94 protein-coding genes and 2 pseudogenes are annotated in these 115343 nt (G+C 70.2%); 57 read left to right on the top strand and 39 right to left on the bottom strand.

The window, feature by feature from the left end; translation table 11 throughout:
* Positions 1-196: 196 nt before the first annotated feature.
* Positions 197-937 carry a zf-HC2 domain-containing protein gene (locus PUT80_RS10820; RefSeq protein WP_275291806.1) on the bottom strand — a complete coding sequence of 247 codons (741 nt, stop codon included), beginning with the start codon at positions 935-937 and terminating at the stop codon, positions 197-199.
* A gap of 100 nt (positions 938-1037) precedes the next feature.
* Between PUT80_RS10820 and PUT80_RS10815 the strand changes: the two genes are divergently transcribed.
* Together PUT80_RS10815 and PUT80_RS10810 are read left to right on the top strand one after the other, a co-directional pair.
* Complete coding sequence (locus PUT80_RS10815) at positions 1038-1607, top strand: sigma-70 family RNA polymerase sigma factor (protein WP_106961353.1); 570 nt, start codon at positions 1038-1040, stop codon at positions 1605-1607.
* Positions 1608-2048: 441 nt separating this feature from the next.
* Positions 2049-3926, top strand: coding sequence for a cytochrome c oxidase assembly protein (locus PUT80_RS10810; protein ID WP_275291805.1), 1878 nt, complete (start codon positions 2049-2051; stop codon positions 3924-3926).
* Positions 3927-4085: 159 nt separating this feature from the next.
* Here the strand turns inward: PUT80_RS10810 and PUT80_RS10805 are convergent, their stop codons facing one another.
* Entirely contained in the window at positions 4086-4319 is a 234-nt protein-coding gene (locus PUT80_RS10805; RefSeq protein WP_275291804.1) for a hypothetical protein, read from the bottom strand.
* 189 nt (positions 4320-4508) lie between these two features.
* Between PUT80_RS10805 and PUT80_RS10800 the strand changes: the two genes are divergently transcribed.
* The 15 genes and pseudogenes from PUT80_RS10800 (at position 4509) to PUT80_RS10730 (ending at position 28870) form a co-directional block, all read left to right on the top strand.
* Complete coding sequence (locus tag PUT80_RS10800; protein ID WP_275291803.1) at positions 4509-6743, top strand: heavy metal translocating P-type ATPase; 2235 nt, start codon at positions 4509-4511, stop codon at positions 6741-6743.
* 77 nt (positions 6744-6820) lie between these two features.
* Positions 6821-6979 (top strand): annotated as a pseudogene (locus PUT80_RS46280) (SDR family NAD(P)-dependent oxidoreductase); the annotation flags it as partial.
* Positions 6980-7240: 261 nt separating this feature from the next.
* Complete coding sequence (locus PUT80_RS10790) at positions 7241-7984, top strand: 2,3-dihydro-2,3-dihydroxybenzoate dehydrogenase (RefSeq protein WP_275291860.1); 744 nt, start codon at positions 7241-7243, stop codon at positions 7982-7984.
* Between the two features lie 153 nt (positions 7985-8137).
* Positions 8138-9511 carry an isochorismate synthase gene (locus tag PUT80_RS10785; protein ID WP_275291802.1) on the top strand — a complete coding sequence of 458 codons (1374 nt, stop codon included), beginning with the start codon at positions 8138-8140 and terminating at the stop codon, positions 9509-9511.
* Positions 9508-11109 carry an AMP-binding protein gene (locus tag PUT80_RS10780; RefSeq protein WP_275291801.1) on the top strand — a complete coding sequence of 534 codons (1602 nt, stop codon included), beginning with the start codon at positions 9508-9510 and terminating at the stop codon, positions 11107-11109. Before PUT80_RS10785 ends, PUT80_RS10780 begins: the two co-directional genes overlap by 4 nt.
* A 3-nt stretch (positions 11110-11112) precedes the next feature.
* Positions 11113-11775: an isochorismatase family protein gene (locus PUT80_RS10775; protein ID WP_275291800.1), complete on the top strand. Its 663-nt coding sequence runs from the start codon at positions 11113-11115 to the stop codon at positions 11773-11775.
* Entirely contained in the window at positions 11772-12014 is a 243-nt protein-coding gene (locus tag PUT80_RS10770) for a phosphopantetheine-binding protein (protein WP_037819832.1), read from the top strand. Before PUT80_RS10775 ends, PUT80_RS10770 begins: the two co-directional genes overlap by 4 nt.
* Positions 12011-12865: a siderophore-interacting protein gene (locus tag PUT80_RS10765; protein WP_037819829.1), complete on the top strand. Its 855-nt coding sequence runs from the start codon at positions 12011-12013 to the stop codon at positions 12863-12865. Before PUT80_RS10770 ends, PUT80_RS10765 begins: the two co-directional genes overlap by 4 nt.
* A 27-nt stretch (positions 12866-12892) precedes the next feature.
* Positions 12893-13894, top strand: a complete 1002-nt coding sequence (locus PUT80_RS10760) for an ABC transporter substrate-binding protein (RefSeq protein ID WP_275291799.1) — start codon at positions 12893-12895, stop codon at positions 13892-13894.
* The gene (locus tag PUT80_RS10755) at positions 13891-14874 is read left to right on the top strand and encodes an iron ABC transporter permease (protein ID WP_037819824.1); all 984 of its coding nucleotides are present in this window, start codon (positions 13891-13893) and stop codon (positions 14872-14874) included. Before PUT80_RS10760 ends, PUT80_RS10755 begins: the two co-directional genes overlap by 4 nt.
* On the top strand, positions 14871-15893 hold the full coding sequence (locus PUT80_RS10750) for an iron chelate uptake ABC transporter family permease subunit (protein ID WP_051729771.1): 1023 nt from the start codon (positions 14871-14873) through the stop codon (positions 15891-15893). Before PUT80_RS10755 ends, PUT80_RS10750 begins: the two co-directional genes overlap by 4 nt.
* On the top strand, positions 15890-16666 hold the full coding sequence (locus PUT80_RS10745) for an ABC transporter ATP-binding protein (protein ID WP_275291798.1): 777 nt from the start codon (positions 15890-15892) through the stop codon (positions 16664-16666). Before PUT80_RS10750 ends, PUT80_RS10745 begins: the two co-directional genes overlap by 4 nt.
* Before the next feature lie 16 nt (positions 16667-16682).
* Positions 16683-26516: a non-ribosomal peptide synthetase gene (locus PUT80_RS10740; protein WP_275291797.1), complete on the top strand. Its 9834-nt coding sequence runs from the start codon at positions 16683-16685 to the stop codon at positions 26514-26516.
* Entirely contained in the window at positions 26504-27868 is a 1365-nt protein-coding gene (locus PUT80_RS10735) for a DHA2 family efflux MFS transporter permease subunit (RefSeq protein ID WP_275291796.1), read from the top strand. Before PUT80_RS10740 ends, PUT80_RS10735 begins: the two co-directional genes overlap by 13 nt.
* Positions 27869-28870 (top strand): 3-deoxy-7-phosphoheptulonate synthase, encoded by a 1002-nt coding sequence (locus PUT80_RS10730; RefSeq protein ID WP_275291795.1) that lies wholly within the window; start codon positions 27869-27871, stop codon positions 28868-28870.
* Positions 28871-29333: 463 nt separating this feature from the next.
* Here the strand turns inward: PUT80_RS10730 and PUT80_RS10725 are convergent, their stop codons facing one another.
* The 3 genes from PUT80_RS10725 to PUT80_RS10715 all read right to left on the bottom strand — a co-directional run bounded on the left by PUT80_RS10725 (position 29334) and on the right by PUT80_RS10715 (position 31092).
* A complete protein-coding gene (locus PUT80_RS10725; protein ID WP_275291859.1) occupies positions 29334-30122 on the bottom strand; it encodes a phosphotransferase in 789 nt (262 codons plus the stop codon).
* Positions 30123-30207: 85 nt separating this feature from the next.
* Complete coding sequence (locus PUT80_RS10720) at positions 30208-30678, bottom strand: hypothetical protein (protein WP_275291794.1); 471 nt, start codon at positions 30676-30678, stop codon at positions 30208-30210.
* 162 nt (positions 30679-30840) lie between these two features.
* Positions 30841-31092, bottom strand: coding sequence for a hypothetical protein (locus PUT80_RS10715; protein ID WP_275291793.1), 252 nt, complete (start codon positions 31090-31092; stop codon positions 30841-30843).
* A 93-nt stretch (positions 31093-31185) separates the two neighbouring features.
* Here PUT80_RS10715 and PUT80_RS10710 point away from each other — a divergent pair, with 93 nt between their 5' ends.
* Complete coding sequence (locus tag PUT80_RS10710) at positions 31186-32307, top strand: helix-turn-helix transcriptional regulator (RefSeq protein ID WP_275291792.1); 1122 nt, start codon at positions 31186-31188, stop codon at positions 32305-32307.
* A 204-nt stretch (positions 32308-32511) separates the two neighbouring features.
* On the opposite strand, the gene PUT80_RS10705 is transcribed toward PUT80_RS10710, so the two are convergent.
* Positions 32512-33342: a LuxR C-terminal-related transcriptional regulator gene (locus PUT80_RS10705; protein WP_275291791.1), complete on the bottom strand. Its 831-nt coding sequence runs from the start codon at positions 33340-33342 to the stop codon at positions 32512-32514.
* A 231-nt stretch (positions 33343-33573) separates the two neighbouring features.
* Between PUT80_RS10705 and PUT80_RS10700 the strand changes: the two genes are divergently transcribed.
* Together PUT80_RS10700 and PUT80_RS10695 are read left to right on the top strand one after the other, a co-directional pair.
* Positions 33574-35184 carry an AMP-binding protein gene (locus PUT80_RS10700; RefSeq protein WP_275291858.1) on the top strand — a complete coding sequence of 537 codons (1611 nt, stop codon included), beginning with the start codon at positions 33574-33576 and terminating at the stop codon, positions 35182-35184.
* Positions 35185-35215: 31 nt separating this feature from the next.
* Positions 35216-36097: an SDR family oxidoreductase gene (locus PUT80_RS10695; protein WP_037819800.1), complete on the top strand. Its 882-nt coding sequence runs from the start codon at positions 35216-35218 to the stop codon at positions 36095-36097.
* A 29-nt stretch (positions 36098-36126) separates the two neighbouring features.
* Here PUT80_RS10695 and PUT80_RS10690 read toward each other — a convergent pair whose 3' ends face one another.
* The 7 genes from PUT80_RS10690 to PUT80_RS10660 form a co-directional block, all read right to left on the bottom strand.
* Positions 36127-37092 (bottom strand): nitronate monooxygenase, encoded by a 966-nt coding sequence (locus tag PUT80_RS10690; RefSeq protein WP_037819798.1) that lies wholly within the window; start codon positions 37090-37092, stop codon positions 36127-36129.
* Positions 37089-38660: an AMP-binding protein gene (locus PUT80_RS10685; RefSeq protein WP_275291790.1), complete on the bottom strand. Its 1572-nt coding sequence runs from the start codon at positions 38658-38660 to the stop codon at positions 37089-37091. Before PUT80_RS10685 ends, PUT80_RS10690 begins: the two co-directional genes overlap by 4 nt.
* A complete protein-coding gene (locus PUT80_RS10680; RefSeq protein WP_037819790.1) occupies positions 38657-39397 on the bottom strand; it encodes an enoyl-CoA hydratase/isomerase family protein in 741 nt (246 codons plus the stop codon). Before PUT80_RS10680 ends, PUT80_RS10685 begins: the two co-directional genes overlap by 4 nt.
* On the bottom strand, positions 39397-40587 hold the full coding sequence (locus tag PUT80_RS10675) for a CaiB/BaiF CoA-transferase family protein (RefSeq protein ID WP_037819787.1): 1191 nt from the start codon (positions 40585-40587) through the stop codon (positions 39397-39399). Before PUT80_RS10675 ends, PUT80_RS10680 begins: the two co-directional genes overlap by 1 nt.
* A complete protein-coding gene (locus tag PUT80_RS10670) occupies positions 40584-41300 on the bottom strand; it encodes an enoyl-CoA hydratase/isomerase family protein (RefSeq protein WP_037819786.1) in 717 nt (238 codons plus the stop codon). The genes PUT80_RS10675 and PUT80_RS10670 overlap by 4 nt, the downstream gene beginning before the upstream one ends.
* Positions 41301-41321: 21 nt before the next feature.
* Complete coding sequence (locus PUT80_RS10665; protein ID WP_275291789.1) at positions 41322-42242, bottom strand: hydroxymethylglutaryl-CoA lyase; 921 nt, start codon at positions 42240-42242, stop codon at positions 41322-41324.
* Positions 42243-42303: 61 nt separating this feature from the next.
* A complete protein-coding gene (locus PUT80_RS10660) occupies positions 42304-42789 on the bottom strand; it encodes a MarR family transcriptional regulator (protein WP_037819777.1) in 486 nt (161 codons plus the stop codon).
* Positions 42790-42886: 97 nt separating this feature from the next.
* Here PUT80_RS10660 and PUT80_RS10655 point away from each other — a divergent pair, with 97 nt between their 5' ends.
* The 4 genes from PUT80_RS10655 (at position 42887) to PUT80_RS10640 (ending at position 50496) form a co-directional block, all read left to right on the top strand.
* Entirely contained in the window at positions 42887-44224 is a 1338-nt protein-coding gene (locus tag PUT80_RS10655) for an MFS transporter (RefSeq protein ID WP_275291788.1), read from the top strand.
* Positions 44225-44492: 268 nt separating this feature from the next.
* Entirely contained in the window at positions 44493-45926 is a 1434-nt protein-coding gene (locus tag PUT80_RS10650) for an LCP family protein (RefSeq protein WP_275291787.1), read from the top strand.
* A gap of 271 nt (positions 45927-46197) precedes the next feature.
* Positions 46198-50082, top strand: a complete 3885-nt coding sequence (locus PUT80_RS10645; protein ID WP_275291786.1) for a Pls/PosA family non-ribosomal peptide synthetase — start codon at positions 46198-46200, stop codon at positions 50080-50082.
* Positions 50083-50106: 24 nt separating this feature from the next.
* Entirely contained in the window at positions 50107-50496 is a 390-nt protein-coding gene (locus PUT80_RS10640) for a hypothetical protein (RefSeq protein WP_275291785.1), read from the top strand.
* Positions 50497-50513: 17 nt separating this feature from the next.
* On the opposite strand, the gene PUT80_RS10635 is transcribed toward PUT80_RS10640, so the two are convergent.
* Together PUT80_RS10635 and PUT80_RS10630 are read right to left on the bottom strand one after the other, a co-directional pair.
* Positions 50514-51713 (bottom strand): CoA transferase, encoded by a 1200-nt coding sequence (locus PUT80_RS10635; RefSeq protein WP_275291784.1) that lies wholly within the window; start codon positions 51711-51713, stop codon positions 50514-50516.
* Complete coding sequence (locus PUT80_RS10630) at positions 51713-52894, bottom strand: acyl-CoA dehydrogenase family protein (RefSeq protein WP_238607106.1); 1182 nt, start codon at positions 52892-52894, stop codon at positions 51713-51715. The genes PUT80_RS10635 and PUT80_RS10630 overlap by 1 nt, the downstream gene beginning before the upstream one ends.
* A 127-nt stretch (positions 52895-53021) precedes the next feature.
* Here PUT80_RS10630 and PUT80_RS10625 point away from each other — a divergent pair, with 127 nt between their 5' ends.
* The 3 genes from PUT80_RS10625 to PUT80_RS10615 all read left to right on the top strand — a co-directional run bounded on the left by PUT80_RS10625 (position 53022) and on the right by PUT80_RS10615 (position 55271).
* Entirely contained in the window at positions 53022-53762 is a 741-nt protein-coding gene (locus PUT80_RS10625; protein ID WP_037819757.1) for an IclR family transcriptional regulator, read from the top strand.
* A 191-nt stretch (positions 53763-53953) separates the two neighbouring features.
* Positions 53954-54406 carry an MFS transporter gene (locus PUT80_RS10620; protein ID WP_275291783.1) on the top strand — a complete coding sequence of 151 codons (453 nt, stop codon included), beginning with the start codon at positions 53954-53956 and terminating at the stop codon, positions 54404-54406.
* Positions 54381-55271: an MFS transporter gene (locus tag PUT80_RS10615; protein WP_275291857.1), complete on the top strand. Its 891-nt coding sequence runs from the start codon at positions 54381-54383 to the stop codon at positions 55269-55271. The genes PUT80_RS10620 and PUT80_RS10615 overlap by 26 nt, the downstream gene beginning before the upstream one ends.
* On the opposite strand, the gene PUT80_RS10610 is transcribed toward PUT80_RS10615, so the two are convergent.
* Both PUT80_RS10610 and PUT80_RS10605 read right to left on the bottom strand, forming a co-directional pair.
* A complete protein-coding gene (locus PUT80_RS10610; protein ID WP_275291782.1) occupies positions 55264-56436 on the bottom strand; it encodes a polysaccharide pyruvyl transferase family protein in 1173 nt (390 codons plus the stop codon). The two genes, PUT80_RS10615 and PUT80_RS10610, sit on opposite strands and share 8 nt — an antisense overlap.
* Positions 56433-57002 carry an OmpA family protein gene (locus tag PUT80_RS10605; protein ID WP_037819754.1) on the bottom strand — a complete coding sequence of 190 codons (570 nt, stop codon included), beginning with the start codon at positions 57000-57002 and terminating at the stop codon, positions 56433-56435. The genes PUT80_RS10610 and PUT80_RS10605 overlap by 4 nt, the downstream gene beginning before the upstream one ends.
* 406 nt (positions 57003-57408) lie before the next feature.
* Here PUT80_RS10605 and PUT80_RS10600 point away from each other — a divergent pair, with 406 nt between their 5' ends.
* Positions 57409-58029 carry a DUF998 domain-containing protein gene (locus PUT80_RS10600; protein ID WP_275291781.1) on the top strand — a complete coding sequence of 207 codons (621 nt, stop codon included), beginning with the start codon at positions 57409-57411 and terminating at the stop codon, positions 58027-58029.
* On the top strand, positions 58026-60041 hold the full coding sequence (locus PUT80_RS10595) for a glycosyltransferase (RefSeq protein ID WP_275291780.1): 2016 nt from the start codon (positions 58026-58028) through the stop codon (positions 60039-60041). Before PUT80_RS10600 ends, PUT80_RS10595 begins: the two co-directional genes overlap by 4 nt.
* 72 nt (positions 60042-60113) lie before the next feature.
* On the opposite strand, the gene PUT80_RS10590 is transcribed toward PUT80_RS10595, so the two are convergent.
* The 4 genes from PUT80_RS10590 to PUT80_RS10575 form a co-directional block, all read right to left on the bottom strand.
* Positions 60114-63380, bottom strand: coding sequence for a GH92 family glycosyl hydrolase (locus PUT80_RS10590; RefSeq protein WP_343076876.1), 3267 nt, complete (start codon positions 63378-63380; stop codon positions 60114-60116).
* Between the two features lie 575 nt (positions 63381-63955).
* Positions 63956-65146: an ATP-binding protein gene (locus tag PUT80_RS10585; RefSeq protein WP_275291778.1), complete on the bottom strand. Its 1191-nt coding sequence runs from the start codon at positions 65144-65146 to the stop codon at positions 63956-63958.
* A complete protein-coding gene (gene cseB, locus PUT80_RS10580) occupies positions 65143-65814 on the bottom strand; it encodes a two-component system response regulator CseB (RefSeq protein WP_275291777.1) in 672 nt (223 codons plus the stop codon). The genes PUT80_RS10585 and cseB overlap by 4 nt, the downstream gene beginning before the upstream one ends.
* 8 nt (positions 65815-65822) lie before the next feature.
* Positions 65823-66356, bottom strand: coding sequence for a hypothetical protein (locus PUT80_RS10575; RefSeq protein ID WP_275291776.1), 534 nt, complete (start codon positions 66354-66356; stop codon positions 65823-65825).
* Positions 66357-66511: 155 nt separating this feature from the next.
* Between PUT80_RS10575 and PUT80_RS10570 the strand changes: the two genes are divergently transcribed.
* The gene (locus PUT80_RS10570) at positions 66512-67669 is read left to right on the top strand and encodes a DUF418 domain-containing protein (RefSeq protein WP_275291775.1); all 1158 of its coding nucleotides are present in this window, start codon (positions 66512-66514) and stop codon (positions 67667-67669) included.
* Between the two features lie 3 nt (positions 67670-67672).
* Here the strand turns inward: PUT80_RS10570 and PUT80_RS10565 are convergent, their stop codons facing one another.
* The 4 genes from PUT80_RS10565 to PUT80_RS10550 all read right to left on the bottom strand — a co-directional run bounded on the left by PUT80_RS10565 (position 67673) and on the right by PUT80_RS10550 (position 71192).
* Positions 67673-68014 carry a hypothetical protein gene (locus tag PUT80_RS10565; RefSeq protein WP_275291774.1) on the bottom strand — a complete coding sequence of 114 codons (342 nt, stop codon included), beginning with the start codon at positions 68012-68014 and terminating at the stop codon, positions 67673-67675.
* A gap of 14 nt (positions 68015-68028) precedes the next feature.
* Entirely contained in the window at positions 68029-69375 is a 1347-nt protein-coding gene (locus tag PUT80_RS10560) for an MFS transporter (RefSeq protein ID WP_037819739.1), read from the bottom strand.
* Between the two features lie 62 nt (positions 69376-69437).
* A complete protein-coding gene (locus PUT80_RS10555) occupies positions 69438-70250 on the bottom strand; it encodes an enoyl-CoA hydratase/isomerase family protein (RefSeq protein ID WP_134666631.1) in 813 nt (270 codons plus the stop codon).
* Between the two features lie 66 nt (positions 70251-70316).
* Positions 70317-71192, bottom strand: coding sequence for a MaoC family dehydratase N-terminal domain-containing protein (locus tag PUT80_RS10550; protein WP_134666633.1), 876 nt, complete (start codon positions 71190-71192; stop codon positions 70317-70319).
* Positions 71193-71353: 161 nt separating this feature from the next.
* Here PUT80_RS10550 and PUT80_RS10545 point away from each other — a divergent pair, with 161 nt between their 5' ends.
* The gene (locus PUT80_RS10545; protein WP_037819734.1) at positions 71354-72031 is read left to right on the top strand and encodes a GntR family transcriptional regulator; all 678 of its coding nucleotides are present in this window, start codon (positions 71354-71356) and stop codon (positions 72029-72031) included.
* A gap of 9 nt (positions 72032-72040) precedes the next feature.
* Here the strand turns inward: PUT80_RS10545 and PUT80_RS10540 are convergent, their stop codons facing one another.
* On the bottom strand, positions 72041-74824 hold the full coding sequence (locus PUT80_RS10540) for an FAD-binding and (Fe-S)-binding domain-containing protein (RefSeq protein ID WP_275291773.1): 2784 nt from the start codon (positions 74822-74824) through the stop codon (positions 72041-72043).
* A gap of 55 nt (positions 74825-74879) precedes the next feature.
* Here PUT80_RS10540 and PUT80_RS10535 point away from each other — a divergent pair, with 55 nt between their 5' ends.
* Both PUT80_RS10535 and PUT80_RS10530 read left to right on the top strand, forming a co-directional pair.
* Positions 74880-75656, top strand: a complete 777-nt coding sequence (locus tag PUT80_RS10535) for an FCD domain-containing protein (RefSeq protein WP_275291772.1) — start codon at positions 74880-74882, stop codon at positions 75654-75656.
* Positions 75657-75661: 5 nt separating this feature from the next.
* Positions 75662-76000 carry a DUF3140 domain-containing protein gene (locus PUT80_RS10530; RefSeq protein WP_275291771.1) on the top strand — a complete coding sequence of 113 codons (339 nt, stop codon included), beginning with the start codon at positions 75662-75664 and terminating at the stop codon, positions 75998-76000.
* Between the two features lie 403 nt (positions 76001-76403).
* Here PUT80_RS10530 and PUT80_RS10525 read toward each other — a convergent pair whose 3' ends face one another.
* From PUT80_RS10525 to PUT80_RS10510, 4 genes are all read right to left on the bottom strand, one after another.
* Complete coding sequence (locus tag PUT80_RS10525) at positions 76404-76709, bottom strand: MoaD/ThiS family protein (RefSeq protein ID WP_275291770.1); 306 nt, start codon at positions 76707-76709, stop codon at positions 76404-76406.
* Positions 76706-77821: a sialidase family protein gene (locus PUT80_RS10520; protein ID WP_275291769.1), complete on the bottom strand. Its 1116-nt coding sequence runs from the start codon at positions 77819-77821 to the stop codon at positions 76706-76708. The genes PUT80_RS10525 and PUT80_RS10520 overlap by 4 nt, the downstream gene beginning before the upstream one ends.
* Before the next feature lie 33 nt (positions 77822-77854).
* A complete protein-coding gene (locus PUT80_RS10515; protein ID WP_275291768.1) occupies positions 77855-78652 on the bottom strand; it encodes a helix-turn-helix transcriptional regulator in 798 nt (265 codons plus the stop codon).
* 260 nt (positions 78653-78912) lie between these two features.
* Complete coding sequence (locus PUT80_RS10510; RefSeq protein WP_275291767.1) at positions 78913-79476, bottom strand: CGNR zinc finger domain-containing protein; 564 nt, start codon at positions 79474-79476, stop codon at positions 78913-78915.
* Positions 79477-79558: 82 nt separating this feature from the next.
* On the opposite strand from PUT80_RS10510, the gene PUT80_RS10505 reads away from it, so the two are divergent.
* Both PUT80_RS10505 and PUT80_RS10500 read left to right on the top strand, forming a co-directional pair.
* Positions 79559-80713, top strand: a complete 1155-nt coding sequence (locus PUT80_RS10505) for an epoxide hydrolase (RefSeq protein ID WP_275291766.1) — start codon at positions 79559-79561, stop codon at positions 80711-80713.
* A gap of 73 nt (positions 80714-80786) precedes the next feature.
* Positions 80787-82226 (top strand): alpha/beta hydrolase, encoded by a 1440-nt coding sequence (locus PUT80_RS10500; RefSeq protein ID WP_275291765.1) that lies wholly within the window; start codon positions 80787-80789, stop codon positions 82224-82226.
* Here PUT80_RS10500 and PUT80_RS10495 read toward each other — a convergent pair.
* Complete coding sequence (locus tag PUT80_RS10495; protein WP_275291764.1) at positions 82213-84069, bottom strand: FAD-binding monooxygenase; 1857 nt, start codon at positions 84067-84069, stop codon at positions 82213-82215. The genes PUT80_RS10500 and PUT80_RS10495 overlap by 14 nt on opposite strands.
* A 133-nt stretch (positions 84070-84202) precedes the next feature.
* Here PUT80_RS10495 and PUT80_RS10490 point away from each other — a divergent pair, with 133 nt between their 5' ends.
* Genes PUT80_RS10490 through PUT80_RS10475 form a run of 4 tightly spaced genes read left to right on the top strand, consistent with a single transcriptional unit; the run spans position 84203 to position 87533 of the window.
* Positions 84203-84859 carry a helix-turn-helix domain-containing protein gene (locus PUT80_RS10490; RefSeq protein ID WP_238607081.1) on the top strand — a complete coding sequence of 219 codons (657 nt, stop codon included), beginning with the start codon at positions 84203-84205 and terminating at the stop codon, positions 84857-84859.
* Between the two features lie 44 nt (positions 84860-84903).
* Positions 84904-85908 (top strand): D-cysteine desulfhydrase, encoded by a 1005-nt coding sequence (locus PUT80_RS10485; protein ID WP_275291763.1) that lies wholly within the window; start codon positions 84904-84906, stop codon positions 85906-85908.
* On the top strand, positions 85905-86582 hold the full coding sequence (locus tag PUT80_RS10480) for an amino acid racemase (protein ID WP_275291762.1): 678 nt from the start codon (positions 85905-85907) through the stop codon (positions 86580-86582). Before PUT80_RS10485 ends, PUT80_RS10480 begins: the two co-directional genes overlap by 4 nt.
* Before the next feature lie 12 nt (positions 86583-86594).
* Positions 86595-87533, top strand: coding sequence for a GNAT family N-acetyltransferase (locus tag PUT80_RS10475; RefSeq protein WP_275291761.1), 939 nt, complete (start codon positions 86595-86597; stop codon positions 87531-87533).
* On the opposite strand, the gene PUT80_RS10470 is transcribed toward PUT80_RS10475, so the two are convergent.
* A complete protein-coding gene (locus tag PUT80_RS10470) occupies positions 87520-88650 on the bottom strand; it encodes an NAD(P)/FAD-dependent oxidoreductase (protein WP_275291760.1) in 1131 nt (376 codons plus the stop codon). The two genes, PUT80_RS10475 and PUT80_RS10470, sit on opposite strands and share 14 nt — an antisense overlap.
* Before the next feature lie 180 nt (positions 88651-88830).
* On the opposite strand from PUT80_RS10470, the gene PUT80_RS10465 reads away from it, so the two are divergent.
* From PUT80_RS10465 to PUT80_RS10420, 10 genes are all read left to right on the top strand, one after another.
* Positions 88831-89115, top strand: coding sequence for an alkylmercury lyase (locus tag PUT80_RS10465; RefSeq protein WP_134666653.1), 285 nt, complete (start codon positions 88831-88833; stop codon positions 89113-89115).
* A 104-nt stretch (positions 89116-89219) separates the two neighbouring features.
* Positions 89220-89762: a TetR/AcrR family transcriptional regulator gene (locus tag PUT80_RS10460; protein ID WP_051729766.1), complete on the top strand. Its 543-nt coding sequence runs from the start codon at positions 89220-89222 to the stop codon at positions 89760-89762.
* Positions 89763-89952: 190 nt separating this feature from the next.
* Positions 89953-91392 carry an aldehyde dehydrogenase family protein gene (locus tag PUT80_RS10455; RefSeq protein ID WP_275291759.1) on the top strand — a complete coding sequence of 480 codons (1440 nt, stop codon included), beginning with the start codon at positions 89953-89955 and terminating at the stop codon, positions 91390-91392.
* Positions 91393-91416: 24 nt separating this feature from the next.
* On the top strand, positions 91417-92694 hold the full coding sequence (locus PUT80_RS10450; RefSeq protein ID WP_275291758.1) for an aspartate aminotransferase family protein: 1278 nt from the start codon (positions 91417-91419) through the stop codon (positions 92692-92694).
* Positions 92695-92705: 11 nt separating this feature from the next.
* Complete coding sequence (locus PUT80_RS10445) at positions 92706-93746, top strand: extracellular solute-binding protein (RefSeq protein WP_134666660.1); 1041 nt, start codon at positions 92706-92708, stop codon at positions 93744-93746.
* Complete coding sequence (locus PUT80_RS10440; RefSeq protein WP_240691425.1) at positions 93722-94624, top strand: ABC transporter permease; 903 nt, start codon at positions 93722-93724, stop codon at positions 94622-94624. Before PUT80_RS10445 ends, PUT80_RS10440 begins: the two co-directional genes overlap by 25 nt.
* Positions 94617-95435 (top strand): ABC transporter permease, encoded by an 819-nt coding sequence (locus PUT80_RS10435; protein WP_275291757.1) that lies wholly within the window; start codon positions 94617-94619, stop codon positions 95433-95435. The genes PUT80_RS10440 and PUT80_RS10435 overlap by 8 nt, the downstream gene beginning before the upstream one ends.
* A complete protein-coding gene (locus tag PUT80_RS10430) occupies positions 95432-96457 on the top strand; it encodes an ABC transporter ATP-binding protein (RefSeq protein ID WP_275291756.1) in 1026 nt (341 codons plus the stop codon). The genes PUT80_RS10435 and PUT80_RS10430 overlap by 4 nt, the downstream gene beginning before the upstream one ends.
* The gene (locus tag PUT80_RS10425; RefSeq protein WP_275291755.1) at positions 96454-98076 is read left to right on the top strand and encodes an amidohydrolase; all 1623 of its coding nucleotides are present in this window, start codon (positions 96454-96456) and stop codon (positions 98074-98076) included. Before PUT80_RS10430 ends, PUT80_RS10425 begins: the two co-directional genes overlap by 4 nt.
* A gap of 6 nt (positions 98077-98082) precedes the next feature.
* Complete coding sequence (locus tag PUT80_RS10420; RefSeq protein WP_275291754.1) at positions 98083-98712, top strand: flavin reductase family protein; 630 nt, start codon at positions 98083-98085, stop codon at positions 98710-98712.
* Here PUT80_RS10420 and PUT80_RS10415 read toward each other — a convergent pair.
* The gene (locus PUT80_RS10415; RefSeq protein WP_275291753.1) at positions 98688-99089 is read right to left on the bottom strand and encodes a hypothetical protein; all 402 of its coding nucleotides are present in this window, start codon (positions 99087-99089) and stop codon (positions 98688-98690) included. The genes PUT80_RS10420 and PUT80_RS10415 overlap by 25 nt on opposite strands.
* 90 nt (positions 99090-99179) lie before the next feature.
* Here PUT80_RS10415 and PUT80_RS10410 point away from each other — a divergent pair, with 90 nt between their 5' ends.
* A complete protein-coding gene (locus PUT80_RS10410; protein WP_275291752.1) occupies positions 99180-99845 on the top strand; it encodes a DNA alkylation repair protein in 666 nt (221 codons plus the stop codon).
* A 27-nt stretch (positions 99846-99872) separates the two neighbouring features.
* Here the strand turns inward: PUT80_RS10410 and PUT80_RS10405 are convergent, their stop codons facing one another.
* Positions 99873-100562 (bottom strand): hypothetical protein, encoded by a 690-nt coding sequence (locus PUT80_RS10405; protein WP_275291751.1) that lies wholly within the window; start codon positions 100560-100562, stop codon positions 99873-99875.
* A 762-nt stretch (positions 100563-101324) separates the two neighbouring features.
* On the opposite strand from PUT80_RS10405, the gene PUT80_RS10400 reads away from it, so the two are divergent.
* Positions 101325-102356 carry an acyl-CoA desaturase gene (locus tag PUT80_RS10400; protein ID WP_238607065.1) on the top strand — a complete coding sequence of 344 codons (1032 nt, stop codon included), beginning with the start codon at positions 101325-101327 and terminating at the stop codon, positions 102354-102356.
* Between the two features lie 358 nt (positions 102357-102714).
* Positions 102715-109263: a hypothetical protein gene (locus tag PUT80_RS10395; RefSeq protein ID WP_275291750.1), complete on the top strand. Its 6549-nt coding sequence runs from the start codon at positions 102715-102717 to the stop codon at positions 109261-109263.
* Positions 109264-109618: 355 nt separating this feature from the next.
* On the opposite strand, the gene PUT80_RS10390 is transcribed toward PUT80_RS10395, so the two are convergent.
* The 3 genes from PUT80_RS10390 to PUT80_RS10380 form a co-directional block, all read right to left on the bottom strand.
* Entirely contained in the window at positions 109619-110131 is a 513-nt protein-coding gene (locus PUT80_RS10390; protein ID WP_275291749.1) for a DUF5994 family protein, read from the bottom strand.
* Positions 110132-110175: 44 nt separating this feature from the next.
* On the bottom strand, positions 110176-110649 hold the full coding sequence (locus tag PUT80_RS10385) for a DUF5994 family protein (protein ID WP_275291748.1): 474 nt from the start codon (positions 110647-110649) through the stop codon (positions 110176-110178).
* Positions 110650-110746: 97 nt separating this feature from the next.
* Complete coding sequence (locus tag PUT80_RS10380) at positions 110747-110950, bottom strand: hypothetical protein (RefSeq protein WP_275291747.1); 204 nt, start codon at positions 110948-110950, stop codon at positions 110747-110749.
* Between the two features lie 686 nt (positions 110951-111636).
* Between PUT80_RS10380 and PUT80_RS10375 the strand changes: the two genes are divergently transcribed.
* The 4 genes and pseudogenes from PUT80_RS10375 (at position 111637) to PUT80_RS10360 (ending at position 113528) form a co-directional block, all read left to right on the top strand.
* Complete coding sequence (locus PUT80_RS10375) at positions 111637-112695, top strand: acyl-CoA desaturase (RefSeq protein ID WP_275291746.1); 1059 nt, start codon at positions 111637-111639, stop codon at positions 112693-112695.
* A complete protein-coding gene (locus PUT80_RS10370) occupies positions 112692-113126 on the top strand; it encodes a DUF5994 family protein (RefSeq protein WP_275291745.1) in 435 nt (144 codons plus the stop codon). Before PUT80_RS10375 ends, PUT80_RS10370 begins: the two co-directional genes overlap by 4 nt.
* A 66-nt stretch (positions 113127-113192) precedes the next feature.
* A pseudogene (locus PUT80_RS10365) lies at positions 113193-113318 on the top strand (RGCVC family protein); the annotation flags it as partial.
* Positions 113319-113366: 48 nt separating this feature from the next.
* Complete coding sequence (locus PUT80_RS10360; RefSeq protein ID WP_275291856.1) at positions 113367-113528, top strand: DUF6307 family protein; 162 nt, start codon at positions 113367-113369, stop codon at positions 113526-113528.
* A 108-nt stretch (positions 113529-113636) separates the two neighbouring features.
* Here the strand turns inward: PUT80_RS10360 and PUT80_RS10355 are convergent, their stop codons facing one another.
* Both PUT80_RS10355 and PUT80_RS10350 read right to left on the bottom strand, forming a co-directional pair.
* Positions 113637-114215 carry a DUF305 domain-containing protein gene (locus PUT80_RS10355; RefSeq protein ID WP_275291744.1) on the bottom strand — a complete coding sequence of 193 codons (579 nt, stop codon included), beginning with the start codon at positions 114213-114215 and terminating at the stop codon, positions 113637-113639.
* A gap of 57 nt (positions 114216-114272) precedes the next feature.
* Positions 114273-114650, bottom strand: coding sequence for a hypothetical protein (locus PUT80_RS10350; RefSeq protein WP_275291743.1), 378 nt, complete (start codon positions 114648-114650; stop codon positions 114273-114275).
* 215 nt (positions 114651-114865) lie between these two features.
* Here PUT80_RS10350 and PUT80_RS10345 point away from each other — a divergent pair.
* The coding region (locus PUT80_RS10345; RefSeq protein WP_275291742.1) for a Fe-Mn family superoxide dismutase at positions 114866-115343 on the top strand (478 nt) is incomplete at its 3' end.

Below are 115343 nucleotides of genomic sequence, written 5' to 3'. Positions count from 1 at the left end.
TGAATGGTCTCGCCAAAGACAGCCTGCGGGCAGTTCAAGGCTGGGCCTCGCGCTGCGCCAGCGGCTCCAGGCTGCGCCTGACTCTCCGGGTTGCGGTTCGCTTCGATCGTTGCGCCATCGGTTGGGCGGCGGATTCCGTGCTCGCACCGCGGGTTCCGGCTGGGTGAGCTGTCCAAGCCGGAACCCCGGGCGGGCGTCAGGCGGCGCGGTGCCGTCCGGTCGGGCGTTGGGAGTCGCGGCCTCGCTTCGGATGCGGGCGGACCAGGGCGAGCGCACCGTGGGTCGGCACGGTGGTGTGGTCCGGGTCGTCGGCGGTGTCGGCGAGGTCGGGGCCGGGCTGGTGCCGGAGGCGATGCTGCCGGTGAACGGCGTAGAGCAGTGCCAGTCCGACGACGAGGAAGACGTGCGACAGCACCCGCGCGACGGTCACCCGGTCGCCGATCAGGTCGCTGGTCGTGAGCACTGCGAGGACGATCACGAACCCGCTGATCATCGGCAGCTGCCCGGCCGCCGCGCGGGTGCGCAGGGCGGCCCACAGCAGCCCGACGCCGACCGCAAGGTTCCAGGCCGCGCTTTCGTTGATGAGGTGGCCTTCCATGAAACCGCCGCCGCCGTGGGCGTTGTCCATGCCGAGCAGTTGCGCGAACGCCAGCCCGCACTGGACCAGGCCGACCAGTCCCAGCGCGACCCGCAGCCCCCATTTTTCTCGCGGCGGGGCCGGGGTTTCGGCGAGGATCCGGCCGGTGAGGTCGGGCACCTCGGGCGCGCTGCGGACCAGCAGAGCACGGCGCAGCGTCGCGCTCCGCTCGTACCAGCTCCGGCACGCCGCGCAGGTCTCAAGATGCTGGTCGACCTGCGGTTCGGGCACTGGGCCCGCTTCGCCGTCGAGTCGCGCGGACAGCGCTTCGCGGAAGATTTCACAGCTCACGTCTGTCATAGTCGCTCGGATCCGCGTCCCGGTTCCCGGCGGGTTCGGCGATTTTTCTCCGGCCTGGTCAGGCGACTGTCCCGGACGGGCATGGACTACCGTGATGTCCGTGTCCACCGGCCGCGACAACGACGACGAGCGGATCACCGCGCTGGCCCTCGCCGCCGGCCGCGGCGACCGGGCCGCATTGGAAGCCTGGGTCCGCGCGACGCAAGCCGACGCGTGGCGGTTCCTGGCCCACCGCGCCAGCCCGGCCGAAGCGGACGACCTCACCCAGGAAACGTACCTGCGCGCGTTCGGCTCGCTGCCGAGGTTCGCGGGCCGGTCGTCGTCGAGGACGTGGCTGCTGTCCATCGCCCGCCGGGTCGTCGTGGACCGCATCCGCGCGCGCTCGGTCCGCCCCCGCGAATCCACGACTGCCGACTGGCAACGCGCGGCCGAAGAACAGTCCGCCCGGACGCGCACGGCGGGCTTCGAAGACCTGATCGAACTGGGCCTGCTCCTGGACACCCTCGACGAGGACCGCCGAGAAGCCCTGGTGCTGACCCAGTTCCTGGGCCTGTCGTACGCGGAGGCGGCCGAGGTGTGCGGCTGCCCGGTCGGCACGGTGCGTTCCCGGGTGTCCCGCGCCCGCGACGATCTGCTGCGCGCCCAGGAGGAGAACGACACCGCGATGTGACGCGGGGTCCGGTTCTTCGTCAGGTTGCGCGGTTGTCGGTTGGGGCGGGGTCGTTCGACGGCGGTCCGCTTGGTGGGCAGGGTGCTGTTCGCGTCAGGCGACCGGCAGGCTGGTTGGACGGTTGGCTTCGTCGGGTGGCGGCTGCTCGCTCGACGGTGATCGTCCGGTGCGGGCGGTGATGGGTCGCGGGGCTGGTGATTCACTCCCTGCCAGAGCCAGAGCCAGAGCCAGAGCCAGAGCCAGAGCCAGAGCCAGAGCCAGAGCCAGAGCCAGAGCCGTCGTCGGTCCGGCGGGCCGTTGTGCCGTCGTGCCGCGCGACGTGGATCATGACGTGATCCACGTCGCGGGAACTCGCCCCCACCTCCTTCCGACCACTCTGGTGTGCGCACTATTCCGACCCCGCACCGGCGGGGTTTGCTTGCCGCGGCAGGGGTTGCCGCGGTGGCCGTCGTGGTGGTGGTCGCCGCGGCGGGCGATGTCTATGCCGCTCTCGGCAACCCGGCTCCTGGTCCGGTCACGTCCTTGGGCACCTCCTTGCTCCGGTTGGTCGCTGACGCGGCCGGGGTGGTCTGCGTCGGCGGGTTGGTGTTCGCGGCGTTTCTGAGCCCGCCGGGCGAAGCGGGCCGGCTCTCCCCAGACGGTTACGCCGCGACCCGCACCGCCGCGGCCGCTGCAGGCGTTTGGGCGCTCGCGGCAGCGATCCTGGTGCCGTTCGACGCCGCCGACGCATCAGGGCGGCCGGTTTCCGAGGCGCTGCATCTGGCGAAACTGGCCGTCCTCGTTGACGCCATGGAGGAACCCAAGGCGTGGCTCTGCGTCCTCGCGGTAGCCGCCGTGGTGGCGATCGGCGTTTGGCGCACGTTGACCTGGCGCACCACGGTGCTGTGGCTCGGCCTTGCCCTCGTCGCGCTGCTGCCGAGGGCGATCGCCGGGCACGTCTCCATCGGCGCGTGGCACGACCTGGCCACGAATGCCTTGGTGTGGCACGTGATCGCGGCGGCGTTGTGGACCGGTGCGCTGGTTGCGCTGCTAGTCCACCGTGGCTCAGGCACGACACGAGAGATCGCGCTCCGCCGGTATCGACGGCTGGCGACGTGTTGCCTCGTCGTGCTCGCCGCATCCGGGATCGTCGACGGTCTGGCGCTTGCCCGTCCGGCTGGATTATTTACTGGGTATGGCTTTCTCCTCGGGGTGAAGGTCGTGATCACGATGGTGTTGGCGGTGCTGATCGCCGCCACGCGCCGCCGTTGGCGTGGCGGCACAGCGGCTCTCGTGGCGGAGGTCGTGGTGCTGGCCGGGGCGATGGGCGCTTCGGCCGGGTTGGCGCATCTGGTGCCGCCGGCGTTCGTGGACGATCCGGCGACCGTCGGCGAGACCGTGCTCGGGTACGACCTGCCTGATCCTCCTTCGTTCGCTCGGCTCTTTCTCGATTGGCGTCCGGACTTGCTCCTCGGCGTCGTCGCGGTGCTTGCGGTTGCGGGCTACGCAGTCGGGGCACGGCGCCTCCGCAATCGCGGCGACGACTGGCCTCGCGGCCGGTTCTGGGCGTGGACGTGCGGCTGGGCGACGGTGCTGATCGCGACGTCGTCCGGCCTGGGCACGTACTCGTCCGGAACCTTCAGCCTGCACATGGTCATCCACATGACGCTGGCCATGCTCGCCCCGGTGCTGCTCGTGCTCGGCGGACCGGTGACCCTCGCGCTGCGTGCCTTGCCGGTGGCGGGCAAAGGACCGGCCGGTCCGCGCGAGTGGCTCGTGGCGCTGCTGCACTCGCGGTTCACGCGCCTGATCGCGCACCCGCTGGTGGCGTCTGTGGTGTTCGTCGGCTCGTACTACGCGCTGTACTTCTCGGGTCTGTTCGGCGAGGCGATGCGCTACCACTGGGCGCACCAGCTGATGAACCTCCATTTCCTTGTGTCCGGCTACGTTTTCTTCTGGCTGGTGATCGGCGTCGACCGCCCGCCGCGTTCGATGCCGCACCTCGCGCGGCTCGGCATGATGTTCGCGGTGATGCCGTTCCACGCGTTCTTCGGCGTGATGCTGATGAACAAGCAGACGGTGATCGCCGAGACGTTCTACCGCTACCTCTCCCTGCCGTGGATGCCTGACCTCCTTTCGGATCAACGTCTCGGCGGCGGAATCGCCTGGGCCACCGGGGAAATCCCGATGATCGTGGTCGTCGTGGCGCTCCTGGTGCAGTGGGGCCGCCACGATGACCGCGAAGCCGCCCGGCTGGACCGTCGCTTCGACCAAGGTGACGACGACGATTTCGCCGCCTACAACGCGATGCTCGCCAACCTGGCGGCCAGAAGGCAGTAACCGCGGCCCGACGCCCGCCGGTGCGGATCAGGGTCGGCCGCCCCTGATGTCCGCACGACCGGCATCGGTCCGTCGGCCGCTGAATCCGGCCGCCCGCAGATCTCGTGCCCGCGTTGCCGCTCGGGGCGACGATCTCGTTGCACTGAGCCGATTCCGCCGCTAGATCACCGCAGTCACCACCTTGTCCAAGGCTCCGCCTTTGACGTCGTCGACGAGAACTTTCAGCTGTGCCAAGCTCATCTGCACTCGCTGTCCGAAGTCGTCGGTCAGCACGACGCGGCGTTCCGGCGGGGCGACGTCGTCGAGGAACAGCTCCGGGCAGCCGCAGTCGCAGTTGCCGCAGAACGTGGTCACGTGCTGAAGGTTTCCTGATGAGGCAAGGGTTTCGGACATTTTCGCTCCTGTCTGATCGGGTTGGGTCGGGCACTGCCACCATCCGGATAGTCGTCAGGGAGAGCCGAAAGGTTCCCAAGTCACCCGAAGGAGTGGCGGCGGAAAAACAGGCGTACGATGGAAATCGGTCCGCCTTCCCCGGCCCGGCACTGCCACCGACTTCGTGCCCGTCCTGGAATCCGGAGAACCATGTCTACGCAGACCGCCGCCCCCGCGGCGACCCCGACCCGTCAACTCGATCTCGCCGTCGGCGGGATGACCTGTGCCGCCTGTGCGGCGCGCGTCGAGCGATCCCTTGGCAAACTCGACGGCGTCCGCGCCACGGTGAACTACGCGACCGAACGCGCGACTGTCCACTATCCGCCTGACCTCGACCCCGCTTCGCTGGTTGCGACGATCGAACGCGCGGGCTATACCGCGACTGTCCGCGGTGAAGCGACCCCGGAAAACCGTGACGCGCGGGTCCGCGACCTGCGCCGCCGGTTGATCGTGGCGGCGGTGCTGGCCGTCCCGCTCGGCAACCTGTCGATCACGCTCGCACTCGTGCCGTCGCTGCGATTCCCGTTGTGGGAGCTGGTGTGCCTGCTGCTCGCGACCCCGGTCGTGTTCTGGTCGGCGGCACCGTTCCACCGGGCCGCGCTGCGCAATCTGCGGCACCGGTCGTCCAGTATGGACACGCTCGTTTCCTTGGGCATGCTGGCGTCCTACCTGTGGTCGGCGGCTTCGGTGCTGATCGGATCGGGCAGCGAGGCGGGTTACTGGATCGGGTTCGGCGCGACCGCGCCGGGCGCGGATTCGGTGTACCTCGACGTCGCGGCCGGAGTGACCACGTTCTTGCTCGCCGGCCGGTACTTCGAGGCGCGGTCCCGGCGTGGTGCGGCGGACCTGCTCGGCGCGCTGGACGCGCTGGCGGCGAAGGACGTGCGGATTCTGCGCGCGGACGGTGAAGAGCTGGTCGGAATCGGCGAACTGGCGGTAGGTGACCGGTTCGTGGTGCGACCGGGGGAGAAGATCGCCGCGGATGGAACCGTCGACAGCGGTCTGTCCACAGTGGATGTCAGCGCTATCACGGGCGAACCCGTTCCGGCGGAGGTCGGGCCGGGAAACCGGGTGATCGGCGGGAGCATCAACCTGAACGGTCGGCTGGTGGTGCGTGCGGAGGCCGTGGGAGCGCGATCGCAGCTGGCGCAGATGAGTGCGCTCGCCGAGCGCGCGCAGGAGCGGAAGGCGGCGGTGCAACGGCTGGCCGACCGGGTGTGCGCGGTCTTCGTCCCGCTGGTGTCGGCGTTGGCGGTGCTCACCCTCGCGGGGTGGTTGCTCACCGGGAATCCGGTGAGGGACGCGTTCGGCGCGGCGGTGTCCGTGCTGATCATCGCGTGCCCGTGCGCGTTGGGGCTCGCAACGCCGACCGCGCTGATGGTCGGCGTCGGGCGGGGTGCCCAGCTCGGGATCCTCGTGAAGGGGCCGGATGCGCTCGAGGCGAGCCGGACGGTCGACACCGTCGTGCTGGACAAGACCGGCACCGTGACGCAGGGGCGAATGACTCTCGCCGAGACCCGGGCGTTCGGATCGTTCTCGCCGACGGAGGTGCTTCATCTCGCGGCTGCGGTCGAAGCGTCGTCTGAACATCCGATTGCTGCGGCGATTGTCGCTGCTGGGCCGGTGGTGCTTCCGGCTGCTGAATTCGAGGCATTGCCCGGGTTGGGCGCGCGCGGCGTGGTTGAGGGAACGGCGGTGGTCGTCGGGCGGCCGAGGTTGCTGGCGGACGAAGGGATTTCGGTCGATCCCGAGGTCGAGGCCGCGGTGGCGTCGGCTGAGGCTGGCGGGGCGACGGTGGTGCTCGTGTCGGCGGCTGGCGAGGTCGCGGGCATGCTCGCTGTGCGGGACGAGGTGAAACCTTCGGCGCGGGCGGCGGTCGCGCAATTGCATCGGCTGGGGTTGAAAACGGTGCTGCTGACCGGCGACAACGAGGTGACGGCCCAGGCGGTCGCCGCGGAGGTCGGGATTCCCGAGGTGCTCGCCGGAGTCTTGCCGAGCGAGAAGGCGGCGGCGGTGTCTGCGTTGCAGGACAAGGGGCACCGGGTGGCGATGGTCGGCGACGGGGTGAACGACGCTCCGGCGCTGGCGACCGCTGATCTCGGGCTGGCAGTCGCCGAGGGGACCGATCTCGCCTTGCGGTCAGCCGACATCATCCTCGTCCGCGACGACCTGTCGGTGCTGCCCGACGCGATCCGTCTCGCGCAACGGACGTTGCGCACCATTCGAGGGAATCTCGTCTGGGCGTTCGGGTACAACGTGGCCGCGCTGCCGCTCGCCGCGTGCGGACTGCTGAACCCGCTGATCGCGGGGGCGGCGATGTCGCTGTCGTCGGTGCTGGTGGTGGCCAACAGCCTGCGGTTGCGGAACTTCGCGCCGGGCCGCTGAGCCCGGGGTGGGCGGGATCACCCTGGCCGACGCTCACTCGATTAGGTTAGGTTTGCCTAATCAGTCGGCGACGGAGGGTGAGGTGCGCGGTGACGCGGGACGCGGGAGCCGGGATCGAAGGGCGGATCGCGCTGGTGACCGGCGGTGCGCGCGGGATCGGGGCGGCCGTCGTGGAGGCGCTCGCCCGGGCCGGTGCCGTGGTGGCCGCGGTGGACATCGACGAGGAGGGGTTGCGGGAGGTCGCGGCGCGGGACTACGGCGCGGGGCTGGGCCGGGTGGACGTCCGAGGTGCTTCGGACGCCGGTGCCAGTGAAGATGCTGCGCGGGGTTCTGTTGCGGTGGAAGCGTCCGGGACGCGTGCTGGCGAGCGACTTTCTCAGGGTGTCCCGGTGGGGGCACTCGCGGGTGGCGATGTCGCCGGGAGTTCTGCGGCGGCGGGTGCTGACGACGCACGGCCTTCCGGGGTTGCGACTGAAGAGGATTTGTCGAGCGGTGTAGTGCCGACTTCTGCTGATGGGGCAGCGGAGGCGGTCGCTGCGCTGGTAGCCGACGGCGTTGATGCGGCGCGGGCTCACGCGGCTGGCGACGCCGGGCGGCCGGTTGACGTCCAGCCGTCGGCCGGTGGGCACGTGGTGCCGTTCGTGGCGGATGTCGGGGATCCGGCGGCGGTCGCGCGGGTCGTGGCGGACGTCGAGCGGGAGTTGGGGCCGATCGGGATCGGGGTGTCGGTCGCGGGGGTGCTGCGGCCCGGGTCGGTGGGGGAGACCAGCGACGAGGACTGGGCGGCGACCTTCGCGGTCAACTCGACCGGGGTTTTCACTGTGCTGCGCGAGATCTCCCGGCGGATGCAGCCGCGGGGGAGCGGGGCGCTGGTCACCGTCGGGTCGAACGCTGCCGGTGTCCCGCGGACCGGGATGGCTGCTTACGCGGCTTCGAAGGCCGCGGCGACCATGCTCACCCGCTGTCTCGGGCTGGAGCTCGCCGGGTCGGGGATCCGGTGCAACATCGTCTCGCCGGGGTCGACGGACACCGACATGCAACGTCTACTGTGGACGGACGACTCCGGCGAAGACCGGGTTATCGCAGGGAATCCGGAGCAGTTCCGTGTCGGGATTCCGCTCGGGCGGATCGCCGATCCCGCCGACATCGCGGACGCGGTGCTGTTCCTCGCGTCCGACCGGGCCCGGCATATCACCATGCAGAACCTCTACGTCGACGGCGGGGCCACGCTTCGCGCGTGACCCGGGTCGACCCGCCGGGCGGCTTTTCCTTTTCGTCCGGATACGTTACTGTCCATTAGGTTAGGCTAACCGAACAGTCAAGGTTCGGACCTTGTGCGAGGAACGGACGGGGCGGCTCGGCCGCCTGCGCGTGTGCGAAAGGGAATTCACCTCGTGTCCTCACCTGCTCCGGCCCGTCCGCGGCCGGTCCACCGGGCGGCGGATCTCCTGGCCGCGTACCTGCCGGGGTCGTTCTACTACTCGTCGGCCCGTGGGGTGCTGCTCGCCGACGGGGTGCATTCGCACGTCCGCGGCACGACGGGCAACCGGGCCGCGGCGGCTGCCGAGGCGTTGGAAGCCGCGGTGCTGGCAGGGGTCGCGAATCCGGTCGTGGTGGGGGCGATCGGGTTCCGGCCGGACTCCGGGAGCAGCTTGATCGTGCCCGCGGTGGTGCGGCGGGCCGAGATGCCGGGCGACGGCGGCCTGCGAATGGGGGAAAGTTCGCAGGTCGTGGGCGATGCGGCGGAGTCCGGCGGGGACGCGGGTGAGTGTTCACTGGCGGCCGAGTCCGGCGGGAACGCAGGCGGGCTTTCGCAGTTCGCGGGCACCGCAGTGGAGCCTGGTGGGAACCAGAGTGCGGCCGTCGCCGGGTCCCGTAGCGGTTCAGGCGTCGACGGCATCGATGCCACCACCTCCTGGACCGTAATCCCGCAGCCGGCGCCCGAGGTTTATGCCGAAAGTGTCCGTCGGGCGGTCGATCTCATCGGTGACGGGGAACTTCGCAAGGTCGTCCTCGCCCGGGCGCTGGATCTCGTGGGCGGGCAAGGGGTATCCGTGCGAAAACTCCTCCGTAACCTCGTCGTGGCGGATCCTGCGGCGCATGCCTTTGCTGTCGACGTCAGTGCGCCTGGGGATCCGGCGCCGCGGACGCTCGTCGGGGCCAGTCCGGAGTTGCTGGTGTCTCGCAAGGGGAATGTCGTGACCGCGAATCCGCTTGCCGGGTCGCGGCGGCGGACGGGGGATCCGGCGCAGGACGCGCAGGCGATTGCGGAACTGCGAGTGTCCGAAAAGGACCTCAATGAGCATGCCCTCGTCGCCGCGCAGGTGGCGGAGGTGTTGGGGCGCTACTGCACCGAGCTGGACGTTCCGGAAGAGCCGGAAGTGATTGGCACGCCTACGATGTGGCACCTTTCGACCCGGATCACCGGGCGCGTGGGGGCGGGTGGGCCGTCGTCGTTGGAGTTGGCTGAGGCGTTGCATCCGACGCCTGCGGTGTGCGGGGTGCCGGTCGATCTGGCGCGCGACACGATCGCGCGGCTCGAGCCGGAGGATCGCGGGTATTACGCGGGACTGGTCGGGTGGACCGATCTCGCGGGGGACGGCGAATGGGTCGTCACGATCCGGTGTGCCGAGGTGTCCGACAAGACCGCGCGGTTGTTCGCGGGGGCGGGGGTCGTCGCCGGGTCTGATCCGGCGGCGGAATTGGCGGAGACCAGTGCGAAGTTCGGGACGCTGCTGCGTGCGCTCGGTGCGGAGGGGGTCGCGTGAGCTTGTGGCCAGAGGAAACCGCAGCGCAGTACCGGGCCAGTGGGTACTGGCGCGGGCAAACATTCGGAGCCTTGCTCACCTCGCTCAAGGAGGCGTACGCGGACCGCACGGCGGTGGTCGGGGAAGGGCAGCGCTGGACGTTCGCCGAGGTGGACGAGCGGGCGCATCGGCTGGCCGCAGGGTTTGTCGCGAGCGGGATCGGGCAGGGCGATCGGGTCGTCGTGCAGTTGCCGAATATTCCGGAGTTCGTGTCGGTCGTCTTCGGCTTGTGGCGGGCCGGGGCGGTTCCGGTGTTCGCGTTGCCTGCGCATCGGGACAGCGAGTTGCGGCACTTCGCCGAGCAGAGCGACGCGAAAGCGATCCTTACCGTCGGCGAGCATGCTGGGCATGATCACGCGAAGATGGCGCGGGAGGTCGCGCAGCAGCAGCGGAAAGTCTTCGTCGTCGGGGAACCGGAATTCGCGGCGTTGGCGGAGACCGCGCCGCGGGAGTTGCCGGAGCCGGATTCGGAGGGGATGGCGTTTCTGCAGCTGTCCGGTGGAAGCACTGGGTTGCCCAAGCTGATTCCGCGGACGCACGACGATTATCTGTACAGCGTGCGGGAGAGTGCGCGGATTTGCGGGCTCAAGAAGGAAAGCGTGTATCTCGCGGCGTTGCCTGTCGCGCATAATTTTCCGCTCAGCTCACCTGGGTTGCTCGGTGCGCTGCATGCGGGGGCGGCCACGGTGATGGCGCCGCGGCCGGACGCTGATACCGCGTTTCGGTTGATTGAAGCTGAGGGTGTCACGATCAGCGGGGTCGTTCCGCCGTTGGCGGCGGCTTGGGTGCAGGCGGCGGCGCGGACCGAGCGGGATCTGTCCTCTTTGGACGTTCTGCTGGTCGGCGGGGCGAAGTGCGGCCGGGAGCTCGCGGAACGCATCGGTCCGGCGCTGGGGTGCCGGCTGCAGCAGGTGTTCGGCATGGCGGAGGGGCTCGTTTGCTACACCCGGCTGGACGATCCGGCGGACCTCGTGCTCAGCACCCAGGGGCGGCCGATTTCGCCGGACGACGAGGTGCGGGTCGTGAATCCGGACGATCCGCTGGCGAAGTCGGACGATCTTGTCGAGCCGGGCGAAATCGGTGCGTTGCTTACGCGCGGGCCGTACACGATTCGCGGGTACTACAGCGCCGCTGAGCACAACAAGACCGCGTTTACCGAGGACGGGTTTTACCGCACCGGCGATTTGGTGCGGCAAAAGGAATCCGGGCATCTCGAGGTCGTCGGGCGGGCGAAGGAACAGATCAACCGAGGCGGCGAAAAAGTCGCGGCGGAAGAGGTCGAGAACCATCTGATGGCGCATCCGGGCGTGCTCGACGCCGCCGTCGTCGCGGTGCCGGACGAGTACCTCGGCGAGCGGACCTGTGCGTACGTCGTTCCGGCGGACGGGGAGCAGCCCAGCGCGGCGGAACTGCGCCGGTTCGTGCGCGGGCGCGGGGTGGCCGCGTTCAAGGTGCCCGATCTGGTGGAGGTGGTCGGGGAGTTCCCGGTCACCGGCGTGGGCAAGACCAGCAAACGCGAACTGCGGGCGGCGCTGGCCGCCCTGGCGAAGGAGAGGTGAAGCGTGTCCCTGCCGAGAATCCGGGCGTACCCGCTGCCGACGGCGGCGGACCTGCCCGCAGGGCGGGTCGGGTGGCGGCCCGACCCGGCGCGGGCGGCTTTGCTCGTGCACGACGTCCAGCGGTATTTCCTTGCCCCGTACGAGGGTTCGCCGATTCCGGAGATGGTGGCGAACATCGCGGAGCTCGCCGAGAAGGCGCGCAGCTACGGCATGCCGGTGTTCTACACCGCGCAGCCGGGCAAGCAGCCCGCCGCCGATCGGGGGCTGCTCACCGAGTTCTGGGGCGACGGCATCGGCGCGGTGATCGACGACGACCCGCGCGCGGCGGACATCGTCGACGAGTTGGCTCCGCGGCCGGGCGACGCCGTGCTGGACAAGTGGCGCTACAGCGCGTTCCAGCGCAGCACTTTCCGCGAGCAGCTCGGCGACCGCGACCAGTTGCTGATCACCGGCGTGTACGCGCACATCGGCTGCCAGACGACGGCGGTCGAGGCGTTCATGCGCGACGTCCGGCCGTTCCTGATCAGCGACGCGGTCGCGGACTTCGACCGCTCCCGGCACGACCAGGCGTGCGAGTACGTCGCGCAACGCTGCGGCGTCGTCACCACCACCGCCGACGCGCTCGCCGCGCTGTCGGCGCCGATTCCCGCAGGAGCACCTCGATGAGCACCCCCGGACTGACTGCCGAGCAGGTCAACGCCGACGTCGCCGAACTGCTCGGCTGCGGCCTCGGCGAGCTGACCCCGGACACCGATCTCGCCGACCTGGGCCTCGATTCGATGCGGATCATGAGCCTGGTCGAGAAGTGGCGCGGCGCGGGCGCTCCCCAGCTGGAGTTCGCCGACCTCGCCGAGGACCCGCGGCTCGGGCACTGGACGAAGCTGCTCACCGGCGGCTCGCAGTGAGCCGGGATACGCACCGGCACCGCCACACCGCCCGGATCGCGGAGGTCCGCGCGGGGCGGCAGGCCGAGAAAGTGCCGTACCCCATCCGGATCCGGCGCGCGGAGGTCGTGCGGACCAGCGCGGTCGGCGCGGGACTGCTGCGCGTCACCCTCGGCGGGCCGGGCACGGCCGGGTTCGAGGCGCATTCGCCGGACGAGCATGTGAAGATCCTTTTCCCGGACGCCGACGGCGAGCTGCGGCTGCCGGAGGCGAACGGCGACATGCTCCGCTGGCCGAAGCCGTCGCCGGTCTCGCGCGAGTACACCGTCCGCCGCTACGACCCGGCGTCCGGTGAGCTGGACCTCGACGTCGCCCTGCACGACGGCGGTCTCGGCTCGGACTGGGCGCGCGCGGTGCGGCCGGGCGAGACCGTGCACGTCGCCGGTCCGCCGGGCGGGCTGATCGTGCCGCACAACTACGACCGCTACCTGCTCGCCGGCGACATCACGGCGCTGCCCGCCCTCGCGCGCTGGCTGGAGGAACTGCCGCGGACCGCTGCGGGCTGGGCGTTCGCCGAGGTCGCCGACGCGAGCGAGCAGATCGACCTCGACGCGCCGGACGGCGTCGAAGTCCATTGGCTGCACCGCGGAACCGCCGCACCGGGCAGCGTCGAGCTGCTCGCCGACGCCGTGCGCGAAGTCAAAGTGCCGGAAGGCGAACGGCTTTACGCGTGGATCGCCGGGGAGGCGGGCGCGATCAAGCCGCTGCGCCGCTGGCTGCGCGACGACCTCGGGCTCGCCCGCGAGGACTACGACGTGACCGGCTACTGGAAACGCGGCGTCGCGGACTTCGACGACGAGCACGACCACTGATTCATCAGCAACAGCAAGGACCCTCGCATGACCGTCACCAGAAAGACCCGTCTCGCTGCCGCCGCGCTCGCGGTCGCCCTCACCGTCGTCGCCGGCTGCGGTTCCGGCGACGCGCAGAGCAGCAGCGGGAGCGACGCCCCGACCCGCGTGTTCGCCGCTGACAACGGCGAGATCAAGATCCCGGTCAAGCCGAAGCGCGTGATCGCGACCGGTTACGCGGTTCCGGCGCTGCTCGAGGCGAAGGCGCCGCTCGTCGGGATTTCGACGTGGAAGCGCGGCCTTCCGATGATGACGACCGAGGACCGCAAGAAGTACGACGAGCTGCCGAAGGTCGCGGGCGAGCAGGCCGCCGAGACGAACTACGAGGCGATCGCGCAGGCCGATCCGGACCTGATCGTGATCGGCGTGCCGAAGCCGGTGCTCGCGGACATCGACGTCAAGCGGCTGCAGGAGATCGCGCCGGTCGTGGCGATCGGCCCGTCGGTGCCGTCGGCGTGGCGGGAGCTTTCGCGCAAGCAGTCCGACGCGGCCGGCGCGCTGGCCGGGTTCGACGCCGCGCGCCAGGAGTACGAGGTGAAGGCGAAGCAGCTCGCGGACAAGTACAAAGCCGTGCTGCCGCAGCTGAAACTGGGGCACGTCGGCGCGTACGGCGAAGTCGCGAAGGGCAACTTCCAGCGCGAGTTCAAGGATTCCTGGGGCACCAACGTCGCGCAGGACATCGGCGCGAACTACTTCGGCCAGGTGAAGGTCAAGGGCGGCGGTTCGAAGGACGTCAGCGAGTACCCGTCGATCGAGGAGCTGCCGACCGCGTTCGCGCAGGCGGACGCGATCACCTACTCGGTGAAGCCGGACGGCTCGGTGCCGCCCGCGGTGAAGTACGTGCTCGATTCGCCGCTGTGGAAGGAACTTCCCGCAGTGAAGGCGGGCAAGACCTTCGCCTTCCGCTACACCGAAGCGGCCACCTACCGGGCGGCGATGAAGACGCTGGACGCGGTGGACCAGGCGTTCGCGCCGCTGCTGAAGAAGTGACCGCGCGCAGCCGGACCGCGCTGCTGGCCGCCGCCGTCGTCCTGCTGGCGGCGGTGGCCGTGGTCAGCGTGGGCGTCGGCGCGCACGGCATCGCGCCGGCGGAGGTGCTCCAGGCCATCTTCGGGCACGGCGATCCGGCGGATCAGGCGGTGGTGCGCGACGTCCGCGCGCCGCGTGCGCTGCTGGCGGTCGGCGTCGGCGCTGCGCTGGCGGTGGCCGGGGTGCTCGTCCAAGTGCTGTCGCGCAATCCGCTCGCCGAACCTGGTGTGCTCGGCGTGACGGCCGGGGCCGGGTTCGCCATCACGATCGGTTCCGCGCTCGGCATCGCCGTTTCCGCGTCGGGGGAGCTGCTGTTCGCGGTGCTCGGCGCGGTGCTGGCGACCCTGCTGGTCTACGCGGTCGGCCGGCGGTCGCCGTTGCGGATGGTGCTGACCGGCACCGCGCTGACGTTCGTGCTCAGCGGCGTTTCGCTCGGGCTGCGGTTGCTGCTGCCGGACACCTTCGACCGGTACCGGTTCTGGGCGGTCGGCTCGCTGGCCGGACGGGAACAAGCTCCGCTGACGGTTCCGTTGATCGTCATCGCGGTGAGTGTGGTCGCTGCGTTTCTGCTGAGCCGTCAGCTGAACGCGCTCGCGCTGGGCGACACCGTCGCGCACACTCTCGGCGCGCGCGTCGCCCGGATCCGTGCGGTGACACTGTTGCTGATCACCCTGCTGGCCGGAGCGGCGACTGCGGTGGCCGGGCCGATTCTGTTCGTCGGACTGATCGTGCCGCATCTCGCGCGCCGAGCGGCGGGTGCGTCGGTGCCGTGGCTGACCGCGTTCGCGGTGGTGCTCGGCCCGATTCTGCTGCTGGTGTCGGACATCGGCTCGCGCGTGCTGCTGCCGACCGGCGAGGTGCCGGTCGCGATCGTGACGGCGTTCGTCGGCGGTCCGGTGCTGATCTGGGCGGTCCGCAAGTACGGGACGGCCGCGTTATGACCGCGTTCGTGTTCCGCCGAGGGCGGATTTCGTTGCGGGTCGAGCGTCGGACGGTCGTTCTCGTCGCCGTGCTCGGCGTCGTTCTCGCCGGGCTCGCGTTGCTGGGGCTTTGCTACGGCGCGGCCTGGGCGAGCCCGGCGCGGGTGTTCGCCGCGCTCGGCGGGTCCGGCGGCGGACCGGGCGTGGTGATCCGCGAATGGCGGTTGCCGCGCGTGGCGGCCGGGCTGGTGTTCGGGGCCGCGCTCGGGCTGGCCGGGGCGATTTTCCAGAACGTCACGCGGAATCCGCTCGGCAGCCCGGACGTGATCGGCCTCGACTCCGGTGCTTACACCGGCGCGCTGATCGCGATGACCGTGCTGTCCGGGTCGTCGACGCAGCTGACATTCGCGTCGGTGGTCGGCGGGCTGATCACCGCGGCGGCGGTCTATCTGCTTTCGATGGGCGGCAGCCGGTCCGGCTTGCGGCTGATCGTCATCGGGATCGCGATCAACGCGATGCTGACCGCGTTGAACTCGTGGATCGTGCTGCGCGCCGACCTCGAAGTGGCGATCGCCGCGGTCGGCTGGAGCGCCGGTTCGCTCAACGGCATCGGCTGGAGCGACGTCGCGGTGCCGTTCGGGGTGCTGGCTGTGCTGTTCGCGGTGCTGCTGACCCGCGCGCCCGCGCTGCACCAGGCGGCGCTCGGCACGGAACTCGCGGTGACGACCGGCGTCCGGCACGAATCCCTGCGGCTGCAGCTGGTCGTGATCGGCGTCGCCTGCACGGCGACGGTCACCGCGGTAGCCGGGCCGATCGCCTTCGTCGCGCTCGCCGCGCCGCAGATCGGCCGCAGGCTCGCCCGCGCACCCGGCATTCCGCTGCTGCCCGCGGCGCTGACCGGTGCGCTGCTGCTGGCCGGCGCCGACCTCGTCGCGCAAATGCTGCTCGCCCCGGTCTCGCTCCCGGTCGGCGTGGTCAGCACGGCGATCGGCGGCTGCTACCTGATCTGGCTGCTCACCAAGGAGGTGCGGCGGAAGTGACCGCCCGCTTGACCGCGCGGGACCTCACCCTGCGCTACGGCGACCGCGTCGTGTCGACGCAGTTGCAGCTCGACGTTCCCGACCGCGCGTTCACCGCGGTGGTCGGCTCGAACGCGTGCGGCAAATCGACATTGCTGCGCGCGTTCGTCCGGCTGCTCCGCCCGTCCGACGGCGGCGTGACCTTCGACGGCCGCGAGGTCGGGGCGTATCCGGCCAAGGCGCTGGCGCGGGAACTCGGCTTCCTGCCGCAGGATCCGTCCGCGCCGGAGGACGTCCGCGTCCGGCAGCTGGTCGCGCGCGGCCGGTTCCCGCACCAGTCCCTGCTGTCGTCGTGGTCCGAGGAGGACGAGACCGCGGTGGTCGGCGCGATGACCGCGGCCGGCGTCGCCGGGCTGGCCGACCGTCCGGTGCAGGAGCTGTCCGGCGGGCAGCGGCAGCGCGTGTGGATCGCGGTCGTGCTCGCGCAGCGCACGCCGTACCTGCTGCTCGACGAACCGACGTCGTTCCTCGACATCGCGCACCAGTACCAGGTGCTGGAGCTGCTGAAGCGGCTGCGCGACGAGGGCCGCACGGTGATCGCGGTGCTGCACGACATCAACCAGGCCTGCCGCTACGCCGACCACGTCGTCGCCATGCGCGACGGCCGGGTCGTGGCCGAGGGCGAGCCCGGCGACGTCGTGGACGCCGCGCTGATCAAGGAAGTCTTCGACCTGCCGAGCGTCGTGGTGCCCGATCCGGTCACCGGCACGCCGATGGTCGTGCCGTCGCTCTGACCCCGGGAGTCACCAGTTGAGCACCGCACTCGCCGCTCTCGAGCTGACCAGCGCCCAGCTGGGCATCTGGAACGCGCAGCGGCTGGAACCGGATTCGCCGTATTACGTCGTGGGCGACGTCGTGGAAATCTCCGGCACGCCGGTCGACCTCGCGGCGCTGGCCGAGGCGATCCGGGCGACCGCCGAGGAGGCCGAAAGCCTGCGGTTGCGGGTGCACGACACCCGGGACGGGCCGCGGCAAACCGTGTCCGCTGAGCCGGTGCCGTCGCCGGAAGTCGTTGACCTGCGAGGGGAACCGGATCCGCTCACCGCGGCGCACGCGCGGGTCACGGCGGAGCGGCAGCGGGTGGCCGAGGCGTGCCGCGGGATGCTGGACCGGGCGTTGTTCTCGCACGTGATCCTCCGGCTTTCCGACACCGAAGTGTGGTTCACCCAGCTCGGCCACCACCTGGTGTTCGACGGCTACACCGCGGCGATGCTCGCCCGGCGCACCGCTGCCCGGTACACCGCGGCGGTGCGGGGCGAAGAGGTGCCGCCGTCCACGTTCGGCCGGTTCGCCGATCTCGTCGAAGCCGACCGCGAGTACCGGATGAGCGAACGGTTCGCGAAGGACCGCGCGTACTGGTGCGATCGGTTCACGCCGATGCCGGAGCTGGCCGACGACGCGAGCGCTGCCGGGCTGCCGGAGGCCACGTTCACCGCGCGTGCCGAACTCACCGCGGACGAGGTCGCCGGGCTGGGCGAACTGGGGAAGCGCGCGGGGACGACCTGGGGCGACGCGCTGATCGCGTGTTACGCGGCGTTCCTGCACCGAGTGCTCGGAACGGCGGACGTCGTGTTCGCGGTGCCGTTGATGTGCCGGGTCGGCGCGGCGTTGCGGACCCCGGCGATGGCGGTCAACGTGCTGCCGTTGCGGGTGCGTGTGCAGCCGGGCGACCGTCCGGAGGAGCTGACCGCGCGGGTCGCGCAGGCGTTGTGGGAAATGCGCGCGCACCAGCGGTACCGGGGCGAGAACCTGCCGCAGGATCTGGCGGTGCCCGGCGCGGGTGCGCTGCTGCACGGCCGCGGGATCAACCTCAAGGCATTCGACCTGGAGCTGGCGTTCGGCGAGGCGCGCGGGACGATGCGGAACGTCGCGGGCGGGCCGCCGGAGGACATGGGGCTCAGCGTGCTCCCGACCGCTGGCGGCGGGCTGCTGCTGGGTTTCGAGGTCGACGCGCGTTCGCAGGACCAGGCTGGCGTCGACGCGCAGCTCACCGCGTTGAAGGCGCTGATCTCCGCGTTCACGAGTGCGGACGCGCCGGTGGTCGGCGGGGTGGACCTGGTGCCGGACGTCGACGCGTTGCTGGCCGAATGGTCGACTCCCGCGGTTTCCCCGACCGGAGAAGGGTTCCTGGACGGGCTCGGCGGGCAGACCGCGCTGGTCTGCGGGGACGAGCGGCTCACCGGCGACGAGGTGCGGGACCGGGTGCACCGGCTGGCGCGGGCGTTGCGGGCGCGGGGCGTCGGAGCGGACGACGTGGTGGCGCTGGCGTTGCCGCGGTCGGTCGATCTGGTGGTGGCGCTGCTGGCGGTGCTCGACGCGGGGGCGGCGTTCCTGCCCCTGGACCTGGCGCATCCGGCGGAACGGCTGTGCTCGCTGGTCGCCGAGGTGACCCCGAAGCTCGCCGTGACGGATTCGGATCTGCTGCCGGACGTGCCGCAGCTGCGGCTGGACGATCCGGCGGTACGGGAGGAAATCGCCGGGTACTCGGCGGTGGGGGAGCAGGTAGACCGGCATCCGGAAAGCCTCGCGTACGTCATCTTCACCTCGGGTTCCACGGGGCAGCCGAAGGGCGTGCTGGTCCGGTCCGGCGGGCTGGAGACGTTGCTTCGGAACCATCGCGCGACCACGGTGGCCGAGACCGCGCAGGGGCGTCGGCTCCGCGTCGCGCACACGTACTCCTTCGCCTTCGACTCGGCGATCGAGCAGCTGCTGTGGATGCTGTGCGGGCACGAATTGCACGTCTACGACACGGAAACCGCGCGCGACGTCGATGCGCTGCACGCCGCTTTCGTGCGCGACCAGATCGACGTCATCGACACGACGCCGTCGATGGCGGCTCCGTTGCTGGACGCGGGGTCGCTCGACCCGGCGTTGCTGGTGCTCGGCGGCGAGGCGACGTCACCGGCGTTGTGGCAGCGGGTCGCTTCGTCCGGAATCCGCGCGCGCAACATCTACGGCCCGACTGAGACCACTGTGGACGGTGCCAGCGCGCCGATCACCGGGGACGAGCCGGTGATCGGGTTCGCGGTGCCCGGGACGCGGGCGTACGTGCTCGATGCCGCGCTGCGGCCGGTGCTGCCGGGCAGTCGCGGCGAGTTGTACCTGGCCGGACCGCATCTGGCGCGTGGTTATCTCGGTCGTCCGGGCGGGACGGCGGAGCGGTTCGTCGCCGATCCGTTCGGGCCGCTGGGGGAACGGATGTACCGCACCGGCGACGTCGTGCGCTGGGTGCCGGGCCGGGGGCTGGAGTATCTGGGGCGGCGCGACGGCCAGGTCAAGATTCGCGGCCACCGCGTGGAATTGGGCGAGGTCGAGGGCGCGCTCGGCGCGGTTCCCGGCGTGCGGGCGGCCGCGGCTGCGGTGCGCGGACCCCGGCTGGTCGGGTATGTCGTCGGCTCAGGGCTGGTTGCGGAGGACGTTCGGGCGACGCTCGCGGAGCGGTTGCCGGAGGCGATGGTTCCGGCCGCGGTCGTGGTGCTGGACGAACTTCCGGTGACCAGCAACGGAAAACTCGACCGGGCCGCGCTGCCCGCGCCTGCGGCGGCTGAGGGCGGACGGGAACCGCGGACCGAGCGGGAACGGTTGCTGTGCGCGGCGATCGCCGAGGTGATCGGCGTGGAGCGGGTCGCGGTCGACGACGATTTCTTCGCCCTCGGCGGCGACAGCATCACCGCGATCAGCGTGAGCAGCCGGTTGCGGGCGCACGGGCTGGACCTTCGCCCGCGGGATCTGCTGGCGCGGCGCAGTTTCGCGGCGTTGGCGGCGGCGAGCCGGGATCTGTCCGAACCGGACAGTGAGCCGGACGAGCCGATCGGCGAGGTTCCGGTGCCGCCGATCGTGCGGACGTTGTTCGACCTGAATCCGGACCTGGACGCGATTGTCGGCTATGCACAGTGGACAGTGCTCCGGGTGGACGGTCCGGTGCCGGGGCTGCGCGAAGGCGTTCAGGCGATTCTTGACCACCACGACGTGTTGCGGCTTCGTGTCGAACCCGATGGCTCGTTGGTGATCCGGTCGCGGGGCGCAGTCTCGGCGTCGGTCAGCGAGGCGACAGGGAGTCCGGCTGAAGTAGCCGAACGGCTGGCGTCCGAATTGGACCCGCGCGCCGGGGAGATGCTGCGCGTCGCGCTGGTGGGGGACCAGCTGGTGATCGTCGTGCATCACCTGGCGATCGACGGGGTTTCATGGCGCATCCTGCTGCCTGATCTGCAGACGGCGTGCGAGGGCGGAGTGCTCGAACCCGTGCGCAATTCCTGGCGACGACACGCGTTGACGCTCGCCGAACAAGGGGCGAGTGGTGCGCGGCGCGGCGAACTCGACTACTGGCGGTCGACGCGGAAGAGCAAGCTCGACCCGACGCGCGATACCGTTGCTACCGCGCATCGTTCGGTCACCGTCGCCACCGAAGAGGAAAGCGCGGCGATTCTCACGACGCTGCCCGCCGCCTACCGTGCGGGTGTCGACGAGGTGCTGCTCGCCGCGCTCGTGCTGACCCTGCGCGGCGACGAAGACGCGCTCACTGTCACGATGGAGGGCCACGGCCGCGAAGGGCTGGACCTCGCGCGGACCGTCGGCTGGTTCACCGCCGAATACCCGGTCCACATTGAACTGTCCGGTGTGGACACGCTTGATCGGTTGCTGCGCGCGGTCAAGGAAGCGCGGCGCGCGGTGCCGGACGGCGGGATCGGGTTCGGCATCCTGCGGTACCTGGACCCGGGTGCCGGGTTCGCGCGGGAGATGCCGGACGTTCTGCTCAACTATCTCGGCCGGTTCACTCCGCTGTCCGGCGGCTGGCAGCTGCCGGACGAGGATCCGTTCGCCGTGATCGAGCCGCCCGCCAAGGCGTTGGAGCAGGTCCTGGCGCTGAACTGCTTCGTCCGCGAGGAAGGCGTGCCGCGGATCGCCGTCGAATGGACCGCCGCGAGCCGGGTTCTGCCGCCGGAAGAGGTCGAACGCCTCCAGGAAGCCTGGTCGACCGCGCTGGCCGCGTTGGCGGCGCACGCGCGGGAGAACACCGGCGGGCTCACTCCGTCGGACCTTCCGCTCGTCACGCTCACCCAGCACGATATCGACGCGCTTGAACAGCAGGGCCCGGTCGCCGACGTCCTGCCCGCGACGCCCCTGCAGGCCGGGCTGTCGTTCCACACGCTGACGCGGGGCGGGCCCGACGTCTACACCGTGCAAGCGGTGACCCACCTCGAAGGACGGCTTGCTCCGGAACGGATGCGAGCCGCCGCCGCGGAGCTGCTGCGACGGCATCCGGCGCTGCGCGTCCACCTGCACACGACAGCGGCGGGCGAGGTCGTGCAGGTCGTGCCTGCCGACGTGCACCTGGGCTGGCGGCACGTCGAGCATCCGGAGAGCGCCGAGGACGAATGCGCGGCCGAGCTGGCCCGGCCGTTCGACCCGGCGGTACCGCCGCTGATCCGGTTCCTGCTGCTCACCCTCGGCCCGGCCGACCATCGGCTGGTGCTGACGATCCATCACGCGCTGCTCGACGGCTGGTCGATGCCGCTAGTCGGCCGCGCCCTGCTGGCCACTTACGCCGAACTCGACGGCGGGCCGGCCGCTCCGATCGCGCCGCCGCTCGCCGAGTACCACCGGGTGCTGGCCGCTCGCGATCACGACGCGGCGGTCGAGGCCTGGCAGACCGCGTTGGCCGGGTTGGAAGAAGGAACGCGGCTCGCCCCGGCGACCGCGGAGTCCGCTTCGGACCGTCCACAACGGATCTGGGTCGGGCTCGGCGCCGAGTTCAGCGAGCGGCTGCGCGGCTTCGCGCGGGAACGCGGCGTGACCCCGACAGCGGTGTTCCAGACCGCGTGGGGCGTGCTGCTGGCGCGGCTCACCGGACGCCAGGACGTGGTGTTCGGCTGCCCGGTGTCCGGTCGTCCGTCCGACGTTCCGGGCGTGGAAGCGATGATCGGCCAGCTCGGCACGACCATCCCGGTGCGCGTGGCGTTCGCCCCGTCGGATCCGGCGTCGGCGGTGCTGACGCGGGTGCAGGACGAGAACGCGCGGCTCACCGACCACCATCACCTCGGGCTGCCGGACATCCAGCGCGCGGCGGGCGTCGGCGATCTGTTCGACACGATGCTGGTCATGGAGAACTTCCCGCTCTCCAGCCGGGAACGCGAACCGCTCGCGCCTGGGCTCGACCTCGCCGGCGTCGACATCACCGACGCGACGCACTATCCGCTGACCGTGATCGTGCTGCCGGGCGACGAGATCTCGATCGGCCTCGGCTACCAGCCGCAGGCCTTCGACGAGTCGACTGTGCAGGCCTACGGCCGCTGGCTGACGACTCTGCTGCACGAGCTCGTGGCCGACCCGCAGCAACCGGTCGCGCGGCTGCGTTCCCTTCACACAGAAGAGGAAGCAGCCCTCCTGCGGCAAGGAACCGGACCTGAGCCGCGGCGGGAAGCCGGTACCTGTCTGGAGGAATTCGCCCGCTGGGTGCGGGAAACTCCGGACGCCGAAGCCGTCGTGTGCCGAGACCGCCGCCTGACCTACGCGGAATTGGACCGGAAGGCGAACCAGCTCGCGCACGCCTTGCGCACGGCCGGGGTGCGGGAACAGGACCCGGTCGCGGTGCTGCTGGAACGCGACATCGACCTGGTGGTTGCGCTGTTCGGCGTGCTCAAGGCCGGTGCGGTGCACGTGCCGATGGACCCGACGTACCCCGCGGAACGCCTGGCACATCTGGTGAAAGACAGCGCGCCCGCAGCGGTGGTGTCTACTTCGGATCCCGGCTTCGGCATCCCCGTGATCGATCCAGGGGTCCTCAATGGACCGTCTACTTGGGACGACGTCGTTCCGTCGCCGGACTCGCTGGCGTATGTGATCTACACGTCCGGCACCACCGGAAAGCCGAAGGGCGTCGCGGTCACCCATCGCGGCATTCCGAGCCTCGTCGCGCTGCAGGAGGACATCGTCGGCATCCGGCACGGCGAGCGGTACCTGCACTTCGCGTCCACGAGTTTCGACGTCTCCTACTGGCAGTTCTTCCTGCCGTTGCTGTCCGGCGGCACCTCGGTGATCGCGCCGGAGGAGGTCCGCGGGTCCGGCGACGATCTGCTCGCCTACGCCGCCAAACACCGCGTGACCGGGCTGAACCTGCTGCCGTCGTTCCTGTCCGCGATGCCGGACGACTCGACGGTGGACCCGGAAGTGTTCTTCGTGGTCGGCGCCGAACGGCTCGACCCGGAGCTGGCGCACCGCTGGGGCGACCGGCGCGCGCTGTTCAACGCCTACGGCCCGACCGAGGTCACCATCAACTCCGTGACCTGGGTGTACTCCGCCGACGATCCAGGTCCGCTGCCGATCGGAAGGCCGGACCCGCAGGTACGGGCGTACGTGCTGGACGCGGGGCTGCGGCCGGTCGGGACCGGCGTCACTGGCGAGCTGTACCTCGCCGGGCCGAAGCTCGCCCGCGGCTACGTGAACCGGCCAGGACAGACCGCCGAACGGTTCGTCGCCGACCCGTTCGGCGCGCCCGGCGACCGGATGTACCGCACCGGCGACCTCGTCCGCTGGCGGCCGGACGGGCAACTGGTGTTCCTCGGCCGTGCCGACCACCAGGTCAAACTGCGCGGCTTCCGGATCGAACCGGGCGAGATCGAATCGGCTCTGGCGCGGCATCCGGACGTGCGCGCCGCGGTCGTGCTCGTCCGCGAGGACCGGCCGGGGGACCGGCGGCTGGTCGGCTATGTCGTGCCGGTCGACGGCGCGGACCCGGATCCTGCTGCGCTGCGCGAGTATCTGTCCGCCGAACTGCCCGCGCACATGGTGCCGTCGGCGGTGCTCTCGCTGGAACGGCTGCCTCTCGGGCCCAGCGGCAAGCTCGACCGGGCAGCGCTGCCCGCGCCCGGTCCGCGCAACATCGCCGCGGCGCGGCAACCGGCGACGGAAGCGGAAACCGTGTTGCTGCAGGTGGTTCGGGAGCTGCTCGGCCCGGACGTCACGATCGACGACGGGTTCCTCGACGCCGGCGGCGACAGTATCGCGTCGCTCCGGCTGGTCGCGCGTGCTCGCCGCGAGGGCCTGCACCTGACCGCACGGGACGTCTTCGAGGGCGGCACGATCGCCGGGATCGCGGCGCGGTGCAGCGCGGAAACCGTGGTGGTGTCGCCGGATCTCACGCCCGCGGTCGGGGACGCGCCGCTGACGCCCATCATGCGTCAGCTGCTGGAACGCACTGGCTCGGACGCCGACAGCTTCTGTCAGTGGGTCGAAGTGTGCGTGCCGTCCGGCGGTGACGTGCCGAAGTGGCGGGCGGCGCTCGACGCGGTCCTCGAACGACACGACGTGCTGCGGTCGCACTTGGCCGACGACGTATTGCGCGTTCCGGAACCAGGCACAGTGACCGGGGCGGACGTGCTGATGGTGGTCCCGGCGGGCGAGGACGCGGACCTTCGCGCGCTGCTGGACGAGCAGATCGCGGCTGTCCGTTCTGCGATGGACCCGCGAACCGGGCCGATGCTGCGGGCGGTCTGGGTGGATGCCGGTCCGTCGCGTCCGGGGCGGCTCGCGCTGGTCGCGCACCATCTCGTGGTGGACGCGGTCTCGTGGCGGATCCTCCTCGACGACCTCGAGCAGGCGTATCTCGGCCGCCAGCTGCCGGATCGCGGGCCGTCGTTCCTCGGCTGGGCACGCGCGCTCGTCGCGGCCAAACTGGCGCGGCAGGTGGAAAGCCCGCACTGGCAACGGATCGCGGCGACGGCCCGTCCGGTCAGCGGGACTGCGCGGCACCACGAGATCGAGGTGCCGGAAGAGATCACGCAGGCGGTGCTGACGACGTTGCCGGGCGCGTACCGGACCGGTCCGGACGCCGTGCTGCTCACCGCGTTCGCGCGGGCTTACCGTGCCTGGCGCGGTTCGGAGCTGCTGGTCGCGCTGGAGAGCCACGGCCGTCCGGACCACACGCCGGACTTCGCCGGAACCGTCGATCTGTCCCGGACGGTCGGATGGTTCACCGCGATGTACCCGGCACGGATCGCGCCGCCTGCTGGGGAGACGGCGATCGCGGCGGTCCGCGACCAGCTCCGGGCCGCGGGCGACGGACTCGGGTTCGGGATCCTCGGCGGAACCTCGACCGGAGCGGAGGTCAGCTGGAACTACCTCGGCCGGTTCGAGGCGGCGCCGCAAGCGGAGACGCCCTGGCAGCGTCCGCCGGACGCCGATCCGCTCGGCTCCGCGGGAGGACCGCTCGGGCACGCGCTGATGGTGAACGCGATGGTGCGCGACGACCGGCTGGCTGCGCGGTTCACCTGGCCGTCCTCGGAGTTCAGCGCGGACGAGATAGCCGCGCTGGGAGCGGCGTTCCAAGCGGAACTCGCTGCGCTGGCCGCCGAGGTACCGGCTGGCGAGCTGCTGCCGTTGACGCCGCTGCAGGAGCTGATCCTGCGCGAATCGCGGGCTGCCGAAGAGGATCCCTACCCGGTGCAGGCGGCGTTTTCGCTGGCCGGAGCGCTGGACCTGACCACGTTGGCGGCCGCGGCGAACGCGCTGGTGCGGCGGCATCCGAACCTGGGCGCGGTCTTCCCGGCCGGGCACGAGATGCAGGTACTGCCTGCGGAACCGCAGGTCGGCTTCCGGGTGCGCGAGGTGTCCGGGAACGTCGAGCAGCTGCTCGCGGAAGACCTCGCCGAGCGGTTCGACCTCGCTGCGGGGCCGCTGCTGCGGGTCACCGTGCTCCGGCACGGTCCGGACCGGCACGAACTCGTGCTCACCAGCCATCACCTGCTGTCGGACGGCTGGTCGGCGCCGCGGATCCTGGCCGAGTTGTTCGCCGGGTACTCCGGCGAGCCGCTGCTGGAGGCGGTGCCGGTGTCGCGGTACACGCGGTGGCTCGCGGCGCGCGACCACGCGGTCAGCGGGCACGCGTGGCGGACGGAACTGGCTGATCTGCCGTCGCGGAAACTCCTGACCGGGCAGCCCGCAGCGGTCGAGCCGGAACTGTTCACTGTGGACGCTGCGCTCGTCGCTTCGTTGACGCAAGCCGGTGCCCGACACGGGGTCACGGCGGGAACGTTGCTACAGGGCGCTTGGGCTGCAGTGCTCGCGGCTCGGGCTGGGGTTGCCGATGTTGCTTTCGGCGCGATGGTTTCCGGTCGGACGTCCGAAGTGGACGGTGTCGAGGAGATCCTCGGGCTGCTCGCCAACACGGTTCCGGTGCGGGTGCGGTTTGCCGGAACCGTGGGGGAGACCCTGGTGGAAACCCAGGCCCGGCAACAGGAACTGCTCGCACACCAGCACGTCGGACTGGCCGAGCTGGCTGCCTTGACCGGTCAGGACCGGTTGTTCGACAGCCTCGTCGTGTTCGAGAACTACCCGGTGGACCCGGCGAAACTGCGTGAACCGGCTCCCGGGCTGACGATCACCGGGACCCGGTTCCGCGAGCGCACTCATTACCCGATGACGGTCACCGTCGTGCCCGAACTCGCGGGCGGCTGGTCCGGCATTTTCGGTTACCAGGACGGGATTCTCTCGGCCGCGGAAGCCAAGTCGCTGGTCGCGGACCTGCTGCGGTTCCTCGGCGAGCTTCCGGCGCGGCTGGACGAGGACGCGGCCGAGTGGCTGCGCTGAACCTGTGGCGGACCGCGTTCGTGCTCGTGCTGGGCACGTTCATGGCGACGCTCGACAGCACGATCGTCTCGGTCGGCGTGGAGACGCTGGCGGAGCGGTTCGACGCGTCCGTCACGGAGGTCCAGTGGGTCACCACCGCGTATCTGCTCGCGGTGGTGACCGCCGTGCCCGCGTCCGGCTGGCTGGCCGCGCGGTTCGGCGGGCGGCGGACCTGGCTGACCGCGGTGGTCGTGTTCGTGGCGGCGTCGCTGTTGTGCGGGCTGGCGGGTTCGCTGCCGATGCTGGTCGCGTTCCGGGTGCTGCAAGGGCTGGCAGGCGGGTTGCTGCCGCCGACCGGACAGGCGTTGCTGGCGCGGGCGGCGGGGCCGGACCGGATCGGGCGGCTGATCAGCGTCGTCGGCGTCGTGCCGTTGCTGTCGCCGGTGCTGGGCCCGCTGGCGAGCGGGGCGATTCTCGACGTCGCGGACTGGCCGTGGCTGTTCTACGTCAACCTGCCGGTCGGCGTCGTCGCTGTTCTGCTGGGGCTGCGGTATGTCGCAGCGGACCAGCCGACCGACCCGCGAGAGCCGTTCGATTTCCGTGGCGCGGCTTTGCTTTCCCCGGGGTTGGCCGCGGTGGTGTTCGGGCTGACCGGATTCTCCGACGGATATCCGCAATGGCTTTCCGCCACGGCGGTCGTGGTGGGTTTGCTGATGCTGGCCGCGTTCGTCCGGCACGGATTGCGAGTGCGGGCACCATTGCTGGATCCGCGTTTGTTCACGCGACCACCATTCGGAGCCGCGGCGCTGGCGCTGGTCGTGCTGGGTGCTTCGGTGTTCGGGACGATGTTCCTGCTGCCGTTGTATCTGCGCCGCGGTGCCGGATTGGGCGCGTGGGACACCGGATTGCTTTTGGTACCACAGGGAATCGGTGCGGCCGCGGGGTCGGTGCTGGTGCATCGCCTGGTGGATCGGCTGGCACCGCGGACGCTGGTGGTGTCCGGAATCGGCTTCGTGGCGCTCGGAACCGCGGCATTCACGCAGCTGGGTCCCGAACTTCCTGATGTCGTGTTGGTCATTTCCTTGTTGCTGCGCGGATTCGGGGCGGCGATGATCAGTGCGCCGGTGCTGGCGCTGGTGTATCGCAGCCTGGAGAAAACCCAGCTGCCGAAAGCGGCTGGTGCGTTGAATTTGCTGAACACTCTGGGCGGTTCGGTCGGGACCGCCGTGCTCGCGCTGGTGTTGCAGAACCGGCTGGCCGCACGGGGCGCGGATGTCGCGGCGGCCTTCGCGGACACGTTCTGGTGGGTGCTCGGGCTGGTCGTGGTGGCGGTTGCCGGGGCGGCGAGGCTGCCCAAAGAAAGGAGCCGGTAGATGCAGGACACGTTGCCCAGCCCGGTGGAGGTGACGGCGGGAGCCGCGCCGGACATCGCCCGGCACCGCGAAACGGTTTCGGCGGTGCTGGACCGGCGCGATCCGCGGTTGCTGGTGATAGTGGGTCCGTGCTCGGTGCACGATCCCTCGGCGGCGCTGGAATACGCGGAGCTGCTCGCTGGTATGTCAGCTCGGTACGCCGACGATCTCGTGGTGGTGTTGCGGGCATATCTGGAGAAACCGCGGTCGGTGACCGGGTGGACCGGCTTCCTGCCGGACCCGACACTGGACGGCAAAGGCGATCTCGCCACCGGGGTCCGATTAGGACGGCAGTTCTTGCTCGACGCGGCCTCGACCGGGTTGCCGCTGGCGTACGAGTTCGTGGATCCGGTGTTGGCGCCGTACGTCGCGGACACGGTGAGCTGGGGCGCGATCGGGGCGCGGACGGTCGCCAGCCAGCCGCACCGGCAGCTGGCGTCGTGGCTGCCGATGCCGATCGGGATGAAGAACTGCGTGTCCGGACGGCTGGGACCGGCGGTGGACGCGATCCGCGCGGCCGGGGCGGCGCACGCGTTCCCGGGACTCGGCGTCGACGGGCGGATGAAAACCTTGCGCAGCAGCGGAAATCCGGACGCGCACCTGGTCCTGCGCGGCGGCCCGGCGCCGAATTACGACGCGGCGTCGGTCGCCGAGGCGATGAAGGTGCTCGGGGAGGCGGGCTTGCCGCGAAGAGCGGTGGTCGACGCCTCGCACGGGAACAGCGGGAAGGACCACAACCGGCAGCCCGGCGTGGTGGCCGACGTGGCGGAGCAGGTCCGCGACGGCGCGGCGGTGGCCGGGGTGATGATCGAGTCGTATCTGCGGGACGGGGCACAGGACTCGGAACGGGTGCCTGCCGACCGCGCGGTGAGCCGGACGGACGCTTGCCTCGGGTGGGAGCGGACGGTGCCGTTGCTGGAGACGCTGGCTCTGGCCGCCCGCGATCGGGCAGTACGGGTCTGATCGCCGCGGAGGGCGGTCCGTGAAGGGCTCCTTTGAGGCTGCAACGCCCTGACCTGGGGGGAGCACGCTAGCTGGCCTCGCGGGCACGGTTTAGGTACAGCTCAGCGGAGAATGCGTCGTCAATGATCGACCGAGCCGGTCCTCGGCCTGTTTGAGCAGCTGGCCGTACACGTCGTAGGTGGTCGTGATCTTCTTGTGGCCCGTTCGCACCCGGCAAACGCGGCCACAAGTGGGTTTCACGAGTACTACACGGACGCCGATTGGCGGGCCGCGGGGCATCATCGGCGATTTGTTGGTGACGGAGCCGGCGCGGCGTCGGCTGCGCATCGATGTTCTGCGCGCACCGGATGCACGGCCACTGGCGCGCACCCTTGTGCAGTGACAGTCTGTTTCGGACTCCCGTGCTCGTTCACGGCGGAAGCCCGCTGGTCGCCGCCGAGGGCAACTCTTCGCACTTCCGAGATCAAGAGCCCAGTCGGTGCCGGACGTACTGCCGGGCAACGTCGGTGAGCCCCGGGAACGCGCCACGGTAGGCCCACATTCCGAAGGTCAGCACCGCGTATGCGGTCACCGCGTCGGCGGGGGCGTCTCGGTACGCCGGGATGGCGTTCGCCCATTCTTCGGCCTGGTGCGGGGTGTGGCCCTCGGCGGTGAGTCGCAGCACTAACGCGGCAGGGTCAAGCCATGGCGCGCCGATGCTCGACCATGCCCAGTCGACGATCCGCGCGCGGTCGGAGACGAGGATGTTGAGCGGGTGCATGTCGCCGTGCACGAGGCTGTTGCCGTTGACGGCCTCGATCCCGCGTCGCTCCCAGTCCAGCAGTTCGGGCAGGTGGTCCTTGTCCCAGCTGTCAAGTTCGCGGTCCGATTTGGACAGTCGACGCCACGGGGCGGACCATGCCCACTGGTCCGTGGCCTGCTCCAGTTCGACGGGGGACGGCGTCAGCTCCCGTGTCATCGCGGCTACGGTCTCGGCGACCATCGGGAGGTCAGGCGAGCCCGGCGCGAGGCTGGGGTGATGCCCGGTGACGGCCTCGAATCCGAGCACATGCCACCCGTCGGCGGTCACTTCCCAGAGGAGACGCGGCGCAGCAGAGTTCGACCGGGCCCCGACCCGTGCTTCCGTCTGCTGCGCCCGCGCTCGCCGTGTGCCGGTCAGGACGCCCTTGACGAAGCAAGGGCCGTGCGCGGTCTGGAGCGTTGCCAGGAAATCGGAGTTCCGGCCGTTGTCCGGGGAAACCGTCGCGGCCACGGCACCCGTCCGTTCTTCGATCGCTTGCCGGACAGCGGTGGGAAGGTTCGCCCATTCCTGGCTGGCCAATGTCTGCCTCTTCGGTCTAGCTCCGCGCGGGAGACGGGGGCGGGTCGTCGGTGCAGCCGTTCTTGCATTGGGAGCACTTGGCGCATTTCGCCGCGCCAGTGAACCACAGGGGATCGTCCACCACGAACCCCGCCGCCCGGATCGCGTCGGTGGTTCGGCGCATCATGTCGACGAGCGGAACGTCCCCGGTTTCGTCGCTGTCATTCGGGACGTGGTGGATGAAACTTCCGGAAATCCGCTCGCAGAATTCCGCGTATTCGTGCGTGTACAGAATGAACGTGTGCCATCCGATGTCGACGGTTTCGCTCGGTGCGAGGGGGCGACTGGTCCGGGCGCACGCCGCAAGGAACGCAAGCGCCTGATCCATGACTCGTCCCGCGTATTCCAGAGAAACGACGTTCTCGTTCGAGATGCGGGCCCGGAGCCTGCGGAACAAGTCCTCCGGGATGAGCCCCTGCCCGGTCATGTCCTCTACCGCAACAGTCATATGCGAACATCCTTCCGGTCTAGTTGCATCCGTTGCCTTGCGTGCCAACGGAAACTCGGCGGTCGCCGCCGGGTCACTACGGTCCGGCGGTCTTTTTCGTTGCCGCGTATGGAACCCGGCCGGTGCGGAATGTGTCGGGGAACGTCCGCACCGGCCGGGCGATCAAGGGAGAGCCTGCGGCAGCGGCGTGGCCGCAAGGCACCTCATGCACGGCATCCCGGCGGGCGCGTCGCACCATTCCAGGTCGCCGGTCCAGAACTCCGCGCCGCAGAGCGCGACTATGCGGCCGGGATAGTTGGCCGGTTCCGGGAACACGTGCATGACGCGAAATGTCTCGCAGACCGTGCCCGGGAGAGGTCTCCCCAGCATGATCCGCGCGGTCATCGTCTGCCCCTCGTGCCCGTACCAGCCCATGCCCTCTACCTTCGGGACCGGCGGGACCGATGAACAGACGTTTGCCGTCTACCGTCGTCTACAGTCAATGGCGAGCACAGGGGGGGGTGGCGGATGGACGACCTCGCAGCACGGCTCCGGCGCGCACGCACCGACGCCGGGATAAGCCTCGCGGCTTTAGCCGCCCGTACCCACTTCAGCAAGCCGCTGCTCGGATTGCTCGAAACCGGGAAACGCACGATCAGCCCGGAACACGTAGTCGCCTACTCCCGCGCCCTGTGCGTGCCCGTGACGGCCCTGTACGGGGCGCCGGACGACCCGTTGCGCGTCGCGCACGAATGGCTGGTGTCCGAGACCCCCGCAGCCCGGCACACGGCCGCCGGGCGACGCGTCGGCTCCAGCCTCGCCACCGAACTAGAGGAACGCGTGGTCGAGTTGCGCCACCTCGACGACGTGATCGGCGGGGGCGACCTCATCCCGCTCGTGCGTCGCGAACTCGCCGACGCCGAACGCGTAGTGAACGAGGCCAGCTACGACGACGACACCGGCCGCCGCCTGCTCACCGCAGTCGGCGAACTCGCGCAGCTCGCCGGATGGGTCGCCAGCGACGCCGGACAGTACGCCGAAGCACAACACGTGTACCTGTCCGGCGTGTCCGCCGCCCGCGACGCCGGAAACCGGGCACTCGCCGGGCAACTCCTGTCCAGCCTCAGCTACCAGATGGCGAACGTCGGCGACCCGGCCGACGCCGCCCTGCTCGCCCGGTCAGCCGTCGCCGGGGCCGACGACGCCACCCCCGTAGTCCGCGCACTGCTGCTGGAGCGGGTCGCGTGGGCATCCGCCCGGTCCCGCGACACCGACGGCGCCCGCCGCACCCTCGACGCCGTAGACGACGCCTACGCCGCCCGCAGCACCGGCACGGAGGAACCGGAATGGGTGTACTGGCTCGACCGGAACGAAATCGACGTGATGGCCGGACGCTGCCTCATCGAACTGGGCGAACCGGCACGCGCGGAACCCCTCATCACCCACGCCGTGGACGCCTACGCACCCGAGCACACCCGCGAAGTGGGGCTCTACCGCACGTGGATCGCCGAGGCGTACGCCCGTTCCGGCGAACTCGACGCCGCCCGCTCCGCCTTGCGCGCCGCCCGCAAGGCAGGCGACGGAGTCAACTCGACCCGGCTGGCCACCCGCGTCGAACAGATCTCCCGACTCGTCGGCGCGGACACGTAACCGGCGTCCCCGGTGCGAATCCGGTACAGACGACAACGGCAAACATCCCTCAACGCCGACAGCCGTTGAGGGGTGCTTTAGCTGGTCAAACGGGGCGCAACTAAAGGCCGCCAGATCAGGGCTACCCCCTGTCTCAAAGGGCTCATTGAGGGAATCAGATTCCCCAAATGAGTCCTTCACGGACCTTTCGCGCGGCCAGGCGGGTCAGGGCAGCAGATTGGCTCGGCGGGCGGCGTTGACGGCCTGGAGGCGGGTTTTCGCGTCCAGCTTCCGCATCGCGTTGCGCAGGTAGCTTTTCACCGTCTCCGGGCCCAAGCCGAGCGCCGCCGCGATGTCCGCGTTCGTCTGCCCCGCCGCGGCCCCTTCGAGGACATCCAATTCGCGCGCCGACAAAGACGGCCCGCGGACCGGGTCGCCGGTCAGGGACTGGCACACCGCGTCGATGCGGGAGCGCAGTTCCGGGTCTGCGATCGCGGCGGCGATCCGGCGAAGCTCCGCGTGGCTTTCCCGGAGCGCTTCCAGCTCGGCCGGTTTCCCGGTCGGCGCGGCTTCGGGCTCCGGGGCGAGCAGCTCCAGCCGCCGGCGCACTTCGGCGCGCACCGCCAGCTCCTGCTCCAGGTCACGGGCCACTTCGACCATCGCGGTGACCGACCGGTCGCCGAAGCGGACGTGCTCGCGGACCGCGCCGTAGAGCACCGCCCGGACGGTCCGGTGCACGATCACCGGCACCGCCATCACCGAGCGCACGCCCTCGGCCTTGACCGCCCGGTCGAAGTGGTGGCTGATCGCGTCGCTGGTGTAGTAGTCCGGCAGCACCACCGGTTTCCGCACGCCGATCGCGCGCCCGCCGAGGCCCTTGCCCTCCGCGACGACGAGGCCGAGCAGCGACGTGGTGGTGTTGCCGAGCAGTTCGGTCATCCGCAGCCGCTTGCCGTCCACGACCTCGCCGCCGAACGACAGCGGCACGCCCGCCGCGCTGCGCAGCCGGGCCAGGGCGCGGCGCACTTCGGCGGTGGTCTCGGCGGCACTCGTCACGGCAGGCACCCCACTTCGGCGGCACGGGAGGCTCCGGCAGGAGGTGCGATTCTACCCAGCGGCACCGCCGTTGTCGCCGTCCACGGGTCGAAACGCCTGGTCAGAGCACCGGCGCGCCGGCTGGCGCGACCACCCCTGTTCGGGGGTGGTCGGCTGGCTGACCTGCGGTGACGATGTGCCGACACCGGCCGACGATGACCGTGGAGCAGCCCCGTGAGCCCTGAACGCACCATGTTCGACCTGTTGCAGACCTATGCCGCGCCGGACGCGGACGCGACCCGCCTGCTGTGCGGGCGGCATCCGGCCGACGCCGTCGCGTTCACCCTGGTCGAGGCCGACCTGAGCAGCCGCGACCTCACGTACGGCCAGCTCGAGGCCGCTTCCGCCCGGTTCGCCGCCGCGCTGGCCGCGCACGGCGTGCGGCCCGGCGACCGGGTCGCGACGCTCATGGGCAAGTCCGCCGAACTGGTCACCGCGCTGCTCGCGATCTGGCGGCTCGGCGCGGTCCACGTGCCGCTGTTCACCGCGTTCGCGCCGCCCGCGATCGCGCAGCGGATCGTCGGCAACGGGACCCGCGTCGTCGTGGTCGACGCAGGTCAGCGCGCCAAACTCGACCCCAGCGACGACCTGCCCGCCGACCCGTCGCGGATTATCGTGACGACCGGCGAAGCGTCCGGCGGCGATCTGTCGTTCGAGGCGCTGCTGGACGAACCGCACCCGCTGCCCGACCCGGTCGCGGTCGGCGGCGACGGCACGCTGGTGGAGATCTTCACCTCCGGCACGACCGGCACCCCGAAGGCGGTGCCGGTGCCGCTGCGCGGGCTCGCCGGAATCCACTCCTACCAGGAGTTCGGCCTCGACCAGACCGACGAGGACGTCTTCTGGAACGCCGCCGACCCGGGCTGGGCGTACGGGCTGTACTTCGCGTTGCTCGGCCCGCTCGCGACCGGACGGCGCAGCATCCTGCTGCACGCCGGGTTCAGCCCCGAACTGACCTGGCAGGTGCTCGAGCGCTTCGGCGTCACCAACTTCACCGCCGGCCCGACGGTGTACCGCGCGCTGCGCAGCTCGGGCCTGCCGGTGCCGGCCGGCCTGCGGCTGCGGCACTGCTCGTCGGCCGGGGAGCCGCTGACGCCGGACGTCGTGACCTGGGCCGAGGAGGTCCTCGGCTGCCCGGTGCGCGACCACTACGGCCAGACCGAAACCGGCATGGTCGTCGGCAACGCCTGGCATCCGCACCTGATCGCGCCGGTCAAGACCGGCTCGATGGGACGGCCGCTGCCCGGGTTCGCCGTCGAGGTCCTGAAGGCGGGCAGCGACGAGATCGCGGAGGTCGGCGAGACCGGCCGCGTCGCGATCGACGTGTCCGCCAGTCCGCTGATGCCGTTCTCCGGCTACCGCGACGCCCCCGAGCGGACCGCGGAACGCTTCAGCGCCGACGGCCGCTGGTACTACACCGGCGACATCGCCGCCCGCGACCGCGACGGCTACCTGACCTTCGGCTCCCGCGACGACGACGTGATTCTCATGGCGGGCTACCGGATCGGCCCGTTCGAGGTGGAAAGCGCGCTGACGCAACACGAGGCCGTCGCGGAGGCCGCGGTGATCGGCGCGCCGGACGAGCTGCGCGGGGAACTGGTGGTGGCTTACGTCGTGCTGAACCCCGGTGCCGAGGCGTCGGACGAGCTGGTCGACGAGCTGAAGCAGACGGTCAAAACCCGCCTGGCCGCGCATGTTTATCCGCGGCGCATCCACTTCGTGGCGGAACTGCCGAAGACGCCGAGCGGCAAGATCCAGCGCTTCGCCTTGCGAGGCCGGGAGCTGAGCACCGCTTCGAGCTGAGTTTTCCGGCGGCCGGTGCCACACTGGCCCGATGCCGCCTGATCTGCACGGCCGGGTCGCCCTCGTCGCGGGGGCGACCCGCGGTGCCGGGCGGGGCATCGCCGCCGCGCTCGGCGAGGCCGGTGCGACCGTGATCTGCACCGGACGCAGCAGCCGTCTCGAACTGAGGCGCTCGGATTACGCCCGGCCGGAGACGGTCGAGGAAACCGCTTCACTGGTATCCCAGCTCGGCGGGGTCGGCGTTCCGTTCGTCGCCGATCACCTGGACCACGACGACGTCCGCCGGCTGGCCGCTTTCGTCCGTGCTGAATACGGACGGCTTCACGTGCTGGTCAACGACATCTGGGGCGCGGAGCGGCTCAAAGGCGGCCCGGCGGACTGGAACACGCCGGTGTGGGAACACGATCTCGACGCGGGTTTGCGGATTCTGCGGCTGGGGGTCGAGACGCATCTCGTGACGTCGCATTTCCTGCTGCCGCTGGTGATCCGCGAGCCGGCCGGGCTGGTGGTCGAGGTGACCGACGGGACTTCGGCGCACAATGCTTCGCGCTATCGGATTTCGGTGTTTTACGACCTGGCAAAGGCTTCGGTGAACCGGCTGGCGTTCTCGCAGGGCCATGAACTCGCCGCTTACGGCGGGACGGCTGTCGCGGTGACGCCGGGGTGGCTGCGGTCGGAGATGATGCTCGACGCTTACGGGGTCACTGAGGAAAACTGGCGCTCGGCTTTGGCGACGGGGGCTCCTCCCGGGTTCGCGGAGTCGGAATCGCCGCGGTATGTGGGGCGTGGGGTGGCGGCGATGGCGGCGGATCCGGCGCGGGAACGGTGGAATCAGCGGTCGGTGAGTTCGGCGGAGCTGGCGCGGGAGTACGGGGTGACGGATGTGGACGGGCGGCAGCCGGACAGCTGGTGACATCCTCACGACACCAGATCCGGTGGCGGTCAGGCACCAGCGAGTCTCGGCAGGCCGCGCACTACGGCCGCATACTCCTCCGCGATCCGCGAGACAATCTCGGCCGCCGGAAGGATTTCCGTGATCAGCCCGGCCGACTGTCCGGCCTCCACCTTCCCCGTGGCGACATCACCGTGCAGGGCAGCATCCTTCAACGACGAAGCCTGAAAAACCTTGCGCCGCAATGACTCCTCAGCACCGGAAGCTTCCAGCTCAGCCATCCGTGCGGTGAAATCGTTCGACAGTGCGCGAATCACCCCGAGCCCATGACCCACCGTGCGCGTGTCATCGACACCGGCGGCCACCACGGCCTCCTGATAAGCAGGGTGCACAGTAGCCTCGGAGCTCGCCAGGAACCGGGTCCCGAACTGGGCCGCACCGGCGCCCAAAGCCAGCATCGCGGCCAGACCGGCGCCATCGGCGACCCCGCCGGAGGCGATCACGGGGAGCGAAGGTACGGCCGAGACCACAGCGCGCACCAAAACCTGCGTCGTGACCATCCCCGGCGGCGGATGTCCGCCCGCCTCGGCACCGACTACCACCAAGCCGTCGGCACCGGTGGCAGCGGCCTTCAAAGCATGCGAGACACCGGCGACGACGTGCAGGCACCGGGTGCCGACAGCGTGGAACCGGTCCAAATACCGTCGTGGGCCGCCCTGGGAGGCGATCAGCACGGGAGGGCGGCGGGCGAGCAGGAGGTCGATCACCTCGTCGGCACCGGCCCGGTAGAGCGGCAGGTTCACTGCCCACGGACGGTCGGTTCCGGCGGCCATTTCGTCCAGTACCCGCGCCAGATCGGGCAAGCGCATCGGACCGGCGGCGACGACGCCCAGGCCTCCGGCGTTCGACACCGCCAAGGGGAGTGCGGAGGACGACGAGGCCCACGACATCCCGGCCTGGATGATGGGCAGGTCCAGGCCCAGCAAATCGGTGACTGAAGTACGCAGCCGCGTCATGAGTTCTCCAGCAGGGCTCGGGCATACCGAGCCAGTTGGTTCTTCTGCACCTTGGCGCTGGCGGTCATGCCGATCGCCTCGAAACCGTCCACAATGCGCAGATGCCGTGGGACTTTGAAGCCTGCTAAACGTTCTTTCGCCCATAAGAGCAGGTCGTCCTCCGAAACGCCCGGCGCAGTCAGGACAACGAAAGCGAAGGGCACTTCGATCAATCGCTCGTCGGGGACGCCGACAACGGCGGCTTGCCGCACGGCGGGGTGGCGGTGCAGCACGTCCTCGACATCGGCGGGCGCGACATTCTCCCCGCCGACTCGGATGATTTCCTTGGTGCGGCCGGTGAAATGGAACCGGCCCGAGTCGTCGAGCAGACCGACGTCTCCGGTGGACAGCCAACCCTCGGCGTCGATGGTCTCGGCGGTTCGCACAGGGTCGTCCAGGTAGCCTTGCATGACGTTCCATCCCCGCACCAGCACCGAGCCGGGTTCGCCGGGGGCGCAGTCGCGGGTGTCGTCCAAGGCCCGGATGCGGATTTCCACTCCTGGTTCGGGGGCCATGGCTCCGGAGGCGCGGATTTCTTCCGGTTCCCACCGGGCGGATTGGGCGACATTCGGAGACGCTTCGGAAAGTCCGTACCCGGCAACGCATTCGCGCGCGCCGAGTTCGTCGATGACGCGACGGACGACGGTGGGGGACGCGGCGACCCAGGCACCGCGCAGGGAGAGGCGGCGGCGCGGGCGGTCGGGGTGGTTGAGCAGGAGCAGGGCGATGGTGTCGTTGCCGGAGAAGTGCGTGCAACGCTCAGCTTCCAGCAAGCGCAACGCTTCCGCTGGCTCGAATTTCGGCATCGTCACCAAGGTGGTGGCGTGCTGCAGGGAAGCCAGCACCGACAGGGTGCTTCCGGCGACGTGGAAGAACGGGCGCGCGGAATGGAATCGGTCGCCGGGGCGCAAACCCATGCGGGCGCCGGAAAAGAAAGCGTCGGCGCACATGCTGCGGTGGGTCAGGAGGACGCCTTTGGGACGCGACGTTGTGCCGGACGTGTATTGCACGAGAAGGAGATCGTCCGGCGTGGCAACGGGTTCGGCGGGAGAACCGGCGGCCAGGAAATCGGTCCAGCTTTCTTGGCCCAGGACGATGATCCGCTGCAAAGAAGGCAGAGTCGCGCAGCCGGGTTCAATACCGGCGTCGGAGAACAGCGCGGGGAAGTCGACGTTCAAGACGCGCTCGGCGGCGAACAGCGTGCTGACGCCGGAGTGCGCAAGCGTGTAATGCACTTCGTCGGCGGTGAAGCGCGTGTTCACCGGGACGACTAGCGCGCCAAGAGAACCCAACGCTAGGAACAGCGTGACCCACTCGGGAGTATTGCCCAGGCAGAGCCCGACGCGGGAGCCCCGGCCGATCCCGGCGGCGGCCAGCGCTCCGCGCACCCGGGCGACCTCGGTGGCCAGTTCCCGGTAGGTGATCCGGGCATCGGCGGTGACGACGGCCTCGACGTCGGGGGCCAGGAGCGCGGCCCGGGCGAGGGCGTCCTGGACGGTGAGCGGGCAGGCGGTGCGCAGGTCGGTCATCGGGTCTCTCCAGTGAACCGGGCGACGCCGTCGCGCCAGCTGCCGTCGGCGAGGTTCTGTTCGATGGCGGACATTTCGATCCGGATGCCGCGGTCCAGGTCGGTTTCCGAACCCAGGTCCACCGCCCGTTTGGTCAGGGCGATCGCGCCGGGCGGGGCGGCGGCGATGGCGGCGGCGACCTCGGTTCCGGCGGCAGCGAGGTCGGGGACGACGCGGTTGACCAGGCCGAGCGCAGCGGCTTCGGCGGCGGGCAAAGGCGTGTTGGTGAACAACAGTTCCTTGGCCCGCCGTTTGCCGATGGCTCGCTGAAGCCGTTGGGTCGCGCCGACCGTGCCCCAATGCGGTTCAGGGAACCGGAAAACGGTGCCCGTGGCGGCGAGGGCGAAGTCGGCGGCGAGGGTGATTTCCCCGCCGGAGCCGACGACAGTTCCGTGCACCAACGCGACAACGGGACAGCGGCAGGCCTCGATCGCCGCGTAAGCCGCGAAGGACGCGACTCGGCGGCGGCGGACCCAGGCGGCGTCCTTGCCGGTCCGTTCCTTCAAGTCCGCCCCGGCGCAGAAGACCGGACCGGCACCGCTGAGCAGAACAACCCGGGCGTCTGAGATGTCAACGGCGTCGAAGGCTTCCTTCAGCGCGTGGCACATCGCGAGGTCCACGGCATTGCGCGCCGACGGGCGGGCCAGTTCGACGCGGGCGATTCCGTCGGTGACATCCAGCGTCACGCGTTCGTTCATCAGATCACTCCCGCGGCCCGCAGGCCCTCGATCTCGTCGTCCGACAGTCCCGCCAGGTCGCGCAGCACGACGTCGGTGTCCGCGCCGAGCACCGGAGGCGTTCCCGGTGCCGGAGCGTCTCCGGAAGTCTCGCGCAACGGCGTGCGCAGCGCTGGGAACGAGCCTTCGACGGGATGCGTGAACTCCCCGACGACCCCGCGCGCGACGGCGTGCGGATCGGCCAGCGCCTCGCGGACCGAACGCACCGCGCCAGCGGGGACCTCGGCCGCCTGTAGTTCTTTGACCAGCTGATCCCGGTCGTGCTGGGCGATCGCCCCGCGCAGCGCCTTCATGACGCGCGCGCGATGTTCGACGCGACCCGCGTTGTGCGCCAGCGAAGGGTCAGCGGCCAAAGTGGACAATCCGAGCACGGTGCACAGCGGCTGCCAATGCTGGTCGCTGCCGCTGATGTGCAGCCATTCGCCGTCCCCGGCCTGGAACGCCGCCGACGGCACCCGCCCCGGATGCTCGGTCCCGGTGCGGACCGGGTCCTCGCCGAGCGCGAACAGCCGCGCCGCGTTCAAGGCGTGCAGGCTGAGCTGGACGTCCATCATGGCCACGTCGAGGTGCCGGCCGCGACCGTCGGACGAACGCCCGGCGAGCCCGGTCAGCACGGCGATCACCACCCACAGCCCCGACGTCAGGTCCGCCACCGGCACCCCGGTTTTCGCGGGCGGACCAGCGGGATCGCCGGTCATCGCCATCACGCCGGACAGCGCCTGGAACACCGTGTCGTAGCCCTTGCGGTGCGCGTCCGGCCCGGTCTGGCCGAAGCCGGTCGCGGACACCAGCACGAGGTCCGGGTTCGCCGCGGACAATTCCGCGTAGCCGAGGCCGAGCCGGTCGAGCGTGCCGGGCAGGAAGTTCTCCACGACGACGTCGGCGCGCGCGGCCAGCTTCCGGACGACGTCGCGGCCGCGCGGGTCCTTCAAGTCCACAGTGACCGATTGCTTGCCGCGGTTGAACGCGAAGAAGTACGCGCTCTCGCCGTGCGGCAGCCGGGGTTCGAAGCCGCGGGTTTCGTCGCCGGTGCCAGGGCGTTCGACCTTGATCACGGTCGCGCCGAGTTCGGCGAGGATCTGGGTGGCCAGCGGCGCGGCGAGGACCCGCGAGAGGTCCAGGACCGTGACTCCGGCGAGCGGGCCGGTCATGAGCGGAACCCGCGCATCAGGGCGTTGACGTCCTGGCCGGCGCGCATCGCGGCGTCCGTCGGCAGGTCCGCGACGCGGTAGAAGAGGTCCTTCGCGGCAGCGAGCGCCCGAGGTTCGACCGAGGCCCAGCGCTGCGCGACGGCGAGCGCGGCGGGCACGATCTCGGCGGGTTCGACCACCTGGTTCACCAGCCCGTACGACAGGGCTTCCGCGGCGGTGAGCAGCCGCCCGGTGCTGACCAGCTCGAACGCCAGCTTCCGGCCGAGATGCCGGACCAGCCCGGTCATCACCAGCGCGGGCACGATCGAATGCTTCAGCTCGGGGTAGCCGAATTTCAGGTCCGACCCGGCGACAACCAGGTCCGCTCCGATCGCGAGACCGGCACCGCCGCCGACCGCCGCCCCGCGCACCGCGCTGACGACCGGAACCGGCAGCTGCTGCATGCGCGTCTGCAACCGGGCGGTGAGCGCGGCACGCTCGAGAACGGCCTCCGGCTGGTCCGGCGTGAGCGACGAGAACTCGTTCAGATCGGCCCCGGCGCAGAACCCGCGCCCGGCCCCAGTCAAAACGACAGCGCGGACGCGCGGGTCTCGGCCGGCTTCGTCAAGCGCGGTGTCGAGCGCCCGGGTGAGCGCGGTGTCGAGCGCGTTGAGTTTGTCCGGCCGGTTCAACGTGAGGACGCGGACGGCCTCGTGATTTTCAGTCAGCAGCACAGGTTTCTCCCCAAAGAAAAGTCAGGCGGACGCGAAGCCGGCGCGGGCGACCATGCTGTGCAGCGGGCGGCCGAGCGCTTCTTCGCAGGCCGCGGACGCCGCGGCGAGCTGGTCGAGATCGAGGCCGGTTTCGACGCCCATCGCGGCGAACAGGCTGGCCAGGTCCTCGGTGCACACGTTGCCCGTGAGCCCGGCCCCGTAGCCGATCTTCGCCGGATGCCCGCCGACACCGCCCATCGCGGAATCGAAATGCCGGCACCCGGCTTCCAGCGCGGCGACGGCGTTCGCGATGCCGGTCCCGCGCGTGTTGTGAAGGTGCGCGACCAGCGGCAGGTCCGGGTGTTCGCGGGACAACCGGGTGTACAGCGCGCGCACCGAACCCGGGGTCGCGACGCCGGTGGTGTCGCCCAAGGTCACCAGGCTCGCGCCGAGGTCGGCGAACCGCGCGACGTCCTCGGCCACCCGGCCCGGGTCGACCTTGCCCTCGAACGGGCAGCCGAACGCCACCGAAACCACTCCGACCAGGCGAAACCGGCCGTCGGCGAGCTTGACCATCTCGGTCACGCGCTCCCATTGACCGGCGCGCGTGGTGCGCAGATTCCGCTCGGTGTGCGCTTCGGTGGCGGACACCAGCAGGCTCAGCTCTTCGGCACCGTGCCCGGCCTCGAGGTCCGCGAGCGCGCGTTCGACGGCACGCGGGTTCGGGCAGGTCGCCTTGAACGCGACGCCCGGGTGCCGGTCGATCCCGGCGAGCACCTCGGACGCGTCGGAGAACCCGGGCACCCGCGCCGGATGGCTGTAGCTGGTCGCCTCGATCCGGCGGAAACCGGTGCGCGCGAACGCGTTCAGCAGCGCGATCTTCGTCGCGGTCGGCACGGGCTCCGGCTCGTGCTGCAGCCCGTCGCGGGCGAAGCACTCGCAGATCGTGACGGCGTCGGACATCCTGGGCCCACCTCCTCGTCGGTGGATCCAGAAGTACGCGAGGGTGTTGATAAAGTCAACACTACTCGGCGGCCGGGTGAGCCCGCTCACTCTCCTCGACGGCCAGCGCGTGCTCGGCCAGCTTGTCCAGCGCGCGGTCCAGCACGCGCGCCTCCTCGCCGGTCAGGGTGGCGAGGAAGTCCGCGTCGCGCTCGTTGGCGGCGGTGATCAGGCCGCGGTACACCCGGGTGCCCTCGGCGGTCAGCGCCAGCTGCGACGTGCGCCCTGACCCGGCGGTGCGGTTCACCAGCCCGCGGTCGGTCAGCCGGCTGACCACGCGGCTCATCTGCGCTTTGTCGAGTCCGGCGCGGCGGGCGAGCCGGTTGAGCGTGAGCGTCGGGTCGGCCGCGATGAGCGCGATCGCGCGCCATTCGCCGAGGCTCACGTCGAAGTCCCGCCGGTAGCGCACCGCGGCGCTGCGCGACATCGCCGACGACGTGCGCGAGAGCCGGTAGGACAGCAGTCCGGAGATGGGGACCAAGTCGTGTCCGTCTGCGCGTTCGGCCATGGCCGTGCATCGTAGCCGTTACCCACTGGGTGTTGACAAACTCAACACTCGATGCGGAGACTGCCACTCGCCCGATCCGGACGAAGGAGTCTCAGCCGTGGCCGAACCATCCGCTGTCACCGGCGCTCCGGCAACCGCCGCCGTCGACCGCAAAGCGACCTATCGCACGATCGCCCGGCGCGTCATGCCGCTGCTGGTGCTGTGTTACGTCGCGAGCTACATCGACCGCACCAACATCGGGATCGCCCAGCAGGGCCTGAAACGGGACCTCGGCTTCGGCCCGGCGGTGTACGGGCTCGGCGTCACGCTGTTCTTCGTCGGCTTCATCCTCTTCGAAGTCCCGAGCAACGCGCTGCTCGCCCGCATCGGCGCGCGCAAAACGCTCGCCCGCATCATGGCCACCTGGGGCGTGATGACCGTGGTGACCCTGTTCGTGCAGAACGAGATCATGTTCTACGCCGCGCGCTTCCTGCTCGGCGTCGCGGAAGCCGGGTTCTTCCCCGGCGCGCTGTATCTGCTGTCGCTGTGGTTCCCCTCGTCGCGGCGGACGCGGATGACGGCCGTGTTCTTCATCGGCATCCCGGTGTCCGGCGCGCTCGGATCGGTGATGTCGGGCTGGATCATGCACTCGCTCGGCGGCGTCGGCGGGCTCGCGGACTGGCAGTGGCTGTTCCTGATCGAAGGGATCCCGCCGATCCTGCTGGCCGGGCTCGTGCTGCTCTTCGTCACCGACGGCCCGGAGCAGGCGAAGTGGCTCACCGCGGATCAGAAGGCCGCTGTGCGCGCCGACCTTGACGCGGACCTGCGCGACAAGGGGGAGACGAAGCAGAAGCACAGCGGACTGCTGCTCGCCCTGCGCGACCCGAAGGTCTGGATCCTCGGGCTCTGCGCGTGCGGCGCGTACACGCTGGCGAACGCCGTCTCGTACTGGACGCCGCGGATCATCGCCAACGCCGGCGTCGGCAACGTGCTTAACCTCGGCTTCTTCTCGGCGATCCCGCCGCTGCTCGGCATCGTGGTGATGCTGCTGGTCGGCAGGCATTCCGACCGCACCCTGGAGCGGCGCTGGCACGCGGCGACGAGCTGGATCGTGGCGGTGTTCGCGATGCTGGCGATCTCGGTGTCCGGCGGCAACGTCGTGGTGGTCATCCTGCTGCTCGCGGTGATGGCGGCCGCGCACTACTCGGGGCTGACGGTGTTCTACTCGATCCCGTCGATCTACCTGACCGACCGGGCCGCGGCGACCGGGATCGCGGTCGTGACGTCGATGGGCTCGTTCGCCGCCGCCGCTTCGCCGTCGCTGCTCGGGTTCATCGAATCCTCGACCGGGAGCTTGTCGCTGGGGCTGCAGATCAGCGCGGGCATCATCCTGCTCGCCGTCGTGGTGCTGCTGGTCGGCGTCCGCCCCGGCGATCTTCGCGAACGGCGGCGCTGACCACCCGGCCGCGAGCCTCCCCGCTCCCGCGGAAGGTCCGTGAGGGGAACCCTGAGGGAATCTGAGTCAATGAGGGTTCCCCTCACGAACCTCTCCTGAGCCCGGCGCTGGGTCCGCCGGCCAAGGGATGCTGACCCTCCAAAGTGTGCCTTTCGGCACGCGGCAGCCCGTCCGACCTCGGCGGGCTGCCTGGCGCGTCTTCTCTCTCATCGCTCTCACAGGAACCCCGGAGTAGACCGGGTGCCGCCGGAGGGAGGAGCGGTGAGCGATGGAGCGCGCGAACGGGCACTGGGCCGAACGGATCGGCGTGGTCGCGCTGGTCGCGGTCCTGCTGGGCGGGGCCGCCTACGGGTGGGCCGAGCTGCGCGCGCTGCTGTCCGGGGTCACCACGTCGACCGCGCTCGACGGGCAGGCCCGGCCGGGCGGGGACACCAACATCCTCGTCATGGGACTCGATTCGCGGCTCGACGAACGGGGCGAACCGCTTCCCGCCGAGCTGTACGAACAGCTGCACGCGGGAGACCAGCACGTCGGCGGGTACAACACCGATGTGCTGATGCTGCTGCACGTTCCGGCGGACGGCGGGCATCCCACGGTCATCTCCATTCCGCGCGACGATTACACCGATCTCGCCGGCTGTCCGGACGGGGTGTGCCAGGGCCGGATCAAGGAGGCTTACGGGTACGCGTTCGCCGCGGAAGCCAAACGTCTTGCCGCGCAAGGCGTCACCGAGAAGGCGGCTCGCGAACAGAGGTCCCGGGACGCCGGCCGCGCGGCAGAAGTCGCTACGGTGCGCCAGTTCCTCGGCGGAGTCGCGGTGGACCATTTCGTCGAAGTCACCCTGGTCGCGTTCTATCAGCTGGCGCAGGTCGTGCAGCCGATCACGGTGTGTTTGACCGAGGCCGCCCACGACAGTTACTCGGGTGCGGATTTCCCCAGCGGGCAGCAGCGGATTTCCGCGGCGCAGGCGCTCGCGTTCGTGCGGCAGCGGCGGGATTCGCAGCACGAGTTCACCGACCTGGACCGGGAACGGCGCCAGCAAGCGTTTCTCGTTTCGCTGGCGCATCAGCTGGAAGAAGGCGGGGTGTTCGGCGACCCGGGGAAACTCGGGCAGCTGGTTTCGGTCGCGCGGCAGAATGTCGCGATCGATTCCGGGCTCGACCTCAACGCGCTGGCGCGGCAGGCGGAATCGTTCGCAGGCGGGGATCTGACCTTGGCGTCGCTTCCGGTCGAACGGTTCGAAAAAGACGCGCGCGGCGAAGACGTCAATATCGTCGATCCGGTGCACATACGGGCCGCCGCGGCCCGGCTGCTTGGCCGGACCGTCCCGCCGCCGCCCGCCGCGACGGCCGGGCCCGCGGTGGACGTGGTGAACGCGAGCGGCCGTGAGGGCGCGGCCGCTCGGGTGCTGAAGACTCTCCCGTCGCGGGGATACCGCGCCGGGCGCACGTCCAACGCGCGGCACACGCGCCGCACCGTCGTCCGCTACGGGCGCGGGGATTCCGCGTCGGCGGCGAAGCTCGTGGCCGCCCTCGGCGGCGGGTACGGCGTGGGTTACGACGGCGCGCTGGCGGCGGGGGAGTTGAAGCTGGTGCTGGGCACTGATTTCCGGGAAAAGGCCGGCGAGGCCGCTCCGGTGCCGGTCGCCCCGGTTTCGCCCGCCGACGAATTGTCCGGAGGCGGGGTGCCCTGCGTGCGGTGAACGGGAGAAGCACAAAGATCCTGTGAACCGGTTGAGAACGATTTCCGAAATTAACTCTGCCGAGTGACGCCGGCGGCACTGCGTCCGCTAATGTCCGGACTCGCGTGACGAGCCGCACAGCAGCGGCCGGGGGATTGCCCGATATCTGTTCTTGTTCCGATTTCAGCGTCCGGGAACGGCGCTGCTGCTTCAGCCCGGCCTCACGCCGCCCATTGTTGAGTGGTTTCCGGCCGGTTTCGTGACTCGTGTTCTCCTGGAAAGAGGTTTTCCTGTGACGCTGGACGCGGATCGGGCGCGCATCGTCGCGCCCGAGAGGCTCGCCGAAAAGGCGACGGCGGTTTACCGGGCGGGCCCCGCGCCCGCCGTGCGCACGCTTTACGACATTTTCGCCGAAACGGTGCGCAACCACCCGGACGCGCTCGCACTGGACGACGGAACCGAGCGCGCGACGTACCGCGATTTCGCCGCACAGGTCGAAGAACTCGCCGGACGCCTCCGCGCCGCCGGGGTCATGCCGGGCGACCGCGTCGGCATCCGGATGACCTCCGGCACCGCGGCGCTGTACCGCAGCATTCTCGCCGTTCTTTCCACTGGCGCGGCTTATGTCCCGGTCGACGCCGACGATCCGGCCGACCGCGCCGAGACCGTGTGGACGGAAGCTCAGGTAAGCCTGGTCCTGACCGATGCGGGCGTGCCGGCGTCGCGTGGACCGCAGTGGCCGCGAGTGCGTCCGCAGCCGCAGGACGACGCGTGGATCATCTTCACCTCCGGCTCCACCGGAAAACCCAAGGGCGTCGCGGTCACGCATCGCGCGGCTGCGGCCTTTGTGGACGCTGAAGCCCGGCTGTTCTGCTCCGCACGGCCGCTCGGCCCGGGCGATCGCGTGCTGGCCGGGCTGAGTGTCGCGTTTGACGCGTCGTGCGAGGAAATGTGGCTGGCGTGGCGGCACGGCGCGTGCCTGGTCCCGGCGCCGCGTTCGCTCGTCCGCGCGGGTGCCGACCTCGGACCGTGGCTGGTCGAGCGGGGTGTCACGGTCGTGTCCACCGTGCCGACGCTCGCCGCGCTGTGGCCAGTGGACACTCTGGCCAGCGTCCGGTTGCTCATCCTCGGCGGCGAAGCGTGCCCGCCGGAGGTCGTGACGCGCTTCGACGACGGCAAACGGGAAATCTGGAACACTTACGGCCCAACGGAAACCACCGTCGTCGCGTGCGCGCAACGGCTGCGCGCGGGCGAACCGGTGCGGATCGGGCTGCCGCTCGACGGCTGGGAACTCGCGGTCGTCGACCCCGAGGACCCGGCGGGCATCCCGGTGCCGTGGGGTCGCAGCGGGGAACTGGTGATCGGCGGCGCCGGCCTCGCCCGGTACCTCGACGCGGCGAAGGACGCGCAGAAATTCGTGCCGCTGCCGGGGCTCGGCTGGAGCCGCGCGTACCGCAGCGGCGATCTGGTGCGCGCGGTGCCGGAGGGGCTGGAGTTCGTCGGCCGCGCGGACGGCCAGGTCAAGATCGGCGGACGACGCGTCGAGCTGGGTGAGATCGACGCCGCGCTGCGGGCGCTGCCCGGTGTCGCTGCCGCCGCGACGGTCGTGCAGCGCACGGACAGCGGCGCGCAGGTGCTGGTCGGCTACGTGGTGCCGGAGGGCGAGAGCCTCGATCGCGCCGCAGCGCGCAGCCTTCTGCGGGACCGGTTGCCCGCGGCGTTGGTGCCCCGGCTCGCGTTGGTCCCGGAGCTGCCGGTGCGCGCGTCGGGCAAGCTCGACCGCGACGCGTTGCCGTGGCCGCTGGAGGAACCGGCCGCCGCGCCGGTGGTGCCGTCCGATCCGAAGCTGGCTTGGCTGTTGCAGGTGTGGAGCGAACACCTCGGAACCACCGCCGGTCCGGACGACGACTTCTTCGACCTCGGCGGCTCGAGCGTGACTGCCGCGCGGCTCGTTTCCGTGCTGCGCGACAGGTATCCCAGCGCGGCAGTGTCCGATGTGTACTCCTCTCCGACTCCGCGGGAGCTGTACGAACGCCTCGCCGGAGCGCCGGTCGAAACCGTCGCGGCGGAGGAGCCGCAGGTCGCTCCGGTGCGCGGCAGCGGCTGGTGGCAGGCCGGGGTGCAGCTGGTTTTGCTGGCCCTGTCCGGAACGCGGTGGCTGCTTTCGGTGTCGCTGCTCGGCTCGCTGGTTTCGCTGGTGCTGCCGTTGCAGTGGCTGCCGCGGATGTCGTGGTGGATCCTCGTGCCCGCGTGGCTGGTGCTGCTGAGCCCGCCGGGCCGGATGCTGCTCGCCGCGGGCGGCGTGCGGGTATTGCGCGGAAAGCTCGCGCCGGGGGAGTACCGGCGCGGCGGCATTGTCCACATGCGACTGTGGACGGCGGAACGGTTCGCCGCGGTGGCCGGCCCGCCCGGAGTCGCCGGAACGCCGCTCGCCGCGCCGTATGCCCGGTTGCTCGGCAATCGGGTCGGCCGAGGTGCGGACCTGCATTCGCCGCCGCCGGTGAGCGGCCTCGCCGACTTCGGCGACGGCTGCGCGATCGAGCCCGAGGCGGACCTGGCCGGATGGTGGCTGGACGGCCCGGTGCTGCGGATCGGCCGCGTCCGGGTCGGAGCCGGTGCCCGCGTCGGTGGCCGCAGCACGCTGTTGCCCGGCACGGATCTCGGCACCGGGTCGGTGCTGCTGCCGGGCTCGACGCTCGACACCCGCGTACCGGACGGCGCGGTCTGGGGTGGCTCCCCGGCCGGCCCCTCGGGCGAACGTCCGGCGCGGCCGACCGTGGCGGCACCGCGGGCGAAACGGTACTCGCTGGCCTTCGCGCTCGGCGGCACGGTGCGATCGATGTTCATGCTGGTGTCCGCGATCCCGCTGATCGTGGTCGCACTGCTGCTGGTTCCGGCAGCGGACGATCCGCGCGGTGCCGCACTGGCGATCCTGCCGTGGACGCCGTTGCTCGTCCTCGCCGGAATCGTCGTGTACGCCTTGACGATCGTCCTGCTCGTGCGGCTGGCCAGCCTGGCCGTGCGACCGGGGGTTTATCCGGTGCTCAGCCGCGCGGGCTGGGCGGCCTGGTTCGTGCACGAACTGCTGGAAATCGCCCGGCGGCAGCTGTTCCCGCTCTACGCCGCGCTGGCGACGCCGGTCTGGATGCGACTGCTGGGCGCCCGAATCGGCCGCGGCGTCGAACTGTCCACTGTGCTCAGTCTGCCGTCACTGCTGCGAGTGCGGGACGGCGCGTTTCTGGCCGACGACGTCCTCGCCGCACCGTACGAACTGGACCGCGGCTGGGTGCGGCTGGGCGTCTCGGAAGTCGGGGAACGCGCGTTCGTCGGCAACTCCGCCGTCGTCGGCCCGGACCGGACGCTCGGTTCCGCGTCACTGGTCGGCGTCCTGTCCGACACCCCGGCAGACGTCCCCGACGGCACGTCCTGGCTCGGCCGCCCCGCGTTGGAGCTGCGCCGGACCGCGGACACCGTCGATCCCGCCCGCACCTTCGCACCGCCGCGCCGGTTGAAGCTGGCCCGCGCGTTGGTCGAATCCTGCCGGATCGCGCCGCTGCTGATCGCGGGCCTGCTCGGGCTCGCCGTGAGTGCGGTACTGACCGGAGTGGACATCGCGGACGGCTTCTGGATCGCCGCCGCCCTCGCGCCCGCGGTGTTCGTCTCGGCCGGTCTCTTCGCCGCGCTGCTGACGACGCTGATGAAATGGACGCTGGTCGGCCGGTTCCGGCCGGGACGGCATCCATTGTGGAGCGCGTTCGTGTGGCGGAACGAGCTGTACGACACGTTCGTCGAGACGCTCGCGGTGCCGTGGTTCGCCGGATCCTTCCTCGGCACGCCGGTGCTGAACTGGTGGCTGCGGACCCTCGGCGCTCGCATCGGCCGCGGCGTCTGGTGCGAGAGCTACTGGCTGCCGGAAACGGACCTCGTCCACCTCGGCGACAGCGCCGTGGTGAACCGCGGCTGCGTGCTGCAAACACACCTGTTCCACGACCGCGTCATGCGACTGGATCCGGTCCGCCTCGGTGCTGGAGCGACCCTCGGGCCGCGCGCGTTCCAGCTGCCGGGCAGCGGGGTTTCCGACGGCGCGACGGTCGGCTCGGGTTCGCTGGTGATGGCGGGGGAGACGGTCCCGGCGCGCACCCGGTGGCGGGGGGCTCCGGTCCGTCCCTGGCGGTGAGCCAACCACTAGCCTGGGCGGACCATGGACTACCGGAAACTGTTCGGCGAGATCCGCCGATACCCGGGGCTTCACGGGCTGGACGGCAGTTATCACGACTACTGCACGTTCCTGCTCGGCGTCGACACCGGCAACGGCGGGCAGCTGCTCACCGGCTTCCGGGAGTCGCTCGTCCCGCGCGTCGGCGACGGCGACAACCTCACCTGGCCTGCGCTGGTCCTGCACCTCGCCTTCCCGGACCGCACCGAGGGCTGGCGCGACGAAGCCGCCGGTGCGGGCCGGGACACCGCGAACGACCTGCTCTTCTCGCTGCTGGACGAGTTCTTCGAGAAGCAGGCTCAGCCCCGCGGGACAGCGGCCATCTTCGACGAGTACCTGACCTGGCTCAAAGCCCAGCCCTGGCATCGAGGGTGAAGCCGAACTGCCACCACTCAGCCAGACCCCTGCGGCCCGAGCTGCGTATGCGCCGCACCGGTGGAGAGCGCGTCATCGACTTCTTCTGCGGACAGCCCCGCCGCGGCAAGCACCTCCCGGGTATCCGCCCCCGGCGGCCGTGGCGATTCCGCGGCACACCCCGGCGTACGGCCGAGTTTCACCGGCACCCCGACCCCGCGATACCCGTCCCGTTCCACGACCATTTCCCGGTGCCGTACCTGCGGCGCGTTCATCGCCTCCGCGATATCGTGCACCGGCGAAGCCGGGACTCCCTTCGCCAGCAACAACTCCGTCAAGGAGTCCCGTTTGTACTGTCCAATCAGGACGCTCAGCTCAGCTCGCAGCTCGCCGACATTGCTGACCCGGTCGGCATTCGAAGCAAACCGCGGATCGGAAGCCAGCCCAGGCGCGCCGAGCACGTCGACCAACGCCGCGAACTGCCGGTCATTCCCCGCGCCCACAAAGAACAGCCCGTCCGCCGTCGAGAAAGTCTCGTAAGGCGCGATCGACGGATGTGCCGACCCAGTCCGCTGCGGCACCGCACCATCCGCGAGCCACGCCGCGGAATGCGGATGCAGCAAGCTGATCACCGTGTCCAGCAACGAACAATCCACCAGCTGCCCGAGCCCGGACCGCGCCCGCTCGTGCAGTGCCAGCAGGATCCCGGAAAACCCGAGCACCCCGGTCACCACGTCGACCACCGGCACGCCGATCCGCAACGGCGGCCCGTCGGCCTCGCCGTTCACGCTCATCAGCCCGCCATAGGCCTGCAACACCGCGTCGTACCCGGGCAGCCCGCCGAGCGGTCCGTCCGTGCCGAACCCGGTGATGCGGCAGTGGATCAGCGCCGGATACTCCGCCCGGATCGTCTCGTCCGGCCAGCCCCAGCGCGCGAGCGTGCCCGCCTTGAAGTTCTCCACCACCACGTCGGCGCCCGCGAGCAGGGTGCCGAGCAGCGAACGACCGTCCGGGCCGGACAGATCGAGCACGATGTTCTTCTTGCCCCGGTTGAGATTCGCGTAGTACGCGCTGGTCCCTTCGGACAGGAACGGCGGACCCCAGCCCCGTGTCTCGTCCCCGGCGGGCGATTCGACCTTGATCACCTCGGCCCCGTGGTCGGCCAGCATCTGCGTGCAGTACGGCCCGGCCAGCACCCGCGACAGGTCCAGCACCCGCAGCCCGTCGAGCGCGCCCATCAGTACGACCTCGGCAGCCCGAGCACGTGCTGGGACACGTAGTTCAGCACCATTTCCTGGCTGATCGGCGCGAGCCGCAGCAGCCGCGCCTCGCGGAAGTAGCGCTCGACGTGGTACTCCCGCGCGTAGCCCATCCCGCCGTGGGTCTGGATCGCCTGGTCGGCGGCCTGGAACCCGGCGTCCGCGCACAGCCATTTCGCCATGTTCGCCTCCTTGCCGGCGGGCAGACCGCGGTCGTAGCGCCAGGCTGCGTTGCGCGCCATCAGCTCCGCCGCGTCGAGCCTGGTCGCGGCCTCGGCCAGCGGGAACGCCAGCCCCTGGTTCTGCCCGATCGGACGGCCGAACACCTGCCGTTCCCCGGCGTAGCGAACCGCGCGGCGCAGGGCGGCGCGGCCGATGCCGAGCGCCTCGTGGGCGAGCAGGATGCGTTCCGGGTTGAGCCCGTCGAGCAGGTACCGGAACCCCTTGCCCTCCTCGCCGACGCGCGCCGATTCCGGCACCCGCAGCCCGTCGATCAGCACCTCGTAGGAGGACACCGCGTTGCGGCCGAGCTTGGGGATCGCGCGCAGCTGCACCGCGTCGGACTCGATGTCCACGACGAACAGGGACATGCCGTCGGTCGGCTTCTCCACCTCCTCGCGCGGCGTGGTGCGGGCGATCAGCACCATCTTCTGCGACTGGCCCGCCTTGGTGATCCAGACCTTCCGGCCGTGCACCACGTAGGAATCGCCGTCGCGGCGGGCGAAGGTGGAGATGCGCGTGGTGTCGGTGCCCGCGTCCGGTTCGGTCACGCCGAAGCAGACGTGCAGCGAACCGTCGACCGCGCCGGGCAGGATCTCCCGGCGCATTTCCTCGCTGCCGTGCTTGACGATCGTGTTCAGCCCGAAGATCGTCAGGTGCATCGTGCTGCACCCGTTCATCCCGGCTCCGGACGCGGCCACTTCCTCCAGCAGCAGTGCGGCTTCGAGGATGCCGAGCCCGCCGCCGCCGTACTGCTCCGGGATCGCCATGCCGAGCCAGCCCGCGGAGGCGAACGCGTCGTAGAACTCGCGCGGGAACTCGGCCCGTTCGTCGCGTTCGGCCCAGTACTCGTCGGGGAACCGGGCGGCCAGCTCGCGCACGGCGCGCCGGATGTCCTCCTGGTCTTGGCTCAGCTGGAAGTCCACAGTGCTGCTCTCCATCGTGCGTATATGAGAACGCTAAGTTCGGATATACGTCCAACGTAAGGCGGCGCGCGGCTCGGGTCAAGCGCCGTTCCGGGCGGGCGGCGCGATAAGGTTCGTATCTACGAACGCAGGGGAGGCTGTCATGACCGAGTCGAGCGCCAAGGCGCACCGGACGGTCGGCCGCGTCACCAGCATCCTCGAGTGCGTCGCGCGGCAGCCGGGGATGCGGCTGCACGAGCTGTCGGTCGCTCTCGACGCGCCCAAATCCTCGGTGTTCGGCCTGGTCAAAGGCTTGGTGTCGACCGGCTACCTGGTCGAGGCCGACGGCGCCTACCGGCTCGGCCCGGCGCTGGGGAACCTGCTCACCGGCGGCCTGCCCGGCATCGCGACCGCGGCCCGGCCCGCCCTGGAGGAGCTCCGCCGCCGGTTCGGCGAGACCGTGATGCTCGGCGCCGAAGTCGGGGATTCGCTGATCTACGTGGACGCGGTCGAGTCCGAGCAGCCGATCCGCTACTCGGCACCGCTGCGCACGCGGCGGCCGCTGTATCCGCCGAGCGCGGGCAAGATCGTCCTCGCGTACTGGTCGGCGCGCCGACGCGAGGCGTACCTGAAGTCAGTGCTCCCGGATGCCGAGCGCGTGCGGGCCGCGATGGACGAACTCGACACCGTCCGCGCCGAGGGCGTCGCGCTCAACCGCGGCGAAACCCTGCCCGACGTGAGCGCGGCGGCGCGGCCGATCCTGGTCGACGGAGAGGTCGTCGCGGCGATCGCGGTCGCGGGGCCGACCACGCGGATTTCCGGCCGTCTGCCGGAGATCGGCGACGCGCTCGCCGGTATCACCGCAGCGGTCGTGAAGCGCTGGGAAGCCGCCCGCCAGGGCTGACTCACCGTGTGCGTGTTGGGCGCGGCTAGAACCGTGATCAACACGCACGACCCCCGATTCATCCCCTTGACCGCCGCCCCTGCGGCCTCTTAGCATCCGGATATACGCATCAAGCGTTCCCAAATACGCACGCAACGGCGCGCGCCGGCTGGCTTCCGCTCGCCTGTGCCCCAGTTCCGGAGAGCAGGACCATGCCCAGTGTTGTGGACGACAGCGTCGGAACGACCCGGAAAGCCCCGCGCGGAGTCGGGGTCGCGGTGGTCGTCGGCTCCGCGCTCGAGTGGTTCGATTTCTATCTCTACGCGTCGATGGCCGCGCTGGTGTTCGGCCACGTGTTCTTCCCGCCCGGCAACGACGCCGCCGCGACGATGGCCTCGGTCGCGACCTTCGCGGTCGGATTCCTGGCCCGTCCGATCGGCGGCATCGTGTTCGGTGCGCTCGGCGACCGGATCGGGCGCAAGAAAGTGCTGTCGTGGACCTTCGTGCTGATGGGCGTTTCCTCGGCAGGCATTGGATTATTGCCCAGTTACGCGAGCGCCGGGCTTCTCGCGCCGGTGCTGCTCGTGGTGCTGCGGCTGCTGCAAGGACTCGGCGCCGGGGGCGGAATTCGGCGGCGCGATCGCAGTCGCCTACGAGCACGCTGATCCGCGCAAACGCGGGCGGCAAGGTTCGTGGCCCGCGCTGGGCGTGAACGTCGGGTTGCTCGTCTCCTCCCTGGCCGTCGCCGGTCTGACCACTTTGGACAAGGAGTTCCTGCACGGGTTCGGCTGGCGGATCCCGTTCCTGGCCAGCTTCCTGCTCGTCGGCGTCGGACTGTGGGTGCGCCGCCGGGTGCCGGAAACTCCGGAGTTCGAGAACCTGGTGCGCAGCAAGAAAAACCGGCCGCGCGGCTGGGCGAACCGGCCGTTGGTGAAGCTGTTCCGCAGCGACTGGCGCGCGCTCGCGGTGGTCATGGTGATCACCATCGGCTACAACGGCGTCAGCTACGTGTTCAAGACGTTCTCGCTCGCCTACCTGACGAATTTCCGTGGTGTGCCGGCGAATATCGGCGCGTTGGGGATCAGCATCGCGAGCGCGACGGCGATCGTGACGGTGCCGATCGCCGGGTGGATCAGCGACCGGATCGGGGCGAAGAAGGTCGTGGTCGCGGGCGGGGTCGCGACGGGATTGCTGGCGTTTCCGTTCTTCTGGCTGCTCGACACCGGAAGCAGCTGGTTCATCTGGCTCGGCCTCGTGCTGGCGACCGGCATCGTGGTCCCGGCGATGCTGTCGGCGCAAGGAGCGTTCCTGGCCAAGCAGTTCCCGGCCGAGGTCCGCTCGACCGGGCTGGGCACCGGCCGCGAGGTCGGGGGAGCGGTGTCCGGCGGGCTGGCGCCGCTGGCCGCGCTGGCGATCGTGGAAGCCTCCGCGACGCACGCGACCTGGGGTGTCTCGCTGCTGTTCATCGCGGGCGCGTTGTGCATCGGCCTCGGCGCGCTCGCCGATCAGAGCCGCAGCAAACTCAACTGAGCCGCGGCCATCGGGTGCGGGTCTTGGGCAGTTCCGGACCGTAGACGGCTTCGGCGACTGAGCGTTTAAGGTTCGCGCAGTGGTGCAGTACGTGTGCCGGGAAACCGTTGCCGGAAGGGCGTTCCGGTGGTTTCTCGGCACCGGCTGGGACGAGTGTCCATCCGGAGCCGAGTTCGATGAGGCTTTGGTGTTTCGTGGTGTAGTACTCCGGCGAAACGTCGACTGCCACGCCGGTCGCGCCCGCCGCGGCGGCGACCAGATGCAGATGGAATCGGCTGGAGATCCAGGTCTGGCCGGGCGCGAGCGGGAGACCGCGGTGCCACACGTCGCGGAACGGGTGGAACTCCGCACCGGGCAGTTCGTGTTCCAGCAACGCGAAAACCTCGCGGTCGACGCGAGGAATCCCTTCCACCACAGCGAGTTCGCCCGGCGGCAGCCGCCACTCGCGCACCAGGCCGAGCACCTGCGCGGCGAGCGCCGACGGTCGCTCGGTGCCGATGTCCGACTGCATGCACAGGACGAACTCGCGCGTGGTGGGCGTCGTCGGCGGTTGCGGCGCAAGGAAAGCGTCGTCGCAGGACCGCTCGACACCCGCGACGCCGTGCAGGAGTTCGGCGGACGGATCGTCGCGGACGTCCACGACGTCGAAACGCTCGGCAAGCGCGCGCAACAATACAGCCGCGCCGGGCGGGAAGGGGACGAAACCCTGTCCGGTCATCGCCGAACGGGCTCCGGAACGCTGCGCGGCCGCGGCGGCCCCGGCGACCAGTCCCAGGTGCCGGGGCCACAGCGCGTTGACGTAACCGCCGCCGATCAGATGCACGACGTCGAGCTTGCCGAGCAGTTCGATCCCCGCGTCCCAGCGCGGCGCGCGACCGGGGTCGTGCACCGCGGACCGCACCCAGGACGCGACTTCCCACGGATCGTCCGACGGCGCTTCGCCGCACAGCCGCCACAAGGTGTCCGTGCAGCGCAAACGCGGATGCAGGTCGCCGAACAAATGCTGTGCGGGACCCGGCGAATGCGTGTCGAGCCAGACTTCCGCGTCCGGCTCGGTGCGGGCCAAGCGGCGGATCCAAGCCGTGGCGATCAGTTCGTCGCCGAAGTTCGGATAGCCGCTCGGCCCGACCAGGTAATGCCGGCGGGGGGACGGGGCAGGAGTCACGAAGCGACGCTGAGCTGCGTGTCCAACGCCTGGTCGCCCTGTGCCTTCTCGCTTCCGCTCGGCTCGGCCTGGATGCGGTCCTTGGCCACGCCGTCGCCCTCGAGCGCGGTCGAGATCGCCTGCGCGCGCTCCTCGGACAGCTTCTTGGCCTTGTCCGCGTCCGGGTAGCCGGCGTGGGTCTCGACCTTCAGCTTGACATCGTTGCCCTGCATGGCTTTCGCGATCGCGGCGAGGCCTTCCTTGGCCTTGGCGGTCAATTCCGCCTTCTCCGGCTCGAACTTGATCGGCGAGGCCTGCGAGGCCTGCTGGATCGCGGCGGTGACCGCCTGCGCGGCCGGGCCGCCGGCGTTCTGCCCGGGGGCTCCGTTCTGGCCGGACGCGCCGTTCTGCCCGGCGTCGCCGGACTGGTTGGCTCCGCTGGGCTGTGCGGCTCCGCTGGACTGGGCGGTGTTCTGCCCGGACGCTCCGGATCCGGACGAGTCGTTCGATCCGCCCGACCCGCACGCGCTGACCAGCGCGACGACGGCTGCGGCCCCGACGACCGCCTTGACGAGTGCCCTCTGCATGAGAATTGCGCTCCTTCGGCTGGGTTCGCCGGGATCTGAACACGGGGCCAGGACAGCGGCAACCGGGACGCACCCGGCGAACGCGCCAAGCCACCGCGCGGTTTCGCCCCGTCAGCAGGGCAGGGGCGGCGGCTCGCGGCCTCGCCCGCGGAAACTGACATCCACCCGGGTGAGGGACCCGGGAAGTCCACAAAGGACAGTAAGATCGCGACGCGCGGGGCAGCTGTATAACGCCCTATTCAGCGCGCCTTGGGGCAATTTGTCCGGCTGTGCCGACGGCGAACCGGAGGCGCGTTCCGGTCCGGGCAAGGGGCGAAAGTCCCCGGGGTGCGCCGCGGATTCCCGGGGTGCATCTCAGGGTGTTCCCCGATGCCGGGCAGTCACGGCCGCCAGCATGCTGATCGATGTGACCCTCATAACGCGGAAGGCCAAGGCGGCGGCGCCCGCGATCCCTGCCGGCGCGTTGGCTTTCTCGCTGGTGCCGATTCTCCTGTTGCACCTGGTGGCGGCGAGCACGATCGACCCGGTCCGCGACGTCATCAGCGATTACGTCTTCCCGCCAGGGGGAGCGGTGCTGCTGGCGGCGGCCTCGCTCGGGCTGGCCGGTGCGTCGTTGCTGGTCCGGCACGCGTTGCTCAAGCAGGGGTTGCCGAAGCGCAGTCCGGAATCGGTGCTGATCGCGTTGTGGGCGGCCGGATTGGTCGTCGCGACGTTCTTCCCGACCGATCCGACCGGCGTGGAGACGTCGTTTTCCGGTGCGGTGCACCGGTATGCCGGCGCGGCGATGTTCGTGTGCCTGCCGCTGGCGGGATGGTTGCTGGCACGCCGCCGGCCGGAAGCGACGGCGGTGCGCTGGCTTTCGCTGGCCTCCGGTGCCGCTTCGCTCGCCTTTCTGCTGGCCCACGCGCCGTTGCTGGAGCAGTCCGTACCCGAATTTCTGGGGTTGTTCGAGCGCGTGCTGTACGCCCTGCTCTACGCACAGCTTTTCGCGGTCGCCGCGACGGCCCGGACCGAGGTGGACTCATGACGATCCTCGCCATCGCGCTCGCCGTGCTCGGTGCCGTTTTCTTTTCCGCTGGCGCACTTCTGCAGCACGGTGTGGTCACCGGGCTGCCCGGCCGCCCGCGGATCGGGGAGCTGATCCGCGCGCCGCGCTGGCTCGGCGGGCTGGCCCTGCTCGGTTCGGGCGCGGGCGTGCACGCGGTCGCGCTGGGGATGGCTCCGCTGACCGTCGTGCAGCCGGTCGGGGTCATCGCCGTCGCGATCACCGCGATTCTCGACCGGCGGCGGCGGGATTTGCCCGCGGTCGCGGTCACCATGCTCGGCGTCGGGACGTTCGTGACCGTCGCCGCGGGCAGCACCACGAGCACCGAGGTCGGCGCCGACGCGCAAACGCGGGCGGCGTTGCTGGTGCTGGGGGGCGTGGCGCTGCTGACGCTGATCGGCGCGATCGTCTCGCGGCCGTCGGTCCGCGGACTGTGTTTCGGCGCGGCCGGCGGCGCCGCCTACGGCTTCGTTTCGGTGCTGATGCGCGCGGTTTCCCTCGAAATCCGCGAGGGGACCGTCGAATTCGGCACCGCGGTGTCCGTCGCCGCGATGGTGACGGCGTTGCTGGTCGGCGGCTGGCTCGTGCAGTTGTCCTACCGATGCGGTCCGCCGCACCTCGCCGTCGCGTGCCTGACCGTCGTGGATCCGCTGGTCGCAGTGGGTCTCGGCGCCGGGGTGCTCGGCGAAGCCACCCACCTCGACACCGCGGCGACCGCGGTCGCGCTCACCGCGGCGGTGCTGGCGGTCGGCGGCGTCGCCGTTCTGAGCCGCGGCAGTTCTTCTTCTGTCCATTCCACCAGATCGGAGCACCCAGTGAACGACGACCTGCCTTTGCGCATCGTGGTCGCCGCCGAGACCTATCCTCCGGACGTCAACGGCGCGGCGCAGTTCGCGTACCGGCTGTCCACCGGTCTCGCCGGCCGCGGCCACGAGGTCCACGTGATCAGCGTCGACCCGGAGGGCCCGGCGCGCACCGAAAGGGACGGCGACGTCGTGGTGCACCGGGTCCGGTCGCACCGCACCCCGTTCCACCGCACCTTCCGGATCGGCCTGCCCTGGGAGGTGAGCAAGGACGTGGCTGCGCTGCTGGAGGAGTTGCAGCCCGACCTCGTGCACGTCCAGGCGCATTTCGTGGTCGGAAGGTACGTGCTGAAGCACGCCGCCGCGATGGGCATTCCCGGGGTGGCGACGAACCACTTCATGCCGGAAAACCTGTTCGGCCACGTGCGAGTGCCGACGTGGCTGCGCGGCGCGGCTTCGCGGTGGGCGTGGCGTGACTTGACGCGCGTGTTCTCGACAGCCCGCGTGGTTACCGCCCCGACCCCGCGTGCAGTGGAACTGTTGCACGACAACGGTTTCCCGGAGCGAGCGATCCCGGTGTCATGCGGCATCGACATCGACCGCTACCGGTTGCGCACGGTTTCGCGGACAGCCGACGATCCGACGGTGTTGTTCGTCGGACGGCTCGACGAAGAGAAGCGTGTCGACGAGCTGTTGCGCGCGGTCGCGCTCGTGCCTGGCCTGCGTGCGGAGATCGTCGGCGACGGTTCTTGCCGCGCGGACTGGGAAAAGCTGACTGGCGAACTCGGGATCGCCGACCGGGTGCGGTTCCGCGGTTTTGTGTCCGAAGAGGACTTGCTGGACGCCTACGCGGCCGCGGATCTCTTCTGCATGCCGGGCGTCGCCGAACTGCAGAGCCTCGCGACGATGGAGGCGATGGCGGCGGGGAAGCCGGTGGTGGTCGCGGACGCGATGGCGCTGCCGCACCTGTGCCGTCCGGGCTACAACGGCTGGCTGTTCGAACCGGGCAACGTGGGGGAGCTGGCCGAGCGGCTGCACGCGGTGGTCGCCGACCCGGCGACGCTGGCGCGGATGGGGGCGGCGAGCGGCAAGATGATCGCCGGGCACGCGCTGGAGTCCACTTTGGATTCGTTCGAGGCGTGCTACGCGGAGGCGATGGGCCGGGTCGCGGCAGTGCCCGCGGCTGCCTGAGACTTCTGGGGGAACGGGGGGATGGCCGGGTTCGCCGGACTAAGGGGAGGGATCCGGCGAACCCGGCCGGGCTCAGGCCAGGGTGATGGCGTAGAGCTGGACGCGCGGGTCGTTCGGCAGGCTCACCGACTGGACAGTCTTGGCACTGTCCACTGTGGAGGCGATGCCGAACAGCCGCACCGGCGGGCCGTCGACCCCGCTGCCCGCCTTGATCCGGTGCGGCATGTCGAGCACGACGGTCGTGCCGGACGGCGTCGAACCGGCCCAGTCGCCGAACGTCACCGGGAGATCCGCGCTGGATCCGTCGCTGTAGTGCACGGTCAGCGAAGTGGACACCGGACCGTTGTGCGACGAGCCGATCAGCTGCACCGCCTGGTGCTTCCCGGCGGGCAGCAGCAGTGATTGCCCGCGTGCTTCCACGAAGTTCGCCGCGGTGCCAGTGGGATCGGCCGCCGCGTAGGTGACTCCATTGTGGACGAAGGTTCCGGCTCGCGGCATCAGGTCAGCGTCGTAACTCCAGCCGCTGCCGTCGAAGTTGCCCTCGGTGGACGCCGCGACGGTCGCGGTTCCGTCGTGATTGCGGTCGTGGCCGAGATCGACCGCGCACTGGGTCCCGGACGTCGACGCGCACACCGTCGGTTCCCGGACCTCGATGCTCGCGGTGCGGGTGACGGTATTCGCGCCCGGTCCGGATGCCTTGAGCTGCACCGAATACGTGCCGACTGGCGTGTTCGCCGGAACGGTCACCGTGACCGGTGCGGTCTTCTGCGTCGGCAGCCGGAAAGACCACAGCAACTGCAACCGGTCGGTCTGCACTCGCCAGCCGGACGGTGCCGACGAGGTCACGAAGACCGGCTGTGCTCCGGGGTTCTGGCCGAGCACGTCCAGGTTCAAGTGGACAGTCTGCGCTGAAGATTGCTGAGGCAGCACTACCGAACTCGGCCGCAGCGTCGCGTCCACGTGCCGACGCAGATCCCCGGCGGATTTGTTGACCGACGGCGGTTCCGTGCCCGGCTGCGTGCCCCAGCGGGACGGCGTCGAGCCGACCTGATAGGCGAGGTTGCCGCCGTGCGCGACCGCGGACCAGTCGAGCCAGGTCTGCCGGACGTCCCGCCCGTTGAGCGAAACGCTTTGCACGTAACGGTTCGCGTCGCTCGCGCCCGGCGCGGTGACGGTGAGCGTGCCGCCTTGCTTGTTCTCGTACTGTCCGATCCGGACGGTCGCCGATTCGAACTGCGGACTGGACACCGCGAGGAAGTTCGCGCCGCTCATCGTCGGGTAGAGGCCGAGCGAGGAGAAGACGTACCAGGCGGACATCGTGCCAAGGTCGTCGTTGCCGGTCATGCCGTCCGGTCCGGTGGTGAACAGCGTCATCGCCGCGCGGACGACGGTCGCGGTCTTCGCCGGCGCGCCGACCCAGTTGTACATGTACGGGGAAAGCAGGTCGGGCTCATTGTTGGGGTTGTAGGTGGCCTTGGCGTAGTAGTCGTACGGGCTGGCGATCCAGTCCTTGCGCGCGGTGCCCGCCGGGTCCTTGAGCAGGTTGTCGTAGGCGAAGAAGGAGTCGAGCCGCTTTTCGGTCGCCTGCTTGCCGCCCATCAGGTCGGCGAGCCCGGCCGGATCCTGCGGGACCAGCCATTGGTACTGGTAGGCGCCGCCTTCGTGGAACTGGTGGTCGGCGTCGACCGGGTTGTACGGCGTGAGCCAGGTGCCGTCGGTGGTGCGCGGCCGGAACTGCTTGTCCGCGGCGTTCCAGACGTTGCGGTACCACTGGCCGCGGTCGGCGAACATGCGCGCGTCGGCCTGGTGGCCCAGACCCTTGGCCATCAACGCGAGCGCGGCGTCGGCGGCGGAGTACTCCATGGTCGCCGACGTCGGATGCTCGCAGTCGTTGTCGCCGCCCTTGGCCGCGCAGTCCTTGCCGAGGGTGAGGCCGCTCGGGATGTAGCCGCGGTCGTTGTAGAAATTGACGCCGGAACGCCCGTTGTACGGCGAATCGGCGGGCGGCGTGCTGGTCGCGTTCTTTTTGAGCAGTGCGTACGCCTCGTCCTCGTGCCCGGCCAGCAGGCCCTTCGACCAGGCTTCGACAAGGAACGGCGTCACGGGGTCGCCGGTCATGATGTTGGTTTCGCTGCCCGCCAGCGCCCATCTCGGCAGCCAGCCGCCGTCGTGGCCGATCGCCAGCACGGACAGCGCGACGTCGCGCGCCACCTGCGGTTCCAGCATTTCGAGCAGCTGGTTCTGCGGGCGATAAGTGTCCCAGAGGGAGAAGTTCTGGTACGGCGTGTAGCCGTTGGCGTGATGGACCTTGCCGTCGAAACCGGCGTAGTCGCCGCTGATGTCGCCAGCGAGGTTCGGGTGCAGTTGCGCGTGATACAGCGAGGTGTAGAAAGCGCTCTGCCGTTCGGTGCTACCGCCGCTGATCTTGATCGCGCCGAGCCGGTCCGCCCACTGCTTGCGCAATGCGGCGCGGGTGGCGTCGAAGTCGTAGCTGTCGCTGGTTTCCTTCGCGAGGTTGTCCCGCGCGCCGGCGAGACCGGTGTAGGAGAGCCCGACCTTCAGGACGACATCGTGGTCAGCGGTGGCGTCGAAGCTGACCCACGCGCCATTGCCGCCGGTGCCCGCGGCGTCGCGGCTGCCCGCGGTGCGGGTGGTGCCGCGCCAGGTGCCGTAGGAGGCGAAAGGACGGTCGAACGTGGCGGTGAAGTAGACAGTGTGCTCGTCGTGCCCGGCGCAGAAGCCGCCCGCGCGCACGCGACCCTCGAGGGTCCGGTCGCCGACGACGTGGATCTCGGAATCCTTCACCGACTGGTTCGCCTGGCCGGTGTTGAACAGCACGTTCGCCTGGCCGGTCGACGGGAAGGTGTAGCGCTGCCAGCCGGTGCGCGGGGTGGCGGTGAGCTCGGCGTTGACGCCGTACTTCTTCAGCCCGACGCGGTAGTAGCCGGGTTCGGCCTTCTCGTCGTCGTGGCTGTACTCGGATTTGTAGGCGTTCTTGTCCACGGAATCGACGGCGCCCGTGGTCGGCATGACCGGCAGCTCGCCCATCACGCCGCAGCCGACGCCGGAGAGGTGGGTTTGGCTGAAGCCGTAGATCGAGTTCTGCTGGTAGTCGTACCCGCCTTGGCCGCCGGTGTCGGGGCTGACCTGGACCATGCCGAAGGGCGCGCTGGCTCCGGGGAAGGTGTTGCCGAAGTTCTGCGTGCCGACGAACGGATTGACGAGCGACACCGGATCCGCCGTCGCCGCGCCGGCGGTGGCGGCCGTGCCGGACAGCAGCCCGGCGACCACGAAGCCCGCCGCCGCGACCGCGGTCACCCGTCTCTTCTGCGACCACATGGACGCGCTACCTCCAGGGCTGACAACGTTGTCATCATGCGAACCGGTGCGGAGACGACCGGCTGGTGAGCAGCTTGTCATCCTGGAGGGGGTTTGAGAAGGCCGACAACCGGACAGCTTCCGCTCCCCGCAGGGTTCGTGAGGGCCACCCTCACGGCTTTGCTCCCGCCGGTGTTCGTGAGGGCCGCCCTGACGGCTTGCGCTCCCGCCGGTGTTCGTGAGGGGCCCCTTCACGGCTTCCGTTCCCGCCGGTGTTCGTGAGGGCCGCCCTGACGGCTTGCGCTCCCGCCGGTGTTCGTGAGAGCCGCCCGGACAACTTCCGCTCCCCGCCGGTGTTCGTGAGGGGAACCCTCACGGAATCAGATTCCCGGAGGGTGGCCCTCACGGACGTTCGCCGGGCCTGGCCGCCGCGAACCCCGGCGGGCCCAGCCGCCACGAACGCTCGCCGGTCCCGGCTGCCGCGAACCCTGCCGGGCCTGCCCGCCGCGAACGTTCAGCGAGCCTGGCCGCCGCGAACCCCGCCGGGCCCAGCCGTCACGAAGGTTCCCCGGGTCGCCCGCCGCAGGAGAACTCCGTCAATCACCGCTCGATGCGGTCGACTCCGGCAGCCGCAGCACCGCCCGCGCCCCGCCGTCCGGCAGGTTCCCGAACTCCAGCTCCGCCCCCAGCACCCGCGCCTGCGCGACCGCGATCGTCAACCCCAGCCCGTGCCCGCCGCCCCGGGAGTCCTCGCCGGTCCGGAACCGCGCGGGTCCCTCGCGAAGCAGCACCTCCGGATACCCGGGCCCGCGGTCGCTGACCACCACGCACCGGCCCGTCACCTCGACCGTCACCGGCGGGGCCCCGTGCTTGGCCGCGTTCGACAGCAGGTTCGCCAGGATCCGCTCCAGCCGCCGGGGATCCGTCCGCACCCGGACCGCGGCCGGGGCCACCGCGTCCGGCACCCGCCGCCGGACGAACTCCGCCAGATCGAGTTCCGCCAGCTCCGCCCGCTCGGCGGCGGTGTCCAATCGAGCCACCTCGAGCACGTCCTCCACCAGCGACCGCAGCGCGGCGACCCGGTCGCGGACCAGCTCCGCCGGGCGCCCGGGCGGCAGCAGTTCGGCCGCGGTCACCAAGCCGGTCACCGGAGTCCGCAGCTCGTGCGCGATGTCCGCGGTGACCCGTTGCTCCGCGGCCAGCCGTGCCTGCAACGCGTCCGCCATCGCGTCCACCGCCTGCGCGAGATCGGCGGCTTCGTCGCGCGGGCGCGGGCCGATCGCGTCGCGCACCCGGGCCGGAGCGCCGTTCGCGACGTCCCGGGCAGCGTCGGCGGCCCGCCGCAGCCGACGCGCCATCCCGGCGCCGAGCACGACGCCCAGCAGCGCCCCGGCGACGGTCACCACCGCCGAACCCGCCATCAGTTCCCGGTCCAAAGTGGCCAGTGCCTGCGTTTGCGCCGCGTAGCTGACCCGTACCGAGACGACGTGCCCGCCGGTTTCGGCGGCTGCCCACAGAACCGGTCCGTCCAAATAGGTCGCTCGGTTGCCGCCGCGCACCGCGTCGCGCAGGGGGGCGGGCAGGGCCGGATCGTCGAGCTGCCCGTCGACACCGGGATTGCGCAGCAGCAGCTGGATCCATTCGTCCTGCGCGTGCCGCGCCTGGTCGGCTTGCGTGCGCGCGAATTGCTGGTGCACCAACAAACTCAGCGTCAGCGCGACGGCGGCCGACACGAGGGTCACCGCCGCGGTCAGCCGCCACCGAAGTGTGGCCGGGAAGAGTTTCACGGCTCGGAGCGGAGCTTGTATCCGAAGCCCCGCACGGTCTGCAGCCGCTCTTGGCCGATCTTCACCCGCAGCCGCTGCACGTGGACGTCGACCACGCGCGTGTCGCCGCCCCACGCGTAATCCCACACGCTCGCCAGGAGCGTGTCCCGACTGAGCACAGTGCCGGGCGATTCGGCGAAGCGCAGCAGCAGCCGCAGTTCGGTCGGGGTCAGGTCCACCGGCTGCCCGGATCGGCGGACGTCCAGCCCGGCGCGGTCGATTTCGAGGTCGCCGAAGCGGACGAACGCGTCCTCCTCGGGCCCGGACCAGCCGCTTCGCCGCAGCACCGCCTGGATCCGCGCGATCAGCACCGAGGTGTCGAACGGTTTGGTGACGTAGTCGTCGGCACCGGCTTCGAGCCCGAGCACGACGTCGACCGAATCGTCGCGGGCGGAGACCATCAGCACCGGCACCCGGCTTTCCTCGCGGATGCGGCGGCACAGGCTGACGCCGTTGAGCCCGGGCAGCATCACGTCGAGCAACGCCACGTCCGGCGGCTGCGCGCGGAACTGTTCGAGCCCGGCGAGCCCGTCCGCGGCCGTCGACACCCTGAATCCGGCGCGTTCGAGGGCGAGCTGCGTCGCCTCCCGGATCACGTCGTCGTCCTCGACGAGCAGTACCTGCGTCATGTCCCCTCTCACTCCGGCGAGAAACGGTTGCCGGTCCAGCGGTAGCGGGCGACCCCGTTGTTCGGCCCGGTCGCCGACATCGTCGCCAGCTGTCCGTCGAGCACGGTCAGCATCGCGCCGGAGTTCTCCAGCTTGAACAGCTGTTTCCCGTTGACGGTGTAGACATAGCCGCCGAGGTACGCGCTGACCGGCACGCCGGTCGCGCCGCTGCTGCCGGTGCCGGGAGCGCCGACCGCGCCGCACGGATACACGTTCACCACGACGTCGACCTCGCCGGTCAGCTCGTGATAGGCGGTGCTGACCGGATACGACCCGGCGATGGGACCGTGCGGACACGGTCGCAGCGCTGCCTTCGTCCTCGCGCTGACCGTGGGGTCCGCGCGCAGCAGGGCGACCGCGTCCACGCTCGGGCCGTGCGGGTTGTTCGCCGGCGCCGGGGCGGCCGCTGCCGGCGGAGCGGGGCCGGCGACGCGCACACCGTCCACACCGGAGCAAGCGGTGAGCGACAGCACCGCAACCGCCGCGACCGCTGTCCTCCGCATGCCTTGCACAGTAGCCATTTTGCCGTCCGCGCGCCGCTCGGGAAGCGCTGTTACCAGACCGATGGGTTTCCTCCGGGCCACCGCAACGCGATTCCCGGCGGCCGGTGATCCGCCGTTCCTACCTTGGCCGGGTACTGGCACGAGAGAGGAGTCCGATGAGGACGGAAACGGTGCGGGACCCGGCGGAGACCCGGGTGCCGAAGGGACGGCTGCTGGGCGTGGACGCGGTGCGCGCGCTGGCGATCGTCGGGGTGTTCATCGAGCATTTCTTCGCCAGCGGCTGGCTGCACGGCGGCCCGCTCGACCAGACTCCCGGGTTCCTGACGTGGCTGAACGTGCAGACGTCGTCGCGGGCGATGAGCCTCTTCGTGCTGCTGTTCGGGCTGTCCGCGGCGTTGATGACCGGCGGCGCGGCCCCGTACGCCGGGAACGAACGGTGGCGCGCCCGCGGCAGGCTCGCGATCCGGGCGGTGGTGCTGTTCGTGCTCAGCCTGGCGATCGACGAGTACGGCATGTCGATGATCGAGTACTACGCCGTGCTCCTGCTCCTCCTGCTGCCGCTGACCCGGCTGCGCGCGCGGACGTTGTTCGTTCTCTCCGGAATCGCCGTTCCGGCGGTGACGCTTTACGCGTTCTGGGTGTTCGATTCCCATTCCGATTGGCTGCGCTCCGGTGCTGAGACCGCGAGCGGCCTCGCGATCTTCGCCCATCCCGAGCAGTGGGGCGAGTTCTTCAAGGGAATGGTGCTGTTCGGCGGCGGTTTCCAGGTCGCGTACGGCCTGCCGCTGGCGTTGGCGGGAATGGCGATCGGCCGCCTCGACCTGCGCGCGCACCAGGTACGGATCCGCTTGCTGTACACCGGTTTCGTGCTCGCCACCGCGTCGATCCTGGGTTCGTGGATCGCGACCTACCCGCTGGGCGGAGCCGACGCGATCGCGACGACCCCGCCGCCCGGAATGCCGTGGCAGGTGCTCCTGGCGATGCCGACCGACGGTTCGCTGTACGCCACCAGCCCGCTCGGCATCGTGCTCATGATCGGCGTCGCGATGGTGCTGCTCGGCGGCCTGCTGATCGCCTTGGACCGCCCGCTGGGCCGCCGCGCCCTGTGGCCGCTCGCCGCGGCCGGCGGGATGGCTTTCACCTGGTACGCGGCGCATTTCGCGGTGTTGAAGCTGGTGCCGAAGCCGTACTCTTTCGTGTTCCTGGCGACGGTGGTCGCGGTGATGCTGGCCGCCTCCGTGGCGTGGCGGCATTGGCGGCGGCGGGGTCCGCTGGAGTGGCTGGTGCACCGCGCGACGTTGCTCGTGCCGTGAGGTTCAGCGTGCGCGGGGTCCGGCGGTTTCGCGGATCCCGCGCAGCACGGTGACGAGGGTGATGACGGCGGCGAGCATGATGTAAAAGGCCGGGGAGAGCTTGTACCCGGTGGCGGCGACGAGCCAGGTCGCGATGTACGGCGCGGTGCCGCCGAACAGCGAAACCGCGATGTTGTACGGAATCGCGATCGCGCCGGAGCGGATGCGCGGCGGGAACAGCTCGGCCATCGCCGCCCCCGCGGCTCCGTCGTAAGCCGCGATCAGCAGGCCCAGCACCACCATCCCGACGACGGCGAGCACCGGATTTCCCAGCGACATCAGCAAAAGCGCGGGCCAGGTCAGCACGACGAACCCGACGATTAGCGGGCAGCCATCGACAGTTCCCGTCGGCGGGTGGCCAGCAAAGTGCACCCGACCGCCGCCGCATAACCGAGCGCGGCCACCGTCAGCGGGACGCTCAGTGACATCGTCGAGCCCGCCGTGAGCAGCGTGCCCAGCACCGCGGTGCCCAGCGCGCCACCGGTCTGCCGCGCCGTGTTCAACACCCCGCTCGCCAGCCCGGTGTGCTCCTCGGGCGGCGTCGACATCGCTACCGACGTCATCGCGGGCATCGCGATCGAGCAGCAGCACAGCACCACGCCGCCGACCAGCACCAGCGGCAGGGAATCGGCCGCGGCCAGCAGGATCGCGCCGAGTCCGGCCAGGCTGAACCCGGTCAGCATCGGGACGCGGGCGCCGAAGCGGGCGGTGAGCCGTCCGCTCGCGGTGGCTCCGATGCCGATCGCGACGGTGAGCGGGAGCGTCAGCATGCCGGTCGCGAACGCGGACTGGTGCAGCGGCCCCTGCAGATACAGCGACAGGCACAGCAGGGCGCCGTACAGACAGAAATTGAAGAGCAGCCCGGCGGTGCTCGCCGCGGAGAACGGGCGGGACGCGAAGATCGCCAGCGGCAGCATCGGATCGCGACGGCGCCGCTCGGCCAGGACGAACGCGATGCCGGTCAGCACCCCGGCGGCGATCAGCGGGAGTGCCCAGCTGGAGCGGCCGACCTGGATCAGCCCGCCGGCGAGCGCGGACAGGGCGACGGTGCCGAGGACGAGTCCGTACGGATCGAGGCGGCGCTCCCTCGGCGGCGATTCGACGACATACTTGCAGGTCAGCACGATGGCGAGGGCGGCGAACGGGACGTTGACCCAGAAAATCGCCCGCCAGTCGGCCAGCGCGATCAGCACGCCGCCCGCCACCGGGCCGGTCGCGAGCCCGATGGCCGCGATGCCGCCCCACAGGCCGAGCGCGTGCGCCCGGGCCCGCGGTTCCGGGAACTGCCGCACGATCAGCGCGAGCGAACACGGCAGCAACGCGGCCGCGCCGACGCCCTGCAGCGTCCGCGCGACGATCAGCACCGGCAGGGTCGGGGCCAGCGAACACAGGGCGGACCCGACGCCGAACACGACGGTCCCCGCCACGCAGACCCGTCGCGCACCGTAACGGTCGCCGAGCGAACCCGCGGTGAGCATGCCCGCGGCCAGCGCGATGGTGTAGCTGGCGATCACCCATTGTTCACCGCCCAGCCCGCCGCCGAGATCGCGCCGGATCGCTTCGACGGCGACGTTCACCACGGTCGCGTCGAGCTGGACGATGAAAAACGGGAGGCACAGCGCGATCAGCGCCAGCCGTTGCCTGCGGGTGGAGGTCGTTGCGGTCACCGGGCAATCGTGCCGCGGGGACCGTTCGGTGCGGGCCGAAGTTTCCGCGTTCGACCGTCTACTTAGGACTCGTGCACCCGGGTGAAGTCCGGCTTGCGGCGTTCGCGGTGCGAGGCGAGGCCTTCGCGGACCTCGGGACCGGCGAAACCGTAGAACTCCAGTGCCAGCGAGGAGTCGAAGATCGCGCCCGCGAGCTGCCGGTACCAGAGGTTGAGGCTCTGCTTGGTCCAGCGGATCGCGTTCGGCGCGCCGTTGGCCAGCTCATGCGCGATCTCCCGCGCGGTCGGCAGCAGCCCGTCCTCTTCTTCGACACAGAGCGACACGAGCCCGATCCGCTCCGCCTCGGCACCGGTCATCGGACGGCAGGTCATCAGGTAGTACTTGGCCTTCGCCATCCCGCACAGCAGCGGCCAGCACACCGCCGCGTGGTCGCCCGCCGCGACGCCGAGCCGCGTGTGGCCGTCGATGATCTTGGCGTTGGCGGCGACCACCGAGATGTCCGACAGCAACCCGGCGACCAGGCCCGCGCCGACGGCCGGGCCGTGGATCGCGGAGACGGTCGGCTTGGAGCAGTCGATGACGTTGTAGACCAGGTCCCGCGCTTCGCGCATGGTGCGCGACCGGGCCTCGAAGTCGTTCGCCAGCTTCTCGACCAGGTCGAATGATCCGCCCGCGGAGAACCCCTTGCCCTCGCCGCGCAGCAGGACGGCCTTCACCGCCGGATCGCGGTCGAACTCGCGCCAGATGTCGGCGAGTTCGCCGTGCGCGGCATCGCTGACCGCGTTGAGGTGCGGCGCGTCCAGGACGAGTTCGATGACGCCGTCCTCGTCCGGCCCGTCGACCCGCAGGTTCTCGAACTGCGCATAGCGGCTCATTCAGCTTCCCTCCGTCGTCCGGAACACCTGCGCCACCATGCCATCGGTGCGGACGCCGCCGCCAGATCAGGCGCCTTCCTCGTCCAGTTCGACGGCGAGGCTGGTGCTCGGGCCGGACGGGCCGAGCAGGTCGAGCGCGACCGAACGGGTGCTGGGGCTGACCCGCAGTTGCGCGGGCTGGCCGCAGAACAGCGGCGCCTGGTTGCGGTGGCTGATCCGGCGGACCCGCGAGGCAGGGGAGTCGAGGCGCAGCACCTCGGCCAGCGCGAGCGACATCAGCGGCCCGTGCACGACCAGGCCGGGATAGCCCTCGACCCGGGTCGCGTACGGCCAGTCGTAGTGGATGCGGTGTGCGTTCGCGGTGGCCGCGGAAAACCGCATGAGCAGCGTCGGATCGGTGACGAATTCCCAGGTTTGCCCGTCGGTCCGGCGAAACGGCGACCCCGCCGGTTCCAATGCGGCGGCGGTTTCCGGCACCGAGGGCGAAGAGGACGGCCCGACTTCGCGGTGGAGCATGTCCTGGCGCTCCTCGACGTACGGCGTTCCGTCCATTCCGGACAGTTCCGTGCGCACCTGGACGATCACCAATTTCCCGGATCGGCCGGATTTTTCGGTGACAGAGTCCACAATGGAGCGTCGGCGCACTGTCTCGCCGACCTTCGGCGTCCGGTGGACGACGACCTCGCCGCCGGCGAACATGCGCCGCGGCAGGTCCACCGGCGGCAGGAAATCGTCGCGCACAGGATGACCGTCGAGGCCGATCCGCGACGACACCGGCCAGCGCGGGAGCGCGACCCAATGCCACAGCGGCGGCAGCTCGTCGCCTTCGCGCGGCGCGGGGAGTCCGTTGTCGAACAGCGCGGCCAACGCGGCGACCGGACCGGGTTCGACGACTTCTTCGGTGGTGCGGTCGTACGGTTCCCAGGCTTCCGGTTCGGACATGGGTTCCTCGGATCCTGTCTCGGGCGGGGCCGTCGGCTGAACACGTTATCAGGAATGCCGCGGGCAACCCGCTCGAACAGCAGGGACGAGGAGGCGTCGAGCAGAAGGGCTTATGTAATACTTTATCCGGAAGACGTTCGCCGGAGGGGGAGGCTGAGGCGATGCCCGACACCACGGGCGCGGGACAGCGCCGCGGCGGCCCGGCGAACCTGAAAGCGCTGGCCGCGCACGAGATCCGGCGACGCGTCTTCTCCGGGCAGCTGCGCGCCGGGGAGAAGATCGACCAGGAGGCGCTGGCGGACGAGCTCGGCATCAGCAAGCTGCCGATCCGGGAAGCGCTGATCACGCTCGACCACGAGGGCGTGGTGGAGCACATCGCCCGGCGAGGCGCGTTCGTGGCGCGGATGACGCGCGACGACATCCGCGACCATTACCGCGTGTTCGGCCTCGTGTCCGGTCTGGCCGCCGAGCGGGCGGCGAAGAACCTGTCGCCGGAAAGCTTGCAGGCCTTGCACGATCTCGCGGACCGGATGGAGTCCGGAGTGGACCGGGCCGAACAGGAACGGCTGAACTTCGAGTTCCACCGCAGGATCAACTACGCCGCCGATTCCCGCCGGCTGGTCTCGATCCTGGGCATCCTGGCGAAAACGGTGTCGCATGGGTTCTACGAGGCGCACGAGGACTGGCCCGGCAAGGCGCACGAAGACCACCGGAAGATCCTCAACGCGCTCAGCGCTCGCTCGGCATCGCGGGCACGGTCCATTGTGGAGAAGCACTTCTCGGACGGCGGCGAGCGCGCGGTCGCTTTGCTGGAACGCCAAGGATTCTGGGACAGCTGACCCCGGGTGTCAGCGTCGCTTGAGCAGCTGTGCCAAGTGGACACCACGCACGCCGGCCAGCTGATCGGCTTGGGTGCGGCAGGAGAAACCGTCGGCGAGGAACACGGCGTCCGGGTTTTCGCGAAGCGCCGGAAGCAGCGCATTCTCCGCGACGGCAACGGAAACGTCGTAGTGGCCGCGTTCCATGCCGAAGTTCCCGGCCAGACCGCAGCATCCGGCGAGAGTGCGCAGTTCCGCGCCGGTCGCCGTGAGCAGGGCTCGGTCGGCCTCGAAGCCCATCACTGAGTGGTGGTGGCAATGCGGCTGCGCGACCACTGTGACGCCGGACAGATCAGGCGCTTGCCAGCCTTCTGTCTTGGCGAGAAGTTCGGCGAGCGTCGTGACCGCGCCGGAAACCGTTGCGGCGTCCGGATCGTCGGGGAACAAGTCGAGCAGATCGGACCGCAGGACGGCGGTGCATGACGGTTCGATGCCGACGATCGGCAGCCCGGCCTGCGCGTACGGGCGCAGCGTGTGCACGAGGTCGCGGAGCTTCCGACGGGCAGTGTCGAGTTGGCCGGTGGTGATCCAGGTCAGCCCGCAACACGGACGCCGCGGCGGGACGAGCACACGGTATCCGGCATCGGCGAGCACCGCCGCGACGGATTCGGCGACCTCGGTGTCCATGCCGTCCGAGAAGGAATCCGCCCACAGCACCACTTCCGGCCCCTGCTCGCGGATCCTGCGCCGGGATCGGGTGAACGAACGACGGGCGAACCGCGGTGCGCGACGTCGCGTGTCCACTCCGGACAGTGCTAACAGGACCTTCTCGACGGGCCGGATCGACATCAGGGCGTTCACGACGAGCGGGCCGAGCACGGGGATTCGGTGCAGCAGGCGGATCCAGTCCGGCAACCGGCCCAGGGTGTAATGCGAGATTGGCCGGAGCCGGTTCCGGTATTTCCGGTGCAGGGCTTCGGATTTGTACTGCGCCAGGTCTACTCCGGCCGGGCAGTCGCTGCTGCATGCCTTGCACGACAGGCAAAGGTCGAGCGATTCGTGCACCGCGTCGTCCGACCATCCGGAGACCAGCGAACCGTTCGCGACCTCCTGCAAGACCCGGGCACGACCGCGCGTGCTGTCCTTTTCGTCGCGAGTGGCGAGATAAGACGGACACATGAAACCGCCGGCCGTCCGGTTGTCCGCACGGCATTTCCCGACTCCGACGCACCGGTGCACGGCGCGGGTGAAGTCGCCGCCGTCGTGCGCGAAGGAGAATCCGCCCGCGACGACCGGGAGCGGATGTGCTTGCGGGCGGCGGAGATCGGCGTCGAGCGGATGGGGCCGGACGACGACGCCCGGGTTGAGCAGATCGCCGGGATCGAAGAGATTCTTGACCGCGCCGAACAGTTCGATCGTTTCGGTCGAGTACATCTGCGGCAGCAGTTCGCCGCGCGCCCGGCCGTCGCCGTGTTCGCCGGAGAACGAGCCGCCGTAGCCGACGACCAGTTTCGCGGCGGCGGTCATGAACGCGCGGAACACCGACGGGTCGCGTTCGAGCGGCAGGCCGAGCCGGACGTGCACGCAGCCGTCGCCGAAGTGGCCGTAGGGGAGTCCTTCGAAGCCGAATTCGTCCAGGAGAGCGTCGAAATCCCGCAGGTACGCGCCGAGCCGTTCGGGCGGGACCGCGGCGTCCTCCCATCCGGGCCACGCCTGCTCGCCGGTCGGGGTCCGGCCAGCGAGCCCGGCTCCGTCCTCGCGGATCCGCCACATCGCGGCGGCGTCGGCACCTTGCGCCAGCACGACGTGGTCGAGCGCCTGGGAGTCTTTGACCAGACGCTCGGCGTTGTGTCGGGCCTCGGCTTCCGTCTCGCCGCCGACCTCGATCATCAGCCAGCCGGCGCCGTCCGGGAGCGCGGGCACGGCGCCGCGGTGGTTGCGCACCAGGTCGACCAGCCGCGCGTCGAGCCCTTCGACAGCCAGCGGCCGGTGCGGGAGCAGCCCGGGCACGACGTCGCCGGCGGTCGCCATGTCCGGGTAGCCGAGCACGACCAGTAGCCGCGCGGGGGAGATGTCGACGAGGTCGACGGTCGCTTCCAGCGTGACCGCCAGGGTGCCTTCGGTGCCGACCAGCGCGCGGGCGAGCGACCGGCCGTTCTCCGGCAGCAGGTGCTCGAGCGAGTAGCCGGACACCTGCCGACTGAACCGGCCGAACTCGGTGCGCAGCAGGCTGAGCCGGGTGTCGATCAGCTCGGTGAGGCCCGGCACCGCGCCGGAAGGGCCAGCGGTGAACTGGCGTCCGATGCCGTCGATCACGCTGAGTTCGCGAACGTTGTCCGCGGTCCGGCCGTACGCGATCGCGTGCGGACCGCAGGCGTTGTTGCCGATCATGCCGCCGAGCGTCGCGCGGGCGTGCGTGGACGGGTCGGGGCCGAAGCGCAGCCCGTGCGGGGCGGCGGCGCGCTGGAGATCGGCGAGGATCACGCCAGGCTGGACGACCGCGGTCCGCGCCCGGGGATCCAAGTCGACAATGCGGTTGAGATGCCGCGAAAAGTCGATCACCACGCCCGGCCCGATCGCGTTGCCCGCGACCGACGTGCCCCCGCCGCGACTGGTCAGCGGAACGCCGTGGCGGCGGGCTATTTCGAGAGTCGCGAGAACGTCGCCGGTGTCCCTCGGCATCACGACGACCTGCGGGACGACGCGGTAATTGGACGCGTCGGTGGAGTACTCGGCGCGGCGGCGGACGTCGGCGTGCACCTCGCCGCGCACGTTCGCGCGGAGGTCGGCGAGCAGGTCAGTTTCGGTGGGCATCCCAGTGCTGAATTTAGGTGTTTGAAACAGTGTCGTCAATCCGTACGCTGGCCCGATGACCTCGGGACGGAGGGGACCGCCGCCGGAACTGGCCCGGGTGCGGCGGGTGAGCGTGGTGGACTCGCTGGTCGAGGAGATGACCCGGAAAATCCTCGGCGGCGAATGGCCTCCCGGAACCGTCCTGCCATCGCTGCGTCACTTCGCCGCCTCGGCCGGGGTGTCGATGCTGACCGTCCGCGAAGCAGTCCGGACGTTGCAGGCGCGCGGCTGGGTCGAGACGCGCCAGGGGGTCGGCACGTTCGTGCTGGAACCCGAGAGCAGCAGTTTCGTGCCGTGGCAGCTGGGTGCTTCGGACGTAGCCGAGTACCGCGAGCTGGTGGAAGCCCGGGAGTCGATCGAAGCGACCATCATCGCACTGGCCGCCCGCCGCCGGACCGCCGCCGAGCTGGCGGTCTTGACGGATCTGGTCGACCGGATGGCGGCGGCGCTGACCGACCGTGACCGTTTCCTGGAAGCGGATGCCGAATTCCACGTCGCGCTGGCGGAGGCCGCGCACAACCGGATCCTGCTGCGCAGCATGCTCGCGATCCGCCTCCCGCTGCGCCGCCTGATGGCCGACCGGCTCCGCGAAGAACTCGCCGAACACGGCGATCTCACCCGGTCGTGGGAGGACCACCGGGCGATCGCGGAAGGCGTCCGGTCGGGCACGCCGGAGCCAGGACATACCGCACTGGCACGAATCGCCGCCCGCGCGCGGTCCTATGTGGACTCGACGCTGCCGGGTTTGCCTGCGCGCCGTCCGGGTAACCAGACTCGCGACGCCGGGAGGTGATCGAAATGGCCACGCACGTGGACGAAGAACTGTGGACGGAATTCCACCGGGTGGTGAACATGACCTCGCGAGAGCTGGCCGACTGGCTGCGCACCCGGGAGGCGGGCCCGGAAACCGAACCGCTGCCGGACCGCGCGGGCCCCGCGACCGGCCGGAAGGTGCTGTCGATCCTGGGCAAACGCAAGTCGGACGTGAACGACAACGACGTCGAGGTGATGCGCGACGTGGTGGACCGAGTGCACACCTCGCGCCGCGACGACCTGGAACCCGTAGCGGGGGACGCGGGGTGGCGGCAGGGGTTGATGTCGCTGGGGCACGACCCGGTGAAGCCGGTGCGGAGCTGATTTGGCTCCGCCGTTGAGGGGTTAGCGGTGCCGTGACCGTGTCTGCGGTACTGGGTTTCGCCGTCCGGGCTTCGGGGGGCCGCCCGGCGTTCGTCGGCTCGGGTGTCGGCGGCGATAGGCATCGGGGAGCGGTTCCCCTGAGTCGCTGCTTGGTGTGACTGCGCTGGGTCTTGAGCTGCTTGGTGTGACTGCGCGGCGTCTTGAGCTGTTTGGTGTGACTGCGCCCGGTCTTGAAGCGAGCGGCTTCGGCCAGGGAGCACGTGTCTGCCCTGCCCGGCGGCCCCGGCCCGCGAACCGCTCCGGCATCGGGAAATCCGGCACAGCACGCGTGAGCCCCTGGCCTCGGTGCGCCCCCGGGACGCACCGAGGCCTGGGGTTCTTCCCCTCGGCCAGTGGTTCGTGGTCAGCCGCCTGCCATGGCTCCGATGATGAGGAACGGTTCGGCTCCGGAGAGGACCGGGGCGGGCAGGGCGGTGTCCGGGGCGGTGTTCGACAGGTCTTCCTCGCAGGCGAAGAACCGCACGAACGCCCGGCGTTTGCCGGTGGTCGTGTCGCGGACCGTGCCGCGCAGTTGCGGGTACGCGTGTTCCAGTGCGTCCAGCAGGGCGTCTCGCGTCGGCGGGTCTTCCACCGGCAGCTGGATTTCGCCCTCGACCTTCGCCAGGCGGCGCAGGTGCGTGGGCAGCTTGACGCGCACGACGGTGGTCATCGCAGCGTTTGCACCTCGACTGAGCACACCGCGGGCAGGTCGCGCACGATCGGGGTCCAGCTGTCGCCCGCGTTGTTTGACGCGTAGACCTGTCCGCCGGTGGTGCCGAAGTAGATGCCTGCCTCGTCGCAGGTGTCGACGGCCATCGCGTCGCGCAGGATGTTCACGTAGCAGTTCTCCTGCGGCAGGCCCGCGGTGAGCGGTTCCCATTCGTTGCCGCCGGTGCGGCTGCGGTACACGCGCAGCTTGCCCTCCGGCGGGTAGTGCTCGGAATCGCTGTGGATCGGGACCACGTACACCGTTTCCGGTTCGTGCGGGTGCACTGCGATCGGGAAGCCGAAGTCGCTCGGCAGGTTGCCGCTGATCTCCCGCCAGTGTTCGCCCGCGTCGTCCGAGCGCATGACGTCCCAGTGTTTCTGCATGAACAGCACGTCCGGCCGGGACGGGTGCAGGGCGATCCGGTGCACGCAGTGCCCGACCTCGGCGTCCGGGTCCGGGATGCCGTCGGAGTGCAGGCCGCGGTTGATCGGCTGCCAGGTTTCGCCGCTGTCGTCGCTGCGGAACGCGCCCGCGGCGGAGATCGCGGCGAACATCCGCTTGGAGTTCTGCGGGTCGAGGATGATCGTGTGCAGGCACAGCCCGCCCGCGCCCGGCTGCCAGCCCGGTCCGGACGTGTGCTTGCGCAGCCCGGTGAGCTCGCGCCAGCTCTTCCCGCCGTCGGCGCTGCGGTACAGCGCTGCGTCCTGCGCGCCCGCGTACACCGTGTCCGGGTCGGTCAGCGACGGTTCCAGGTGCCAGATCCGCGTGAACTCCCACGGTTTCGGCGTTCCGTCGTACCAGAGGTGGTCGCCCGCCCCGCCCTCGTAGGCGAAGTCGTGGTCGACCTGGTTCCAGGTCTTCCCGCCGTCGTCGGAACGCTGGATCAGCTGACCGAACCACGACGTGGACTGCGACGCGTACAGCCGGTCGGGATCCGCGGGCGAGCCGGCGACGTGGTAGACCTCCCAGCCGCCGAAGTGCGGCCCGTCGACCTCCCAGCGCGTGCGGCCCTCGTCCGAGGTGAGGATGAACGCGCCCTTGCGGGTGCCGACCAATACTCGAACTCCAGGCATGCTTTCTCCCTGACAACGGCCCTGTGACCTGGTTCAACCTAATCTCGCCAGCCGCGCGCCGCGTCTCCATTCTTGCGCTCCCTCCGACGCCAGCGGGGGCAGCGCGACCAGCACCGGAGGCGACCACGAGGGCGCGACGTCGAGCCGGACGTCCTGGCGCAGCGGCACCGGCCCGGCCCGGATCCGCACCGGCCGGGCGGCCGAGCCGACCGCCTGCACGCTCGGTGCCAGCTGCGCGCGCGGATCGGCGGCTGACGGCAGCGCACAGGCCAGCAGCCGGTACGTGCCAGCGGGTACGTCGACGAGCGTGAACTCCAGATCCGGCCCTAGAAGCGAGCCGCTGACGGGCACGCCGCGCGCGGACGACGCGGCGAACAGCCCGACATAGACCGCCGGGGCTCCGTCGAGCGCGGCGACCGCCGCCGGACTCAGCAGCGCGCGGCCGGTGACGGCTCCGCCCGCGCAGTCCGGGCCCGCGACCCGCACCGGTTCCGGCGGGTGCTCGGCGAGGAGGCCGGGCAGCTGCCGGAACCGGTGCGGGCTCACCCCGACCGCCGCGGTGAACCTCGTGGTGAACGTGCCCGGCGCGGAGAACCCGACCTCGTGGCAGATGTCGACCACTTTTTCACCGGTGTCCAGCAGCAACTCCTTGGCGAGCTGGAACCGTTGCGCGGCAAGGAATTTCCCCGGCGGCAGGCCGATCTCCCGCTCGAACGCGCGCGCCAGGTGGAACGGGCTGTAGCGGACGTGGTCGGCCACGTCCTCGAGCGTGAGCTGCCGGGTGCGTCCGGCAGCCAGGAACCTCGCAGCCTCCAGCACGGCGTCCCGCATGTGCACACCTCCTCGGATGTGCCCGCCATGGTAATTCCGGGGACCGACAATTCCGGGGCGTCCGCCATCGGCGGGACCGAGGACGTGGACAGGTGACGCGGGCGAGCGCGGAACCGTGGGGAATTCGCTGCGGCGACGGGCGGCTTACAGTTCCCCGACAGTGGTCATCCGGCGAGAAAAGGGAGCCAGGTTTTCGCTGGTCACCCCCACATTGCGAGCTTTAGCTCGGATGTCCAACAGGGACCGGCCGCACAAGCTGCTCACTTCGCCGCGGCGCGGTTCGCATTGAAGCGCGCCTTCTTCTGCCGGTTCCCGCACGTGTTCATGTCGCACCACCTGCGGGTGCGGCTCTGGCTCGTGTCGAAGAACGCGGCCTGGCAGGTCGGCGAGGCGCACAAGGCGAGTTTGCCGTCCCGCTCACCCGAAATGATGCTGATCGCGTCGGCAGCGATCACTCCAAGAGCGTCCTCCACGGCGGTCGCCGGGTTGAGCTGCCAGCGCCGTTTGCCGTCCGGCGTCAGGACCGCCGACGCCTGGCCCTGCGCGCTTCGGGCATTGATGATTTCGACCGCGTCGGCGGGGAGCGGGTCCTGGAGCGCGGCCGCGGTCGCGGCGGCGTGAATCGACTCCCGCAGTTCCCGGGCGAGCTCGAGTTGCTCGTCGGTGCAGGACTCCACGGCGAGGCCGCTCACTGCCAGCCAATCGGCGAGCCGCTGCGGGACGGGAATGCGCTCGACGGACTCGCCGCGGCGCTCGGTCAGGGTCGCCGTGAAGCTGGTCGCGAGCACGGTGCCGAGGCGGAAGTCAGGGAACGCGGCAGGCATGGAACCAGCTTAGCCGGTTGCGCTCGGACGCGGGCGACTGCTAGAACCGTCTAAGCTGGTTCCAACGACCCGAGGAGGACTCATGACCGCTCTGACCAGCGAAGTAGCAGCATTCGAAGCCCGTGCGACCGACGCTGACCTCGACGATCTCCGGGCGCGGCTCGCCGCGGCGAGGCTTCCGGAGGCCGAGACAGTGCGCGGTTCCCGCCGCTGGGACCAGGGCGTTCCGCTCGCCGACCTGGTCGACCTCGTGCACTACTGGCGCACCGAGTACGACTGGCGCGCGTTCGAGGCGCGCCTCGAACGGATCGGCCAGTTCCGGACGGTCATCGACGGGCTGGGGATCCACTTCCTGCACCGCCGGTCCCCGCGCGCGGACGCCGTCCCGCTGATCTTGACGCACGGCTGGCCGGGCAGCGTCGCGGAGTTCGTCGACATCGTGGACGACCTGGCGGATCCCGAAGACGCCAGCGCGCCGGCGTTTCACGTCGTGGTCCCGTCCTTGCCCGGATACGGATACAGCGACAAACCGGCCACGACCGGATGGGGCACGGAAAAGATCGCCGCCGCGTGGGTGGAATTGATGGACCGGCTCGGATATCGCGAGTTTTTGGCCCACGGCGGCGACTGGGGCGGCAATATCACCACGGTTCTCGCCGGCCGGTTCCCGGAACGGGTTCTCGGCGTCCACACGCTGTTCGCGGAAGCCCCGCCCGGACTGCCGACGGACGGCCTGACCGCAGACGAGCGCCGGTGGACCGAGGAAACCCGCCAGTTCTGGCGGCGTCGCGGGGCGTACGCGAAACTCCAGGCGACCGGGGCGCAGACCATCGGGTACTCGCTCGTCGACTCGCCGGTCGGGCTGCTCGCCTGGCTTGTGGACAAATTCGCGGAATGGTCGGACACCGAGGACAGTCCGTTCGAGACGATTTCCCGGGATCGCGTTCTGGACGACGTCACCCTGTATTGGCTGACGCGCTCCGGGGCGTCGGCGGCCCGGATCTACTACGAGAGCCACAATTCGCTGGACCCAGAGCTTCGCGTGGACGTTCCGGCGGCGATCACCATGTACCCCCGCGACACGGAGAAGACCCCGCGTCCTTGGGCGCGGGAGCGGTTCCGGCAGATCGTCCGGTGGCGCGTGCCGGAACGCGGCGGGCATTTCCCGTCGCTGGAAGTGCCGGAGTACTTCGTCCGGGATCTGCGGGAGGGGCTCGCCGCCGTGCTGCGGGGGTGACAAATGGCAGGGGTCCGGCCCGGCGCCGGCTGGTGTGGTGAATCAGCGATTCCGATGCGAAGAGGAGAGCTGAATGCGAAAGACCATGCCGATCGCGCTTGCCGTCGCGGTGCTGGCGGGGGTGGTTTCGGCTGCCCCCGCTTCGGCCGGGCCGCAGTGGAGCGCCTGCCCGGGACAACCCGGCCTGCAGTGTTCGACCGTGACTGTTCCGCTGGACTACCGGCATCCGGACGGGCGGACGATCGACCTCGCGGTGTCCCGGCTGTCCGCGGCGAAGCCGGAGAAGCGGCGCGGGGTGCTGCTGGTCAACCCGGGCGGGCCGGGTCTCGCCGGGTCGCGCGTTCCTGCGCTGCTGCCGTTTCCGCAGGCGGTGCGAGACAGCTATGACATCGTCGGCTTCGATCCGCGCGGGATCGGTTCCAGTGCGGGGTTGACCTGCGGCCTGAACGACGCGGACAAGACGCTCGCGGCCAACCCGCCCTATCCGCACAACTCGGCGGACGTGGCGAAGTCGGCCGAGCTGGCGGAGCGGATCGCCAAGCAATGCACGAGTTCCGAGACTGCCGACCTGTTGCCGTTCATCACCACCGCGAACACGGCGCGGGACATGGACCGGATCCGGGAAGCCTTGGGGGAGGCGAAGATTTCCTATTACGGCGAGTCGTACGGCACGTACCTCGGCGCGGTGTACACGACGCTGTTCCCGGATCGCAGCGACCGGATCGTGCTGGACAGCAGCTTGCCGCCAGAGGGATACGACGTCGAGGCGTTGCGCGCGCAGGGCATGGGTTTCCAGCAGCGGTTCCCCGACTTCGCGAACTTCGCCGCGAAGCACGACCACGACTATCACCTGGGCACCACTCCGGCGGCGGTGACGAAGAAATACTACGAGCTGGCCGACCGGCTGGACCGCAAGCCTGAGTCCGGGTTCGACGGGACGGCGTTCCGCGGCTTCACGTCCGGGGAAATCCGGAACGACGCCGGTTTCCCTGAGCTGGCCACGTATTGGCATCTGCTCGACACGCATCAGCCGCTCCCCGGAGCCGCCGCGAAGGCGACCGGCGATCGCGGCAGCTTCCCCGTCGGGTACCTCGGGGTGATCTGCGGGGATTCGCAATGGCCGACGTCGGTGCGGACCTATCAGCGCAACGTCGAGATCGACCGAGCGCGGTATCCGATGTACGGCGCTTACGCCGCCAACATCCGGGCGTGTGCGTACTGGCCCGCGCCGGTGGAGCAGAAGGTGCGGATCACCGGCCAAGGACCGGCCGACGTGCTGATGGTGCAGAACCTGCGCGACCCGGCGACGCCGTTGCCCGGGGCGTTGCGCACGCGCTGGGCGTTCGGCGCCCGGGCCCGGATGGTCACCGCCGACCAGGGCGGACACGTCGCTTACGGTTCGGGCGCGAACAACTGCCTCAACGACACGACGACGGCGTACCTGGTCGGCGGGAACTTCCCGGCGCGGGACCGCTTCTGTCCCGCTGAGCCTTCCCCGGCTACTCGGCGCTGAAGATCGGCGCGAAGAACGCGGCCAGCTCGGCGGTAGCGGTGAGGGGAAGGACGTTCGCGACGTATTGGTCCGGCCGGACCACCACTACCGCACCGCCGGGCGAGATGCCGCGGTCGGTGAAGATGTCTTCGGACGCATAGACCTTCTCGTAGTCGATCAGCGAGAACGGACCGGTGCGGGGCAGGAAGATCTCCGGGGCCTCGCCGAGATCGACGTCCTCGTACGGCCGCGGGTAGATCACCTTCACGTCGAACCAGGCGTCGACGTCCAGGTTCTTCGGCGTGTGGGCCACGACCGGGGAGTCCGGGGAATTCCCCAGCCAGTCGGCGAAATCCGCCACCGGAGCGGCGGGTCCGAAGACGTAGACGCGCCACCGGCCGTCGGCCTGGGCGTGGTGTCCTAAGTGGACCGTGTTCGCGTCGCACACACGCGTGACGAGTGCCGACTTGAACCGTTTGCCGATCGGGAACCCGGTCGCCAGGTCCTGGTGCTCCGGCGAGGCGATGAGCACCGAGGGCTGGTAGCGCGTCATGAAACCGGACGGGAACTCGAAGGTCTTCACGTAGAACTCTTCCAGCTCCGCCGGATCGGCCAGGTCCTCCGGCCGGGCCGCCATGAGGGTCGACCATTCCTTGTCGAAGTCGATGAGGTTTTTCGCGATCAGCTGGCGTTCCGCGGAATAGGTGGCCAGCAGCGAAGCGGGACCGCGGCCGTCGAGCACGTGGCCCAGTTTCCAGCCGATGTTGAACCCGTCCTGCATCGAGACGTTCATGCCCTGCCCGGCTTTCGCGCTGTGCGTGTGGCAGGCGTCGCCGGTGATGAAGACGCGCGGGAGCCGGGTGTCGCCGACGGGAACGTCGTCGAATTTGTCGGTGAGGCGATGGCCGACCTCGTACACGCTGTGCCAGGCCACGTTCTTGACGTCCACAGTGTACGGACTCATGATCGCGTTGGCGCGCGCGATGATCTGGTCGATCGTCGTCTTCCGCACGGCGCCGTGGTCGTCCTCGGACACCTCGCCCAGATCGACATACATCCGGAACAATGTGCCGCCCTCGCGCGGGATCAGCAGGATATTGCCGCCGTCGTGGGACTGGATGGCGCATTTCGTGCGGATGTCCGGGAAATCGGTGACGGCGAGGACGTCCATCACGCCCCACGCGTGCAGCGCTTGGTCGCCGACGAGTTGCCGGCCGATCGATTCGCGCACCGCGCTGCGGGCGCCGTCGCAGCCGACCACGTATTTGGCCCGGACCACGCGATCCTCGCCGGTGCGCGGGCCGGCGGTGTGCCGCAGCGTGACGGTAACCGGGTATTCGTCGCCCTCGGTAATGGTGAGCGACTGGAATTCCAGGCCGAAATCGGGCGTCATCCGGCTCGGCGAATGGGCCATGTACTCGGCGAAATAGTCCTGCACCCGGGCCTGGTTGACGATGAGGTGCGGGAATTCGCTGATCCCGGTGGGGTCGTCGGGCACGCGCGACGAGCGGACGATGCGCTTCGGATCGGCGGGATCGGGCTTCCAGAACGACATCGTGGTGATCCGGTACGCCTCCTCGACGATCCGGTTCGCGAAACCGAAGGCCTGGAACGTCTCGACGCTGCGCGCCTGGATCCCGTCCGCCTGCCCGACCTCGAGCCGTCCGCCGCGGCGTTCGACGATGCGCGTGGTGACGTGCGGGAACCGGGACAGCTGCGCGGCGGTGATCATGCCCGCGGGGCCGGTGCCCACGATCAGCACGTCGACCTCGTCCGGCAGTTCCGCGGGCCGGTCGATTCCGGTTCCGGCGGCGGGCAGGACGCGCGGTTCGCCGGAAACGTAGCCGTGGTGGTGGAACTGCATGGATTTCCTCACCTCACTGTGAGCACCAGAGGGGACCGTGTTCGATAATAGAACTCGTTGTTCAATTATTGAGTACAACGATGCTAAGGTGGGCCGCGCCGGTGCACAAGACCCCGCGGGGAAGGACCGAGTCGTGACGGAAGCCAAGCAAGCGGCCGGGTCGCAGACGTTGTCGCGCGGGCTCACCGCGCTCGAAGTGCTCGCCGAGGCCGACGCGCCGCTGTCGATCGGCGAGCTGGCCTCGCGGCTCGGGCTGCACCGGTCGATCACCTACCGCATCGTGCGCACGCTCGAGGACCACGGGCTGGTCGTGCGCGGCGCGAACGGCGAACTGGAGCTGGGGGCGCGGCTGGCGGCGTTGGCGCGCAACGTTTCCCGCGATCTTCAGTCGACCGCGCTGCCCGAGCTGACCGTGCTCGCGAACGAACTCGGCATGACGGCGTTCCTCGCGACGCTCGACGGCGAGGATTCCGTGGTCACGCTGGCCAGCGTCGAACCGCGGCAGGCGACGGCGGCGGTGGCGCAGCGCCCGGGCAGCCGGCACCCGATCACCGACGGCGCGCCGGGTCGCGCGATCCTGCAGCAGCTGCGCGGCGGGACAGCGCCGTACGAAACCAGTCATGACGAGGTGATTCCCGGGCTGTCGTCGATCGCGGTGCCGCTCGCGGTGCCCGGGCAGCATCCGGCCGCGCTCGCGGTGGTGTACCTGACCGGTCCGGCGGACATCGGCGCGATCGGGGAGCGGCTGGCACGGGCGGCGCGGGTGATCCGGGCCGAACTGCATCCGTAACTCGCAATGGACGCGGTGGACAGCGGCCGGGCGAGGGAAGCACGATGGCGTCCGTGGTACAGACGACGCGCTTCGCCCGCTTCCCGCTCGGACATTTCCCGACCCCGCTCGAACCGCTGGACCGGCTCACCGCGCGATTGCGCGAACGCCACCGGGACGTACCGGACCTCTGGATCAAACGCGACGACTGCACCGGTTTGGCGACCGGTGGCAACAAAACGCGCAAGCTGGAATTCCTCGTCGGCGACGCGCTCGCGCAGGGCGCCGACACGCTGATCACCCAGGGCGCGACGCAGTCCAACCACGCCCGGCAGACCGCCGCGGCCGCCGCGCGCGCCGGACTGGCCTGCAAACTGCTGCTGGAACAGCGGCAGGTGCGCGACGAGGAGTACGAGAACTCCGGCAATGTGTTCCTCGACGAACTGCTCGGTGCGGACATCGTGGACCGGGTACCGGCCGGAACTGATATGTCAGCGGCGATGGAAGACGTGGCAGCGAAACTGCGCGCGGAGGGACGGCGGCCGTACGTGATCCCGGGCGGCGGGTCGAATCCGATCGGCGCCCTCGGATACGTCCAGTGTGCGCTGGAGCTGGACGCCGCGCCGGTCCCGGTCGACTGGGTCGTGCACGCGACCGGCAGCACCGGCACGCAGGCCGGGCTCGTCGCCGGATTGCGCGCGGTGCACAGCCCGGCGCGGGTGCTCGGCGTCAGCGTGCGGCAGCCGGAAGCCCGGCAGATCGACGCGGTGCACGGGCTGGCCGTCCGGACGGCGGAGCTGCTCGGGACCGAGGTTTCCCGCGACGACGTGCTGGTGGACGACCGCTGGGTCGGCGAGGGCTACGGCGTGCCGACCCCGTCCATGGTCGACGCGGTGCGGCTGCTCGCCGAGACCGAAGGGATCCTGCTGGACCCGGTGTACTCCGGAAAGGGCTTCGCCGGTCTGCTCGGCGGGATCGCGGAAGGCCGGTTCGCCGCGGACGACCGCGTCGTCTTCGTGCACACCGGCGGCGTCGCCGGGCTGTTCGGCTACCGGTCCGCGTTCCAGTGATCGCGGGCGTCCTCGGCGGCATGGGTCCCGCGGCGACCGCGGAGTTCTACGCGAAGCTCATCGCGCGTACGGTCGCGGAGCGCGACCAGGACCACCTTCGGGTGGCGATCTGGGCCGACCCGACGGTGCCGGACCGGGTCGCCGCGGTGCTCGACGGGAGCACCGACCCGTATCCGGCTTTGCTTGCCGGGGCGGAAAAACTGCGCGATCTCGGCGCGTCCGTGATCGCCATGCCCTGTCACACCGCGCATTTCTTCCTGCCCCGGCTGGCCGCGGACAGCGGAGTGCCGTTCGTGGACTTGGTCGCGGAAACGGCGGACTTCCTCGCCGGACGGACGGGTCCGGTCGGCCTGCTCGGCACTCGCGGGACGATCGCCGCCGGGCTGTACCAACGGCGAGTGCCCGAGGTCGAATGGGTGGTGCCGTCCGAGGCAGGGCAGCGGGAAGTCGACGCAGCGGTGGCGGCGGTGAAACGCGGCGACTTAACCGGTGGAGCGGCACATTTCGACCGGGCGCTGGCGGAGGTCGACGTGCCGTTGTCGGTGCTGGCGTGCACCGAACTCCCGCTGGTGGCGGGAAACGCGACCGGGGTGCTGGACCCGACAGACCTGCTCGCCGACGCGGTGATCCGCCACTGCGGTGGAAAACCGGTCGACGTCCGGCCGTCCGCCTGACAGAGTCCGGTCATGACCGATCTGCTGACCGCCGCGGACGTGCTGCTCATGCAGGAACTCGCGCAGCGGGTCACTGCCGTGCGCCCGGAACTCGTCAACAGCGACGCCTCCTACGGCGAGCTGGCCTGGAACTGGGGCAGAGGGTATGCCGCACAAGGCGCGAGCTGGGTCCGCCGGCTGTGGTTCGCCGGCGACGACCTCGTCGCGTGGGGCTGGGCGCAACTGCCCCGGAGCGTGCGGCTGAACGACGGCTCGGTCAAAGACGTCACCGGTGCTTACCTGGCATATCAGGTCCATCCCGACCACGCCGGGCTGGTCGACGACGTGATCGACTGGTTCGACGCCACCGCGGACGGCCTCGAGCGCACCGTGCTCCCGGGCGCGGCCGACAAGTTCGGCCTGGAACGCTGGACGGCGCACGGCTACGGGCCCGATCCGGACGGCCTCGGCGACACCGGATCCTGGACGCAGCTGAACGAACGCGACCTCGAGGTGCTCGAAACGCCGGTGCTGCCGGACGGATTCCGCTTCCGCACCGCCGCCGAAGCCGGGCCGGAGGCGGCTGTGCGGGCGCATGTGGACGCGTGGGGCGTGACCGCGTACACGCTGGAAGGCTACGAGGGCGTCCGCGCGACCCCAGCGTATCGCGGTGACCTGCATGTCCTGGTCGAAGCGCCGGACGGGACGATGGCGGCGTCCACGATCATGTGGCTGGACGAGGCGAACAAGACCGTCGAGTTCGAGCCGGTCGGCGCCCATCCGGACTACCGGCGGCGGGGACTGGGCCGAGCGATGCTGCTGCACGGCATGGACCGCGCGCGGGCAGCCGGAGCTGCCCACGCGACGGTTGCTTGTCTTGGCGCGCCTGGACATCCGTCGGCGCGGGAGCTGTATTACGGCGTCGGGTTCCGCGAAGTGTGCCGGGACGTGCCGCTGCTCAAGCCCGCGTGAGCGGGGGCTGGCCCATCCGCAGCGCGCCGAACTTCGCGGACGTCCGGACCGCGTCGAAGCCGTAGCTGATCATCTCGGTCTCGTACTCCCGCAGCGCGGGGAGGAGGTCGGTCTCGGTGAGCTTCCTGGCGAGCAGTTCGGCGTCGCGCAGGGCGGTGTTCGCGCCGACGCCGACCGCAGGGCTCATCGCGTGGATCGCGTCGCCGAGCAGGGTCACCGACGTGATCGGCCACGGCTCGACCGGCACGCTGGTGCGCATGAAGATCGGGAACAGCGTCTCGGGATCGGCGAGGGCCAGCAGTTCGCTGGCTTTCGGATTCCACTTGCGGGCCAACGAAACCGTCATGTCCCGCAACTCGCGCCCGGTCGCGGCGCGGAGTTCGTCGTCGGAGCACGGCAGCAGTTCGGTGCGCGCGGCGAACAGGCACATCACGTAGTCGCTGGTGTCGGTGAGCCCTGGCAGCGACGGCGGACGCCGGGAGTGGACCGGGGCGATGCCGATGTGCTGGTGGTCCGGGCCGAAGAGCCCGCGGTAGATCCCGAACCACTCGTCGGGGATCAGTTCGGCGGTCTCGCGGGTGAGCGGGAAGCGGCCGTACATGATGCGCACGCCGGTGTCCATGACGCGGGCGTGCGGCAGGTATTGGCGTCGGATAACCGAATTCACGCCGTCGGCGGCGACCAAGACGTCCGCTGAAGCGGTGGATCCGTCGGCGAACGTCGCGGTGACGGTGTCGTCCAGGCGGTAGCCGGTGCATTCGCGGCCGAACTCGACGACGTCGTCCAGCCCGTGCAGAAGGATCTCGCGCAATGTGCGCCGGTTGATCGAGACATTGCGTTCGACCGGTTCCTCCGGCGGCGTCCCGGTGAGGTAATTGGTACGCGACGGCGTCGAACTGGCATCCCAGATCGCCCGGCTGAGAGGGGCAGGAAGCAGCCGGTCCAGCGCGTCGAGGCCGTGCGGGTCGAGCCGCAGGCGGTACCCCTGCAACCGGCCGGCCGCTGAGATGTCACGTTCGCGGACTGTCACAGCGATCCCAGCGCGGTGCAATCCCTGCGCGAGCGCGAGCCCGCCGATGCCGCCGCCGATGATCAGGACACGAAGTTTTCCGGGCACAGCGAATTCCCCTTCTGAGTACGGAACGAGGGGACGTGCTGGACGCACCGGAAAGGTGCGGGTACGAGCGCGGCGCGCCGCCCGGACTACCTACCGGGCCGTGGCTTTCGACGTCCTGGGTCACCCTAGCTTTTTCCGGAAGCGGATTGTCAAGGACGGATTTCCGCCTAGGCTGGGCTCATGTGCGCACCGGGGCCGGAGATCCGCGGGACGCGGGTGGAACTGCTGACCGCCCCGGACTGCCCGAACGCCGAAGCGGCCCGGTCGCTGGTGGCCGAGTGCCTCGCCGAGAGCGGCCTCGACGCGGCGGTCGTCGAACGCGTCGGCAGCTACCGTTCGCCGACGATCCTGGTCGACGGGGTCGACGTGATGGGCACGCCTGGGCCGGTGGCAGGGGACGCCTGCCGTCTTGACGTGCCGACGCGGGAGCGGATGCTCGCCGCGTTGGCGGCTGTAAAAGCCTGACCGGAAGCCGTTGCAGCTCGCTAGTTGTCTTCGGGGCACCCTTCGCTCTGGTTCACATTACAGATGTAATGTACGCTCGCCCGGACGAAGCCGAGGAGGTGCGGATGAGCCGGTCCGGAACCGCGGACGACCCGACCGGGACGAAGCTCGCCCTGCGGCGGGCGGCGGTCGGCGTGGTCGCTTCCGACGGGCTGCGCGGCCTCACCTACCGTGCGGTCGCGCGGGCGGCGGGCTGCACCACCGGCGCGGTCCAGCACCACTTCTCCTCGATCGACGACCTCCTCCAGTCCTCTTTGGACCTGGTGCTGGAGGAGAGCGCGGAGAACGGCCTGATCGGCGCCCGCACCGGCGTCTACGCGGACGGTCCCGAGGTGCGCCAGCGGTTCCGGGACAGCGCGGACCTGCAAGTGTTCCAGTACCAGCTGGTCGTGGAAGCGGCGCGGCGGCCCGAACTGCGGCCGGTCGTGCGGCGGCTCTACGACGGCTATCTCGCCGCGGTCGGCAAGGAACTGTCGGCCGACGGCGGGCTGGCCCAGCTCGTGTTCTACGCCCTCGACGGAATGTTCCTGCACCAGGCGGCGGATCCGGACGTCGATCCGGGCCCGGCGCTCGAAGCCCTGCGCGGCCTGCTCGCGGCCGCGCGTTAACCGAACCCCGACTCCCGCTCCGGCCGCGCTCGACGCCGCCGGGGTCGAAGTGTTGCCGGATACCATTGCGCCGCAAGAACTTCCCACTGTCCTATCCGGAATTTCCTCGTCGCTCAGGTGTTGACTTAATCAACACCTAGGGGTCAGACTCGGCGCATCCCCGAAGCCGCCGAACCGAAAGGCGTACCCGATGCCCGACACCGCCGCCGCGACCTTGCTGATCGACGGCCGCTGGCATTCCGCCCCGGCGACGTTCGACGTCGTCGACCCCGCGAGCCTCGCCGTCCTCGGCCAGGCCGCCGACGCGGGGCCCGAGCAGGCGCGGGACGCACTGGCCGCGGCCGCGCGCGCCGCCCGCGGCTGGGCGGACACCGATCCGGAGACCCGCAGCGGCCATCTGCGCGCCGCGGCCGCCGGAATCCGCGCCCGGCAAGGAGAACTGGCCGCGTTGCTGAGCCGCGAGAACGGGAAACCGCTCGCCGAGGCGAACGGCGAACTGGCCGGGGCCGCCCGGATGCTGGAGTGGGCTGCGGAGGAGGGCCGCCGCGCGTACGGGCGGGTCACCCCGGCGAACGCGGCCGGTCCCGGGCTCGTCCTGCGCTCGCCGGTCGGCCCGGTGCTCGCGATCACGCCGTGGAACTTCCCGGCCAGCATGCTGATCCGCAAGGTCGGGCTCGCGCTCGCGGCGGGCTGTCCGGTGATCGCGAAACCGGCCGAGCAGACCCCGCTGATCGCCACCGCGCTGCTGGAAATCGTGCAGGACACCGGTTTGCCCGCCGGGGTGCTGCAGTCGCTGACCACCACGCGGCCCGCGGAACTCGTCGGAGAATTGCTGGCCGACCGGCGGCTGCGCAAGGTCAGCTTCACCGGTTCCACCGAGGTCGGACTGGGCCTGCTGCGCCAGACCGGCGACATCCTCCGCCGCACGTCGCTCGAAATGGGCGGGCACTCGCCGGCGATCGTGTTCGAGGATGCCGACCTCGAAGCGGCCGCGGCGGGCGTCGTCACCGGGAAGTTCTTCAACGCCGGGCAAAGCTGCACCGCGGTGAACCGGCTGTACGTCCACGAAAGCGTCCGCGACGACCTGCTTTCCTTGATCGAAAAGAAAACCGCCGCGCTGAAGGTCGGCCGAGGCGACGCTGAAGGCACCCACGTCGGTCCGCTGATCGACGAGGCCGGGCTGGCGAAGGTGGAGAACCAGGTCGCGGACGCGGTCGGCAAGGGCGCGCGCGTGCTCATCGGCGGCAACCGGTGGACGGATCCCGCGCTGCCGGGCCATTTCTTCGAGCCCACCGTGCTGGACGGCGTCACCCCGGACATGCTCATCAGCCGCGAGGAAACGTTCGGCCCGGTGCTCGCGGTGTCGGCCTTCCGCACCGACGACGAGGCCGTCGAACTCGCCAACTCCACCGATTACGGCCTCGCCGCCTACGTGTTCGGCACTGATCTGCGCCGCATCTGGCGCATGCTCGACCGGCTCGATTTCGGCGTGTTCGGCGTCAACGACCCGGCACCGGTGCGTCCGGAACTTCCCTTCGGCGGCCAGAAGAACTCCGGCCAGGAACGCGAAGGCGGGGCCGAAGGCATCGACGCCTACACCGAGACCAAAGCCGTCGCTCTGCGGTTCTGAACCGCTCCCCGAAAGGAATCCGCATTGACCACCGCTGACCTCGCCGCTGCCGACCAGCGCACCCTCATCCACCCGCACACCGTCATCGGCGACCCCGCCGAACCGCTCGTCCTCGACCGCGGCGAAGGCGCGCTGCTCTGGGACACCGAAGGCAACCAGTACATCGACGGCACCTGCGGCCTGTGGCAGTGCCCGGTCGGCCACGGCCGCGCCGAACTCGCCGACGTCGCCGCCGAGCAGATCCGCAAGCTGGAGTTCTACTCGTCCTTCGGCGACTACTCCAACGCCCCGTCGATCCGCCTCGCCGAACGTCTCCTTTCGCTCGCCCCGGCGGGTCTGGAACGCGTTTTCCTCACCAACGGCGGTTCGGAAGGCAACGAAACCGCGATCAAGCTCGCCCGCCTCGCCTTCCATCACGCCGGTTCGCCCGAGCGCACGGTGGTGCTGGCGCGGCACGGCGGTTACCACGGCATGGGCGGCGCCTCGCTGGCCGCGACCGGCATCGAAGGCCTGCGCGCCGGGTACGGTCCGCTGCTGCCGGACGTCGAATGGCTCGGCAAACCGCACGGCATCGAGCACGGTCCCAACGCGACAGACATCCTCGCGGCCGAGCTGGAGAAGCGGATCGAGGAGATCGGTCCACATCGGATCGCCGCGTTCATCGGGGAACCAGTGCTCGGCGTCGGCGGGATGGTGCCGCCGCCGGAGGGTTACTGGCCGCGCGTGCAGGAAGTGTTGCGGCGACACGGGATTCTGCTGATCGTGGACGAGATCGTCACCGCGTTCGGCCGCACCGGGCACTGGTTCGGCAGCGAGCACTTCGGCATCGAGCCGGACATGATCGTCACCGCGAAGGGACTCACCAGCGGGTACATTCCGATGGGTGCGGTCCTCATTGGACGGAGGGTGCTGGAGCTCGCCGAAGGCGCGACCTTCCTGCACGGCTTCACCTACAACGGCCACCCGGTCGGTTCGGCGGTCGCGCTGGCGAACCTTGACCTGATCGAAAAGGAGAACCTGCTCGAACGCGCCACCGTCCTCGGCGCCCGGCTGCGCGAGCGGCTCGACCCGCTCGCCGAGCTGCCGCACGTGCGCGAGGTCCGCGGGGTCGGCCTGATGCTCGGCATCGAGTTCGCGGACCGGCCCACCGCGCCGGTGCAGGCGGGCTGCCGCGCGGACGGCGTCGTGGTCCGCGCGTCCGGGACCAGCATCGTGCTGTCGCCGCCGCTGGTGATCACCGAGGACCAGATCGACACTTTGGCCGACGTGCTGTGCAAGCACGTCGCCGCCGCGGCGAGCTGAACGGAGGAGCCATGAGACGCCGGATACCGACGCTGTTGTCCGCCGCGCTTCTGCTCACCACCGCCGGCTGCGCGATTTCCGAGGGCGGGCCGAACTCGCTCGTGTTCGTTTCCTACGGCCAAGGCGCGTACCAGGCGGGCCAGCGCGCCGCGTGGCTCGACCCGTACGAGAAGCAGACCGGGACGACGGTCACCCTCGACGGCCCGTCGAGCAACGCCAAGCTCAAGGCGATGGTCGAGGCGGGGAAGGTGACCTGGGACGTCGTCGACACCGACGCGTCCGCTGCCGCCGCGGTGTGCGGGAGCCTGCTCGAACCCGTCGACATGGGCGCGCAGGCGTCCGGGTTCCCGGAGGGCTCGCTCACCGACTGCGGGGTGCCGGACGCGTTCTTCGGCATGATGCTGATGTACGACTCGAAGGTCTACGGCAAGCATCCGCCGACGAAACTCGCGGATTTCTTCGACCCGAAGCAGTTCCCCGGACGCCGCATCATCTACGGCGGCGACCCGAGCGTCGGCACCATCGAGGCGGCGCTGCTGGCCGACGGAGTGCCGCGGGACAAGCTGTATCCGCTGGACATGCGCCGCGCGCTGCGGATGTACGACCGGATCCGGCCGCAGTTGGCCATCAGCAGCACGTACGGCGACCAGCAGCAGCGCATGGCCGGCGGGCAGGCGGACATGGCGCTGATCGTCAGCGCACGGGCGTTCTCGCTGCTCAAGGCCGGTGCGACGAACTGGAAAGTGGTGCCTGACATCCCAGTTCCGGTGACCTGGGATGTCCTGGTGGTGCCGAAGGGGACGGCACGCGCCGAGGAGGCGAAGAAGCTCATCCGCTTCGCCTCGCAACCGGCGCAAGCGGCGGACTTCGCCGCGCGGGCGGGCGTGGGACCGGCCAACACGGCCGCCCCCGCCGCCCGTTCGGAGATCGGCCGCCAGCTCGACATCTGGGGCGAGGGCAAGGAGGACTTGCGAGTGCTCAGCAACGTGCGCTATTGGGCGGCGAACCGGCCCGAGCTGGTGAAGGCGTGGTCGGATTGGACGACCGGATGACCGCCGTGGCGACCCGCGTCCCGGCCGTGCCGAGGGCCGGGCGCGAAAAACGGCGGACCTCGTGGCTGCTGCTCCCCGCCGCGGCGGTGGTGCTGGTGTTCTTCTTCTATCCGCTCGCCGTGATCCTGTGGCGGAGCTTCACCGAACCGTCGTTCGGGGTCGGCAATTACCTGGCGGTGCTCGGCGACGAGGTGCAGATCCGGGTGCTGCTGCGGACTTTGCGGACCGCGCTGATCATCACGGTGGCGACGCTCGTCATCGCCTATCCCTACGCGTATGCGATGACGCTCGTCGGCCGTCGCGCCCGGTCGGTGCTGACGCTGCTGGTGCTGATGCCGTTCTGGACCAGCCTGATGGCGCGCAACTTCGCCTGGTACGTGCTCGAACAGCGCGGCGGCGTCATCGACCGGATGCTGTCGGCGATCGGTATCGACGGGGTCGTGCTGCTGGGTTCGGTGGCCGGCGTGACGGTCGCGATGGTGCAGGTGATGCTGCCGTTCATGGTGCTGCCGCTGCAAAGTTCGATGCTCAGCATCGACCGCAGCCTCCTGCACGCGGCGGGCAGCCTCGGCGCGCGGCGTCCGGTCGCCTTCCTGCGGGTCTACGTGCCGCTGTCGATGCCGGGCGTGCTGGCGGGGGTGTCGGTGGTGTTCATCATGTCGCTGGGCTTCTACATCACCCCGGCGCTGCTCGGCACGCCGCAGCAGGCGCTGGTCGCCCAGGTGATCGGCACCCAGGTCAACGACCTGCTGGACTTCGCGGGCGCCGGCGCGCTCGGGACGATCCTGCTGGTCGTCACGCTCGTGGTGCTCGCCGTGCTCAGCCGCGTGGCCGCGCCGCTGGGCACCAGTGCGGCTGGAGGTGCCGACCGTGGCTGACAATCCGTCCATCAGCAGGGCCGCCGCGGTGCGGCAGCGGAGCCTCGGCTGGGGCCTGCGCGTGTGGGTCGCGCTCGTCGCGTTCATGCTCGTCGCGCCGACGCTCGTGGTGATCCCGATGAGCTTCGGCGCGGGCTCGACGTTCGAGTTCCCGCCGAAGGACTGGTCGTGGCACTGGTACGCGGAGTTCTTCACCAGCAAGCAATGGCTGGCCGCGCTGGCGAATTCGGTCCAGGTCGGGGTGCTCGCCGCGGCGCTGGCGACCGTGCTCGGCGTGGCGGCCGCGCTGGCGCTCGACCGGATGCGGCGGGGGAGGGGCATCGTCCGGCAGCTGCTGATGGCTCCGATGATCCTGCCCGGCATCGTCGTGGCGGTCGCGATTTACGGCGTCTTCCTGCGCTGGCAGCTGAACGGCACGATGCTCGGTTTCGTGCTGGCGCACGCGGTGCTGGGGCTGCCGTTCGTGCTCACCTCGGTGCAGACCAGCCTCGCCGGATACGACCCGATCATGGAGAAGGCCGCGGCGAGCCTCGGCGCGCCGCGCTGGACGACGGTGCGCAAGGTCGTGCTCCCGATCATCGCGCCCGGCGTGCTGTCCGGTTTCGTGTTCGCCTTCGCCACGTCGTTCGACGAGGTCGTGGTCGCGCTGTTCCTGCAGACGCCCGCGATCAAGACGCTGCCGGTGAAAATGTACGAATCGATCGTGCTGGAAATCGACCCGACGATCGCCGCCGCGTCGAGCCTGATCGTCGTGTTCACCACCATCCTGCTGTTCGTCCCCGCCGTTCTGCGCCGAAAAGAGCAATCATGACTGACGGAATCGCGACCGCACACGTGACGAAGGCGTACCCCGGCGTCGACCGGCCTGCCGTGGACGACGTTTCGCTGCACATCGCCGACGGCGAGTTCATGACCTTCCTCGGCCCGTCCGGTTCGGGCAAGACGACCATGCTGTCGATGATCGCCGGATTCACCCCGCTCACGTCCGGATCGATCACTGTGGACGGTCAGGAGATCTCGCGGCTCAAACCGCACCGGCGGAACCTCGGGGTGGTTTTCCAGCAATACGCGCTTTTCCCGCACATGTCGGTGGCGCGCAATGTCGCGTTTGGACTGACGCAGCGCAAGGTGCCGAAGCCGGAGATCGCACGGCGGGTGGACGACGTGCTGGACCTAGTCGGATTGTCGGCGGTGCGGGATCGGTTGCCGCGCCAGCTTTCCGGCGGCCAGCAGCAGCGCGTCGCTCTGGCGCGAGCGGTGGTATACGAACCGCGCGCGTTGCTGATGGACGAGCCTTTGGGTGCGCTGGACAAGAAGCTGCGCGATCAGTTGCAGCGGGAAATCGCGCGCATGCACCGGGAATTGGGCATGACGTTCCTCTTCGTGACGCACGACCAGCAGGAGGCGCTGACGTTGTCGGACCGGATCGCGGTGTTCAACGACGGCCGGATCGAACAGGTCGGCACCCCGGAGGAATTGTACGAGCGGCCGGAGACGTTGTTCGTCGCGCAGTTCGTCGGGGAGTCCAATGCGTTGTCGCTGACGCCGGGGGAGGTGACGATCGTGCGGCCGGAAAGGTTGACCCTGCACACTTCCTCAGATCCTGTCCCGAGTGGACACCAGCGGGCGAGCGCGCAGGTGACCGACATCGTGTACGTCGGCGACCACACGCGGATTTGGCTGCGGTATTCCGACGGTGCGCGCGGGTGTGCGGTGCTGTCGGCCGGGGTCGCGCACGATCATCGGCCCGGGGACGAGGTGATCGCGGCCTGGCATCCGGAGCACCAGGCCGTGGTGCCGAGCGCCGACGTCCCGGAATTGGCGGCGGTATGACCGAGGATGTGCTGCTGCGCGGCGGAGTGGTCCGGACGTTCGATCCGGCAGTCGGGACCGTTTCCGCGGTGCTGGTGTCGGACGGCCGGATCGCCGCGGTCGGCGACGACGAGACGGTTTCCGCCGCGGCCGCGCCGGACGCGCGGGTCGTCGAACTGGCGGGCCGGACTGTCCTACCTGGACTGAACGACGCGCATTTGCACCTGGCTTTCCACGCCGCCGCCGGCCCGGAGTTCTGTGTGGACCTTTCGGCCGCGCCGGATCTTTCCGCGGTAGCCCGTGCGTTCGCGGGTGCGCCGCCGGGGGAGTGGATCGTCGGTCGCGGTTGGCGGGAAACGACGATCGCCGAATTCGCTGACGGCCGAGCGGTGCCGACCCGAGCCTGGCTCGACAGCGTGACTGGCTCGCAACCGACAGTGCTGCACCACGCGTCGTCCCACGAGGTGTGGGCGAACAGCTCGGCGCTCGCGCGGGCCGGGATCACCGCGGCGACACCGGATCCGGAAGCTGGGGAGATCGTGCGTGACGCCGCCGGCGAGCCGACCGGGGTGCTCGTGGAAAGCGCGCAGGAACTGGTCGCTTCGCTGGTGCCGAAGCCGAGCCGGTCCGTCCGGCTGGATTCGATCGTGCGCAGCATGGAACGGTTGAACGCCCTCGGGATGACGAGCGTGACCGATCCGATCGTCCCGCCGGACCTGTGGCAGGACTACCGGGACCTGCACGCCGCCGGCCGGCTGCGGATGCGGATCACCGCGCTGCTGCACTGGAACTGGCCGTCGCCGACGACGTCCGCCGCCTCTCTGGCAGAACTGCTGGACGAGACGGATTTCTCGGTCGGCGACGATCTGCTGCGGATCGGCGGCATCAAACTGTTCGCCGACGGCGTGCCGACGCACTGCACCGCGTGGATGCACTCGGCGTACCCGTCCGGCGGGCACGGAAGCCTGGTGACCTTCGGCCCCGACGACGACGCGCGCGTGCGTGAGCTGCACGAACTGATCCTGGCCGCCCACGTCCGGCGGGTGCGCGTGCAAGTCCACGTGACCGGGGACCGGGCCGCGGACGCGGTAGTCGACGCGATCGAAGCGGCCCAGGCCGTCGACCCCTGGCCGGAGGCACGGCACGCCCTGATCCACGGCACCTTCTTGTCCACCGCCGTGCTCTCCCGCCTGGCGCGGTCCGGAATCGGGGTCATCACCAGTTCGCTGATGCGGACCTACAGCGGCCCGTCCATGGTCCGCGTGCTGGGCGAGGAGCGGTGGGCCGACGCCTTCCCCGCGCGAGCCCTGCTGGACCACGGCGTGGCGGTCGCCGACAGCTCGGACGCCCCGGTGACCGTGCCGGACTGGCGCCGCGGCGTCGCGACCTTCACCGGTCTGCCCGGCCCGAACGCCTTCTCCATGGTGGCCGACCCGCTGACCAGGGAGGAGGCGCTGCGTCTGTGGACCACTGGCCCGGCGTGGCTGGAACACGCGGGGTCCGTCAAGGGAACGCTCCGTGTCGGTTCCCTCGCCGACCTGGCGGTGTTCGCCCACGATCCGGTCACCGCTGCGGGTCCGGAGTTGCTCAGCGTACGGTCGGAACTGACCATGCTCGGGGGACGGGTAGTGACGGAGTGAGGTTTCGTGTACAGCAGCAACACCGACGCTGACCGCGGCGTTTTCGTGTGGATGGTGAAGAACGCCGTCGTCCCGCGGCCGATCGCGTGGGTGAGCACAGTGGACGGCGCGGGGGTGCGGAACCTCGCGCCGTTCAGCTACTTCGCGCCGCTGACCATGGACCCGCCGACGGTGCTGTTCTCGATTTCGGAAGCGCCGAAAGACACTTTGGTCAATATCGAGGCCCAGCGCGAGTTCGCGATCACGATCGCACTGAGCGGCCAGGAGGAATTGGTCGCGCGCACCGCGTCCACAGTGGACTCGTCAGTGGACGAGGCGGAACACGTGGGTCTGTCGTGGACGCCCGGGGTGCGGATCGCCGCGCCGCATCCCGCCGGGGCGGGCCCGAGCCTGGAATGCACGCTGGTGAAGATCGAGGAGTTCCGGGGCTCGCACCTGGTCTTCGGCGAGGTGGTCGGAGTCGCGGTGGACGACCGCCTGCTGCGCCCGGACGGCCGGCTGGACCAGGACGTGTACCACCCGGTGGGCCGCATGGGCGGCGCGACGTTCACCCGGGTGAACAACTGGGTGCGGGTGCCGATCCCCGCTCCGGAGGAGTTCCTGGCCGCGGGTCAGCATTCCGATGCGGGCAGCTGACCCTGCTGACAGGCCCATTCGCGCTGGATTTCGCCGGACGTCTTCGGACGGCCGGGGCCGCCGGGGTCGAGGTAGCCCTGGTATTCCTTGCAGCGCGGGTTGAACTTGCCCGCGTTGACCGCCCGCTGGCCGCAACCTGGGCCGGTCGAGGGATCGCGTCGTTTGGCTTGTGACGTGCTGGTCTTGGGCGTGCCGGTCGGCTTGGCCGAAGTCGAGGCAGCCGGTGGCGACGGGACCGGGACTGTTGTCGTGGACGGGGCTGGTTCGGGAGCGGACTGGCTCGTCAGCGGTGGGCCTGCGACGGCGTGCTGGGCAGGCGGGTTCGTAGTACACCCGGCCAGCGCGATGGCGGTGACGGCGAGGCGGGTCCGGGTCATGCCAGAAAGACGTACCCCGGTCCGTGCGCGTTACCCCCGCCCCACTTCGCGTAGCCTCGGCCCTGTCCACGTCCGAGCAGGGAGGTTCCCGTGGCCGAAGCAACCCTCGCCGGGGTCCTCGACCGGCTCGCGGAGCTGCACGACCCCAAAATCCGCGCCGTCAACGAGAACCACGGCGACGACCACAGCGTCAACCTCACCAAGCTCCGCGCCCTCGCGAAGGAACTCAAAGCCCAACCCGGCCTGGCCCGCGAACTCTGGCGGACCGGCGACACCAACGCCCGTCTCCTCGCGCTCCTCGTCGCGCGGCCGAAGCAGTTCGACCGCGACGACCTCGACGCGATGCTGCGCGAGGCGGGCACCCCTAAGGTCCACGACTGGCTTCTCGCGAACATCGTCAAGAAGAGCCGCCACGCCGAGGACCTCCGCACCGCCTGGCTCGAAGATCCCGACCCGGTGGTCGCGAGCGCGGGCTGGGCGCTCACCGTGGATCGCGTCGCCAAGAAGCCCGACGGGCTCGACCTCGGCCGGCTCCTCGACGTCATCGAAGCCGAGATGAAAACCGCCCCGGCGCAGTTGCAGTGGGCGATGAACCACTGCCTCGCCCAGATCGGCATCGAGAACCCCGGCCTGCGCGCCCGCGCGATCGGCATCGGGGAGCGGCTGGGAGTGCTCAAGGACTATCCGACCCCGCCCAACTGCACCTCGCCGTACGCGCCGGTGTGGATCGCGGAGATGGTCAAGCGGCAGGCTTGACGGAAACACCAGCTGAACCGCACCAAGTCAGGCCTCGGCGAGCGCGATGAAGCTCGTCCAATCCGGATCGGACAACCCGAGCTGCGCACCGGCTTCGGCGAGGGCGGAAGCTGCGGAATCGAGGAACCACGACGCGGTCAGCACCATCTTCGCCGCAGCGGCGGGATCGCGGCGGACGCCCTCGGGAGTGAGGTCCTGCGCCTTGAGCGCGTGGACGGCGGAGTCGAGCAGCCGGGCGACGAGGCTGTACGCGTTGGCCGCTTCGGTGGTGCGAGTCAGCGCCCGGAACCGCGGGCGGGCGGCTTCGACGAGATCGGGGACCAGCAGGGAACGCAGCCGCGGCCATTCCGCCGCCATGTGCTCGCCCAGCCAGCCGGAAAGCCGCTGATAGCGCACGGCGGCCTGCTCGAAGCGGGATCGCAGGGAGGTGATTTCCGCCGGTTCGGACTCGCCTTCCATGAAGAGGATTCCGGTCGTCGCGACCACGGCCGGGTCGTTGAGATCGACGCAGCCGACGGCGCCGTGCGCGGGGTCTAGCCGGTCGGGCGCCGGACTGTCCGACCACCGGGCGGCCAGCAGTTTCAAGGCGTTGGAATCGCGCCGCCACGCCGCCGACTCCTCGAGCTTGAGCACCGAGTGGTACCGCTCGTGTTCGCGGTGGTCGCGCGCCACCCGCACGTATCCGGCCAGTTCCGCCGGCGACGGTCCGTCGCTCATGGTCGATGCCCCTTCGCCTGGTCCACCCGAGAGCAAATGTTACACACTCTCTAGATTTAGAGTGAACCTAATTTTTGCGGCGAGAGGGTCAGCGGCGACGGTTCCGCGGGCGGGCCGGTTCGGTCCGGTCGTCCGGCGAGACGGCGGGTTGGCGGAACAGGCCGCCGTACCGGTCCTCCTGCGGGCGGACGAGGGCGCCGGGGCGCGGGCTTTCGGCCACGGGATGGCTGAAGAGCGGAGAGCTGACTGGTGCGGTGATGGGTTTACCTTTCCGGGCAAGACGGACCGCGACGGACCAAGAGGAACCGGGCGGATGGGCCACGTCGCACCACCGCCGTCCGGGAAGGGCGCCACTGGCCGATGCCGCGGGTGCGACCGAAGCGAGGGCAGCTCGGCGGCTGACAGGCCGCGAGGGTGACGGTGGTGTGCCGTGGGCCCGACGACATGACGTGCGTTCGCCCTGGCCGTGATCGGCCCGGACTGTCGGCGCACAAGATGTTCTCGGACACTGCTGACGGTACACCCTCGGCGGCCCGGTGCGCGCCGCCGCGTGCCCGGAACGGGGGATTCGGCAGTCGGCGGAGTCTCGCTGGCACGTCAGAATCCCTTGGTGGGCAAGGAATTACGAGTCTTGGAATGGTCTTGCCATCCGGATAAGGGATTTCTCCGGGTGTAGGCTCGACGGCAGGACCCCGGTCGCGGGCCTCCACTTCTGTCGAACCACTGCGGTTGTCCGGCACGCCACCCGATGCGGAGCGGAAAATGGACAGACCGGCAGACGGCCCGGGACACGGCAGCGAGTTCGCGGAGCTTTCGGCGCTGGTGAAAGAGGCGGGTTTGTTCCGCCGCCGCCCGGTGCACTATCTCGTCCGCGCCGCAGCGGCGTTGCTGGCGTTCGGCGGGGCGTGGACGCTGCTCGCGCTCGGCGCGGCGAGCTGGTGGCAGCTCGGCACGGCGGCACTGCTGGCCGTCGCCTACACCCAGCTCTCGTTCCTCGGCCACGACGCCGGGCACAAGCAGATTTTCCGGACCCGCCGCGCGAACGACGCCGCCGGAACGGCACTGGCCGCGCTGGTCGGGCTGAGCTACGGCTGGTGGGTCGCCAAGCACACCCGGCACCACGCGAACCCGAACCTCGAGGAAGCCGACCCGGACATCGACATTCCCGCCCTGGCGTTCACCCGCCGGCAGGGCCGCGCGAAAGCGGGTTTCCTGCGCTGGATGGCGAAATACCAGGCTTTCCTCTTCTTTCCGTTGCTGCTGCTGGAAGGCATCGACCTGCACTGGTCCGGGATCAAGGCGGTGCGCCACGGCGGAACGCGGTCCCCTCGGCTCGACGCGACGCTGCTCGCCGTCCACCTCGCCGCGTACCTCGCGGCCGTGTTTCTCTTGCTGCCGCCGGGAATCGCCGCGGTCTTCGTCGTCGTGCACCACGCCGCGTGGGGTGTCTACATGGGATGCTCGTTCGCGCCGAACCACAAGGCGATGCCGCACCTGGAACCCGGGCACCGGCTGGATTTCCTCCGCCGCCAGGTGCTGACGTCGCACAACGTCCGCGGCGGCCGCTGGGCGACCTACGCGCTGGGCGGGCTGAACTACCAGATCGAGCACCATCTCTTCCCGAGCATCCCGATGGCGACCCTGCACCGGGCGCAGCCGCTGGTGCGGGACTTCTGCGCCGCCCGGGGGATCAGCTACAGCCAGGGCGGGCTGTTCCGCACCTACGCGGACGTCCTGGCGCACCTGCACCAGGTCGGGGCCCCGCTGCGAACCGCGGCGGAATCGGGTCGCTAGGAGCACAGTCTCGAACACCGGGCAGATTCCGGCGGATTTCCGCGCGAACAATCCCCGAAGGCTGCCCGGCGCGGCCGCCGGATCCGACACATTTTCGCGTCGCGGTTCCGGCTCGAATCCGGACCGGAATGGCAACACCCCCTCAGGGCGTCGCGGATAGCGTGCGGAATCGGAGGCTAGCCGGGGCTTTTTCACGTTCGCACCCCTGCTGACCTGCCCGGGTTCCCCCTATGTGGTGATTCTGGGCCCGCTGCCTCCCCGTCGCGGGGGAGAGCGCGGTACGAATTCTCCTGCCAGGTGTCGATGAACGCGGGTAAGCAGCTCGACAATTCCGTCCTTTGCCGTGGGAGCTTTCGTGATGGCCCGTCGTTCCGGATTCATGCGCTCCCGCGGGAAGCGCGCCGCCTCGGCTCTCGCCGTGGTCTTCGCCCTGAGCCTCGCGAGCGCCGCGCCCGCGATGGGCGCCACCCTGCCGCCCAGCACCAGCCCGGCGAGCCCGTCCGCGGCTCCGTCCGCAAGCCCGTTCGCGGCTCCGGCTTCGGCGCAGGAGAGCCCGGCGTCGTCCAGCCCGGCTGCCCCCGCGCCGACCAGCACCACCCCGGCCACCTCGGCGCCGCCCGCCGCACCGCAGCCGAGGGCGGTCGAGCCGAGAGGCCTGGGCACGCCGCGCAAAATCGGCCCCGACCCGGCGTTCTCGACGGTCGCCCACGGCGCGATCACCATGGCCTCGAACTCGGTCGTCAGCTGCGGCACCGTGCCCACGTCCTGCGGGGAGACCGCGAACAACTCCACCTACGGCTACTGGGTCAAAAGCGACCCGGCCGCCCCGGGCAACACCGCCTCGAGCGCGAACCTGACCATCCCGCCCGGCGCCACCGTCCTCTCGGCCCGGCTGTATTGGCAGGTCAACCCGATCTCCTCAAACGCCGACTCCGGCGACGCCTCCCGCGCGAACCAGGTCGCGTTCAAAGCCCCGGGTTCCGCGACCTACCAGCGGCTGACCGCCGACACCTACGACTGGTTCGACGCGCTCGGCAGCGGATCCCCGCAGATCACCGCGCACGCGGGCGTCAAGGACGTCACCGGGCTGGTCAAACAGGCAGGCGGCGGCTCCTATACCGTCGCCGACCTCCAAGCCTGCCGCGGCAACTCGGCCAACTCCGCGAGCAACCTCGGCTGCTGGGGCGGCTGGTCGCTGGTCGTGGCGTACGAACTGGACACCGATCCGCTGCGCTACCTGCAGATCTGGGACGGCTTCGACGTGGTCCGCGGAGGTGCCAGTCCCACCTCCACCACCATCGACCTGAACGGGATCCGGAGCCCGGGCGACCATGCCCCGTCGGCCACCATGGGCGTGGTCGTCGGCGACGGCGACGCCAACATCTCCGGCGACTACCTCGAATTCGGCCGCGACGCCGCGTCGCTGCAGCGGCTGACGCTGCCCGCGCCCGGCGGCACCAGCACGAACAACGCGTTCAGCAGCCGGATCGACCGCGTCGCCGCGAACGGCGCCGGCAGCAATGTCGCCGACCGCACGCCGAATCCGGCCAACAACTTCGGCTACGACGCGCGCACGGTCGACGTCACCGGCAAACTGCCCGCCGGCTCGGACCGGGCCCAGCTGAAGGTCGGGACCACCGGCGACGCGCTGTACCCGCAGACCGTCTGGCTGATGACCGAGGCCAACGAGCCCAACCTGCAGATCGTCAAGTCCAACGACCCCGAGGGCAACGTCCAGGAACGCCCGCCGGGCTGGGTCGGGCAGGGCGGCGAGATCTCCTACGGGCTCGACGTCGCCAACCGCAACCCGGACGGCAGCACCACGAACCTGGACACCGCGACCGGCGTGGTCGTCACCGACACCCTGCCCGCCGGAGTGTCCTATGTGGCCGGTTCGGACCCGCGATGCACGGCGTCCGGTCAGGTCGTCACCTGCCAGCTGCCCGATCTGGCCCCAGGACAGAGCACGCACCTCGGGTTCCGCGTCACCGTTTCGCCGACGGTCGCTCCCGGCACCCGCCTCGACAACACCGCGTCGGTGGCCTTCCAGGGCAAGCAGACCGGCCGCGAGCAGACGCGGACCAGCAACACCGTCCGCAACGTGGTCGCGGCGCCGGAGTACACGCTGGCGAAGGTCGTGGACAAGGCGACCGCGCTGCCCGGCGACCAGCTGACCTACACCGTCACGCTGGCCAACACCGGCCCCATCGCGGTGCCGCCCACCACTGTCACCGACACGCTCCCGCCCGGCACGACCTTCGTCAGCGCGGACACCACGAGCGGCACCGTCACCGGGACCGGTCCGTTGCAATGGCACGCCGCGGCGATCCCTCCGGGCGGCCAGGCCACGCTGACCGTGCACGTCCGGATCGACGACGCGACCATCGGCGCCACGCTGATCAACCGCGCGAAGGTGACCGAGGGCCCGCCGCCGACCGTCCCGCCGGAACGGCAGTGCAAGGACGACGCCACCGCTTCTTGCGCGGAGACGGTGGTGCCCGGCACGAAAATCGAGATCGCCAAGACCGCTGACAAGGCTTCGGCGAATCCCGGCGACACCGTGACCTACACCGTGGTCGTGCGCAACACCGGCCAGGTCGCCGCGCGCGGCGCGACGTTCACCGACGACCTGTCGAAGGTCCTCGACGACGCCGTCTACAACAACGACGCCGCTCCCGCCGCTCAAACCTCTTACACCGCACCGAAACTGACCTGGACCGGCGACCTCCCGGTAGGCGGTTCGGCGACGATCACCTACAGCGTCACCGTGAAGAATCCCGTGACCGGCGACCACAAGCTGGTCAACACGGTCACGTCGACCACGCCAGGCAGCAACTGCGCGGCCGGGTCCACCGACCCCCGGTGCGGAACCACGACGCCAGTCTCCGGAATCCGGATCAGCAAGACCGCCGATCCCGCCAGCGCCAAGCCCGGCGACACCGTGAAGTACACCGTGACGGTCGCGAACACCGGCCAGACTCCGTTGTCCGGTGCGACTTTCACCGACGATCTGTCCAAAGTGCTGGACGATGCTTCGTACGCCGGCGATGCTGCGGCTTCTTCCGGTTCGGTGAGTTATGCGGCACCGCGGCTGACGTGGACCGGCGATCTGCCCGTCGGCGGGACCGCGACGGTGACGTACTCGGTGAAGGTCAACAACCCCGACACCGGCGACCACAAGCTGGTCAACGCCGTCACGTCCACGACACCGGGCAACAACTGCGTCGCGGGTTCGGCCGATCCGGCGTGCTCGACGACGACTCCGGTGTCCGGGATGCGGATCGAAAAGAAGGCCGACAAGCAGTCCGCGAACCCCGGCGACCAGGTGACCTACACCGTCGTCGTCGCGAACACCGGCCAGACTCCGTTGCCAGGCGCGACTTTCACCGACGATCTGTCCAAAGTGCTCGATGACGCCTCTTACGCCGGCGATGCCTCGGCGTCGGTGGGTTCGGTGTCTTACGCCGCGCCTAAGCTGACCTGGACAGGAGACCTCGCGGTCGGCGCTTCGGCGACGATCACCTACAGCGTCACCGTGAAGAATCCCGTTGCAGGCGACCACAAACTGATCAACACGATCACCTCCACAACACCAGGCAACAACTGTGCCGCGGGTTCGGCCGACCCGGCGTGTTCGACCACGACGCCGGTGTCCGGGATCGAGTTCGCCAAGACGGTCGACAAGACCAGCGCGAACCCCGGCGACAAGGTCACCTACACGGTGACCGTCCGGAACACTGGCGAAACTCCGTTGGCCGGCGCGACTTTCACCGACGACCTGTCGCAGGTGCTGGACGACGCCGACTACAACAACGACGCCGCTCCCGCCGCGCAAACCTCCTACACCGCGCCCCGGCTGACCTGGACCGGCGACCTCCCGGTAGGCGGTTCGGCGACGGTGACCTACAGCGTCATCGTGAAGAATCCTGTTACCGGTGACCACAAACTGACCAACACGATTACCTCAGCCACCCCGGGCAGCAACTGCGCCGCCGGTTCCGCCGACCCCCGGTGCGGCACCACGACACCGGTGTCGGGAATGCGGATCGCCAAGTCCGCCGACCGCGACCAAGTCGTGCCCGGCGACAAGGTGACCTACACGATCACCGTCACCAACACTGGCCAAACCCCGTTGCCCGGCGCGACTTTCACCGACGACCTTTCCCAGGTGCTGGACGACGCCGACTACAACAACGATGCCACTCCGGCCGCGCAAGTCTCTTACACCGCACCGAAACTGACGTGGACCGGCGACCTGCCTATCGGCGGTTCCGCGACGGTGAAGTACAGCGTCACGGTCAAGAACCCGGATCCGGGTGACAAGAAGCTGCACAACGTCGTCACGTCCTCGACCCCCGGCACCAACTGTCCGCCGGGTTCCACCGACCCGTCGTGCTCGACGACGACGCCGGGCAAGGAGCTGACGGTCGCCAAGACTGTCGACAAGCAGACCGCGAACCCGGGCGACAAGGTCACCTACACCGTGAAGGTGACCAACACCGGCCAGGTCCCGATGCCGGACGCGAGCTTCACCGACGACCTGTCGCAGGTGCTGGACGACGCCTCCTACAACGACGACGCGTCTTCCTCGGTGGGCTCGGCGGCCTACACCGCGCCGCGGCTGACGTGGACGGGCAACCTGCCGGTCGGTGCCTCCGCGACAGTGACCTACAGCGTCACCGTGAAGAATCCGGTTACCGGCGACCACCAGCTGCGCAACACGGTCAGCACGCCCGTGCCCGGCAACTGCGAGCCCGGTTCGACGGATCCGAAGTGCTCGACCCTGACGCCGCTGCCGGGGATGACGATCGAGAAGAAGGTCGACAAGCAGTCCGCGAACCCCGGGGACAAGGTCACGTACACGGTCACCGTGACGAACACTGGCAAGACTCCGCTGCCCGGCGCGACTTTCACCGACGACCTGTCGAAGGTCCTTGACGACGCCGCCTACAACGGTGACGCCGCTTCGTCCGCTGGTTCCGTGTCGTATGCCGCACCGCGCTTGACCTGGACCGGCGATCTGCCGATCGGCGGTTCGGCGACGGTCACCTACAGCGTCACCGTGAACAATCCCGTCAAGGGTGATTTCAAGCTGGCGAACGTCGTCACGTCGGACACTCCGGGCGGGAACTGCCCGCCAGGGTCGACGGACCCGCGCTGTGGCACCGAGACGCCGGTGTCCGGCATCGCGATCAGCAAGGTCGCGGACAAGCCGTCGGCGAACCCTGGGGACAAGGTCACCTACACGGTGACTGTCACGAACACCGGCCAGACTCCGTTGTCCGGCGCGACCTTCACGGACGACCTGTCGAAGGTGCTCGACGACGCTGCCTATGACGGCGACGCGGCCGCTTCTGTCGGTGTGGTCACTTATGCTGCTCCTCGATTGACGTGGACGGGCGATCTTCCGGTGGGCGCTTCGGCGACAGTGACTTACAGCGTGACTGTGGTGAAGCCGGTCAAGGGCGACCACCGGCTGACGAACGTGGTCACGTCCGGCACACCGGGGTCGAACTGCCTGCCGGGCTCCACGGACCCGCGCTGCGGGACGACGACGCCGGTGTCTGGGTTGGACATTTCGAAGATCGTGGACAAGAAGGAGGCGAAGCCAGGGGACAAGGTCACTTACACGGTCACGGTGAAGAACACCGGCCAGACGCCCTTGCCCGGTGCGACTTTCACCGACGACCTGTCGAAGGTGCTGGACGATGCGACCTATGGCAATGATGCTGCGGCTTCGGTCGGCTCGGTGAGTTATGCAGCACCGCGGCTGACGTGGACGGGCGACCTCCCGGTGGGCGGTTCGGCGACGGTCACCTACAGCGTCACCGTGAACAATCCCGTCAAGGGTGATTTCAAGCTGGCGAACGTGGTCACGTCGGACACTCCCGGCGGGAACTGCCCGCCTGGATCCACCGATCCGCGTTGCGGCACCACGACTCCCGTCGCGGGCTTGGACCTCACGAAGGTCGCGGACAAGAAGGATGTCAAGGCAGGGGACAAGGTCACCTACACGGTCACGGTGAAGAACACCGGCCAGACGCCCTTGCCTGGTGCGACGTTCACCGACGATTTGTCGAAGGTCCTCGACGATGCGACCTACGGCAATGATGCCGCGGCTTCGATCGGCTCGGTGAGCTACGCGGCACCACGGTTGACGTGGACTGGCGACCTGCCCGTCGGTGCCACCGCGACGGTCACGTACAGCGTCACCGTGAACAACCCGGTCAAGGGCGATCATCGGTTGGCGAATGTGGTCACGTCGGACACCCCGGGCACGAACTGCCCGCCGGAGTCGAAGGACCCGCGCTGCGGGACCACGACGTCGGTCGCGGGCCTGATCCTGGAGAAGAAGGCGAGCGTCACCGAGGCGAAGGCGGGAGATCAGGTCACCTACACCGTCACCGCGCGGAACACCGGCCAGACCGACCTGAAAGATGCCACCTTCACCGACGATCTGACCGGCGTCCTCACCAACGCGACGTACAACAACGACGCGACCGCCTCAACCGGCTCGACGACCTATGCCGCACCCCGCCTGACCTGGACCGGAGACCTGCCGCTGGGTGCGATCGCGACGGTGACCTACAGCGTGAAGGTCAAGTCCCCCGTCGGTGACGGGCAGAGCCTGCGCAACGTCATTACGTCGACCACGCCAGGCACCAACTGCCCCGACCCCTCGACCGACGAGCGATGCAAGACGACCACGCCGCTCACGAAGACGCCGCCCACGCCACCAACCCCGCCGACCGTCCCGCCGACGCCGCCGGTCCAGCCGCCACCGCCGAACCCGCCGCTGGCGTCCACCGGTGTCGTGCTGATCCCGGTGGGGATCGTGGCGCTGGCACTGCTCGCCGGCGGCGGCGCGCTGCTGCTGGTTTCGCGGCGGCGCTCGTCGAGGCGGTGACGGCGGTCCGGTCCGGGGACGGCCGGGCCGGGATCCCGTTGTGGCGAGCCCAGTTTCGGCCGCGAGGCGCGAATCCGGTGTGGCGCGGGAGACCGCTCCGGCGCGGTCCGGAAGCGGTCCGGCCGGGGTGAACGGGGCGGGACCTCGGCCGCGGAGGGCAGGCCGGAGCATCCGCCGACGGGTCGCGCGGAGGGGTTTCTCCCGCGGGCCGCCCGGGCCGAGGCGCGTTCGCGGACAGGAGTTCCGGCCGTACGGGTTCGCGGGGCGGCGGCCAGCAGTGCGTCGGCGGACGTCGTGGAACCGGAACCGGCGACCGGGAGCCCGCCGGTCGCCGGGCCGGAGCTCGCCTTGCCGGCTAGGCCGGGCCGCCGATGCGCTCCGCGGCGGCGACGATGGCGCCGCCTTCGGATTCCCAGCGGGAGACGTCGTTTCCGGCCGGTCGGGGAGCGGCGCCGGATGTCCTCAGGATGGCTTCCGGACGCGCGGTGCCGTTCCGGTCCGCGGCCGCGGCCAGCGCGCTCGCGGCGACCGCGAGAGGTGTCCCGGCGGGGACGACGAGCAGCGTCAGCCGGCGCATCGAACCGCCGGTCACGTGCACGACGTGCGGGTCCTGCGAGCGGAACCCCTCCAGCCGCACGAGCCGGCCCTGCGAGACGATGGCAGGCTCCGCGGGCAGCCAGGCCGCCACGGCGAACGCCACGCGCCACACCGGGCCGATCCGCTCCGCCAGCGCCGCGGCGAGGGCCGGGACTTCGGCCGCCAGGTCCGCGGAAGCGGGCCACCACCCGCCGTCCACGAAACCGGTGGGCGGCAGCGGCGACGGCTTGAGCCGCAGGCGCGGTGCGGCCGGGACGGACGGCGTCGGCATAGGAGGCTCCGATCCCGGCCGCGGGGACCGGTGGTACGCGCGAACTAAGCGAGCTGGACCGGGAGGAGAACGCCGCTGTCGCGGAGGATCTCCAGCGCGGCATCGGTGCTGTCGTCGGCGGAGGCCGCGCTCAGCGCGCGTTCCGCGGCTTCCGGCGAGGCATCCGGCGGGATCGCCAAGAGCGTCAGATGGTGGATGCGCGGCCCGATCACCACGACGGTGTGCTGCTGCAGGCCGAAGAATCCGGCCAGCCGCACCAGATTCGGGCCGTGCGCCAGGCGAGCGGGCGCGAGGTCCCACGCCGCCGGGTTGAAGCCGATCCGGTCCACCCGTCCGGAGCGGTCGGCGAGTGCGGCGACGAGGGCGCTGAACTCCGCGACCGGCTCTCGCGAACGAGGCCACCAGGAGCCGTCGAAACAGCCTTTCACGGCACCGGGTTCTTTGAGCCGCAACCGGTTTCCGGTCACGAGCGAGTCGATCACCGGGCCGGCGGCACGGTGTTGCAGGACTGGTTTCATCGGGGCGCTCCGTCCGGCGGTGCGAGGGGCCCGGCGGCGGACGCCGTCGGCGCTGCGCGGCGGAAACAGGCTGCGCGCCGAAGAAGAAGGCAGTGCGTCAGCGGCGACGGCGGTGCGTCCGGCTTTCGTGCGGCTGGGGGTCTGCCCGGTCTCCAGAGCGGGCGGCGGGCTGGCGGAACAGGCCGCCGTAGCGGTCGTCCTGCGGCCGCACCAGCGCCCCGGGCCGGGGCGTCTCGACGACGGGATGGCTGAAAATCGGGATGCTGACGGAAGTGGTGATCGGATTTTCCTTTCCAGGCACTGCACAATCCGCCGGACACTGGGAATCAGGAGGCGGTTGAGCCACGTCGCACCACCGCCATTCCCTGGTGGGCGCCACCGGCCGGCGCCGCGAGGCGGTTGCGGCGAGGGCGGCTCGGCGGCCTATCGGCCGCTTGGGGTGACGGTGGTGTGCCGTAGGCCCGACTACATGCCGCACTTTCGTCCCTGCCGCGAGGGGCCGGGCTGCTGGCACGAGATGTTCTCGGACACCACTGACGGTACACCCCCCGTCCCGGCCGAGCGCCCGTCCCGGGCCCTGGCCGGCGACGTGCGCCGCCGAGAGAGCGGCGTCCCGCGCTCTCACCAGGGCGGGACGCCGCATTCGGGTGAACCGGATTTCGCTGGGCACAGCCGGGCGGAACCACGGCACCCGGCGCTGAGCCCGCGCCGGGAGCCTGCCCGGTGTAGGCTTCGGACAAGGACCCCGGACCTCGGTCGCGCCGATCGCGCCGCAGCACGGCTGCCGACGACCGAGGAGGTTCCGGCGATGGCGGAAATCCGGGACATCGAGCAGTTTCGCCGACGGCGTGCGCCCGGAATCCTTTTCCGGTCCGCACGGTCCGGCAGTTCCCGAACGGTCTCTGCTCGGTTTCCGCGGCCGGACGGTCCTTCTCACGGCATCGAGTGGCGGCCGCACGCCACCGGCACCCGACTTGGAGTTCCACAATGGACGAAGTGAATCCGGCGGCCCCGCGCGGGCCGGGCCCTCCGCACGGAAGCGAGTACGCCGAACTGTCGGCACTGGTGAAGTCGGCGGGGCTGTTCCGCCGCCGTCCCGTGCACTACCTGATCCGCGGCAGCTTGGCGGTGCTGGCCTTCGGCGGGGCGTGGGTGCTGCTCGCGCTCGCCGGCGACAGCTGGTGGCAGCTGGGCACCGCGCTGCTGCTGGCGGTCGCCTACACGCAGCTTTCGTTCCTCGGCCACGACGCCGGGCACAAGCAGATCTTCAGCGGCCGCCGCGCGAACGACGCGGTCGGCACGGGCCTGGCCGGGCTGGTCGGCCTGAGCTACGGCTGGTGGGTGGGCAAGCACACCCGCCACCACGCGAACCCGAATCTCGAGGACTCGGATCCGGACATCGACATTCCCGCGCTGGCGTTCAGCACCCGCCAGGGCGGCGCGAAGGCGGGTTTCCTGCGCTGGATGGCGAAATACCAGGCGTTCCTGTTCTTCCCCTTGCTGCTGCTGGAAGGCCTCGACCTGCACTGGTCGGGGATCAAGGCGGTGTGGCACGGCGGGACCAAGTCGCGCAGGCTGGACGGGGCGCTGCTGGCCGGCCACCTGGCCGCCTACCTCGCGGCGGTGTTCCTGTTGCTGCCGCCGGGGATCGCGGTCGTGTTCATCGCGGTGCACCACGCCGCGTGGGGCGTCTACATGGGATGCTCGTTCGCGCCCAACCACAAGGCGATGCCGCACCTGGAGCAGGGCCACCGGCTGGACTTCCTCCGCCGCCAGGTGCTGACGTCGCACAACGTCCGCGGCGGCCGCTGGATGACGTTCACCCTCGGCGGGCTGAACTACCAGATCGAGCACCACCTGTTCCCGAACATCCCGATGGCGACCTTGCGGCGCGCGCAGCCGCTCGTGCGGGACTTCTGCCTCGCCCGGGGGATCAGCTACAGCCAGGGCGGGCTGCTGCGCACCTACGCGGACGTCCTCCGGCATCTGCACGAGGTCGGTTCCCCGCTCCGGACCGCGCCGGCCGGCGGGGGCGGTTCCCGATGACGGCGGCCCGCGACCGGGAAACCGAGGCACGGGTGACGATGAAGCGCGCCGGCGCCGAACGCGGGCACGTCGACGGCGGCTGGTGGCCGCGCTCGGGGGACCTGGCCGCGGAACTGCCCGCGTTGGCCGCCGCGCTCGAGTCGCGGGTGGGTCCGGTGGCCCGCGTGACGTATCACCTGGACGCCTGGGGCACGACCGCGCGCAAAGTCCGCCTCGGCGACCGGACCGTGCGGCTGGAAGGGTTCCGCGCGACGGATCCGGACACTGTCACGGTGCTCGGGACGGACTCCCGCCGGGTGAGCCTGCTGGTGGTGCCGCGCGAGGTGCCCGGCGGGGCGGCCCGCGCCGCGCTGCGGTCGGCCGCGGACGGCGATTCCGTCGCCACCGCCGCCGAAATCCTGTCCGGCAACGGCGCGACCGAACTCCGATGAGGCGGTGACCGCGATGCCCATCGCGGACCGCGGCCGGCTCCGGGCAGGCCAGCACGGGGACCGGCGGTGAACGCAGTGCGCGCCGCGGCGCCCGCGGGCCCCTGCCCGGTGTGCCGCCACGAGAAGACCGGGCACGACGCGATCGCTCGCCGATTCTGCGCCGCGACAGCGGCGGGCGGGAGCCACCGCGGCTGCGCTTGCGCCGCGGGAAGCGAGGTAACCACTGAAGAGGACGGCACCATGACCAGCGAGCTCGACTACGTTTCCCGGTACGACCAACGACTCGCTGCGGTGCGGGACGTGCTCAAACAAGACACCGGCCTGACCGACGCCGCCTGCCGGGCGTTGGCGGTGCGGCTGCTGCGCCTGCTCGACGAGGCGCCGGAACAACTGCGGCGATGACGGCCTTCTGCCCGACGTCTGCTCGGCACCGAGGTCCGTGAGGGCCACCCTGAGGGAACCAGATTCCCTCAGGGTTCCCCTCACGGACCTTTCGGCGCGCGCTCCGGTTCAGTCCCGCTTCAGCAGGGCTCGCATCTCGGCGATCTCCGCCTGCTGCGCATCGATAATCCGCTGCGCCAGCGCCTTCGCCCCGGCGTCCGCGCCCTGCGCGAGCTCCGTCTTCGCCATCTCGACCGCCCCCTGATGGTGCTTGATCATCATGTCCAGCCACGACCGGTCGAAGGCCGGGCCCTTGGCGGCGTCCAGGCTTTTCATGTCGGCGTCGGACATCATGCCGGTCATCGCGTGGTCGCCGGACATCTCGTGGCCGCCCGGCATCGAGTGGCTGGTCGCGGCGGCGCCCCAGGTCTTCAGCCAGCCCTGCATCTGCCGGATTTCCGGGTCCTGCGCCCGGTCGATCCGGCCCGCCAGGTCGACGACCTTCGGGTCGCTGCTGCGCGACGGCACCATTTTCGCCATCTCCAGCGCCTGCTGGTGGTGCGGGATCATCTGCTGAGCGAACGTGACGTCAGCGGCGTTGTGCCCCGCCAGCGAGCTGGGCGCCGGAGCGGGCGATTCCGGGCCGCTGCAGGCACCGAGCAGGAGCGACGCGGTCAGCACGGCACCGCTGAAAAAGATTTTGCGCATGAAAAAACCTTCTCTCAAAAGGAAAATTGCGAGGAAAGACCGGAAAGGAAATACCGATCAGGTTCGCAACACGCAGAGAGAAGTCAGGACAGTCCGGCCCCGTCTGTCGGGTGGGCGCCCGGCGGCGGGGGAGCCGCGGGTGCCGTCGAAAACGGCCTTCACGGCGGGGTAGCGGCGGAAGGCCAGCAGGCCCAGGACGAGCGCGCCCGCCGCGTACAGGACCGCAAGACAGAGGTGCAGCATCGAGTGGTCGCCGGCGGGCATGCCGGACTCGGCGGCAGGCGCAGGCAAGGCCGGGTGCGCCGCGACGGACATCTCGCTGGTCATGACATGCCCGGCACCGGGGGAAGGCACGTGGTGCATCACGGCGACGCCCAGTGCCAGCGCGAACAGCAGCAGCACCCGCTGCACGCTGCCGAGCCGGGACGTCGCCATGGGAGCAACCGTACCTGGCGCCGGGGGAACCGGGGCGGGGCAGACGAAACGGTCACGCTCAGTGGTCGGCGTAGCCGCCCTGTACTGGAAGTTGAACATTCACTCAACCAGGTTCCAGCCTGTGACGCCGAGGCCGCCCCCGCTCGCCCGGGGTGCGGGTGTGCTACTAGGTTCGAGGGGGCAAGACTTGATGTCGAAGACAGAAGGAGGGCCCCATGGCCCGGTACGAGCTGCCCGAACTCGATTACGACTACGGTGCCCTCGCGCCGCACATCTCCGGCGAGATCAACGAGCTGCACCACAGCAAGCACCACGCGACCTACGTGAAGGGCGCGAACGACACGCTGGACAAGCTCGCCGCCGCGCGGGAGGCGGGCGACTTCGGCTCGATCGTGGGCTTGGAGACGACGCTGGCGTTCAACCTGGCCGGGCACGCCAACCACGTGGTGTGGTGGAAGATCCTCTCGCCCGAGGGCGGGGACAAGCCGACCGGCGAGCTGGCCGCGGCGATCGACGAGGCGTTCGGCTCGTTCGACAAGTTCAAGGCCCAGTTCACCGCCGTGTCGACCACGATCCAGGGCAACGGGTGGGGCGCGCTGTCGTGGGACCCGATCGGCAAGACGCTGATCACCCAGCAGCTGCGCGACCACCACAACAACCTGATCCTGCCGACCGTGCCGATCCTGCTGGTCG

The organism is Amycolatopsis sp. La24, from assembly GCF_029087445.1.
GTDB classification, from domain to species: domain Bacteria; phylum Actinomycetota; class Actinomycetes; order Mycobacteriales; family Pseudonocardiaceae; genus Amycolatopsis; species Amycolatopsis nivea.
The sequence above is the reverse complement of the archived record's forward strand: the minus strand, read 5'-3'. Positions and strand labels throughout refer to the sequence as shown.

What these genes read in the sequence shown, in the direction of transcription:
- PUT80_RS10820 (WP_275291806.1), bottom strand. Translation starts at nt 937, where the DNA reads ATGACAGACGTGAGCTGTGAAATCTTCCGCGAAGCGCTGTCCGCGCGA.
- PUT80_RS10805 (WP_275291804.1), bottom strand. Translation starts at nt 4,319, where the DNA reads ATGTCCGAAACCCTTGCCTCATCAGGAAACCTTCAGCACGTGACCACG.
- PUT80_RS10800 (WP_275291803.1), top strand. Translation starts at nt 4,509, where the DNA reads ATGTCTACGCAGACCGCCGCCCCCGCGGCGACCCCGACCCGTCAACTC.
- PUT80_RS10770 (WP_037819832.1), top strand. Translation starts at nt 11,772, where the DNA reads ATGAGCACCCCCGGACTGACTGCCGAGCAGGTCAACGCCGACGTCGCC.
- PUT80_RS10760 (WP_275291799.1), top strand. Translation starts at nt 12,893, where the DNA reads ATGACCGTCACCAGAAAGACCCGTCTCGCTGCCGCCGCGCTCGCGGTC.
- PUT80_RS10750 (WP_051729771.1), top strand. Translation starts at nt 14,871, where the DNA reads ATGACCGCGTTCGTGTTCCGCCGAGGGCGGATTTCGTTGCGGGTCGAG.
- PUT80_RS10730 (WP_275291795.1), top strand. Translation starts at nt 27,869, where the DNA reads ATGCAGGACACGTTGCCCAGCCCGGTGGAGGTGACGGCGGGAGCCGCG.
- PUT80_RS10720 (WP_275291794.1), bottom strand. Translation starts at nt 30,678, where the DNA reads ATGACTGTTGCGGTAGAGGACATGACCGGGCAGGGGCTCATCCCGGAG.
- PUT80_RS10715 (WP_275291793.1), bottom strand. Translation starts at nt 31,092, where the DNA reads ATGGGCTGGTACGGGCACGAGGGGCAGACGATGACCGCGCGGATCATG.
- PUT80_RS10710 (WP_275291792.1), top strand. Translation starts at nt 31,186, where the DNA reads ATGGACGACCTCGCAGCACGGCTCCGGCGCGCACGCACCGACGCCGGG.
- PUT80_RS10700 (WP_275291858.1), top strand. Translation starts at nt 33,574, where the DNA reads ATGTTCGACCTGTTGCAGACCTATGCCGCGCCGGACGCGGACGCGACC.
- PUT80_RS10695 (WP_037819800.1), top strand. Translation starts at nt 35,216, where the DNA reads ATGCCGCCTGATCTGCACGGCCGGGTCGCCCTCGTCGCGGGGGCGACC.
- PUT80_RS10690 (WP_037819798.1), bottom strand. Translation starts at nt 37,092, where the DNA reads ATGACGCGGCTGCGTACTTCAGTCACCGATTTGCTGGGCCTGGACCTG.
- PUT80_RS10685 (WP_275291790.1), bottom strand. Translation starts at nt 38,660, where the DNA reads ATGACCGACCTGCGCACCGCCTGCCCGCTCACCGTCCAGGACGCCCTC.
- PUT80_RS10680 (WP_037819790.1), bottom strand. Translation starts at nt 39,397, where the DNA reads ATGAACGAACGCGTGACGCTGGATGTCACCGACGGAATCGCCCGCGTC.
- PUT80_RS10675 (WP_037819787.1), bottom strand. Translation starts at nt 40,587, where the DNA reads ATGACCGGCCCGCTCGCCGGAGTCACGGTCCTGGACCTCTCGCGGGTC.
- PUT80_RS10665 (WP_275291789.1), bottom strand. Translation starts at nt 42,242, where the DNA reads ATGTCCGACGCCGTCACGATCTGCGAGTGCTTCGCCCGCGACGGGCTG.
- PUT80_RS10660 (WP_037819777.1), bottom strand. Translation starts at nt 42,789, where the DNA reads ATGGCCGAACGCGCAGACGGACACGACTTGGTCCCCATCTCCGGACTG.
- PUT80_RS10650 (WP_275291787.1), top strand. Translation starts at nt 44,493, where the DNA reads ATGGAGCGCGCGAACGGGCACTGGGCCGAACGGATCGGCGTGGTCGCG.
- PUT80_RS10640 (WP_275291785.1), top strand. Translation starts at nt 50,107, where the DNA reads ATGGACTACCGGAAACTGTTCGGCGAGATCCGCCGATACCCGGGGCTT.
- PUT80_RS10635 (WP_275291784.1), bottom strand. Translation starts at nt 51,713, where the DNA reads ATGGGCGCGCTCGACGGGCTGCGGGTGCTGGACCTGTCGCGGGTGCTG.
- PUT80_RS10630 (WP_238607106.1), bottom strand. Translation starts at nt 52,894, where the DNA reads ATGGAGAGCAGCACTGTGGACTTCCAGCTGAGCCAAGACCAGGAGGAC.
- PUT80_RS10625 (WP_037819757.1), top strand. Translation starts at nt 53,022, where the DNA reads ATGACCGAGTCGAGCGCCAAGGCGCACCGGACGGTCGGCCGCGTCACC.
- PUT80_RS10620 (WP_275291783.1), top strand. Translation starts at nt 53,954, where the DNA reads ATGCCCAGTGTTGTGGACGACAGCGTCGGAACGACCCGGAAAGCCCCG.
- PUT80_RS10605 (WP_037819754.1), bottom strand. Translation starts at nt 57,002, where the DNA reads ATGCAGAGGGCACTCGTCAAGGCGGTCGTCGGGGCCGCAGCCGTCGTC.
- PUT80_RS10595 (WP_275291780.1), top strand. Translation starts at nt 58,026, where the DNA reads ATGACGATCCTCGCCATCGCGCTCGCCGTGCTCGGTGCCGTTTTCTTT.
- PUT80_RS10590 (WP_343076876.1), bottom strand. Translation starts at nt 63,380, where the DNA reads ATGTGGTCGCAGAAGAGACGGGTGACCGCGGTCGCGGCGGCGGGCTTC.
- cseB (WP_275291777.1), bottom strand. Translation starts at nt 65,814, where the DNA reads ATGACGCAGGTACTGCTCGTCGAGGACGACGACGTGATCCGGGAGGCG.
- PUT80_RS10575 (WP_275291776.1), bottom strand. Translation starts at nt 66,356, where the DNA reads ATGCGGAGGACAGCGGTCGCGGCGGTTGCGGTGCTGTCGCTCACCGCT.
- PUT80_RS10570 (WP_275291775.1), top strand. Translation starts at nt 66,512, where the DNA reads ATGAGGACGGAAACGGTGCGGGACCCGGCGGAGACCCGGGTGCCGAAG.
- PUT80_RS10555 (WP_134666631.1), bottom strand. Translation starts at nt 70,250, where the DNA reads ATGAGCCGCTATGCGCAGTTCGAGAACCTGCGGGTCGACGGGCCGGAC.
- PUT80_RS10550 (WP_134666633.1), bottom strand. Translation starts at nt 71,192, where the DNA reads ATGTCCGAACCGGAAGCCTGGGAACCGTACGACCGCACCACCGAAGAA.
- PUT80_RS10545 (WP_037819734.1), top strand. Translation starts at nt 71,354, where the DNA reads ATGCCCGACACCACGGGCGCGGGACAGCGCCGCGGCGGCCCGGCGAAC.
- PUT80_RS10540 (WP_275291773.1), bottom strand. Translation starts at nt 74,824, where the DNA reads ATGCCCACCGAAACTGACCTGCTCGCCGACCTCCGCGCGAACGTGCGC.
- PUT80_RS10535 (WP_275291772.1), top strand. Translation starts at nt 74,880, where the DNA reads ATGACCTCGGGACGGAGGGGACCGCCGCCGGAACTGGCCCGGGTGCGG.
- PUT80_RS10530 (WP_275291771.1), top strand. Translation starts at nt 75,662, where the DNA reads ATGGCCACGCACGTGGACGAAGAACTGTGGACGGAATTCCACCGGGTG.
- PUT80_RS10525 (WP_275291770.1), bottom strand. Translation starts at nt 76,709, where the DNA reads ATGACCACCGTCGTGCGCGTCAAGCTGCCCACGCACCTGCGCCGCCTG.
- PUT80_RS10520 (WP_275291769.1), bottom strand. Translation starts at nt 77,821, where the DNA reads ATGCCTGGAGTTCGAGTATTGGTCGGCACCCGCAAGGGCGCGTTCATC.
- PUT80_RS10515 (WP_275291768.1), bottom strand. Translation starts at nt 78,652, where the DNA reads ATGCGGGACGCCGTGCTGGAGGCTGCGAGGTTCCTGGCTGCCGGACGC.
- PUT80_RS10510 (WP_275291767.1), bottom strand. Translation starts at nt 79,476, where the DNA reads ATGCCTGCCGCGTTCCCTGACTTCCGCCTCGGCACCGTGCTCGCGACC.
- PUT80_RS10505 (WP_275291766.1), top strand. Translation starts at nt 79,559, where the DNA reads ATGACCGCTCTGACCAGCGAAGTAGCAGCATTCGAAGCCCGTGCGACC.
- PUT80_RS10500 (WP_275291765.1), top strand. Translation starts at nt 80,787, where the DNA reads ATGCGAAAGACCATGCCGATCGCGCTTGCCGTCGCGGTGCTGGCGGGG.
- PUT80_RS10495 (WP_275291764.1), bottom strand. Translation starts at nt 84,069, where the DNA reads ATGCAGTTCCACCACCACGGCTACGTTTCCGGCGAACCGCGCGTCCTG.
- PUT80_RS10485 (WP_275291763.1), top strand. Translation starts at nt 84,904, where the DNA reads ATGGCGTCCGTGGTACAGACGACGCGCTTCGCCCGCTTCCCGCTCGGA.
- PUT80_RS10475 (WP_275291761.1), top strand. Translation starts at nt 86,595, where the DNA reads ATGACCGATCTGCTGACCGCCGCGGACGTGCTGCTCATGCAGGAACTC.
- PUT80_RS10465 (WP_134666653.1), top strand. Translation starts at nt 88,831, where the DNA reads ATGTGCGCACCGGGGCCGGAGATCCGCGGGACGCGGGTGGAACTGCTG.
- PUT80_RS10460 (WP_051729766.1), top strand. Translation starts at nt 89,220, where the DNA reads ATGAGCCGGTCCGGAACCGCGGACGACCCGACCGGGACGAAGCTCGCC.
- PUT80_RS10455 (WP_275291759.1), top strand. Translation starts at nt 89,953, where the DNA reads ATGCCCGACACCGCCGCCGCGACCTTGCTGATCGACGGCCGCTGGCAT.
- PUT80_RS10445 (WP_134666660.1), top strand. Translation starts at nt 92,706, where the DNA reads ATGAGACGCCGGATACCGACGCTGTTGTCCGCCGCGCTTCTGCTCACC.
- PUT80_RS10430 (WP_275291756.1), top strand. Translation starts at nt 95,432, where the DNA reads ATGACTGACGGAATCGCGACCGCACACGTGACGAAGGCGTACCCCGGC.
- PUT80_RS10425 (WP_275291755.1), top strand. Translation starts at nt 96,454, where the DNA reads ATGACCGAGGATGTGCTGCTGCGCGGCGGAGTGGTCCGGACGTTCGAT.
- PUT80_RS10415 (WP_275291753.1), bottom strand. Translation starts at nt 99,089, where the DNA reads ATGACCCGGACCCGCCTCGCCGTCACCGCCATCGCGCTGGCCGGGTGT.
- PUT80_RS10405 (WP_275291751.1), bottom strand. Translation starts at nt 100,562, where the DNA reads ATGAGCGACGGACCGTCGCCGGCGGAACTGGCCGGATACGTGCGGGTG.
- PUT80_RS10400 (WP_238607065.1), top strand. Translation starts at nt 101,325, where the DNA reads ATGGACAGACCGGCAGACGGCCCGGGACACGGCAGCGAGTTCGCGGAG.
- PUT80_RS10395 (WP_275291750.1), top strand. Translation starts at nt 102,715, where the DNA reads ATGGCCCGTCGTTCCGGATTCATGCGCTCCCGCGGGAAGCGCGCCGCC.
- PUT80_RS10390 (WP_275291749.1), bottom strand. Translation starts at nt 110,131, where the DNA reads ATGCCGACGCCGTCCGTCCCGGCCGCACCGCGCCTGCGGCTCAAGCCG.
- PUT80_RS10385 (WP_275291748.1), bottom strand. Translation starts at nt 110,649, where the DNA reads ATGAAACCAGTCCTGCAACACCGTGCCGCCGGCCCGGTGATCGACTCG.
- PUT80_RS10375 (WP_275291746.1), top strand. Translation starts at nt 111,637, where the DNA reads ATGGACGAAGTGAATCCGGCGGCCCCGCGCGGGCCGGGCCCTCCGCAC.
- PUT80_RS10370 (WP_275291745.1), top strand. Translation starts at nt 112,692, where the DNA reads ATGACGGCGGCCCGCGACCGGGAAACCGAGGCACGGGTGACGATGAAG.
- PUT80_RS10360 (WP_275291856.1), top strand. Translation starts at nt 113,367, where the DNA reads ATGACCAGCGAGCTCGACTACGTTTCCCGGTACGACCAACGACTCGCT.
- PUT80_RS10355 (WP_275291744.1), bottom strand. Translation starts at nt 114,215, where the DNA reads ATGCGCAAAATCTTTTTCAGCGGTGCCGTGCTGACCGCGTCGCTCCTG.
- PUT80_RS10350 (WP_275291743.1), bottom strand. Translation starts at nt 114,650, where the DNA reads ATGGCGACGTCCCGGCTCGGCAGCGTGCAGCGGGTGCTGCTGCTGTTC.